The sequence below is a fragment of the Streptomyces sp. KM273126 genome, assembly GCF_004337435.2.
GTDB classification, from domain to species: Bacteria; Actinomycetota; Actinomycetes; order Streptomycetales; family Streptomycetaceae; genus Streptomyces; species Streptomyces acidicola.
The window spans coordinates 1-115,343 of record NZ_SJXB02000001.1 but is presented as its reverse complement, the minus strand read 5'-3'; the positions used below and the strand labels follow the sequence as shown (position 1 = coordinate 115,343).

General features: G+C 70.1%; 87 protein-coding genes and 8 pseudogenes. 44 read left to right on the top strand and 51 right to left on the bottom strand.

Translation table 11 applies throughout. The annotated features are described in order from the left end of the window. Positions 1 to 205: 205 nt before the first annotated feature. The 4 genes and pseudogenes from E0500_RS45290 to E0500_RS00445 form a co-directional block, all read left to right on the top strand. Positions 206 to 7,131 (top strand): annotated as a pseudogene (locus E0500_RS45290) (DNRLRE domain-containing protein); the annotation flags it as partial. Between the two features lie 205 nt (positions 7,132 to 7,336). After that, a complete protein-coding gene (locus E0500_RS00455; protein ID WP_165935123.1) occupies positions 7,337 to 7,879 on the top strand; it encodes a DNA/RNA non-specific endonuclease in 543 nt (180 codons plus the stop codon). A gap of 43 nt (positions 7,880 to 7,922) precedes the next feature. Then, entirely contained in the window at positions 7,923 to 8,507 is a 585-nt protein-coding gene (locus tag E0500_RS00450; RefSeq protein ID WP_131567919.1) for an SMI1/KNR4 family protein, read from the top strand. Between the two features lie 276 nt (positions 8,508 to 8,783). Further along, complete coding sequence (locus tag E0500_RS00445; RefSeq protein ID WP_165935124.1) at positions 8,784 to 8,939, top strand: hypothetical protein; 156 nt, start codon at positions 8,784 to 8,786, stop codon at positions 8,937 to 8,939. A gap of 782 nt (positions 8,940 to 9,721) precedes the next feature. On the opposite strand, the gene E0500_RS00440 is transcribed toward E0500_RS00445, so the two are convergent. Then, positions 9,722 to 11,098, bottom strand: coding sequence for an IS1380 family transposase (locus tag E0500_RS00440; RefSeq protein ID WP_181586818.1), 1,377 nt, complete (start codon positions 11,096 to 11,098; stop codon positions 9,722 to 9,724). 139 nt (positions 11,099 to 11,237) lie between these two features. On the opposite strand from E0500_RS00440, the gene E0500_RS00435 reads away from it, so the two are divergent. Further along, complete coding sequence (locus E0500_RS00435) at positions 11,238 to 13,340, top strand: sacsin N-terminal ATP-binding-like domain-containing protein (protein ID WP_131566579.1); 2,103 nt, start codon at positions 11,238 to 11,240, stop codon at positions 13,338 to 13,340. Positions 13,341 to 13,602: 262 nt separating this feature from the next. Here E0500_RS00435 and E0500_RS43030 read toward each other — a convergent pair. Further along, a pseudogene (locus E0500_RS43030) lies at positions 13,603 to 13,728 on the bottom strand (hypothetical protein); the annotation flags it as partial. 85 nt (positions 13,729 to 13,813) lie between these two features. Between E0500_RS43030 and E0500_RS00430 the strand changes: the two are divergent. The 5 genes and pseudogenes from E0500_RS00430 to E0500_RS00410 all read left to right on the top strand — a co-directional run. Further along, positions 13,814 to 14,023: pseudogene (locus tag E0500_RS00430) on the top strand (IS481 family transposase); the annotation flags it as partial. Positions 14,024 to 14,197: 174 nt separating this feature from the next. After that, positions 14,198 to 15,703 carry a hypothetical protein gene (locus E0500_RS00425; protein ID WP_131566583.1) on the top strand — a complete coding sequence of 502 codons (1,506 nt, stop codon included), beginning with the start codon at positions 14,198 to 14,200 and terminating at the stop codon, positions 15,701 to 15,703. Between the two features lie 244 nt (positions 15,704 to 15,947). Continuing rightward, positions 15,948 to 16,190 (top strand): hypothetical protein, encoded by a 243-nt coding sequence (locus E0500_RS00420; protein ID WP_131566586.1) that lies wholly within the window; start codon positions 15,948 to 15,950, stop codon positions 16,188 to 16,190. 439 nt (positions 16,191 to 16,629) lie between these two features. Further along, entirely contained in the window at positions 16,630 to 16,950 is a 321-nt protein-coding gene (locus E0500_RS00415; protein ID WP_131566589.1) for a hypothetical protein, read from the top strand. A gap of 84 nt (positions 16,951 to 17,034) precedes the next feature. Next, a complete protein-coding gene (locus tag E0500_RS00410) occupies positions 17,035 to 18,411 on the top strand; it encodes a tannase/feruloyl esterase family alpha/beta hydrolase (RefSeq protein WP_131566593.1) in 1,377 nt (458 codons plus the stop codon). Between the two features lie 98 nt (positions 18,412 to 18,509). Here the strand turns inward: E0500_RS00410 and E0500_RS00405 are convergent, their stop codons facing one another. The 3 genes from E0500_RS00405 to E0500_RS00395 form a co-directional block, all read right to left on the bottom strand. Continuing rightward, complete coding sequence (locus E0500_RS00405) at positions 18,510 to 19,712, bottom strand: cytochrome P450 (RefSeq protein WP_309504748.1); 1,203 nt, start codon at positions 19,710 to 19,712, stop codon at positions 18,510 to 18,512. A 283-nt stretch (positions 19,713 to 19,995) separates the two neighbouring features. Further along, positions 19,996 to 21,735 (bottom strand): phosphatidylglycerol lysyltransferase domain-containing protein, encoded by a 1,740-nt coding sequence (locus E0500_RS00400; protein WP_399120124.1) that lies wholly within the window; start codon positions 21,733 to 21,735, stop codon positions 19,996 to 19,998. Positions 21,736 to 22,098: 363 nt separating this feature from the next. Further along, on the bottom strand, positions 22,099 to 22,929 hold the full coding sequence (locus E0500_RS00395; RefSeq protein WP_131566603.1) for a helix-turn-helix transcriptional regulator: 831 nt from the start codon (positions 22,927 to 22,929) through the stop codon (positions 22,099 to 22,101). Between the two features lie 213 nt (positions 22,930 to 23,142). On the opposite strand from E0500_RS00395, the gene E0500_RS00390 reads away from it, so the two are divergent. The 5 genes from E0500_RS00390 (at position 23,143) to E0500_RS00370 (ending at position 27,194) form a co-directional block, all read left to right on the top strand. Next, on the top strand, positions 23,143 to 23,793 hold the full coding sequence (locus tag E0500_RS00390; RefSeq protein ID WP_181586817.1) for a hypothetical protein: 651 nt from the start codon (positions 23,143 to 23,145) through the stop codon (positions 23,791 to 23,793). Then, entirely contained in the window at positions 23,769 to 23,945 is a 177-nt protein-coding gene (locus E0500_RS00385) for a hypothetical protein (protein ID WP_181586816.1), read from the top strand. Before E0500_RS00390 ends, E0500_RS00385 begins: the two co-directional genes overlap by 25 nt. A gap of 281 nt (positions 23,946 to 24,226) precedes the next feature. Next, positions 24,227 to 24,601 carry a fluoride efflux transporter CrcB gene (gene crcB / locus E0500_RS00380; RefSeq protein ID WP_131566610.1) on the top strand — a complete coding sequence of 125 codons (375 nt, stop codon included), beginning with the start codon at positions 24,227 to 24,229 and terminating at the stop codon, positions 24,599 to 24,601. Next, positions 24,598 to 25,815 carry an MFS transporter gene (locus tag E0500_RS00375; RefSeq protein ID WP_309504746.1) on the top strand — a complete coding sequence of 406 codons (1,218 nt, stop codon included), beginning with the start codon at positions 24,598 to 24,600 and terminating at the stop codon, positions 25,813 to 25,815. Before crcB ends, E0500_RS00375 begins: the two co-directional genes overlap by 4 nt. Before the next feature lie 152 nt (positions 25,816 to 25,967). Next, a complete protein-coding gene (locus tag E0500_RS00370) occupies positions 25,968 to 27,194 on the top strand; it encodes a cytochrome P450 (protein ID WP_131566613.1) in 1,227 nt (408 codons plus the stop codon). 55 nt (positions 27,195 to 27,249) lie between these two features. On the opposite strand, the gene E0500_RS00365 is transcribed toward E0500_RS00370, so the two are convergent. The 5 genes from E0500_RS00365 to E0500_RS00345 all read right to left on the bottom strand — a co-directional run bounded on the left by E0500_RS00365 (position 27,250) and on the right by E0500_RS00345 (position 31,764). After that, on the bottom strand, positions 27,250 to 28,509 hold the full coding sequence (locus E0500_RS00365) for a cytochrome P450 (protein ID WP_131566617.1): 1,260 nt from the start codon (positions 28,507 to 28,509) through the stop codon (positions 27,250 to 27,252). Then, on the bottom strand, positions 28,506 to 29,123 hold the full coding sequence (locus E0500_RS00360; RefSeq protein WP_131566621.1) for an ATP/GTP-binding protein: 618 nt from the start codon (positions 29,121 to 29,123) through the stop codon (positions 28,506 to 28,508). Before E0500_RS00360 ends, E0500_RS00365 begins: the two co-directional genes overlap by 4 nt. Further along, complete coding sequence (locus E0500_RS00355; RefSeq protein ID WP_165935095.1) at positions 29,104 to 29,460, bottom strand: DUF742 domain-containing protein; 357 nt, start codon at positions 29,458 to 29,460, stop codon at positions 29,104 to 29,106. Before E0500_RS00355 ends, E0500_RS00360 begins: the two co-directional genes overlap by 20 nt. Then, positions 29,457 to 29,876, bottom strand: coding sequence for a roadblock/LC7 domain-containing protein (locus E0500_RS00350; RefSeq protein WP_220140417.1), 420 nt, complete (start codon positions 29,874 to 29,876; stop codon positions 29,457 to 29,459). Before E0500_RS00350 ends, E0500_RS00355 begins: the two co-directional genes overlap by 4 nt. 115 nt (positions 29,877 to 29,991) lie before the next feature. Beyond that, complete coding sequence (locus E0500_RS00345) at positions 29,992 to 31,764, bottom strand: ATP-binding protein (RefSeq protein ID WP_131566627.1); 1,773 nt, start codon at positions 31,762 to 31,764, stop codon at positions 29,992 to 29,994. Positions 31,765 to 32,557: 793 nt separating this feature from the next. Between E0500_RS00345 and E0500_RS00340 the strand changes: the two genes are divergently transcribed. The 6 genes from E0500_RS00340 (at position 32,558) to E0500_RS00315 (ending at position 38,648) form a co-directional block, all read left to right on the top strand. Beyond that, complete coding sequence (locus E0500_RS00340; protein WP_131566631.1) at positions 32,558 to 32,950, top strand: SCP2 sterol-binding domain-containing protein; 393 nt, start codon at positions 32,558 to 32,560, stop codon at positions 32,948 to 32,950. Positions 32,951 to 33,007: 57 nt separating this feature from the next. Beyond that, complete coding sequence (locus tag E0500_RS00335; protein ID WP_131566634.1) at positions 33,008 to 34,255, top strand: acyl-CoA dehydrogenase family protein; 1,248 nt, start codon at positions 33,008 to 33,010, stop codon at positions 34,253 to 34,255. Further along, positions 34,252 to 35,259 carry a hypothetical protein gene (locus E0500_RS00330; RefSeq protein ID WP_181586815.1) on the top strand — a complete coding sequence of 336 codons (1,008 nt, stop codon included), beginning with the start codon at positions 34,252 to 34,254 and terminating at the stop codon, positions 35,257 to 35,259. Before E0500_RS00335 ends, E0500_RS00330 begins: the two co-directional genes overlap by 4 nt. Further along, the gene (locus E0500_RS00325) at positions 35,259 to 36,236 is read left to right on the top strand and encodes a ThiF family adenylyltransferase (RefSeq protein WP_181586814.1); all 978 of its coding nucleotides are present in this window, start codon (positions 35,259 to 35,261) and stop codon (positions 36,234 to 36,236) included. Before E0500_RS00330 ends, E0500_RS00325 begins: the two co-directional genes overlap by 1 nt. A gap of 133 nt (positions 36,237 to 36,369) precedes the next feature. Then, positions 36,370 to 37,797: an MFS transporter gene (locus E0500_RS00320; protein ID WP_131569671.1), complete on the top strand. Its 1,428-nt coding sequence runs from the start codon at positions 36,370 to 36,372 to the stop codon at positions 37,795 to 37,797. 62 nt (positions 37,798 to 37,859) lie between these two features. Continuing rightward, on the top strand, positions 37,860 to 38,648 hold the full coding sequence (locus E0500_RS00315; RefSeq protein ID WP_131569669.1) for a response regulator transcription factor: 789 nt from the start codon (positions 37,860 to 37,862) through the stop codon (positions 38,646 to 38,648). Positions 38,649 to 38,751: 103 nt separating this feature from the next. On the opposite strand, the gene E0500_RS00310 is transcribed toward E0500_RS00315, so the two are convergent. Beyond that, on the bottom strand, positions 38,752 to 39,354 hold the full coding sequence (locus E0500_RS00310) for a helix-turn-helix domain-containing protein (protein WP_131569667.1): 603 nt from the start codon (positions 39,352 to 39,354) through the stop codon (positions 38,752 to 38,754). Positions 39,355 to 40,039: 685 nt separating this feature from the next. On the opposite strand from E0500_RS00310, the gene E0500_RS00305 reads away from it, so the two are divergent. Continuing rightward, positions 40,040 to 41,302 carry a beta-ketoacyl synthase gene (locus tag E0500_RS00305; RefSeq protein WP_131569665.1) on the top strand — a complete coding sequence of 421 codons (1,263 nt, stop codon included), beginning with the start codon at positions 40,040 to 40,042 and terminating at the stop codon, positions 41,300 to 41,302. A gap of 109 nt (positions 41,303 to 41,411) precedes the next feature. Here E0500_RS00305 and E0500_RS00300 read toward each other — a convergent pair whose 3' ends face one another. Continuing rightward, positions 41,412 to 43,163 carry an alpha/beta fold hydrolase gene (locus E0500_RS00300; RefSeq protein WP_131569663.1) on the bottom strand — a complete coding sequence of 584 codons (1,752 nt, stop codon included), beginning with the start codon at positions 43,161 to 43,163 and terminating at the stop codon, positions 41,412 to 41,414. Positions 43,164 to 43,727: 564 nt separating this feature from the next. Next, positions 43,728 to 45,359, bottom strand: a complete 1,632-nt coding sequence (locus tag E0500_RS00295; protein WP_131569661.1) for a serine/threonine-protein kinase — start codon at positions 45,357 to 45,359, stop codon at positions 43,728 to 43,730. A gap of 251 nt (positions 45,360 to 45,610) precedes the next feature. Here E0500_RS00295 and E0500_RS00290 point away from each other — a divergent pair, with 251 nt between their 5' ends. Continuing rightward, complete coding sequence (locus E0500_RS00290) at positions 45,611 to 46,510, top strand: alpha/beta fold hydrolase (RefSeq protein ID WP_131569659.1); 900 nt, start codon at positions 45,611 to 45,613, stop codon at positions 46,508 to 46,510. A 35-nt stretch (positions 46,511 to 46,545) separates the two neighbouring features. Here the strand turns inward: E0500_RS00290 and fxsT are convergent, their stop codons facing one another. The 5 genes from fxsT to E0500_RS00265 all read right to left on the bottom strand — a co-directional run bounded on the left by fxsT (position 46,546) and on the right by E0500_RS00265 (position 55,096). Next, positions 46,546 to 50,466: an FxSxx-COOH system tetratricopeptide repeat protein gene (gene fxsT, locus E0500_RS00285; RefSeq protein WP_131569657.1), complete on the bottom strand. Its 3,921-nt coding sequence runs from the start codon at positions 50,464 to 50,466 to the stop codon at positions 46,546 to 46,548. Beyond that, positions 50,450 to 51,727, bottom strand: a complete 1,278-nt coding sequence (locus E0500_RS00280) for a TIR-like protein FxsC (protein ID WP_220140416.1) — start codon at positions 51,725 to 51,727, stop codon at positions 50,450 to 50,452. The genes fxsT and E0500_RS00280 overlap by 17 nt, the downstream gene beginning before the upstream one ends. A 163-nt stretch (positions 51,728 to 51,890) precedes the next feature. Beyond that, positions 51,891 to 52,589, bottom strand: coding sequence for an AAC(3) family N-acetyltransferase (locus E0500_RS00275; RefSeq protein WP_131568129.1), 699 nt, complete (start codon positions 52,587 to 52,589; stop codon positions 51,891 to 51,893). Between the two features lie 79 nt (positions 52,590 to 52,668). Further along, a complete protein-coding gene (gene fxsBH, locus E0500_RS00270) occupies positions 52,669 to 54,876 on the bottom strand; it encodes a radical SAM/SPASM protein FxsBH, inactivated beta-hydroxylase extension form (protein ID WP_131568127.1) in 2,208 nt (735 codons plus the stop codon). Between the two features lie 55 nt (positions 54,877 to 54,931). Beyond that, the gene (locus E0500_RS00265; protein WP_165935133.1) at positions 54,932 to 55,096 is read right to left on the bottom strand and encodes a hypothetical protein; all 165 of its coding nucleotides are present in this window, start codon (positions 55,094 to 55,096) and stop codon (positions 54,932 to 54,934) included. A 286-nt stretch (positions 55,097 to 55,382) separates the two neighbouring features. Here E0500_RS00265 and E0500_RS00260 point away from each other — a divergent pair, with 286 nt between their 5' ends. Continuing rightward, the gene (locus E0500_RS00260) at positions 55,383 to 56,237 is read left to right on the top strand and encodes a DUF4231 domain-containing protein (protein WP_131568135.1); all 855 of its coding nucleotides are present in this window, start codon (positions 55,383 to 55,385) and stop codon (positions 56,235 to 56,237) included. A gap of 61 nt (positions 56,238 to 56,298) precedes the next feature. On the opposite strand, the gene E0500_RS00255 is transcribed toward E0500_RS00260, so the two are convergent. Continuing rightward, complete coding sequence (locus E0500_RS00255; protein WP_220140415.1) at positions 56,299 to 56,784, bottom strand: hypothetical protein; 486 nt, start codon at positions 56,782 to 56,784, stop codon at positions 56,299 to 56,301. Between the two features lie 484 nt (positions 56,785 to 57,268). Here E0500_RS00255 and E0500_RS00250 point away from each other — a divergent pair. Continuing rightward, a pseudogene (locus tag E0500_RS00250) lies at positions 57,269 to 57,568 on the top strand (zinc ribbon domain-containing protein); the annotation flags it as partial. Between the two features lie 34 nt (positions 57,569 to 57,602). On the opposite strand, the gene E0500_RS00245 reads toward E0500_RS00250, so the two are convergent. The 8 genes from E0500_RS00245 to E0500_RS00210 all read right to left on the bottom strand — a co-directional run bounded on the left by E0500_RS00245 (position 57,603) and on the right by E0500_RS00210 (position 71,153). Next, positions 57,603 to 58,643, bottom strand: coding sequence for a rod shape-determining protein (locus E0500_RS00245; protein ID WP_131568125.1), 1,041 nt, complete (start codon positions 58,641 to 58,643; stop codon positions 57,603 to 57,605). Between the two features lie 103 nt (positions 58,644 to 58,746). After that, entirely contained in the window at positions 58,747 to 63,447 is a 4,701-nt protein-coding gene (locus tag E0500_RS00240) for an SAV_2336 N-terminal domain-related protein (RefSeq protein ID WP_131568123.1), read from the bottom strand. Next, entirely contained in the window at positions 63,447 to 64,487 is a 1,041-nt protein-coding gene (locus E0500_RS00235) for a MoxR family ATPase (RefSeq protein ID WP_131568121.1), read from the bottom strand. The genes E0500_RS00240 and E0500_RS00235 overlap by 1 nt, the downstream gene beginning before the upstream one ends. A gap of 71 nt (positions 64,488 to 64,558) precedes the next feature. Continuing rightward, complete coding sequence (locus E0500_RS00230; protein ID WP_131568119.1) at positions 64,559 to 66,313, bottom strand: trypsin-like peptidase domain-containing protein; 1,755 nt, start codon at positions 66,311 to 66,313, stop codon at positions 64,559 to 64,561. Continuing rightward, complete coding sequence (locus tag E0500_RS00225) at positions 66,310 to 66,669, bottom strand: CU044_2847 family protein (RefSeq protein WP_131568131.1); 360 nt, start codon at positions 66,667 to 66,669, stop codon at positions 66,310 to 66,312. Before E0500_RS00225 ends, E0500_RS00230 begins: the two co-directional genes overlap by 4 nt. 127 nt (positions 66,670 to 66,796) lie before the next feature. Continuing rightward, positions 66,797 to 68,173 (bottom strand): carboxyl transferase domain-containing protein, encoded by a 1,377-nt coding sequence (locus tag E0500_RS00220; protein WP_131568117.1) that lies wholly within the window; start codon positions 68,171 to 68,173, stop codon positions 66,797 to 66,799. After that, positions 68,166 to 69,629: an acyl-CoA synthetase gene (locus E0500_RS00215; protein ID WP_131568115.1), complete on the bottom strand. Its 1,464-nt coding sequence runs from the start codon at positions 69,627 to 69,629 to the stop codon at positions 68,166 to 68,168. The genes E0500_RS00220 and E0500_RS00215 overlap by 8 nt, the downstream gene beginning before the upstream one ends. A 126-nt stretch (positions 69,630 to 69,755) precedes the next feature. Beyond that, positions 69,756 to 71,153: an SLC13 family permease gene (locus tag E0500_RS00210; RefSeq protein ID WP_181586811.1), complete on the bottom strand. Its 1,398-nt coding sequence runs from the start codon at positions 71,151 to 71,153 to the stop codon at positions 69,756 to 69,758. 250 nt (positions 71,154 to 71,403) lie between these two features. On the opposite strand from E0500_RS00210, the gene E0500_RS00205 reads away from it, so the two are divergent. From E0500_RS00205 to E0500_RS00185, 6 genes are all read left to right on the top strand, one after another. After that, complete coding sequence (locus E0500_RS00205) at positions 71,404 to 72,111, top strand: FadR/GntR family transcriptional regulator (protein WP_131568436.1); 708 nt, start codon at positions 71,404 to 71,406, stop codon at positions 72,109 to 72,111. A 297-nt stretch (positions 72,112 to 72,408) separates the two neighbouring features. Further along, the gene (locus tag E0500_RS00200; protein WP_131568438.1) at positions 72,409 to 73,389 is read left to right on the top strand and encodes a hypothetical protein; all 981 of its coding nucleotides are present in this window, start codon (positions 72,409 to 72,411) and stop codon (positions 73,387 to 73,389) included. An 82-nt stretch (positions 73,390 to 73,471) separates the two neighbouring features. Further along, positions 73,472 to 74,149 carry a hypothetical protein gene (locus tag E0500_RS43415; RefSeq protein WP_258572571.1) on the top strand — a complete coding sequence of 226 codons (678 nt, stop codon included), beginning with the start codon at positions 73,472 to 73,474 and terminating at the stop codon, positions 74,147 to 74,149. Beyond that, positions 74,092 to 75,576: a hypothetical protein gene (locus E0500_RS00195; RefSeq protein ID WP_258572570.1), complete on the top strand. Its 1,485-nt coding sequence runs from the start codon at positions 74,092 to 74,094 to the stop codon at positions 75,574 to 75,576. The genes E0500_RS43415 and E0500_RS00195 overlap by 58 nt, the downstream gene beginning before the upstream one ends. A 5-nt stretch (positions 75,577 to 75,581) precedes the next feature. Then, the gene (locus E0500_RS00190) at positions 75,582 to 77,237 is read left to right on the top strand and encodes a hypothetical protein (protein WP_309504738.1); all 1,656 of its coding nucleotides are present in this window, start codon (positions 75,582 to 75,584) and stop codon (positions 77,235 to 77,237) included. Positions 77,238 to 77,302: 65 nt separating this feature from the next. After that, positions 77,303 to 77,686 carry a profilin gene (locus E0500_RS00185; protein ID WP_131568442.1) on the top strand — a complete coding sequence of 128 codons (384 nt, stop codon included), beginning with the start codon at positions 77,303 to 77,305 and terminating at the stop codon, positions 77,684 to 77,686. Between the two features lie 242 nt (positions 77,687 to 77,928). Here E0500_RS00185 and E0500_RS00180 read toward each other — a convergent pair whose 3' ends face one another. Then, entirely contained in the window at positions 77,929 to 78,321 is a 393-nt protein-coding gene (locus tag E0500_RS00180; protein ID WP_131568444.1) for a hypothetical protein, read from the bottom strand. A gap of 190 nt (positions 78,322 to 78,511) precedes the next feature. Then, a complete protein-coding gene (locus tag E0500_RS00175) occupies positions 78,512 to 79,141 on the bottom strand; it encodes a helix-turn-helix transcriptional regulator (RefSeq protein ID WP_258572569.1) in 630 nt (209 codons plus the stop codon). A gap of 390 nt (positions 79,142 to 79,531) precedes the next feature. Here E0500_RS00175 and E0500_RS00170 point away from each other — a divergent pair, with 390 nt between their 5' ends. Beyond that, positions 79,532 to 81,289 carry a hypothetical protein gene (locus E0500_RS00170; RefSeq protein ID WP_131568446.1) on the top strand — a complete coding sequence of 586 codons (1,758 nt, stop codon included), beginning with the start codon at positions 79,532 to 79,534 and terminating at the stop codon, positions 81,287 to 81,289. Between the two features lie 328 nt (positions 81,290 to 81,617). On the opposite strand, the pseudogene E0500_RS00165 reads toward E0500_RS00170, so the two are convergent. After that, positions 81,618 to 81,827, bottom strand: a pseudogene (locus tag E0500_RS00165) (Tn3 family transposase); the annotation flags it as partial. A 332-nt stretch (positions 81,828 to 82,159) separates the two neighbouring features. Beyond that, positions 82,160 to 83,212: a MerR family transcriptional regulator gene (locus E0500_RS00160; RefSeq protein WP_131568448.1), complete on the bottom strand. Its 1,053-nt coding sequence runs from the start codon at positions 83,210 to 83,212 to the stop codon at positions 82,160 to 82,162. 197 nt (positions 83,213 to 83,409) lie between these two features. On the opposite strand from E0500_RS00160, the gene E0500_RS00155 reads away from it, so the two are divergent. Then, positions 83,410 to 84,291 (top strand): RimK family alpha-L-glutamate ligase, encoded by an 882-nt coding sequence (locus E0500_RS00155; RefSeq protein WP_131568450.1) that lies wholly within the window; start codon positions 83,410 to 83,412, stop codon positions 84,289 to 84,291. A 164-nt stretch (positions 84,292 to 84,455) separates the two neighbouring features. On the opposite strand, the gene E0500_RS00150 is transcribed toward E0500_RS00155, so the two are convergent. Then, on the bottom strand, positions 84,456 to 85,031 hold the full coding sequence (locus E0500_RS00150) for an ABATE domain-containing protein (RefSeq protein WP_131568452.1): 576 nt from the start codon (positions 85,029 to 85,031) through the stop codon (positions 84,456 to 84,458). 103 nt (positions 85,032 to 85,134) lie between these two features. On the opposite strand from E0500_RS00150, the gene E0500_RS00145 reads away from it, so the two are divergent. The 3 genes and pseudogenes from E0500_RS00145 to E0500_RS43410 form a co-directional block, all read left to right on the top strand. After that, positions 85,135 to 86,307 (top strand): epoxide hydrolase family protein, encoded by a 1,173-nt coding sequence (locus E0500_RS00145; protein ID WP_131568454.1) that lies wholly within the window; start codon positions 85,135 to 85,137, stop codon positions 86,305 to 86,307. Between the two features lie 10 nt (positions 86,308 to 86,317). Beyond that, positions 86,318 to 86,578: a hypothetical protein gene (locus E0500_RS00140; RefSeq protein WP_165935143.1), complete on the top strand. Its 261-nt coding sequence runs from the start codon at positions 86,318 to 86,320 to the stop codon at positions 86,576 to 86,578. A gap of 160 nt (positions 86,579 to 86,738) precedes the next feature. Continuing rightward, positions 86,739 to 87,041: pseudogene (locus E0500_RS43410) on the top strand (hypothetical protein); the annotation flags it as partial. A gap of 58 nt (positions 87,042 to 87,099) precedes the next feature. Here the strand turns inward: E0500_RS43410 and E0500_RS00135 are convergent. The 7 genes from E0500_RS00135 to E0500_RS45285 form a co-directional block, all read right to left on the bottom strand. Beyond that, positions 87,100 to 88,137 carry a LacI family DNA-binding transcriptional regulator gene (locus E0500_RS00135; protein ID WP_131568458.1) on the bottom strand — a complete coding sequence of 346 codons (1,038 nt, stop codon included), beginning with the start codon at positions 88,135 to 88,137 and terminating at the stop codon, positions 87,100 to 87,102. A gap of 4 nt (positions 88,138 to 88,141) precedes the next feature. Next, positions 88,142 to 89,047: a glycerophosphodiester phosphodiesterase family protein gene (locus E0500_RS00130; RefSeq protein ID WP_131568460.1), complete on the bottom strand. Its 906-nt coding sequence runs from the start codon at positions 89,045 to 89,047 to the stop codon at positions 88,142 to 88,144. Between the two features lie 18 nt (positions 89,048 to 89,065). Further along, positions 89,066 to 90,868 carry an iron ABC transporter permease gene (locus E0500_RS00125; RefSeq protein WP_220140413.1) on the bottom strand — a complete coding sequence of 601 codons (1,803 nt, stop codon included), beginning with the start codon at positions 90,866 to 90,868 and terminating at the stop codon, positions 89,066 to 89,068. Next, entirely contained in the window at positions 90,865 to 91,908 is a 1,044-nt protein-coding gene (locus tag E0500_RS00120) for an ABC transporter ATP-binding protein (protein ID WP_220140412.1), read from the bottom strand. Before E0500_RS00120 ends, E0500_RS00125 begins: the two co-directional genes overlap by 4 nt. Positions 91,909 to 92,028: 120 nt before the next feature. Continuing rightward, positions 92,029 to 93,171, bottom strand: coding sequence for an extracellular solute-binding protein (locus E0500_RS00115; protein WP_220140411.1), 1,143 nt, complete (start codon positions 93,169 to 93,171; stop codon positions 92,029 to 92,031). 772 nt (positions 93,172 to 93,943) lie between these two features. Next, the gene (locus tag E0500_RS00110) at positions 93,944 to 94,513 is read right to left on the bottom strand and encodes a DinB family protein (protein WP_131572004.1); all 570 of its coding nucleotides are present in this window, start codon (positions 94,511 to 94,513) and stop codon (positions 93,944 to 93,946) included. Further along, positions 94,501 to 95,124: an ATP-binding protein gene (locus tag E0500_RS45285; protein ID WP_399118280.1), complete on the bottom strand. Its 624-nt coding sequence runs from the start codon at positions 95,122 to 95,124 to the stop codon at positions 94,501 to 94,503. The genes E0500_RS00110 and E0500_RS45285 overlap by 13 nt, the downstream gene beginning before the upstream one ends. A 277-nt stretch (positions 95,125 to 95,401) precedes the next feature. Here E0500_RS45285 and E0500_RS00100 point away from each other — a divergent pair, with 277 nt between their 5' ends. Then, positions 95,402 to 96,253: a helix-turn-helix transcriptional regulator gene (locus E0500_RS00100; RefSeq protein WP_131572332.1), complete on the top strand. Its 852-nt coding sequence runs from the start codon at positions 95,402 to 95,404 to the stop codon at positions 96,251 to 96,253. 9 nt (positions 96,254 to 96,262) lie between these two features. Next, a complete protein-coding gene (locus tag E0500_RS00095) occupies positions 96,263 to 96,460 on the top strand; it encodes a hypothetical protein (protein ID WP_131572333.1) in 198 nt (65 codons plus the stop codon). A gap of 26 nt (positions 96,461 to 96,486) precedes the next feature. Here E0500_RS00095 and E0500_RS00090 read toward each other — a convergent pair whose 3' ends face one another. The 10 genes and pseudogenes from E0500_RS00090 to E0500_RS00045 form a co-directional block, all read right to left on the bottom strand. Continuing rightward, a complete protein-coding gene (locus E0500_RS00090; RefSeq protein ID WP_181586810.1) occupies positions 96,487 to 97,101 on the bottom strand; it encodes a hypothetical protein in 615 nt (204 codons plus the stop codon). Continuing rightward, a complete protein-coding gene (locus tag E0500_RS00085) occupies positions 97,067 to 97,897 on the bottom strand; it encodes an FkbM family methyltransferase (RefSeq protein ID WP_131572191.1) in 831 nt (276 codons plus the stop codon). The genes E0500_RS00090 and E0500_RS00085 overlap by 35 nt, the downstream gene beginning before the upstream one ends. 56 nt (positions 97,898 to 97,953) lie before the next feature. Then, positions 97,954 to 98,181, bottom strand: coding sequence for a Trm112 family protein (locus E0500_RS00080; protein ID WP_131572192.1), 228 nt, complete (start codon positions 98,179 to 98,181; stop codon positions 97,954 to 97,956). Next, positions 98,178 to 99,092: a hypothetical protein gene (locus E0500_RS00075; RefSeq protein ID WP_131572194.1), complete on the bottom strand. Its 915-nt coding sequence runs from the start codon at positions 99,090 to 99,092 to the stop codon at positions 98,178 to 98,180. Before E0500_RS00075 ends, E0500_RS00080 begins: the two co-directional genes overlap by 4 nt. Positions 99,093 to 99,107: 15 nt before the next feature. Then, positions 99,108 to 99,845: a bifunctional 2-polyprenyl-6-hydroxyphenol methylase/3-demethylubiquinol 3-O-methyltransferase UbiG gene (locus E0500_RS00070; protein ID WP_131572193.1), complete on the bottom strand. Its 738-nt coding sequence runs from the start codon at positions 99,843 to 99,845 to the stop codon at positions 99,108 to 99,110. Next, positions 99,842 to 101,289: pseudogene (locus E0500_RS00065) on the bottom strand (condensation protein). Before E0500_RS00065 ends, E0500_RS00070 begins: the two are co-directional and overlap by 4 nt. Next, entirely contained in the window at positions 101,286 to 105,857 is a 4,572-nt protein-coding gene (locus E0500_RS00060; protein ID WP_181586809.1) for an alpha-(1->3)-arabinofuranosyltransferase, read from the bottom strand. Before E0500_RS00060 ends, E0500_RS00065 begins: the two are co-directional and overlap by 4 nt. Continuing rightward, on the bottom strand, positions 105,854 to 106,579 hold the full coding sequence (locus E0500_RS00055; protein ID WP_131571931.1) for a class I SAM-dependent methyltransferase: 726 nt from the start codon (positions 106,577 to 106,579) through the stop codon (positions 105,854 to 105,856). The genes E0500_RS00060 and E0500_RS00055 overlap by 4 nt, the downstream gene beginning before the upstream one ends. Before the next feature lie 137 nt (positions 106,580 to 106,716). Further along, positions 106,717 to 107,868 (bottom strand): glycosyltransferase family 4 protein, encoded by a 1,152-nt coding sequence (locus tag E0500_RS00050; RefSeq protein WP_131571932.1) that lies wholly within the window; start codon positions 107,866 to 107,868, stop codon positions 106,717 to 106,719. Positions 107,869 to 108,186: 318 nt separating this feature from the next. Continuing rightward, positions 108,187 to 109,230 carry a DUF3068 domain-containing protein gene (locus tag E0500_RS00045; RefSeq protein ID WP_131572137.1) on the bottom strand — a complete coding sequence of 348 codons (1,044 nt, stop codon included), beginning with the start codon at positions 109,228 to 109,230 and terminating at the stop codon, positions 108,187 to 108,189. A 262-nt stretch (positions 109,231 to 109,492) separates the two neighbouring features. Here E0500_RS00045 and E0500_RS00040 point away from each other — a divergent pair, with 262 nt between their 5' ends. Beyond that, positions 109,493 to 109,645: a hypothetical protein gene (locus E0500_RS00040; protein WP_165935268.1), complete on the top strand. Its 153-nt coding sequence runs from the start codon at positions 109,493 to 109,495 to the stop codon at positions 109,643 to 109,645. 3 nt (positions 109,646 to 109,648) lie between these two features. Further along, complete coding sequence (locus E0500_RS00035) at positions 109,649 to 110,890, top strand: CdaR family transcriptional regulator (protein WP_131572138.1); 1,242 nt, start codon at positions 109,649 to 109,651, stop codon at positions 110,888 to 110,890. A gap of 238 nt (positions 110,891 to 111,128) precedes the next feature. Here the strand turns inward: E0500_RS00035 and E0500_RS00030 are convergent, their stop codons facing one another. Further along, positions 111,129 to 111,671 (bottom strand): YcxB family protein, encoded by a 543-nt coding sequence (locus E0500_RS00030; protein WP_131572139.1) that lies wholly within the window; start codon positions 111,669 to 111,671, stop codon positions 111,129 to 111,131. 262 nt (positions 111,672 to 111,933) lie between these two features. On the opposite strand from E0500_RS00030, the gene E0500_RS00025 reads away from it, so the two are divergent. Next, positions 111,934 to 112,227, top strand: a complete 294-nt coding sequence (locus tag E0500_RS00025) for a hypothetical protein (protein ID WP_131572140.1) — start codon at positions 111,934 to 111,936, stop codon at positions 112,225 to 112,227. 217 nt (positions 112,228 to 112,444) lie between these two features. After that, a pseudogene (locus E0500_RS00020) lies at positions 112,445 to 112,699 on the top strand (helix-turn-helix domain-containing protein); the annotation flags it as partial. Between the two features lie 127 nt (positions 112,700 to 112,826). On the opposite strand, the gene E0500_RS00015 reads toward E0500_RS00020, so the two are convergent. Next, positions 112,827 to 113,732: an NADP-dependent oxidoreductase gene (locus E0500_RS00015; RefSeq protein ID WP_131569977.1), complete on the bottom strand. Its 906-nt coding sequence runs from the start codon at positions 113,730 to 113,732 to the stop codon at positions 112,827 to 112,829. A gap of 188 nt (positions 113,733 to 113,920) precedes the next feature. On the opposite strand from E0500_RS00015, the gene E0500_RS00010 reads away from it, so the two are divergent. Then, positions 113,921 to 114,286, top strand: coding sequence for a MerR family transcriptional regulator (locus tag E0500_RS00010; RefSeq protein WP_131569975.1), 366 nt, complete (start codon positions 113,921 to 113,923; stop codon positions 114,284 to 114,286). 172 nt (positions 114,287 to 114,458) lie between these two features. After that, positions 114,459 to 115,343 (top strand): glycosyltransferase (locus E0500_RS00005; RefSeq protein WP_181586808.1); only part of this gene is annotated, 885 nt, incomplete at its 3' end.

The window sequence follows — 115,343 nt, the reverse complement described above, 5'->3', positions numbered from 1 at the left end:
GACGGACGCGAAGAAGGCGGACACATCCGTCTTCGGCCAGACGTACAGCACCAAGGTCACCCAGAAGCTCACCAAGGACGGCACGTCCTGGAGGCTGACGGTCACGCCGGACGCGAAGTGGCTGGCCGCGAAGGAGCGGCAGTACCCGGTGGTGATCGACCCGACGATCACGATCGCGCCGTCTCCGTCGCAGTCCCAGGATGTCATGGTCCTGTCCGACCAGCCGACGACCAACTTCAACACCACCTGGAAGCTGTCGGCGGGCCGCACCTCGGACACGGCGAACGCCCGCTCGCTGATCAAGTTCCCGCTGGACGAGATCCCTTCGGGCACGAAGATCGACTCGGCGCGTCTGGAGATGTACTTCGACCAGGCGCACAGCGCCACCGACACGAACACGCAGATCGGCGCCTATCGGGCCACCGGTCCCTGGGACGAGGCGTCGGCGACCTGGGAGAAGACCAGCGGTCTGGTGGGTGAGCAGGCCTCGACGACAGTGCAGGTCGACGACCAGGACGCGGGCAGCGCGGCGGTCGGGACGTGGCCGGTGTCGGGCACATCGACCACTGCGGTCGGAGGCCTCTTCCGCTACAACCTCGACTCGGTCACCGGTGACTCCTTCACCTGGCCGCTCCGGGTGCCGGAGACGGCCACCTACCGGGCGGAGGCGCACTATGTGCAGGGCGCCAACCGCGCCACCGCCGCCCCCTACACGGTGACCTCGGCCGGTGGCGCCACCAGCACCTACACCGTCAACCAGACCGCCGGCTCCGGCGGGGTGTGGACCGCGCTGGGCGGCGACAGCAACGAGCTGAGCTTCAACAAGGGCGGCGCCTACAAGATCGAGCTCAAGGACACCGCGGTGCCTTCCAGCCAGGCGCTGATCGCGGACGCGGTGCGGCTGGTCGACCCGGCGAAGATCACCAAGTCGGCCGGGCATTACAACCGGTGGCACAGTTTCCCGGTCGGCGACACGGTGCAGAAGTGGGTGGACGGCACCGAGACCAACTACGGCTTCGTGCTGAAGTCCACCGACGAGACGAAGAACCCCATCGGCGGTCCTCGCTACGAGGCGGGTGACGGCGACTACGGCGGCGAGACGTCGACGATCCCCCGGCTGACGGTGACGTACGGCAAGGTCGGCACCGCGCTGGACTCCCCGACCGTGGTGCACGGTACGGGTCCGGAGCTGTCGTGGAAGGCGTACTCCAACACGACCGGCGATGCGAACCTGGACATCGCCGAGTACCAGCTGCACCGCTCCACGCAGCAGGCGTTCACCCCGTCCGCAGCGACGCTCGTGGCCCCGATCGGCAAGTCGGCCACCACGTACACGGACACCACCGCCACCCCCACCCCGGATTCCTCCTCGCAGGAGATCGGGCGGTCGTACTACTACCAGCTCGCGGTGAAGACGAAGGACGGCCAGCTGCTGGGCTCACCGACCCGCATCGTCGGCGTGCCCAAGGCCGGGCGCACCATGCGGCTACTCCAGGGCACCAGCGCGGGGGTAACCGACACCACGCTGTCCTCCGCACAGCCCACCACGAACCTGGACACCATTACCAAGGACACCCAGCCCCAGAAGTGGCTGAGCGTGGGCAACAACACCCCCACCTCCGCCAGCGAGAAGACCCGCGCGGTGATGAAGTTCCCCACCGGAGCGATCCCCACCACCGCCACGGTGCTGGAGTCCCGCCTGTTCATGTGGGGCGCGGAGACCACCACCAAGACCAACGGGGCGATCTACGAACTCCGCGGCCTGAACCGGGACTTCGGCGAGACCACCGCCACCTGGAACAACGCTGACACGTCGACGCCGTGGACGACTGCGGGCGGTGACTACTCGGCCACCGTCTCCAGCACGGTCGCCCAGGTCTCCGAGGTCGGCCGCCGCTCGTGGGACGCCACCTCCCTCACCCAGGGCTGGACTCGGACCCCCTCCACCAACAAGGGGGCCATGATCAGGCTGAAGGACGAGTCGGCGACCGGCCCGCAGGAACAGACCGTCTTCCTCGCCTCGGAGACCTCCGACTGGCAGATCGGCCCGCTGCTGCGCGTCATCTACGTCGACTCCACCACCGAGGACACGTACTACGCGCCGCAGACCCCGGCCCGCATGACCCCGAACTCCACCTACACGGTGGACTTCACCGTCACCAACACCACCAGCTCGGCCTGGGCGGCGGGTGAGCGGGTCCTGTCCTACACGTGGAAGCTCCCCGACGGCACGGACGTGACCACGGGCGGCAACCAGCTCTCCACCGCCATACCCGCGCTCCCGCCGGGCCAGTCGGCGACGATCAAGGCTCAGGTCAAGACGCCGATCAACTCCGACAACGGCAACAAACGCACCGACTACGTGCTCGGCTGGGACATCAAGAAGGTCTCGGACGGCAGCTGGCTGTCCGCCGGAACCGGCGCCATCCCGTCGCTCAAGCAGAACGTCGCGGTCGAGGACTCCACCTCCAACACCCTCGGCCTGGAGAAGTTCTACTCCTACACGGGCAAGAACACCGGCGCCGGCTCCACGGTGATGAACAACCTCGCCTCCGGCAACACCGTGTGGTCCTACAACGCGTTCACCAACCCCGGCCGCGGCCTGACCACGTTCGCCCGGTTTGCCTACAACTCCCTCGACACCTCCGACACCGTCTCCGGCGCGGGCTGGTCGGCACAACTGGCCGGACCCATCCGGCTCGGCGCGCCACTGGAGTTCCACCCCAAACCGAACCCCACCGAGATCCGCCTCCCGGACGGAGACGGCACCACCCACGTCTTCCGCTGGGACGCCACCAACAGCGTCTGGAAAGCCCCCGCAGGTGTCCACTACAAGCTGACCGCGAAGACGGGCCTGGACTGCACCCCGGACAAGGACCCGATCCCGGACGCCTGGACCCTGCTGCGCCCGGACGGCACCCGCTTCTTCTTCGGCTGCGACGGCTACCTCACGTCCATCGTCGACAAGAACGGCAACACGCAGACGTACACGTACGAGGAACGCAAGTCCAACAACAAGCCGACCAAGTTCCTCAAGTACATCACCGACCCGGCAGGCCGCCAGTCGCTGACGGTGGACTACTACGGCAAGGGCGACGCGTCGTACGACTACATCGACGACACGGGCAACAAGGTCACCGGCAGCAACCTGACCAACTCCAAGATCTACGACCACGTGAAGTCCATGACGGACATCTCGGGCCGCAAGATCTCCTTCTTCTACACGACGAAGGGCCTGCTCGGTCAGTTCACCGACGGCGACGGCTCGTCCCAGCCGAAGGTCTTCAAGTTCACCTACGACGCCACCCAGGGCAACAAGAACGTCAAGCTCGTCAAGGCCACCGACCCACGCGGTAAGGGCACGAGCCTGGCGTACAACGAGCCCAAGTCGGGCGACGACCCGAAGTACCACTGGTGGACGAAGACGATCACCGACCGTCTGAACGGCACCACAGACTTCGCGTACGCAGTGAACGCCACGAACACGAAGTTCACCGACCCACCGTCACCGATGCCGAGTCCCACGCCACGAAGTACGTCACCGACGACTTCGGCCGCCCGGCCCAGACAACCAACGCCAAGTCCCAGACCACCAAGATGAGCTGGGACGCCGACAACAACGTCACGTACATGGAGGAGAATAACGGCGCCAAGACCGCGTACTGCTACGACCAGAAGACCGGCTACCCGCTCTGGCAGCGCGACGCGGAGAACAACAAGTCCGGAGTCCCGCCGCAGTCCGACTGCGCACCGGGCACGTACCCTGCCAACGCGCAGAAGTACGAGTACCAGACCCGCGCCGACGGCTTCTCGGCCGACCTGTTCCGCAAGACCTCTCCGGAGGGCCGTGCCTGGCAGTTCGGCTACGACACCTTCGGCAACCTGAAGACGGTCACGGACCCGAAGGGCGTGGCCACCCCGACAGCGAGTGACTACACCACGTCGTACGAGTACAACTCCTACGGCCAGCTCACCAAGTCGACCGACGCCAACGGCAACCCGACGCCCAACAGCGACTTCGGGCCGACCGGCTACCCGAACAAGATCACGGACGCCAAGACCAACTCGACGACGTACGAGTACGACGAGCGGGGCCAGGTCACCGAGGTCACGGACGCGCTGGGCAAGAAGACCACACAGGCATACGACACGTTCGGCCGTCCGCTGGTGAAGACGGTGCCTAAGGACCAGGCGGCGGGCGTCCTGATCACGATGCCGGCGCCGGAGTACGACGCGAACGACAACGTCACCACGGCGACTGCACCCAATGGTGCGGTGTCCACAGCGGTGTACGACGCAGCGGACCAGATCACCTCGGATAGCGCGCCGAAGGACACGGGCACGTCGGACGAGCGGAAGACGACCTACACCTACGACAAGGTCGGCAACCTCCGGACGACGACCGAGCCGAAGGGCGTGCTGACGGCCTCGGATCCGAACGACCACGTCATCACCAACGCGTACGACGAGATCTATCAGCTGGTCTCCGTGGTGAACTCCGCGCAGAACAAGATCTCCTACTCGTACGACAGCGTCGGCAACGTCACCCAGATCGTCGACCCGAAGAAAAACGCAACGGCGGACGCGTCGGACTACCTGACCAAGACCGCCTACGACCTGAACCACAGGGTCACCACGGTCACGGACGCGGCGGGCAAGTCCACCTCAACCACCTACGACAAAGACTCCCTGGTCATCCAGACCAAGGACGCCGAAGGCAACATCACGTACGTCGACTACGACGAGCGCGGTAAGCAGAAGGAGGTTCGGGTCCCTTACGAGGGCGCCATGTTCCGCACGACCCGGTTCGAGTACGACCAGGTCGGCAACACCACCAAGGTGATCACCCCTCGGGGTACGGCCACGGCCGCCGCGGACGACTTCACCCAGCGCACCGAGTACGACGCGCTGAACCGTCCGGTCAAGCAGTTCCAGCCGTACGACCCGGCCGACGGCCGCTACAACAGCCCGAACGTCTACACGCAGACGGTGTATGACGCGGTGGGCCGGGTGATGAAGAGCTCGCTGCCGCCGTCGGAGGGCCAGACGGTCCGCAACGACACGGTCTTCGAGTACTTCGACAACGGCTGGACGAAGAATTCCACCGATCCGTGGGACATCACCACCACCTTCGACTACACCGAGCTGGGCCAGCAGAAGGCCCGCACACTCACCTCTGCGGGCGGCTCCTCGGACCGCACCATGACGTGGTCGTACTACCCCGACGGCAAGCTGAAGTCCAAGGCGGACGACGGCGTTCCGGTGGGGAAGTCGGTGGTCCTGGTGGACAACTCCGACACCCAGCACACCTCTTCCACGGGTACGTGGGCGAAGGGTGATATCGCCGGGCAGCAGGGCTACGACCACCACACGCATGCGGCCGGCACGGGCACCGACGCCTACACGTGGACGCTGAACATCCCCGAGGACGGCACCTACACCGCGTATGTGAAGTTCCCGAAGGTGACCGGCGCCGCGACGACGGCGAAGTACACCCTGTCCCAGGGCACGACCACCCACCCGGCAGTGACCAAGGACCAGAACGCGTCCACCGGCACCTGGGTGTCGCTCGGCTCCTACAGCCTCAAGCAGGGCAACGACGCCCAGCTGAAGCTGGAGCAGAACGCCGGCGGGACCGTCGTCGCGGACGCGGTCAAGCTGGTACGCGACACCTCGGGTGAGACCGACAGCGAGAAGAAGTCCTTCGCCTACGCCTACGACGTCAACGGCAACCTGACCTCGATCGACGACACCTCCTCCGGTGCGAAGATCGACGCCTACACGATCGCCTACACGGGCCTCAACCAGGTCCAGAAGGTGACCGAGGCGCTCGCCGGCCAGGAGAAGAAGGCCACGTCGTACGTGTACGACGCCAATGGCAAGCCGGAGACGATCACCCACCCCGACCAGTACTCCAAGTACACCTACGACCTGCGTGATCTGGTCAAGACGGTCTCGGTCGGCAAGAGCCCGACAGACGCCTCGCCGAAGGTGACGTCCTACACGTACACCGACCGGGGCCTGAAGCTCCAGGAAACCAAGAACAACAAGAACACGGTCGACTACACCTACTACCTCAACGGTGCAGTCAAGACGACCACGGAGAAGAAGCCGAACGGCACCCTCGTCTCCTCGCACACCTACGCCTACGACCCCAATGGGAACAAGGCGCAGGACGTCGCGAAGAAGATGAACGCCGACAACAACGCGGCTTACCTCGAGTCGACCACGGACTACACCTACGACCCCGCGAACCGGCTCGCCAAGTCGGTCAAGACCGGCACCAGCGCGGGCACCGAGACATACGTCCACGACGACAACGCCAACGTCATCAGCCAGACGGTCAAGGGCACGTCCACGACGTACACCTACGACCGCAACCGGCTGCTCTCGGCGACGGTGGGCGGCGCGACGGCCACCTACAACTACGACCCATTCGGTCGTCAGGAGTCCGTCACCGGCGGCGGCAAGGTCATCGAACGCTCGGTATACGACGGCTTCGACCATGTCGTCGAGTCCCAGAAGATGGACGACGCCGGCGTGCTGAAGTCGACGAAGTACACCTTCGACCCACTGGACCGCACGGCGTCCAAGACGGCCGACGGCAAAACGACCGACTTCAGCTACCTCGGCCTGTCGACCGAGGTACTGGGTGAGGAGGTCGCCGGCGAGCTCACCAAGTCGTACCAGTACAGCCCGTGGGGCGAGCGGCTGTCCCAGGTCACGCACAAGACCGACGGCACCAGCGAGGACAGCTACTACGGCTACAACTCGCACACCGATGTCGAAGCCTTGACCGACAAGGACGGCAACTCCAAGGCCACTTACGGCTACACGGCCTACGGCTCGGACGACGAGTCCGAGTTCACCGGTATCGACAAGCCCGATGCCGGCGACCCGACGAAGGAGGCGTACAACCCCTACCGCTACAACTCCAAGCGGTGGGACGCCAACGCCGGCACCTACGACATGGGCTTCCGGGACTACAACCCCGGACTCAACCGGTTCACCAGCCGGGACATGTACAACGGCGCCCTCGCCGACATGAACCTCGGCACCGACCCGTTCACCGGCAACCGGTACGCCTTCACCGGCGGCAACCCCACCAGCCGTATCGAGTACGACGGTCATGAATGGTGGAACCCTGCGAGCTGGTTCTCGGGCGGCGGGAAGACGGCCACGAAGGCCCCGAAGGCCGGCTGGCTGACCGTCATCGAGATGGCTGCCAACATTCATCGGCTGGAACACCCCCGTCGCCTCTAGCGGACACACGTCCGAGCCCACCGGCGACCTCAGCAAGGGGCGGCTCACCACCCCCGAGGACGAGTGGGACTGGGTGCCACTCACAACCAGGTTCCCGTTCACGCAGGACAACTGCACCGATGGCCAGAGCGCGGTGTTCTACCAGCCGCTCGACCAGTACGACAGGGCGCAGGGGGTACAGGCCTGCCTCAACAAGGGCGACTTCAGCTGGATCAACGACAACGGCCAGACGATGGGCAACTCCGACTCCATGATCGCGGGATCACCGGTTCCGCGCCCCATGAGGAATTTCCCGGAAACCATCACGCCGGGCATGAAGAAGCGTATGAACCGCGGTCACCTCTTGGCCAATACGCTGGGCGGTAGCGGTACCGACCGTCGGAATCTGGTTTCCTTGTACGGTACACCCAACAGGTCCCAGATGAGGAAGGTGGAGAACGAGGTTGCCAGGATGGTGGAGGCGGGGGACACGGTCTACTACGAAGTAACCGCCCACTACACCGGCCGAAATGGCGCTCCGGATTACCTGACCATCAAATGGTTGAACATGGACACCGGGGAAGTTCCGCTCGATCCCATTACAATCTGGAATACACCTTCAGGGCTCCAGCCCTGAGTTAGGCAGCCCTGCTCGCCGAAGATACAATGGGTGTGGGTGAATGTCGCTGATGATGTTCACCCACACCCTTTTCCTACTGAAAGGTTGCCGTATGTGGGTGCAGCGTGTGATCGAACTGACTGGTTGGGAGCCGCTGGGGATTTCTGTCGACTGGGCGGCGATGGAAGAGGAGTTGCAGGTCCCACTGCCGGCGGACTACAAAGAGCTCTTCGAAGCCTTTGGTGGCGGCGTGTTTTCTGATTCCGTCTTTTTTTTCGCGTGTGACGAGGGTATCTCCTTCGACTTCCTAGCGCAGTGGCGAGTAGCCCTTTCGGTCGATCAAGATGGAAGGTATGGTGACGTTTCTGCTGTGGATCCCTACTCGATTTACGCCCCGGGAGGTAAGGGTCTGGTCGGGTGGGGCGCCACGGAATGGGGCGATGAGTACTGTTGGCTGATCGATGCCCGGCGGCCCGGCGAGTATCCCATCCTCGCGCGAGCCGACGGCGGCGAGTGGCGCCGGTACGACATGTCCACGTCGGAATTCCTCTACAGAGTTCTCGCGGATGCCGATTTTCAACCTTTCGGGATCGCGCAGTACGACCTCGGCACGACGTTCGATCCCTGCTCCGGCGACGACACCTGACGCCTGAGGTACTGACGCCGACGTCGGGCGGATCACGGTGCCGCCGTGACTGGTGCTCCGGACATGGCGTGGACCGCAGGGGTGGTGTCATCCCCGGCGGCTGTAGCAGCGGAGAGGGCTCGGGGCCGGGGTCCTCGGCGTCGACGACGCTGACCGTGCTCCGAGAGTGGACGCCTCCCTGAGCCCAGGGGGCAAGATCTCCTCGGCGAGTAGGCCGAGCCGGATCCGGTCGCCGAATTCGAGCTGCGCGCTGAGTTGGAGCGGGTCCAGGCGGCGGTGGCCGAGGCTGAGGAGGCCGCGCGGCGCGCGGTCGTCGCCCGTGAGGAGGTCGTTGACGCCCTGGCCGCAGCGCCGGGTATGCCGGATACCAAGGCGGCGGGGGCGGCCTGCGGGCCCGGCAGATACGCGATCATCTGGCTGGGAAGCCAGTGATGCGCGGGAGCAGGCCGCTCGGTTCCGTGCCAAGCGGCTGGTGGAGCGTGGGTGGTTGAGCGAGGAGGGGTCGGGACTGTTCAAGCCGCGGCCAGAGCGGGCCGGCTGAGGCGGCGGGGAGCGGGGGCGCCCCGGCGGGTCCACAGCGGATCACCTCCGCTCGCGCAGAGAGGACTCGGCGGCCATCTCCCGCAGGGCGTCGGCGACTGGATCACCTCCGCTCAGGCGGAGGTGATCCGGAGAGGCACGAGGGTCACGGCAAGTACATGAGGTCCTCTCCGCGAGAGCGGAGGTGATCCGGTGGTCACCTCTGCCCCGGGGGTTGCATCCCTGTCCTCTCCGCGAGAGCGGAGCTGATCCGCTGGACGAATTGCCTAGGTATGCCGTCCCACGGTCTCGGTCAAAACTGCGTGGCGCCGAGACGGGTAGTAGCCCCCACGCGCTCTCTGGGCTGTTTGCTAGGGCCTGGCGGCGCTACTGGGTCGTGCGTGCCCCGACGGGCCCGGACGGAGCAATTCTCGACGGTGTACTGGTCAAGCCGATCTGGCGATCTTCACTCGATCGTGGTCTGTGAACGATAAGCGCCAGAGGGGCGGGATACGGTCCCTTCCGAGCGTTTAGCCTCGAAGTTTCGTGACGGTCCGCCGACGGAGTCGGTGGACCGTTTTCGTGCCGTGGGCTGAGGCGGTGCAGGCCGAAGGCCCGAGTGTCGCCTCGGGATGGCGCCGGATTCCACTGCTCCGGGTGTTGGGGTGCTGTCGAAGGGACGGGGAATCTGCTGGTCAGCCAGGGTCGGGCAGTTGGGTGAGCAGGTCGAGGGCTGCGGTGATGTGACCGGTCCAGGGCCAGTGCCGGGCCAGGCGGAGGGTTCGCCGACGGCCGGTGGTCACGAGCTGTCCGGCCGCGGTGAACAGGCGGAGCCGTAGCCGGCGGGGCTCCCAGAGCCTGGCCTTGCCGGTCAGGGCGAGCGTCGACATCCAGGCCAGCAGGTCGAGAGCGATCTGCACGATCTCCAGCCAGATCCGGTTCTGGGCCGTGCGGTGCAGGGGCAGGTTGCGCAGGCCGCTGGCCCGGGCGGCGCGGATGCGGTCCTCGGCCCGGGCCCGCAGCCGGTGACGGAGCTCGAGCCCGGCGATCGGCCGGCCCGAGGTGTTGGTGGCGAAACAGGTCAGCCGCATGCCGTCCGCATCCGTGAGCCGCAACTGGGCCCCGGGGTGCGGTCGTTCCTTTCTGACGATCAGCCGCATACCCTCCGGCCAGCCGTCCAGAACGTCGCCGGTGAGTTCAGCGATCCAGGCGCCGTCGCGGATCCCGCCGTCCGCCTCGACGGCCGCCGTCCAGGCCGATGCCGGAACCTTCAGCACATGCTGGTGGATCGCCTCGGTGATCACCATGCCGACCGAGTAGGACAGCCACCGTCCCCGCTGAGCGAGCCAGGCGACGAAGTCGTGGGTGCCGCCCGCGGAGTCGGTGCGGATCAGGGTCCGGCGCCCGCGCCGGTACTTCTTCGGCAGCTGGGCCAAGGCCAGTTGAGCGGCGGTGATGTGATCGGTGGCCGTGTTCGATCCCGCGTTGCCCGGTCTGAGCAGGGCTGCGACCGGTTCACCCGTGCCGCCCGGTCCGTGGTCGACGAACCCCATCAGCGGGTGGTGGCCGTAGGTTCGCTTCCACGTGGGTGCGGCGTCCTCCTTGTCCGAGTGCGCGATCACCAGCACCCCGTCGAGGTCCACGGTCACCGTCCCGCCCGCATCAGGCGCTTCCCGGTCGGCCAACCGCCAGACACGTCGGCGGACTTCAGCCCGCGCGGCACGGATGGCCCGCAGGGCCTTCTCCCCGGAGGCTGCAAGGGCGTCGATGAGGCGGGAGACCGTCGGATCGGAGGCCACCGGCCCGAACACGGCCGGCTCGGCCCGCAGCATGGCGACATCCGCGAGGCAGTCGCCGCCCAGCGCAACCGCCAGGGCCACGTCCAGCAGGACCTTGCCCGGGTCGTGCACCGCCCGAGCCTTCCGCCACGGCGTCAGCGCCGCTGATATCGCGGTGTCCAGGCCGGCCTTGCGGACGGTCTCGACCAGCAGCACGCCCCCGGCCTGCGAGACCACCGCCCGGCCGCCGCCCTCGATGCGGACACGCGGGTACGACCCGATACGCTTCTTCACCTGGAGAGTGCTTCTTTCCCTGCAGCCAACAGGACCCTAGACAAGTCCCATCGTTGCAGGTCAGGAGCACTCTCCACTTATTTGATCAAGCCTCGGACACTCCACCTCGTGAAAGCGCGAGGTTAGACGAGGGGGGACCATGATCGGTGACGCGTGCGCGGAGCAACTCCGGGAGTACGCGCTCGGAGTGCTGGAAGACTGGCGCCGGCCGACAAGATGGCGGCCAGCTCTTCAACTGCGTGCTCTGTCCTTCAGTAGCGCCCGGGACTATGCCGGACGCTTCCTGCTGGAGCTCCTGCAGAACGGTCATGATGCGCATCTCAGGGAGCGCCGTGACGGTCAGGTACATGTGCTGCTGGATGAGGACGAAGGCGAGTGGGGGACGCTGTATGTCGCCAACGGTGGCGCACCGTTCACCTGGCAGAACGTGGAAGACGTGTGCAAGATCGCCCAGAGTTCGAAGGTTATCGGAGAGGGAATCGGCAACAAGGGCGTGGGGTTCCGGAGCGTCCTGCTGATCAGCGAGGAGCCCGAGATCTACAGCTCCGATCCGGATGGATCGGCCGGTTCGGAGTTGGACGGCTACTGCTTTCGCTTTGCTCAGGAGAGCGATGTCGCGGAGCTTCTGGGCGACGAGGAGACAGCACGCAAGGCGGTCGCTGAATTCCCGCCGTTCCAGATTCCATTCCCGGTCGAGGAGGTGCCCGCAGTCTGCGCGGAGCTGGCCGAGCTGGGGCACGTCACGGTTGTTCGGCTCCCCCTGCGGAGCGAGGCCGCACGCAATGAGGCTCGCCTTCGGTTGGAGGAGCTCGCTGCGGCCAAGGCGCCGATCATGCTGTTCCTGGACCGCCTCTGTCGTCTGACACTCGAACGCAGGCGGGACGGTGACGTTCGCGAGGTTCAAGAACTCACCCGCGCGGAACGCCCCTTTGCCACTGATGAGGACGAGGACGCCCCGCCCACTGCACTCTCCTTCGCCGAAGTGGATCTGGGACCGGCCGGTGAATTCCTCGTCGCGCGCGGCAAAGTAGCGCCAGAGCGGCTGGACCAGACGCTCGTTGAAGCCGTTGACCTCGGCCTCCTGGACGACAAGTGGCGGCAGTGGGGCGAGTCTGCCGTGATCGAGATAGCTGTCCCGTCTGCAGCCCCGGGGAAAATGAGGAGCGGACAGACGTACACCTTCCTGCCGCTGGGCGAGGGCGTAACAACGCCCTTCGCGGGGCACGTCAACGCCCCTTTCTTCACCAAGATGGACCGGACCGACCTCGACCGCGAGCACCCGTTGAACGTCATGCTGTTCGACGCGCTTGCCGAGACCTGCCTGGCCGCCTCTGCATGGCTGCGCGCGGTGCCAAATCCGCGGCCTCGGCAGTTGGCGGTAGACCTGGTGAGCTGGGGGAGCCGTTACGCGGGGCTGCTGTTCACGGCGGCCTGGCATGTGCACGGCTGTGAACTGGCCGACGTACCGCTGGTACCCGTCCTCGCCAGCGACAGCGCGGCACCGCACACGACCTGGGCCCCGCCCCGGCGTGCTGTGCTCTGGCCCGACCTCGACCTATCTGTCCTCACAGCACAGCGTGCGCACGAGGCCGGTGCCGTGGTCGCCGACCCGGAGCTCGGAGGCGAGCGGCTCAAGCGACTTGCTGCAATGTGCGAGAGACTGAAGTGTCCCTGGGAGCCGACACTGGAGGCTCTCGCGGGCTACGTGGAGCGGATGGTCGCTAGCCTTCCCCTTCCAGATCCTGAGGCCAGCGAGCCCGTCGACGTGTGGAACGCCCTGTACGACGACCTGGCCGCTCTCTTTGAGGAGGACGGCCGCGTGCTGCGCGGCAGGAGGCTGCTCCTGGCCGACGACGGAACTCTGCGGCCGGCCAACGGCGGTGCAGAGTCCAGCGATTCGGAAGGAAAGCGGACTTCGCGCCGGGCCAGGCGCGACGCTTTCTTCCAGCCCGTGCGCGGGGAGACAGACGACCCGCAGGCCCTGTCGGTTCCCGCCGTCCTCGACAAGCGGCTCTTCTACCTACACCCCGGCCTGACCTGGACCGAGGGGACGGGGCACGTACGGCGCCTGCCCGCCCGCACCTTCCTCGAGAGCGCCGGGCTCGTCCGACCCTTCGACATGAAGGGCCTGCTGGAACATGTGAGCCGAGCCCTCGCGGAGAGCAAGGACCACAAGCTGCGCCTCCAAGCCCTCCGGTTCGTCATGATCGCCTGCACTTCGGTTGAGCGTCGGCTGAGCTAATGATCTCAACGTGTCGGGGCGGGCGTTGGACTCCACCTACGACGCGGCCGGCCGCGAGACCACGCGCCGCATCGGCGACAACTTGACCCTCACCAACGGCTGGGACCCACTGGGCCGCCTCACCACTCAAGCCCTGACCGGCCCGTCCGAGTCGAGAATCCAGCGCCGGTCCTACTCCTTGCGGAAGGCGCAACTCCTTGACCGCCACACGCGCGGGGGACCCTGCGCAGTCAGCAGAACCAGATCAGGGAGCAGCGCGAGTTCATCGCCGAGCAAGCCGCGAACCCACGTGCTCGACCAGCGCCATCACGGGGAGCAGACCGTCGGCGCGGGCGTTGATCCCGGCGAGGAGGTCGAAGGCCTCCCGGAGGGTGGACACAGGGCGTTCCGGAGGGTGGACACAGGGCGTTCCGGGAGAGTGAGGTCACCGGCAGCCGTGTACAGCACTCCGTGCGCGTCGGGATGACGGACACGGCATGACCGACCGCTCCAGCCGCCCGGTCACCAGCCTGCGCCGAACCCCGACCCGCACAGAACGGCGCACCATCAAGGTCCGGGTCGTGCGCTGCTGGGGACCGGCTCGCATCGCCGGCCTGCTACGGCTGGTTCCCTCGACTGTTCACCGCGTGCTGACCCGCTACGGCCTGGCCCGCCTCGCACATCTGGACCGGGCCACGGGCCGCCGACGGCCGGGCCGAAGACGAGTAATTGCTCGGCCGAGCCCACAGAACGGAACCGCAGCTTCAGCCGCACGGGCTGAGTGCTTTCGGAGTCGGATTGGTGTCAGGTTGCTCAGAACGTGTGCCGAGTGACGTCTCCAACTCCCCTGCAATGCCAGGGGCTTCTATCATGAACTGGTGTTTACCGGGGGAAGGGTTCGGCGTACGGCACAGGTCCTCTGTCTGATCGTTCTGATCGGCCTGTATCTCTTCTCGGCGTTCGCCGACGTCCATGGACAGGCGAGAACCGACCTCTCCGTGGCCATCGCCGTTCTGACGACTCTGTTCGCGTTGCTGAACTGGCCGGATCTGCGTCCGCCCGCGTCCGAGGCCGTGCCGCGGTCCGCCTTCGTCGCGCTCGCCGGGCGGTTTGTGATCGTGATGGTTTGGATCGTCCAGGCGTTCCTCTTTGGTTTCTCCGGGTTCCTCGTCTCCAGCCACTTCCAACAGCAGCCCGGTTTCCACGGCATGGTCGCCCTGCTCGCCGCCGTCGGCCAGGTGCTTGCGTTCGTCACGCTGTGCGCCAGGAGCATGGCCGGGTTTCGACCCGAATGGGGGTTCTCGTTCAGCCTTCTCGGCGTGATGCGCCATCTGCTGGACAGGGTCGTGCTGGTGGTCCTCGCCGGATACGCGAGCACGCTGCCCGATGTCGTCGAGGCCGCCGTGACCTGGGCGCCGGACCATGTGCACGGCTTCTTCTCAAGCCTGGTCCCAGCATGGCTCGCCTGGCCGATGACCGTCGCGGCGTGCGCCGTCTGGTTCTTCGCCGTACTGGTCGTCGAGAGCCTGCTTCAGCTGCTGGTCGCCTCCGCACTGGGGCCTGAGAGTTCCCTTGGCGAATGGCTCGGCGAACACACCCCCGTCACCTACCGCCGCACCGACGTCGATGTCACCTTCGACTTCGACTTCCGGCTGGTCCGGATCTTCTACTACAACAGCGTCCAGGGCTGGGCGTTTCTCGGCAGGCTGTTGATCGAGATGCGATACAGCAGCAACTTCGGACCACTCAGTCGGGGGCCCACCCGTCGGCAGCGCGGCAGGCTGCAACGGTACGAGCGACCCCTCACCGACGAGGAGAAGGAGCATCTGCGCGAGAGGGTCGCCGCCGCGGCGGTGGACGCGGCGCCCACGGAGTGGCGCTTGCTGACTCTGGAGTACCGGGCCGTCGCGCAGCACGAGGAGATCCAGCTGGGGGTGAATCCGTCGGATCGGCGGGCGTGGGGGTGGGACCCGTCCGTCGAGGACGAATCCATGGGGGAGGAATCCACCGAGGAGGAAAGCCTGGAGGAGGGAGACGAGCGCCGGGGCGAGAGCGAAGGCGAGAGCACGAGCGGCGACCTTCTGGAACTGCCTGAATTTCCCGAGCGCGCGGCCCTGCGACGGCTGCGCGAGGCGAGTTACTCGGCGGAGTACGGCGTGGACTACGTCCTCGTCATGACCATCGAGAAGAACGACCCGACCAGGAGCCCGTACTACGGCGACAGCCCATGGCGCATCGCCTACTGGGCGACGGAACGGGACTCCATGCCCGTGTGGCGGCAGCCGCCGAACGCCCGCCAGTATCGCCGTGATCTGCGCCTGTTCCCGACCGTACGGGGCCGGCGGCCGTTCTGGCTGCGGAACCAGGTGAAGTGGATCGGCTGAACGTAAACGGTAGCGGCCGATCTCAGAGGCTGAGTTCAACGTCTCTGCGGGATCAGGCGTGGACCACTTGGAATATGCGCGGCCTTCGCCGGTAGGTCGTGCCACGTTGCCGGCCACCCGCGCGGGTGGCGACCTGCCCTGCTGGAGGTGTCGGAGTCGACTCCGACACCTCTGGACTGGGCTGTCACCTCTGGACTGGGCTGTCGACACTGTCGACGACAACACCGGGAGGTGTGCCACCGCGGTGATCGACGGGGTGACATACGGCGTACTCGTCCAGGCGGCGGAGAGCGCACCCTTGGCCGCAGAGCCCGTCTGGTACCACCCCTCGCTCCCTGCCGCACGCACCGCCTGGCAGTGGCGGATCGAGACCGGGCCGGCCGACCGTGCCTCCCACGGCTGTGGACCCTTCCCCTCCGCGCTCGCGGCACGGCACGCCGCCGAGTGCGCGATCACGGCACTCGCCGCCGGGAGATGTGGTCTGTGAGCGGCGTCGGCACGTGGATCCGCGCCTGCTGCTCGCGAGTTCGAGGCCCACTCCCGAGCTCGGGTGATCACCTCGGAAGCCGGACGGGCTCGTCCCGCCGGGACGCGTTCGGGACGCAGGCAGGACACAGGGATCGGAAAAGGCCGACCAGGGCGTGAACGGTGCTCTCCGCCCAGGATGGCGCGCGGTTGTGCCATCACCGCCCCTCGACAGCGCGGGGAAACGTCGACGGATGCCGATGCGACGCAGACGTTGAATTCGGCTGTCGCACGCGGCTACGTGGCCGACCTCCGCACCGACCGGCCCGTGCGTGCGGGATCCTTCCGGCCATACGTCGTGCCCGGCTGCCGCGGTATGGGCTTTCACTCCACCATCGGTGCTCCCGGACCGTGGGTTCCCTCCGTGGCCGGGTCGCCGCGCGGCGCCCACGATGTGCGCCATGGCGATGACGGACACCCCGCCGAACACCTGGTTGCTCTTCGACCACGCCCCGTGCTGCTTCCCCGACACCGAGGTGGTCACCCGGTTCCTCGGCGGCTGCGTGCACCGCAACGCCCACGCCGCCTTCGCGCGTCGCGCCCAGCGGCTGATGCACGCCCTCGACGCCCTCGACCGCGTGGCGACGTCGGCCCGGAACGGCTACCTGCGTCTGGAGGCCCACTGGGACGTCCCCGAGCGGATCGAGGTCATGGGGGCCATCCCGCGCACCGGAGCCGGCAAGTTCGACACGAAGACGCTGCGCAAGCGTGCCGAGATCTGATCCCACCCACCGCACAGCCTCACCGACGCCTTGGACGGCCTGCCCCGCACACGGAGCTCGCCCCCGGAACCTGGAGCCGCATCCATGCACCCCAGCCGACGAAGCACTCTTCTGTCTGCCGCCCTGCTCGCCACGGCGGCGATGACCCCCGGCGCCACGGCCCGTGCTGCCGACAACGCGCCCGGCCGCTGTGGCCACCGGCAGCACCGGATCAACGTCCCCGGTGCCGAACTCCAGCAGATCTCCTGTCACGACGACCTGACCACCAGCGCCCTCGCCGGCACCCCTTACACCGACACCGCCGACCAGGCCGGCCTCATGGCCCGGGGCACCCACATACCCTCCGGTGTGCCCGGCCTGCAGATCGACGGCTACTTCCCCGATTCCTCGCGCCTGAACACCACCCACGGCTGGAACCACGACGCCCAGTTCGTCATCCGGCTGCCCGAGCAGTGGAACGGCAAACTGGTCGTCACCGGCGCACCCGGCGTGCGCAAGCAGTACTCCCTGGACGCCCTCATCTGCGACTGGGTGCTGGCCCAGGGCTACGCGTTCGCCTCCACCGACAAGGGAAACAGCGGCCCCGACTTCTACACCGACGGGAAGCAGCCGGGCGGCGCGCTCGCCGAATGGAACCTGCGCACCACCCAACTCACCCTCGCCGCCAAGAGGGTGGTCGCCCAGCACTACGGGCACGCCCCACGGCGCACCTACATGACCGGCATCTCCAACGGCGGTTACCTCACCCGCTGGCAGTTGGAGAACCGTCCCGAGCTCTACGACGGCGGCGTCGACTGGGAAGGCGCCCTGTGGCGTCCCGACGGCCCCAACCTGTTCACCTTCCTGCCCACCGCCGTCGCCCGCCAACTGGGCCGGGCCGGCGACGAGGACATGTACGCCGCCGGGTTCACCCGGGGCACGGAGTTCCTGTGGCCGTACCACGAGAAGGCGTACTGGGGCCTGACCCAGAAGACCTACCGCGCCGCATTCGACCCCGGCTACGACCCCGACTGCCCCGGCGCTTCGGCAGGATCCACCACCGAGGAAATCCTCGCCCCCTGCCCCTCCGACGCCGCCTACGGCTACGCGACGCGGCCCCGTTCGGTCCATGACGCCGTCGCCCGGATCTCACTCACCGGCCGCATCGGCAAGCCCATGATCACTCTGCACGGCACGCTGGACGCGCTGCTGCCCATCGGCGTCCAGTCCGACGTCTACGCGCGCATGGTCGCCGACCAGGGCAGGGCCGGTCTGCACCGCTACTACCGCATCGAGGGCGGCACCCACGTCGACAGCCTCTACGACACCTACCCCGACAAGCTGCGGCCGATCCTGCCTTGCTACCGAGCCGCTTTCACCGCCATGACGGACTGGGTGGAGCACCGCGAGGAGCCACCGGCCGGCCGGACCGTCCCCAGACCCACCTCCGGCGACCTCGTCAACACCGGCTCCCTGGACTGATCCCTCCTTGCCCACCGCGCCCCGGCAGCGGCACTTCGCGCCGCCGGGGCTTGTGCGTAATGCCGGTGTCCCGGGCGCGATGAGCGTCCCTGCGGGCCCTACGGAGCGATGGCTACGGGAAGCATCCTGAGGGAACGCGACCGCCACGACGTACGCCACTGGAGCCGCTCGGGCCGAACAGCGAGATCCAGGTGGGGGAAGCGTGTGAGCAGGGTGCTGAGGGCGATCTGGATCTGCATCCGTGCCAGGGGCGCGCCGAGGCAGTAGTGCACGCCCTGACCGAGAGCCAGATGCGCCTTGTCCTCCCGGTGAACGTCGAACCGGTCCGGCTCGGGGTAGCGGGCCGGGTCCCGATGGGCCGATGCCACGCAGAGGATGAGCGTGTCTCCGCGCGGTATCCGTACGCCGCCGATCTCGATGTCCTCGGTGGCGAAACGGCGAATGGCCATGAGGTTGGGAAGGGCGAAGCGAAGCAGCTCTTCCACGGCTTCCGGCAACAGGTCGTGGTCGGCGCGCAGTTGGTCGAGCTGCTCGCGGTGGACGAGCAGGGTGAACAGCCCATTGCCGATGAGGTGCTGAACGTTCTCGACGCCGGCCGTGAGGATCAGGAACGCGAGAGAGCTGAGTTCGTCCTCGGAGAGCCGGTCGTCGACGTCGCGGGCGGCGATCAGTGCGGAGAGCAGATCGTCACCCGGTTCCTCGCGCCTGGCGGCGATGAGGTCGACGAAGAACCGGTGGATTTCGCCGATCGCCTCGGGAATCTCACGGGGGTCTTCAGGGGCGACCATGGTGGTGACCCACTGGGAGAACGGCTTACGGGACTCCTCGGGGACGGCGAAGAGCTCGCCGATGACCATGAGCGGCAGCGGACCGGCGAAATCGGCCACGAGGTCGGGCTCGTCGTGAGAGGCGAGAGCGTCTGCCAGCCGTTCCGCGGCGCCCTGCACCGACGTACGCAGGTCTTCGACGCGGCGTGGGGTGAAGCCCTTGGAGACCAGACGGCGAAGCCTCAGATGGTCCTCCCCGTCCATGTTGAGGAGATTGGCGTCGAGGGCGGGCGGAAGCGAGAAGCCCTTGTAGCCGTTGCTCGAGTACGCCTTGTCGAGCGACAGCCGCTGATCGGACATCCACACGCGTACGTCGGCCTCGCGTGTCACGAGCCAGACCGGCGCTCCGTCGGGAAGCGCCACCCGGTGCACGGGGGCCTCCGTGCGGAGCCGGGCGTATAAGGCGTAGGGGTCGGCGGCGAAGACACTGTCGAACGGCTGCGGCAACGCATTCGTGGCCGTTGTGGAATGCACGTCATCTCCTTGGCTGGTGGACCGTTGCCGTTGTGCGGCCCGGCGAAAGGAAATAGTGCCCGGACCGGAAGGGATCCGGCGAAGGCGCGGGGAGGCCGCTGCCGGCGACTTCCACCAACGGCGCGCGCTCCGCAGACCCGCCGGGCGGCGGGCGTCGGGCTTCATCGCGGTGAGGACGGAGGCGTCGACCCGGCAGTGGGGGGCCGGGGTGAGTGGTGCCGCGAGGAGGACGTAGTCCGCTTCGGCCGGCGCGGAGCGCGGGCCCGTGCCGTGTCGCTGTGGGTCAGGGGCCGACCGGGCGGGCCCGCGCGTTCCCCTCCGGTGCTGAGCCAGAGGTGCCGTCGGGGGGTCGCCCCGGGGGCTGCCGGTGCCGGCGGCCGAACAGGGAGGGCAGGCTCGGCGCCGCCACGAAGCCCTCCGCGCGGGCACTGGCCAGACCGATCCGGGGGAGTTCGCTGGTCTTCTCGAACAGCAGGTAGCGGGGCTCCCACACCGGCCGGTACTTGGCGTTGGCCCGGTACAGGGATTCGATCTGCCACCACTGGGAGAAGAACGTCAGCACCGAGCGCCACAGCCGCAGCACCGGCCCGGCGCCGATCCGGGCCCCTCGCTCGAAGACGGAGCGGAACATGGCGAAGTTGAGCGACACCCGGTCCACGTCCACCTCGTCCGCCCGCTGCAGCAACTCGACGACCATGAACTCGATCAGGCCGTTGTCCGCGTCGCGGTCCCGTCGCATCAGATCGAGTGACAGCCCGCGCCGTCCCCAGGGAACGAAGGACAGCAGCGCCCGCAGTTCGCCCTCCCCGTCGTGGCACTCCACCATCACACAGCGCCCGTCGTCCGGATCACCGAGGCGCCCCAGCGCCATCGAGAAGCCCCGTTCCGTCTCGCTGTCCCGCCAGTGGTCCGCCCGGTCCAGCAAGGCCGCCATTTCTTCCTGTGGGATCGCCTCGTGCCGCCGTATGCGCACCGTGTACCCCGCTCGGCGCACCCGGTGCCGCGCCTGGCGGACGCCCCGCATCGCCCGGCCCTCCAGGGTGAAGGCATCGCGCTCCACGATCGCCTCGTCACCGAGTTCCAGGGCGTCGAGTCCGTGCCGCGTGTAGATGGTCCCGGCCTCCTCGCTCGCCCCCACGACGGCCGGGGCCCAGGCGTACTCGCGTGCCTCGCGCAGCCACTGCTCGATGGCCCCGGGCCATGCCTCCGGGTCACCGAGAGGGTCGCCGGAGGCGAGGGTGACCCCGCCCACCACGCGGTACGCGATGGCGGCCTTTCCGCTGGGCGACCAGATGACGGCCTTGTCGCGGCGGAGCGCGAAGTACCCGAGCGAGTCCCGCTCGCCGTACCGGTCCAGCAGATCACGCAGCCGTCTCTCGTCCGCGGCGGTGAGCAGCTCCCGGCCCCGCGGAGCGCGGAAGCAGGCGTACAGCAGAAGCAGGAACAGCACCGCGGCCAGCACGTTGATCACCACGTCGACCCAGCGTGGCGCGTGCACCGTGACGGACGTGCCGGACAACGGGCCGAGCGTCACCACGCGCAGCAGTGCGTAGGAGACACGATCGGTGACCGATGTCCCCGGCTGGGTGGTCGTCGCGCTCACCAGCAGCGTCCCCACCAGAGCCGCGACCGCCAGGCCCGCCAGCAGGACGACGGCTGCCAGGCCGCGGTTCCAGGTGCCGCTCCTGGCCCGGAACTCCCTGCGGCCGACCACCAGAGACAGCACGAACAGGCCGGTGAGCGCCGTGGAGAACCAGTTGAAGCCGTGCTCCCGGTACGCCTCCTGGGTCATGAGCAGCACGTACAGAGCGAATAGCGGTCCGGCCAGCAGCATGTTGAAGACCCACGCGGCCCTCTTGCGACGCCGCATGGCCACGGCGAGGAAGAGCGACAGAGGAACCGCTACGAGCCCCGCCGTCGCCAGGTAGGGGGTGAAGTACTGACTCGCGCGGTGCTCACGCACCTCCTCCCGGAACGGCACCGAGGCCACCGCCACCAGGTTCAGCAGCGCCATCAGCCGCAGGTACCAGACCGCGGCGGAGGCCGCCCGGCCGCGCCATGCGGCGCGCGCTCCGGAGACGCCTGCGCCACCGGCCGACGCGGACGGAAGGCAGCCCGGGGGATCGGTGGGTGATGAAAGCGGGGCAGGCAAGGAACGTCACGACCCTCCGCATTCCCCCCGTCCGTCACCACCGACTGTAATCGCACAGCCGGGACGCCAGCACGCGGACCACCGCCGTCCGGACGACCAGAAGCGGGAACGATCAGAAGCGGGAACGATCAGAAGCTACGTCCATGACTCGTCGAGCGGCAGGCTGGAGATCGTGAAGGGGAGGGTCTCCGGGGACAGGGCGGCGGCCCTCACCGGCCTACGCCCCTCACCGGCCTACGCCTCGGCCATGACGCGCAGTGCCTTCTCCTCGGGTGAGCCGGGGGCGGCGGTGTAGACGAGGAGGCTCAGCTCGGGATCCTGGGGGAAGTGGGTGATCTCGTACGAGAGGGTGAGCGGGCCCGCCTCCGGGTGGTCGATGCGTTTGAGCCCGTGGGACTTGGTGCGCACGGTGTGCAGCAGCCAGTGGTGCCGGAACTCCTCGCTGCGCTCGTTGAGTTCCTCCACGAGCCGCCACAGCGCGGGGTCGTCGGGGAAGCGGCCCGCCGCGAGGCGAAGATGGCCCACCGCCTCGCGGGCGATCATCTCGCGGTCCGGATAGCGGCGGCCGATCTCGTCGTTCAGCAGATGGAGCCGGCACAGGTTGCGCTCGGCCGGAGGCAGCGCGGAGAAGTCGGTGATGAGGGCGCACGCGGGCCGGTTCCAGGCCAGTACGTCCATCCGCCGGCCCATGGCGAGCGCCGGAGCGGTGATCCAGTCCAGCAGTCGGCGCACCCCGGAGCGCGTCGCCGCACCGTCATGGGCCCGTCCGGGGTCCGCCTCCGGCTTCTGGGGGCGCGCGAGCCGGAAGAAATGGGCGCGCTCGTCCTCGTCCAGCCGCAGGGCGCCCGCCACCGCTCCGAGTACGGCGTCCGACACACTGCGGTTGCGGCCCTGCTCCAGGCGTACGTAGTAGTCGACGCTCACCCCCGCCAGATGCGCCAGCTCCTCACGGCGCAGCCCCGGCACGCGCCGCACTCCCGAGCCGGAGGCGAAACCGACGTCCTCGGGCCGGATCCTGGCCCGTCGTGAGCGCAGGAAGTCCCCCAACTCGCCCTGTGGCTGCATGCGTTCATTATCACGTTCCTGGGTTTCGCTGTCCCTGGGTACGCCGGACCCCAGGCACGACGGGGCACGGCCAGCGCGCCGCGGGCGGGGTGAGCATGGGACGGCCAGGTGGACTGGATGCAAGAGACAGCAAGAGACAGCAAGAGACACCAAGAGACACCAAGAGACAGCAGGAGAGCAGGAGAGCAGGAGACAGTGGGAGAGGACGTACGTATGCGCAAGCGGACACGACGAGCCGCGGCGGTGGCCACGGCGGCGGCCCTGCTGGGCCTCGCGGCACCAGGGGCGGTCGCCGACGAACGGCGGCTCCCCGACCCCGCGCCGGGCGGCCCCCAACGCCCGTACGAACCCGATGTGACGGGCCCTCGCAACATCGACACCCTCAGCGCCACGATCACCCCGGACGGCGGCAGCACGCACGGCGGCACCGCGCGCGGCGTACACGTCGCCTTCGACCGCACCAGCCGCGCCGAACCGGCCGGCCCGCCGGCCGCGGCCCGCCGCTTCGTGTTCCTCTTCGACGCCTCGCTGCGCTTCCGGCCGGACGCCTTCCCCACCTGCACCCGGACGACGATCGAACAGCACGGCGTGCACGCCTGCCCGCAGGGCTCCCGGATCGGCCGGGGCACCAGCCACACCTACCCCGAGGGCACGGCCGAGGTGTACGCCTTCAATACCCGCCACCCGGGCGGCACGCGCGGCGCCCTGGTCGTCATCCCCGCGGGCGGCACGGTCCTGGAGCTGACCTGGGAACGGGTCACCCCCCACTACCAGCGGGCGGGCTACCGGTGGGCCCTCGATGAGATCCTGCCCCCACCGCCACCCCACCCGATCAGCGCGTGGGCACCCGCCGTTTCGAACTGACCTGGGGCGCCACCCGCCGCACGGGCGACGGCAGGTCGGTGAGCTTCGCCGAGACCGCCGCCCGCCCGGGCGCCGAACTGGGCATCGGCCTGTGGAGCGAGTTCGTCACCGGGCAGACCGTACTGCCGGAGACCACCGCGGTCCGGCCCTGACGGTCGGCGGTCGGCGGCTGGCGGCTGACCGTCGGCCGCCGGCCGCTTGAGATCCCGAGCGGCCGGCCGTGGCGTTAACCTTGTCGTCGGCTGCGACCACCGGTCGCAGCGCGGCGGTGGGGCTCGCCGGACCCGAACCGCGGCATCGACGCCGCCAACAGTCCCTACTTGCGATGGTGGACGCCCGCGCGCCCGGGCCCGGCGAGTAGGAGACGTACGTTCATGACAACCCCGTACCCCAAGATCCCGTACCCCAAGATCCCGTACCGGGAGCAGGACGCGTGAACTGGCTGCTGGTGGTCGTCGGAGGCATGGTCGGTGCGCCGCTGCGGTACCTCACCGACCGGGCCGTGCAGAAGCGGCACGACACCGTGTTCCCCTGGGGCACCTTCGCCGTGAACGTGGCCGGCTGCCTGATCCTGGGCCTGCTGACAGGTGCCGTGCTGGCCGGGGCCGCCTCCTCCGACGTGCAACTGCTGCTGGGCACGGGGCTGTGCGGGGCGCTGACCACGTACTCGACGTTCTCCTACGAGACGCTGAGGCTGGCCGAGGACGGGGCGAGGTTCTTCGCCGTCGCCAACGCCGTCGCCAGTGTGGTGGCAGGGCTGGGCGCCGCGTTCGTCGGTGCCGCGTTCGCCGATGCGCTGTGGGCGTGAGGGCGGTGGCGGAGCGAGCGGAAGCGACGCGGGCGACCGGGATGGGGCCGTGGCGGTTCGTGCTGTGGTTCGGCACGGTCAGTCTGCTCGCCGACGTCGTCTACGAGGGCGCCCGCTCCGTCACCGGACCGCTGCTGGCCTCGTTGGGCGCGTCCGCCCTGGTCGTCGGTGTGGTCACGGGCGCGGGTGAGGCGGCGGCGCTGGGGCTTCGGCTGGTCTCCGGTCCGCTGGCCGACCGCACCCGCCGCTTCTGGGGCCTGGCGATCGCCGGATACGTGCTGACCGTGGTGTCCGTGCCGCTGCTGGGCGTGGCCGGGACGCTGTGGGCCGCGTGCGTGCTGGTGGTCACGGAGCGGGTCGGCAAGGCGGTGCGCTCGCCGGCGAAGGACACCATGCTGTCGCACGCCGCGGCCGCGACCGGGCGCGGGCGCGGCTTCGCCGTGCACGAGGCCCTGGACCAGATCGGAGCCCTGATCGGCCCTCTGCTCGTGGCCGGTGTGCTCGCGCTGACCGGAGGCGACTACGGACCGGCGCTCGGGGTGCTCGCCCTGCCCGGCGTCGCGGTGCTCGGGCTGCTGGTGTGGCTGCGGGCCCGGGTGCCGGACCCGGAGGCCTACGAACGTGACGTGGCCGCCGCGTCGGCATCGGCTCCGGAGCCGGAGGACGGCCGGCGTCTGCCGAGAGCGTTCTGGACCTACGCCGCCTTCACGGCGGCCACCACGACCGGGTTCGCCACGTTCGGCGTGCTCTCCTACCACCTCGTCGAGCGGCATCTGCTGACCACCGCGTGGGTGCCGGTGCTGTACGCGGCGGCGATGGCCGTGGACGCCGTAGCGGCGCTGGCCACGGGCTGGCTGTACGACCGTTACGGCCCCCGCGTGCTGATCGCCCTGCCCGCGCTGACCGCGGGTGTGGCCGCGCTGGCGTTCACCAACACGCTCGCGCTCGCCGTGGCCGGGTCGCTGGTGTGGGGTGCGGCCATGGGCATCCAGGAGTCCACGCTGCGTGCCACGGTCGCGGATCTGGTGCCCACCGGGCGCCGGGCGACCGCGTACGGGCTGTTCGCCGGCGTCGTCGGCGTGGCGAGCCTGGCCGGTGGCGCACTGATCGGCGGCCTGTACGGCTACTCGATCCCCGTACTGATCACGGTGGTCGTCGCCATCCAGGTCCTCGCCGTGGTCCTGCTGGCCGTTACCCGGACCCCGCGGCGCTGACCCCGCGGCGCTGACCCCGCGGCGCTGACCCCGGGTTCGGGCCCCGGGTTTCGGCCCCCGCGTAATAAAGCCGGGCTAGAGGCGCCCTGTGCTGGCCCTTGACCGTTAAATAACCTTGGGCGGTACACCCGTTGCTGATCCCAGGGAGTCTCATGTCCACCGCGCAACAGGTCCCCGACATCCTCTCGCCCGAGTTCGCGGCGGATCCCTACCCGGCCTATCAGGTGATGCGCGAACGTGCCCCTCTCATCTGGCACGAAGCCATGCAGAGCTACATCATCTCGCGCTACGAGGACGTGGAGCGCGTCTTCAAGGACAAGAGCGGGGAGTTCACCACCGACAACTACACCTGGCAGCTCGAACCCGTACACGGAAAGACGATTCTCCAGCTCAGCGGACGGGAACACGCGGTACGTCGTGCCCTGGTCGCCCCGGCCTTCCGCGGCAGCGACCTGGAGGCGAAGTTCCTTCCCGTGATCGAGCGCAACTCCCGTGAGCTGATCGACGCCTTCCGGCACACCGGGTCGGCCGACCTGGTGACCGACTACGCGACCCGTTTCCCCGTCAACGTGATCGCGGACATGCTGGGCCTGGACAAGGCGGACCACGACCGGTTCCACCGCTGGTACACCACCGTCATCGCCTTCCTCGGCAACCTCTCGGGCGACCCGGAGGTGACCGCGGCCGGCGAGCGGACCCGGGAGGAGTTCGCCGAGTACATGTTCCCGATCATCCGGGAACGCCGTGAGAACCTCGGTGACGACCTGCTGTCCACGCTGTGCGCCGCCGAGGTGGACGGCGTGAACATGAGCGACGAGGACATCAAGGCCTTCTGCAGCCTGCTGCTCGCCGCGGGCGGCGAGACCACCGACAAGGCGATCGCCGGCATCTTCGTGAACCTCCTGCTGCACCCGGAGCAGTTGGCGGCCGTACGGGAGGACCGGAGCCTGATCTCCCGTGCCTTCGCCGAGACGCTGCGCTACACACCGCCCGTCCAGATGATCATGCGGCAGTCGGCGACTGAGGTCGAGCTCAGCGGCGGCACGGTACCGCCCGGAGCCACCGTCACCTGCCTGATCGGCGCCGCCAACCGGGACGGCGACCGCTACCGGGACCCGGACCGCTTCGACATCTTCCGCGACGACCTGACGACGTCGACCGCCTTCTCGGCCGCCGCCGACCACCTTGCCTTCGCGCTCGGCCGGCACTTCTGCGTGGGGGCGCTGCTCGCCAAGGCCGAAGTGGAGATCGGTGTCGGCCAGCTCCTCGACGCCATGCCCGACGTGCGGTTCGCCGACGGCTTCGACCCCGTGGAGCAGGGAGTCTTCACCCGGGGTCCGCAGTCCGTGCCGGTGCGGTTCACACCGGCCGCGGGCTGACCCCCTGTGGGGTTCGGGGCCGCGCTCCGAACCCCACAGGGGGCTTGTGGTTGTGCTAATGCACCACCGGCGTGAACTGCACCGGCAGCGAGGTCAGCCCGCGCATCCAGATGGAGGGGCGCCAGGTCAGCTCGTGCGGCTCCGCATCCAGGACCACGTCGGGCAGCCGCTCCAGCAGGGCCTCGACCGCGGTACGGGCGATGACGTCGGCCAGCAGCGGGGCCGGGTAGGGGCAGCGGTGCTCGCCGTTGCTGAACGACAGGTGCGCGGCGTTCTCCGCGCCGACGTGCCCCTCGGGCCAGATCTGCGGGTCGGTGTTGGCCGCGGCGAGTCCCAGTACGAGGCAGTCGCCCGCCCGGATCTGCCGTCCGCCGAGCTGGGTGTCGCGCACGGCCCAGCGGCCGATGAAGTTCTGCGTCGGCGTGTCCAGCCACAGCACCTCGTTCAGCGCCTCGCCCACGCTGAGCCGGCCGCCCGAGACGTTCAGGGCGAAGCGTTCGTCGGTGAGCAGCAGCCGGAGGGTGTTGCAGATCCAGTTGGCCGTCGGCTGCTGTGCCGCGGCGATGATGGAGATCAGGTCCTGGATGATCTCCTCGTCGGTCAGCCCGGCCGGATGCTGCAGCATCCGCGAGGTGACGTCCGGTCCGGGCTTCTCCCGCTTCTCCTTCACCAGTTGCTGGAACCGCGCACCCACCCGCCCGTACGCGGCCACCGGGTCGTCGCCCTCCGCCGCGTCGAGCGAGATCCGCAGGTCGTCGACGAGTTGCTGGGTGTCCGTACCGCTGTGGGGCATCCCGCACATCTGGACCGCGGCCCGCATCGGCAGGGCGTGCGCGTACGCGCTCATCAGCTCGGCGTGGCCGCTCCCCGCGAACGCCGCGATGAGCTCGTCGGCGATCTGCTCGCACTCACGGCCCAGCTCGAACTGATCGACGCCCTCCAGCGCCTGAGTGATCACCCCTGCCCGCCGCTGGTGCTCCGCGCCCTCGGTGAACAGCACCGACGGCTGGTATCCGACGAACGGCATCAGCGGCCAGTCCGCGGGGATGTTCTCCCACTGGTTCCAGCGCCGCGAGTCCCGCGCGAACAGCTCGTCGTGGGCCGTCACATAGCCGACCTCGGAGTAGCCGAGGACCAGCCAGGCCGGCACGTCCCCGTCGAGCAGCACGGGCGCCACCGCGCCGTGCTCCCGGCGCAGGGTGCGGTACAGCTGCGACGGTGTCTGCTGGTACTCCAGACCGCCCAGGCGCACCGCTCCCGCGTGGGCGGGGCAACCCGGGGCGGCCGCCGGGGAGGAGGATCCGGTGTCGGTCACGGTGTCATCTCCCGGGCCTTGGCCTGTTCGTAGAGGTGGTTCACGAGGGTGATCAGCACGTCCTTGCCCGACGACCTGACCCGCGCGTCGCAGTCGATCAGCGGCACGTGCTCGGGGAGGGCGAGTGCCTGGCGGATCTCGTCCAGGGAGTGCCGGGAAGGGTCGTTGTCGAAGCGGTTGACCGCCACCACGAACGGCGTCTTGTGGTGCTCCAGCCGGTCGATCGCGTACCAGGAGTCGTCCATCCGGCGCGTGTCGACCAGGACGACCGCGCCGAGCGTGCCGGAGAAGAGCCGGTCCCACAGGAACCAGAAGCGCTTCTGCCCCGGGGCGCCGAACAGGTAGAGCACCATGCGCTCGTTGAGACTGATCCGCCCGAAGTCGAACGCCACGGTGGTGGTGGTCTTCGCCGCCACCCCGCTCGTCTCGTCGACGCCGACACCGGCCTGGGTCATCACCTCTTCGGTGTTGAGCGGCCGGATCTCGCTGACCGAGCGGACCAGCGTCGTCTTGCCGACCCCGAACCCGCCCACGATGACGATCTTCAGACCGGTCTCTGCGGCATCGGCCAGAGGCGTACGTTGGGAAGGCAGCTCAGAGATGGCGGAGCCCATGGAGCACCTCCTGGAGAAGGGCGGAATCGGGGAGCGAGGCGACGGACCGCGCCGCGCGCGGGTGGCGGGCGGTGATGTTGCCCATGGCGAGGAGGTCGCCGAGCAGGATGCGCACCACCGTGATCGGCAGCTTCAGCTCGGCGGCGATCTCGACCACGGCCGTCGGGTGCCGGCACAGGTCGAGGATGCGAGTGTGCTCCGACTGCATCCCTGCGGTGGGTTCGCACTCACTCACCACGAGGGTGACCAGATCGAACGCGTCGTCGGCACGACTGCGTCCACCCGTGACGGTGTAGAGCCGGTCGGGATCACCGGTGTCCACGGGCCTGCGTATCACGACGGAGCAATCGCCTGGGTGCCCTGGCGGGGCTCGGCCCGCAGATGCTCACCGATCTTGTCGACGAGTTCGGTCATCTGGTGACCCACGACGCCGGGGTCGGCGTTCTCCTCGGCGACGACCGCCAGATGCGCTCCCTCGCCGGCCTCGACGATGAAGAGCAGGCCGCCGTGGAACTCGGTCATGGAGTGGCGGACACCGCCGCTGCCGTCGCCGAACTCGATGGACGCGCCCTGGGCGAGGGCCTGGATCCCCGAGCAGAGCGCCGCCAACTGGTCGGCCTGGTCCAGCGTCAGATGTTCGGTCCAGCACAGCTTCAGGCCGTCCCGGGACAGGACGAGTGCGTGCCGCGTGCCGGGAGTGCGCTCCAGAAGGCTCTGCAGGAGCCAGGTGAGGCTGGTGTCGGTGGTCTGCATGGTGGGTGATGGGACGGTTGTGCCCTGCTGTCGGGTCACCGCCCCGTTCCTCCAATCTCACGAAGTCGAGGGCATGGGCGCCGGGGCCCCGAGCGCCGTATGTGTGGGGGTGGACCTACGAGCCGGCGGGCGGCTCGGGGTCGGAGTCGGGTTCGGGGCGGGCCCACGATCCGGTGTCGCCGTTGCCGGACTGGCGGCCGCGGTGGAAGGAGCCGAACAGCGAACCCGCGTCGCGTTTCGCCGAACGTCCCTCCGTCTGCGTCTCGTCCTGTGCGGTGGCGGCGGCCGTAGCTCTGCGCTGCTGCAGTTCGCGGTCGGCCTCGGCCATGGTGCGGCCGGGGGCGCGCACGGGCAGGCCGTTCGGGGTGGCCTCCGAGCGACGGGAGCGTGCCCCCCGCTCGGGGAGTTCCGCCCCGGCGGCGGGCCGCACCGAGGCGGCCGGCCGCACGGCCGGTTCGGGTGCCGCGGGCGATGCGGTGTCGACGGGCCCGGGTGCGGGCACCGCGGGCGCCGCGGACGCGGTCGGCCGCTGTGCGGCGTCGCGCTGCTGGGCGAGCAGCTGTGGGGGCAGCAGGACGACGACGCCGGTGCCGCCGCGCGACGAGGGACGGTAGTTGACGCTGATGCCGTACTTGTCGGCCAGCCGTCCGACCACGGCCAGACCGAGCCGCGTGCCCTGCAACGAGGCGAGGTCCGTCATCCGCCCGGCCACCGACTCCTCGGCACGCCGCATCGCCGCGTCGGCCATCTTCAGGCCGCTGTCCTCGATCGTGACGACGATTCCGGCGCTGCGCTGCTCCACGTACACGTGGACCTCGTCGATCGGCGGCGAGAAGTTGGCCGCGTTGTCGACCAGTTCGGCGAGCAGATGCATGACGCCTTCCGCGGCGAACCCGGAGACCGCGGCGTTCGTGGAACAGTGCAGTCGTACGCGCCGGTAGGCGGCGATCCGGCCGACCGCGCCGCGGAGGATGCTCTCCATCACGATCGGCTTGTTCCACGCGCGGCTGGAACGGCCGCCCATGAGCAGCGCCAGCCGGTCCGTCATGAGGCCGAGCTGCGAGGTGCTGTGATCCAGCTTCAGCAGGTCGCCGAAGACCTCTTCGCCGTGCCGCTCCTGCATGTCCCGCAGGTCGGCGAGCATGCTGACGGCCTTGGCCTGCACCCGGCTCAGGGCCTTCGCCGAGGCCGACTGCGCGGCGGCGGCCCGCCGTTCGCTGTGCGCGAGTTCACGAATGAACGAATCTGCGGGGATGCGCAACAGGGGGACCTGCGGCCAGTCCAGTTCGGCGAAGACGGTGTCGGCCGAGGTGCCTTCCCGCAGCTTTGCGATCGCGGCGGGCAGGGTCTCGTTCGTCAGCCGTTCCAGCTCGGCGGCGGCCTGGGCCAGTTCCTGCTGGGCCTGCCGCCGTTCGATGTCCAGGGCCGCGACACTCTTCACGTCCTGCTCCACCATGGTGGCGAAGGAGTGCATGACCTTGCGCAGCTGTGGATCGGACGGCTGCGTCACGCTCGTCAGTGCGTCATGTGCGCTCGCTCCGTCCCGCAGCCGTGTGGCCACCGCGGGCAGGGTCACGTTCACCAGATGTGCGGACTCGGCCGCCTGCTGCGCCAACTGCGACCGGAACTGGTTGACTTCGCCCACCTGTGCCGCGGCGGACCGGCGGGCGCGCCGGATCAGTGAGGTACTGACGACGACGGTGACCGCCACACACAACCAGGCGCCCAGAGCCGAAGCCACCGTCCAGGTGCGGGCGTTCGGGGGAGCCGCCGCGATCGCCGCACCAGCCGCTGCGGCAGTCACCACCAGGACGACCAAGGGTGCGACGGGCGAGGCGTGAGGCGCCTTCCCTGACCGGTGTTGGCTGAGCGGTGAAGGCACTGACATCCAGCGGTCCTCGGTCCTTGGCAGCGGGAAAGACAGGGCGACCGACGCACGACGGCCGCAGGCAGGGGACATCACCAAGAGGACGGTGATCGTCCGGCAGGCATTCGCACATGCTAGTCACCCATCCGGGTGTCGCGATCTGACTAGCTGCCTAGTCCGCTCAGGACGTAATTTCGTCGAAAATCTGCCGACCACGTGGGGTGATGTGGTAATGGGGTTTACGCGCCCTCCACCCCTCTGACGACCGCGGATGACCGCCCGCACGTCCTCACGGGCCCCTCAGTAGGTGCTGGACCGCTGCCGCTTCGGCGTGTCGGCGACGGCAGAGCGATGGGTTTCAGTCAACTGCCCGGCCGGCGCGGCAGGTAGGCCGGCAGTCACGCAGGGTCCCGAAGCCGCGCACGCATGGTCCTGAAGCGATGCACGAATGGTCCTGAAGCCATGAATGACAACTGTGTTGCGGTTGATGAGTACAGTTGCCCACGACGGACATTGTGGTGAATCCCGTGACCGTACCGCTGTTTCCAACCCCTGGTTGTTGAATCCGGTGCGCTGCAATCCACCTGTTTGCGGGTCATTCTTTCCGCGTCATGTCCGCATCCCTTCCGTCTTATGTCCGCACCGCGGAAGCCGCCTATGACGCCCCCTAACGTTCTCGTGGGCGCTCCCGGAGGCAGGGCGGGCACAACCCGCCGCACCGGAAAGCGTCGCGATCGGTTTCCCGCTGTCCGTAAACCCAGGGCGTTTGCGCCCGTGTCGGCTTGTGCGCGACAAGAGCGATCGGGAGGGGAAGATGTCCACTTTTTCGTCCAGCGAAATGGCGGCGGAAGTCTTCGGCCGGCTGTTTTCCGTGATGCTGGAGGACGAGGAATTCGTCGCAAGGGCCCGGCAGGAGGGACTGTCGGTCCGGCTCGTCCACACGAAGCCCGACTGCCAGGTCTTCGTGTCACCGCAGGGCGTCGTCGTCGGTGAGGAGGCTCCTCAGACGGCGGCGATCACTCTCAAGATGTCCTGCGACACGGCCCACGCGCTGTGGATGGGCCGGCTCATGGTGCCCGTCGCCATCGCCACGGGCCGACTCAGGATCCGCGGCAAGGTCGCCAAGGTGCTGGAACTGGTGCCGATGCTGCGGCCCGCCTTCGACCGCTACCCGGACATCGCCGCCGCCTCCGGCGTCGGCGCCTGACCTGCTGCCCGGCACCGGTTCCGGCCGGCGAACCAACGCGTAAGGAGTGTCGTCCACATGAACACCGCTCTGTCCGAGTACCAGTCCGAGTCCGAGTCCGTGTCCCTGCTGGGACTGAACTTCGACGTACTGCCGCCCGAGGTCCAGCGGTTCAGGGAGGCCGCGAGGGCCTTCGCCCAGGACGTCGTCAAGCCCCGCGTCCAGCACCTGGACCAGGCACCGGCGGCCCACTTCGACTGGCAACTCGTCGCCCAGGGCCACCAGATCGGCCTCACCCGTGCGGCGGTCCCCAGGGAATACGGTGGTGCGGGCGTCGGCATGCTGGGCGTCGCCGTCGCACTGGAGGAGGTCGGCGCCGTCTGCCCCGGCACGGCGCTGATCTTCGGAGCCACCATGCTCGGCCAGGCGCCGATCCTGCTGTCCGGCGACCCCCGCCTGCAGGCCCGCTTCCTTCCCCTGTTCTCCGGTGACGAACCCGTGCTCGCCTGCAACGCGGTCACCGAGGAGGACGCGGGCTGCGATCTGATCATCCCGTCCCTGGCACAGCACGCGCAGAACGTCACGACCGCGCGCAGGGACGGCGACCACTACGTGCTGACGGGCCGCAAACGGTTCATCACCAACGCGAAGTTCGCCGCGTTCGCCTCCGTGTTCGCGAACATGGAGGGCAGCCCGGGCGCGACCGGGCTCACCTCCTTCATCGTCCCCCTGGACCTTCCCGGCGTCGTCCGCGGCCCCGTGGCGGACAAGATGGGATACCGCGCCTGCCTGGGCAGCGAGCTGGAGTTCCACGACGTCCGGGTACCCGCCGAGTACATGATCGGGTCGGAGGGCGAGGGCATGGCCATCAACATGGCGCAGAGCAACATGGCCCGCGCCGCGGTGGCCGGCATCTCCACCGGTGTGGCACGCAGCGCCCTGGAACAGGCGGTCGCCTGGTGCGGTGAGCGGGTGCAGGGCGGGCAGCACCTGCGGCACCACCAGTTCACGGCGGCGAAACTCGCCGGCATGACCACCAAGGTCGACGCCGCCCGCATGCTGTACCTGCGCGCGGCCGACAAGGTCGACAACGAACTGCCCCCGCCGGTCTACGAACCGGCCGTGGCTAAGCTGTTCGCGGACCGGACCGCGATCGAGGCCGCCGACACGGCTCTCTCGCTGATCGGCGCACGCGGCTATCTGCGCTCCTACGGGGTGGAGAAGATGATGCGCGACGCCCTGGGCACCCGCATCTACGAGGGCACCCCCGAAGTCCTGGCGCTCGCCATCACCGACAGTCTCTACGCCGAGAAGGAAGAGTGGTGAACGCCGTTCCGGTCGTCGGCGGCGCCACCTCCTCCCGCCCGTCCCCGGCCCCGGAGCCCACCGCCACCGGGGACGCCCCCGCCCGACGCTATGCCGTGGACATCATCAGGCTCCACGAGCGGCTCAGCTACCGGCGGTTGCTCGCCGAGCTCAAGGGGGCTCCGCTCTCCCTCATCGAGGACCCGGACCGCCGGCTGGTCACCGTCACCGCCCGCGACAGCCAGTTTCCCACCCGGTACCTCAAGGGAATCCTCGGCTTCCGACTCGCCCAGTACCTGAGGCTGAGCTGGATCTCCCCCGACTCCGTCCACCGGACCGCCGCGTTCCACGAACCGCTGCTGCACTCGCGCGCTGTGGAGCGCCCCGTGGAGAACGTCCACACCGTCACCCTGTGCCGGCGCACCTGGCGGATACGCGGATACGTGGGGCTGGCCTGCTCCGCGGACGCGGAAAACCTCCCCCTCGACTCCCCGCGCCGTACCCCGTTCCCGACGGAGGCGGCACACGGCGTCGACCTGCTACGGCGGTACGCACAGCCCGGCCTGGGGACCCACCAGGCCTTCGAGTTCAAGCGCTTCCTGCGGGACCAGTCGATGCCGCGGGGCGAACAGCACACCTGCGTCCCCTGGCACCTCATGCTCGGCATGGGCGAGGCCCTCATGGAGCTCGGCGACGCCGTGCGCATCGTGCTCGGCGACGCCAAGGAGCACGTCGCACTGCGCCATCTGCGCCTCGGCGGCTTCGACCTGCACGTCGTCGAGGGCACGTCGCCGCGCCTGTGCGCATCGGATCCCATGGCGCCGATCTACCGGCAGTCGGTGGTGGCCAGGCCGTTCGTCGCCCCGGTGCCCACGGATCTCTGCTGGTACCTCGACATGATCCGTTCCTACCTCTCCGGGACGAGCGACCTGACCTCGCCGCAGGCCCTGGTCACGACCCTGGCCGCGCGGAAGAAGCCAGGGGACGGCGTCCCCCGTCCGTCACACGAAGGGCCTTGCGGGTGATGAACGTTGACAGCCAGCCGGTGTCGCCGGCCGAGAAAACGCCCACGGTGGGCGCCGAGTTCTACGCCGAGCTGACCACCCGGAACACCGGGGTGGTGGCCGCGGCCGAGCAGCGGGCCCTGCACGCGGCCACCGTCCTGGTGGCCGGCTGCGGGTCGATCGGGGGCGCGGCCGTCGAACCGCTCACGCGGCTGGGCGTGCGGAACTTCGTCCTCGCCGACCCGGGAACGTACGAGCTGAACAACCTCAACCGGCAGTCGGCGATGGCCGCCGACATCGAGCGGAACAAGGCCTCGGTGGCCGCGTCCCGGGTGCGGGCGATCAACCCGTACGCCTCCGTCGAGGTCTTCACGGAAGGAGTCACCCGGCAGACCGTGCCGAAGCTGACGGGCTCCTGCCAGGTGATCATCGACGGGGTGGACGTCACGACACCGGAGGGGTGGCAGGCCAAGCACCTGCTGCACCGTCACGCCATCGTGCGGCGACTGCCCCTGATCACCGGGTGGGACATGGCGGGCACCCAGTACGTCCGCTGCTACGACTACCGGCACCTCCGTGAACCGTTCGACGGGACCATCACGACGCGGGACCTGGCCCGCCTCGACACATGGGAACTGCTGCGCCGAGCGGTGCCGCTGAGGTACGTACCGACCGACATGCTGGCCGAGATCCGGGCCAACCACCTGCGGACCGACTACACGTTTCCGCAGGTGTCCTACACGGCCACGGCGTTCGGTGTGATCAGCTCCCACATGGTCGTCAGGCTGCTCGCCGGACAGCGGGTACGGCACCACATCCGCCTCGACGTGCACCAGAAGGCCAGGCCGCGCACGGAACAGTGGCGCACCTGGGCGCGCTGGCCGGTGGAACTCGGAGCCCTGCTCCCGGAGCTGCTCCGCATGCTCCGAACCCCCGGCGCCCGCCTGACCCAAGCCCCCGCACCGGACCGGGCTGCCCCGCGCCCCACCCAACCCTGAACCCCCTGGGCGGCCCCGGCCTCGGCCCCTGGCCGGGGCCGACCGGGGCGGCAGGCGGCGGTGGTCCTCAGGTTCGTGTTGTGGGGCCGCCTGCCGGCGGCCTGCGGTGGCAATTCCCGTCACGGAGGTGGACATGAGTATTCCGAAACAGAACGTGCTGTGGACGTTCCTCTGCTGTGGCCTTGGCGTGGCCATGGTGTCGCTCGACAACCTCGTCGTCATCACAGCCCTGCCGGCGATCCGCGACGACCTCGGCGGCAGCATCCAGGAACTGGAATGGACCGTCAACGCCTACACCCTCACCTACGCGGTGCTCATGCTGCCCGGTGCCGCCCTGGGGGACAGGTTCGGCAGGCGGCGGATGTTCGGCGTCGGGCTGGCCCTCTTCGTCGCCGCGTCGGCCGGGGCCGCACTGGCCTCCGGCATCGGCGCCCTGATCGCCGCCCGCGCCCTTCAGGGGCTGGGCGCCGCGCTGCTCATGCCCCTGAACCTGACGATCCTCACGGACGTCGCGCCCCCGCACCGGCGAGGCGCCCTGCTCGGAGCGATGAGCGCCGTGGAGGGCGTCGCCATCGCCATGGGCCCGCTCCTCGGCGGAGCGGTGGTGGAGCACCTGAGCTGGCAGTGGATCTTCTGGATCAACGTACCGATCGGTGCGGTGGTACTGCCGCTCTCCCGGTGGAAGCTCACCGAGAGCCGCGGCCCCAGGTCCCAACTGGACCTGGTGGGGACGGTGCTGGCCAGTCTCGGCCTCTTCGGGATCGTCTTCGGCATCATCCACGGCCACGCGGACCACTGGAGCAGCGTCCGGGTCCTGGCCTCGCTGACCGGTGGAGCGGTCGTCCTGGTCGCCTTCGTGCTCTGGGAACTGCACACCGAACTGCCCATGTTCCCCATGAAGTTGTTCCGCCACCGCACCTTCAGCGCGATGAACGCGGCCGGACTGCTGATGTTCGCGGGCATGTTCGGCTCGGTGTTCCTGCTCACCCAGTTCTTCCAGGGGCCGCAGGGCTATTCGCCCTTGGAGGCGGGTCTGCGCATCCTGCCGTGGACCGCCGTACCCATTTTCGTCGCCCCCCTGGTGGGGCTGCTCTCCGACCGCGTCAGCAGCCGGACCATCGTCGCGCTCGGCCTGGCCTTCCAGGCGTGCGGACTGGGATGGATCGCCTCGCGCATCTCTCCCCACGTGGACTATGTGTCGCTCATCCCCGCACTGGTCCTGTGCGGTCTCGGAATGACCTTCTATTTCTCTCCCACCGCGAACATGGTGATGAGCGCGGTCGACGCCGAGGACCGCGGAATGGCGTCCGGAGCCATCAACGCGCTGCGTGAACTCGGCGGTGTTCTCGGTATCGCGGTGCTCGCCTCCGTGTTCTCCGCGAACGGAGCCCTCACCTCGCCGGACTCGTTCACGGACGGCATGATCCCCGCGGTGTGGACCGGCGTCGTCCTGATCGCCGTCGGAGCCCTGGCGGTCCTGGTGGCACCCCGGCGCCCTCGCGAGACCCCTCCCGTCGAACCCAGGCCGGCCGTCCCGACATCCGTGAGCGACCTGAGGTGACGACGGGCACGGCCGAGGCGTGGTGCAGGGAAACGTGTTCCGTCCAGAGGAGAGGGAAAGCGATGAGCGCGCCGATCCGAGTTCTGCTGGTGGACGACCGGGCCATTGCACGAACGGGAATCCGGGCCGTCCTCGACGAGGACCGGGGCATCGAGGTGGTGGGTGAGGCGCCCGACATCGCGAGTGCGGTCGCCAAGGCACGGCACCTTCAGCCGCATCTGCTGCTCGCCGGCGCCCTGTCGCAAGCCGTCGACCCGGTGGAACTGGTCGACGAGTTGCACGTGCGCTGCGGTGAGAGAACGCCCGGCGTCCTGTTCATGGCCAACGAGGCGGACACCTGTGTGCGGCGCGCCTTCCAGGCCGGAGTGCAGGGGATCGTTCTCAGCCGTGTCACGCCGGGGCAGTTGCTGTCGGCGGTTCATGTCGTGGCCGCCGGATACCGGATCTTCTTCGACGAGAGGGTTCTTCCGGCGCGTGACGACGACTCGGTTACCCAGCTCACTTCATGCCACGACGGCTCCACCGCGGACACCACGGGAATCAGCCTGCTGACCCGGCGGGAGAAGGAGGTCTTCCGGCTGCTCGCCCAGGGGTTGAGCAACACGGAGATCTCGACGGAACTGGTGCTCAGCGAGAACACGGTGAAATCCCACGTGCAGCGACTGCTGGAAAAACTGAACCTGCGCAATCGCGTGCACGCGGTCATCCACGCCTATCGCACGGGCCTGGTGTCGCCCCCCTGTCCGGACCTCGGGCCGCAGCAGGACGACTTCCCGTACGGCTCACGGGTCGGCGCATCCCGCGTGAACCGGTGGTCGCACGACCGGAGTGCCCCGGGAGTGCGCCAGTGAGCCTGCGGTGTTCCGCACAAGCCCTGTTGGACGTTCACGCCGACAGGGCTTGTTTCCATGCGTTGTCCACGCCTGACCGCGTCTGGCCGCGCCTGTCCGTGGGTCACCCGCTCGATTCGAGGAGGTACCCCCGCCCGCTGGCGGTCCGGATGCGCAGCCCCACAGAGAGCACCTTGCGCCGGATTCTCATGATGTGCAGGTCGAGAGCGTTCTGGCTCGCCCTTCCGCGGTGTGCCGAGAGAAGCGCGATCAGCTCGTGCCGGGCCACCAGCCCGCCGAACCGTTCCACCAGCGGCTGCAGCAGCTCCATCTCGGTGGGTGACATGGGCACCACCTGGCTGTCGTAGTGGAGCAGCCCGTCCTGGTCCAGGACAGGGATCCGCTGCGTGCCGGCCTTGGCCCGGAGTGCCGCGACACGGGCGGCGAAGTCCGCCCGGCTGACCGGCGCCCGGACCCAGTCCTCCCGTGAGTCCGTCGGAACCGGCGGGGTGGCGCCGTTCTCGATCACGAGGAGACGAAGAATCCCCCGGCGCCGTAACTGTTCCAGCTCCCTCACCTCGACCGGCCAGCGCACGACGCGGACGTCCTCCCCGGTCGAGGAAATCTCCCCCTGGCTGTATTGCGGCACGTATTGCCCTCCTTTTTCGGCATGGCAAAGAATGCGAAATACTGTTCCGGTCGATGCCGAGTGGCTGCGATTGGTCATGTCGCCCACCCCCTGCGCAGGCATCGCTTCACTATGCAGCGGGTCTGAGTGTCGCTGCAACAAGCAAAAACTGGACCCGCTGCGAAGTTATCTTCATAAAATGACGAACGCGGCATCCTGTTTATCTTATTGATGGTCCTTTCGGCGGTCCCCGGCGCTCAGCTCAGGCATCTCGGGAAGCTGCGTATGGCCCGAACGGGTGAGTATTCCCGTGAAGGTGGGGGTGGTGAGGGGCGGCAATTCATGAAAAGAGGTGAAGCAACGGGCGTTGCGGTCGACTAGTTTGTTTCCGGTCGCAGTGAATGTGACTTCTGGAATGCTTTTCCTCGTCAAAGCAATCGGTCGTCGCGCTGAAGACGTCAAGGAAATGCCATGGAAAAGACCGAAGCCTGCTATGGGGTCACGGAGTTTCCGAGTTCCTCCGGGGGCCCTCTTCTCACCATCGGGGAATTGTGGACCGCCATCGTCGCGCTGGTGCCGGCCGGACTCAGCAACCGCGGTTCCTGTCCCCGCCCCGGCCCCGGTGGTCCCGAAGCCCCGTCGGACAACCCGTCGGACAACCCGTCGGACACCTCGTCGGACACCTCGTCGGACAACCCGTCGGACACTCCGTCGGACCGCCCGTCAGACGCCCCGTCGGCAACGCAGCCCAAGAGCCAGTGAAACCGTGCGGAAGGAATCCGTCATGCTGCCCGTGACCGCTGAAGCATCGTGCCCCGACCGTGGTCGGCGCGCATCCGCAGGCGCCGACATCCTGGTGACGGGCCTCGGCGCCACCACTCCACTCGGCGGCGACGTTCCGTCCAGCTGGCAGGCGCTGCTGTCCGGCCGCTCGGGTGTGACCCGGCTGAACACCCCATGGGCCGAGCAGCTTCCGGTACGTATCGCCGGAAGCATGAGCCAGGACCCCGCCTCGCGGCTGGACCGGATCCAACTAAGGCGGCTGGACCGCAGCCAGGCGGCCGCGCTGGTGGCGGCCCAGGAGGCGTGGGCGGACGCCGGCGCGCCCGAGGTCGAGTCCGAACGGCTGGCGGTGGTGGTGGGGACCGGTGTGGGCGGCGCGCTCACCATGCTCGAACAGGACGACCGACTGGAGGAGCGGGGCCCCCGCGCGCTCTCCCCGTACACGGTGCCCAGGCTGATGCCCAACGGCAGCGCCGCGGCGGTCGGTCTGCTGCTGGGGGCCCGGGCCGGCACCCATGCCCCGACCAGTGCCTGCGCGTCCGGTGCGGAGGCGCTCGCGGTCGGCGCGCTGCTGATCCGGTCCGGTCGCGCCGACGTGGTCGTCGCCGGGGGAACGGACGCCTGCCTGCACCCCCTGTCCCTCGGCGCGTTCGCCCGCATGCGTGCCCTGTCCCTGCGTAATGACGCACCGGACCTGGCGTCCCGGCCGTTCGACCACGACCGCGACGGGTTCGTCATGTCCGAGGGCGCCGGCATGGTCGTACTGGAACGCGCCGGGTTCGCCAGGGCGCGCGGAGCGCACGTTCACGCGGCCCTGGTGGGCGCCGGGGTCACCTCCGACGGGTACGACGTGACGCTTCCCGATTCCGAGGGGCAAATGCGGGCCATCAGCGCGGCGTTGCGGGACTCCGGTCTCACGGGGGCCGACATCGCCCATGTGAACGCCCACGCCACCGGCACTCCGGTAGGGGACGCCAGCGAGGCCCAGGCCCTGCAGAAGGCGCTGGGCACACACCCCGCGGTCACGGCCTGCAAGTCCGCCACCGGCCACCTCCTGGGTGCCTCCGGCGCGGTCGAGGCGGTCTTCACCGTCCTCACCCTGGAACACGGTCTGGTCCCGCCGGTCCGCAACCTGGACAAGACCGGAGACGGCATCGAACTGGACCTGGTGACCGGCGAACCCCGGCGGACACCTGAAGGGGCCGCCCTGTCCACGTCCTTCGGGTTCGGGGGACACAACGTGGCCCTCGCCTTCACCCGTTAGACCCGTTAGACCCGTAAGGGCCTTTAGGCCCGTTAGAGGCCGAGGACCTGGCCCGGGCCGCCGCTCCCGGCTCGGGCCCACCGACGTCAAGGCCTCAGGCCTCAAGGCCCTACGGGGCGCCCACCCGGTCCCGGCAGGACGCGAGACAGTCCCCGAGGGCCGCCGGGTGGGTGATCTGGGGATAGTGCCCGGCGGCCTCGATCACCGTGACCCGAGAGGCCACGGCCTCGGCGAGCGGATCCGCCGACCCGACGACGAGCTCCACGGGTGAGGGCAGGTCCCGGAGCAGACGGCGCAGTTCCTCACGCTGTCCGTGGGCCGTGCGCACGGCGGCGACCACCCGGTGCGCCGCCCCCGCACGGCGCAGGTCCGTCACGAGACCGTCGAGGGCATCGTCCTCGGGCAGGCCGAGCGAACGGGCCAGGCGGGGGGCGGGAGTCGTACGCAGCAGCGGTGCCGCGAGGGGCGAGCGCAGCAGACCCGGGGACGGCGGCTGGAGGAAGGGCGGCGCGACGAGAACGAGCGCCGACAGCCGGTCGGGCCCGGCCGCGGCGTAGCGCAGTGCGGGGCCGCACGCGAGCGAATGCGCGACGAGTACGGGCCGGGTCTCCACAGGCTGCAGCAGATCGGCGAGCCAGTCGTCGAGCGACCCCTCACCCGGCCCCGACCTGCCGAAACCGGGCAGGTCGGCCGCGAGGGACGGCGCGTCCAGGCGCTCCACCGTCCCGGCCCACGAATCGGCGTTCAGCGGAAGCCCGTGCAGGAACACATAGTCCGGGCGCCGCCGCTCTCCGATCACCCACGTCCGGGTGCCTGCCACGCTGTGGAAGCCGTAGGGCCGGCGGCACCGGACGGTCCGGCCGAAGCGGGTGGCGACCAGGTCGTCGGCCCACTGGCGCAGTGCCGTCTCCACGGGCGGCGCGGACAGCCCGCGCGACTCGGCCAGGGCGCGGGTGGAGGCCGTGTCGTAGCGGTCGGTCGACAGGAACGACAGGGTCTCCGGGTCGGCCCGGGTGATCGTACGGGGCAGCCGGCGCAGCACACCCACCGGAACCGAACGGTGGGGAGCCCGCACACCCATGTGCCGCGCGAGCAGCCTGATCAGCTCCGGCAGGGTGGGGGTCGCCTCGTCCAGCACCCAGTAGGCGCGGCCCGCGCTCTCGGCGTGCTCCGGGAGAGCCGCCAGGAACCGCACGAAGTAGTCGAGGGCCACGACCGGGAGGAGGACCTCGGGACCGCCGGGCAGTGCCCGCAGCCGGCCCCGCCACAGATCGGAGACCACGGTGGCCAGGCCGACGTACTGGCCGGGCCCGATCACCGTACTGGGGTTGGCGATGCTCAGCGGTACACCCAGTTCGCGGCACCGCGTCCGCACGGCCGCGTCGGCTTCCTGCTTCGACGCCTCGTACGCGCCCAGCCTGCCGTAGTCCGGCGTACCGTCCGCGGCGGCCATGCGGTATCCGCTGATGTGGACCACCCGGCGCAGCTCCGGCAGGGAGGCCGCCCACTCGACCACATGCACGGCGCCCGTCACATTGACCGCCCTGGCCTGGTCGGCATCGATGCCGAAGGCGAAGCGCGCCGCGGTGTTGTAGACGTCACGCACCCCCGACAAGTCCTCCTCGGCCGGGCCCTGCCCGGCCAACCCCTGCCCTGCCAGGCCGAGTCCGGGCAGGGTGACGTCGGCCCGGACCACGGTCAGCCCCGCCCGGTCCACTCCCTCCCCGTCGAGCCAACTCGTCAGCCCGTCACCGGAGTCACGCACCGCGGCGGCCACCCGGTGGCCGCCGCGCAGGAGTTCCGCCACCAGGGAGCGGCCGATGAAGCCCCCAGCACCGAAGACAATCGAGTCCGAGAGCATGCTGTCTCCTTGCCCGGTCCGGAATTCCACGTCAGCGCCGTTGGGACAGGACCAGATGCCCCGTCCGCGGAGCGGCTCCACCGTACCGATTCACCGGGGACGAGCACGGCGAACCATGCCGATGCCACACGATCGGGGCGTTTGGTGGCAACACTCCGGCGCACGCGCGGGCGCGTCGGGGTTCGGGGGACGGCTGTGCGGTCTGCCCGGGGGCATGCCGGGGTCATCTCGGGGGCGTACGTAGGGGCTGCGTGCTTCCCCGGACGTACGGCAATTCCGATCACTCCTCCCCAGGAGGCATGACAAGTGCCACCGTGGGCACGATGTACCCGGCTGCGGCGGCGAGGAGGCTGGTCGCATCGGGCACCGAAACGCCCCGGGACCTCGGGTGGCCGAACGCCCCGGGCACAGGCATGAGGAGGCCGTCATGAACCGCCGGATCCGCATCCGTACCAGCCGTCGGCCCTCCGCCCCACGCGACCTCACGATCGACCGGAGGACGCCGTCGGGCCGGGTTCTGCCCTACTGAACAACAGTTTCACGTGTGACAGTCGATCGCTGGTCCTACTCCGACCGGTCTCGCGTGCATCGGCCCGTCGGGCTGCTCACCGGTGGGCGGCACTGGAATCCGTAGTCAGCCGAACTGGTGCTCAGATAGCGGCCGATGCACGAGTTCGCCGTCGTACGTCCGCGCTCGGCGCAGAACGTGAGGGCCGCGCGGCCGTCGGTGAACGGGCCGGGAGCGTAGATCACCCAGTAGCCCGGGCGCAGTGAGGCGTAGTCGTCGCTGCGTACGAAGAGCGCCTCCGGCACGGACTCGCGGATGGTGGCGAGCCGTTGGTCCCGTGCGGCGGTGCCGGAGCCTACGGGCTCGGAGTGGAGTTGGGCGATCCAGCGGCCGGCGTCGGGGGCGCTGGGCGGAGGCTCGCTCGGGCCGGTAGGCGGCCTGGTGCCGGGGGTGCGGCTCGGCGTGCTCTTCGGGGTGGACGTGGCTGCGTGTGAGCCCGCGCCGCCGCCCGCCTGTTGCCCACCCTCCCCGTCACGCACGGCGAGGGTGACCACGACGGCCACGATGACCGCCAGGACGGCCACCGCGGCGACGATGACGGGGAACGGGGTGCGGCTGCGGCGCTCCGGCCCCAAGCCCGGCTCTGGAGCAGGGGTTCGAGTGGGAGCAGAAGCAGAAGCAGAAGGTGAAGCAGGGCCGGGACGAGGCACCGGCCCCGGCCCCGGCCCCGGCCCTGGACCCAGCCCCGGCCAGGCGCCCGCCGCCGGTGGCGTCCCCGGTGCAGCCCCCGGTCCTGGCAGGCCAGGCGGAGGTACGTCCGGCTGTGGCGGAACGGGCGACGGTGTCGCCGTCACCGTCGGCTGTGCCCACTCGGGTGTGGCGCCCGATTCCACCTGCGCCAGCATCGCGTTCAGCCGCTCCGCGTCGGGCCGGGCCGCGGGGTCGCGGACGAGGAGCGCCTGGAGCACGGGGGTGAGCGGGCCGGAACGGACCGGTGGGGGCACCGGGTCGTCGAGGACCGCGGCCAGCGTGGCGAGCGTGGTGGCACGGCGCAGGGGGCTCACGCCCTCCACACAGACGTACAGGACGAGCCCCAGTGACCACAGGTCGGACGCCGGGTCGTCGTCGGTGCCGCGAATGCGCTCGGGGGCCATGTACTCGGGGGAGCCGACGAGTTCACCGGTGACCGTGAGCGCGGTGGCCCCCTGGAGGGCGGCGATGCCGAAGTCGGTGAGGACGGCGGTGCCGTCGGGGCGCAGCAGGACGTTGGCCGGTTTGACGTCGCGGTGCTGGACACCGGCCGCGTGCGCGGCGCGCAGGGCGGAGAGTAACTGCAGGCCCGTGCGGGCGGCTGCGGCCGGAGCCAACGGGCCCTCGGACAGACGTTGTTGGAGGGATACGCCGGGAACCAGTTCCATCACGAGCCACGGGTGGGCGTCCGGGTCGGCGTCAATGATCTGGTGGATCGTCACAACATGCGGGTTGTTGAGCCGGGCCAGCGCCCGCGCCTCGCGCAGCACCCGTTCGCGTACGGCAGCCGATGCCTCCGCGTCCGGTCGTACGGCCTTCAGGGCGACCTCACGGTGCAGCACGGTGTCCCGGGCCCGCCACACCGTGCCCATTCCCCCACTGCCGAGCCGCTCGATCAACTCGAACCGTCCGTCGACGACGTCCCCCGGTGCGTTCATGCGCGACAGGCTAGGGCAGTGACGGGCGGCGTAGGGCGAGTCCGGGCGTGACAAAGTTTCGTGGTTGACGTCTCGTGGGGTGCACGGCTCTGCTGCCGCGGTGACCGGTCTTCACATCAAGCGCGTGGACGGTGACGCCCCTGGCCGACAGCTACCCCCAGGGGGTGCCGAACCGTTTCGCGATCCTGGCCCTTGGGCAGGGTTCGGGGAAGCGTGGTCCCGGCCCAATGGGCCGAGGGAGGGGGAGCGCTGTGCCTGACCATGTGCGGACGGTTGACCGGGTGCGGACGGCGGACGGGCGGACGCTCAGCGTCGAGTGCGTGGGAGACCCGCGCGGCCAGCCGGTGTTCCTGCTGCACGGCACCCCCGGCAGCCGGGTCGGACCACGCCCGCGCGCGATGGTCCTCTACCAGCGCGGCACTCGCCTCATCAGCTACGACCGCCCCGGTTACGGCGGCTCGGACCGAAAACCCAGGCGCCGAGTCGTCGACGTCGTGCAGGACGTGGCCGATCTGGCGGACGCACTGGGAGTCGAGCGGTTCGCGGTGGCAGGCCGCTCCGGTGGCGCCCCGCACGCGCTGGCCTGCGCCGCGCTGCTGCCGCACCGGGTGACCAGGGCCGCCGCGATGGTCGGTCTCGCGCCGCGCGACGCGGACGGACTCGACTGGTTCGCGGGAATGGCGCCCTCCAACGTCCACGAGTTCAGCACCGCCGACCGCGACCCCGAGCGGTTCGTGGCCCGCCTCATCCCGCGGTCCGCGGCGATCCGCAGCGACCCCGCGCGACTGCTGGACGAGCTCCGGCGGGACCTGCCGGACGCCGACCGAATGATCGTGTCGGACACCGGGATCCGCGCCATGATGCTGCGCAACTACCGTGAGGCGCTGCGCACGTCACCGTACGGCTGGATCGACGACGCCCTCGCGCTCTGCCGGCCCTGGGGCTTCGACCCGGCCGGGATCCGGGTGCCGGTGCTGCTCTGGCACGGCGAGCAGGACGTGTTCTCACCGGCCGCGCACTCCTCCTGGCTCGCCGCCCGCATCCCGAGTGCCACCCAGGTCCTGGACCCCGGAGCGGCCCACTTCGCGGCCCTGAGCGTTCTGCCCACGGTGCTGCGCTGGCTGCTGGACGACACACCGGCCCACGCGTAGGGCGACCCGCGTACGTCTGACGCGCGGCGCGCGCGTCAGACGGCCAACGGCTCCAGATCCCGGTAGCACCGCCGCTCCTGGCTCGCCATCCGCGTGATCCCGTTGTCGTCGCCGAGGAGCAGCCGCAGTTCGTTGAGGGACTCGTCGTGCAGCAGGCGGGCCTCGTCCGTGCGGCCGAGGGCGCGGAGCGTCAGCGCGGCGTTGGCCACCACGGCCAGGGTCTCCGGGTGGTGCGGGCCCAGCACGGTGCGCAGAGTGAGCACCGCCTTCTCCTCCAGGGCGTGGGCCTCCTCGAAACGGCCCCCGTCGGCGAGGACGTTGGCGTAGTTGATGCCGCAGAAGAGCGTGTGCGGGTGCTCGTCGCCGAGCACGTCCGTCATCCGTGGCAGAACCTGCCGGAACACGTTCTCGGCCTCCTCCATGTCCCCGCAGCCCCAGTGGAAGATGCCGAGGTTGTTGAGCGCGGCCTGGGTGTACGGGTGGGCTTCACCCGGCACCTTCATGTACTCGGTGAGTGCCGCGCGGGCGACCTCCCTCGCCTGCTCCCGGTTGTCGGCGGCGTACAGGTCGGCCGCCAGGTTGAGGTCGCAGGCCAGGGAGTCGGGGTTGGGCGCCTGGTACTGGGCGCGGTACTGCGCCCGGGTGGCCGTCGTCAGCCGCAGCGCGTCCTCGAACTGACCCGCCCGGCGCCGCGACACGGCCAGCGACTTGGCGCAGGCCAGTGTGCCGGGGAAGGTCTTGCCGAGGATCCGCTTGTGCGACTCGTACGTGCGCGACAGCAGCGAGGCGGACTCGTCGTAGCGGCCGACCTCCCGCAGGTCGCGTCCGAGGGCCGCGGCCGAGGCGAGCGTGTAGATGTGGTCGGGCCCGAGCACCTCCATACGGCGGTCGAGGACGTCCTGGTCGAGGGCGCGGGCCTCGCCGTAGCGGCCGACCATGCGCAGTGCGAGGGCCAGGTTGTTGGCGGCGCTGAGGGTGCGCGGATGGGACTCGTGGAAGATCTGGCTGAAACCGTCGTGCGCCTCGCGGGCCAGCTCCTCGGCGTTCCGGTAGTCGCCCAGCGCGGCCAGGTTGCTGGCGAGGCTGGACATGGTGACGTAGGTGTGCGGATGGTCGGCGCCGAGCACCGTGCGCTGCCGCAACAGCAGCCCTCGGTCGATGTCCCGCGCCTCCACGTAACGCCCCTGCGAGCGCTGGATGTTGGACAGCTGGCCGCGCAGGTACAGGTACTGCACGTCGTCCTCGCCCAGCTGCCCGCGCCAGTCGGCGAGCAGTTCCTCGGCGAGTTGCAGGGCGCGCGGGAAGTCGCCGCGCTTCCAGCGGTAGCGGACGCGGTCGATGAGCAGCCGACGAGTCTCGGGCTCGGTGCAGTTGCGGGCGTCCGAGGCCTCCAGATGTGGCCAGATGAGGTCGAAGCGAGGCCAGGTCGCCGGGTCGTCGATGGGCTCGTCGTCATCGGGCCGGGCGCCCGCGAGAACGGTGTGCACCACATGCCGGGCCTCCCGCTGCTGCTCCTCGGAGAGCTGGGAGCGGACGACGGCCTGGACGAGCCGGTGCACCTGGATGCTGGTGCCCATGGAGTCGATCTTCGCCAGGGCGAACCGCCCGATCTCCCGGATGACGCGTCCGAGGACCAGCTTCTCCTGGAGGGCCGGGTCGTAGGGCTTGAGGGCGTCGATCATCTCCTTGCTGTAGAGGAGCTGCGAGGAGATCGGCTCCGGAGCCAGGAACGCGCACAGTTCGAGCAGGCGGGCCGAGGCGGGGGAGCGCTCCCGCAGCCGCGCGATGGAGATGTTCCAAGTCGCGGCGACGGGCTGCGGATAGTCGGCGGGCCGGCTGAGCGCCAGCACGTCGGTCGTCTGGTCGGCGAGCTGTTCCAGGTAGTCGTCGATGGGCATGGCGGTCTCCGCCAGCCATGCCGCGGCCTGCACGACGGCCAGCGGCAGGTCACCGACGGCGGTCGCCACCCGGTCGGCATCCTCCTGGGTGAGGCTCTTGGCCCGGCGCATGAGGTGGTCGACGCTCTCGTCGCGCAGGAACACGTCGATCGGCAGGGACGCGCCGTGCTGCGCCCACGACTGGTTCCGGGAGGTGATGAGGATGTGCCCGCCGCCACCCTCCGGGAAGTACTGCTTGAGGTCGGCGGGGTCGTCGGCGTTGTCGAAGACCAGGATCCACCGCCCCGGCGTGCCGCGCCCGAGCCGGTGCAGGGCCTCCTGGCAGGCCATGGCCATGTCGTCGCCCGTCGGCGCGCCGAGCCGGGCCGCGAGTTCGGCCAGCGAGGACACCACGTTGTCGTTGTCCTCGGCGGAGATCCACCACACCAGGTCGTAGTCGGCCATGAACCGGTGCACGTACTCGTTGGCCAGCTGCGTCTTGCCCACCCCGCCCAGCCCGAACAGCGCCTGCGACTGCGGCAGTACGGCGGACACGCTGCCGCCGCCGAGCTGGTCGCGCAGCAGCTCCAGGACCGCGCTGCGCCCGGTGAAGGTGATGTTGCGCTGCGGGGCGTTCCAGATCCGGGGCACGCTGCCGGGGAAGCGGGGCCCCGACGGCCCGACCTCGACCGGTTGGGACGGCAGCTCCAGGGCGCGCAGCAGGCTGGTGATGCAGTGGGCCTCGTCGAGCCGGTGCAGGTCGACCGGGTTGTTCTCCAGGTGCGTGGCGTGCAGCCGGGCGTCGTCGATGCGCAGCGGTACGAACGCTCCCGGGGTGCCAGTGAGCGAGGGCGCCGTGAGTGTGCGCCACGCCTCCTGAGCGTGCCGGGAGTTGAGGAACGGCGTGGACAGCAGCAGGATCGGGCGGCCCGCGCCCTCGACGTGCTCCATCGGCGCGGTGGACACGTCCCGGAGCGTGACGTTGCACCCGCAGCGCACGAGGACGGATTCCACCCAGTCGGCCCACATCCGGTTCTCCGCCACGTACACGACGACCACGTCGGCCACCTTGGCCAGCGGCCGGCGCCGTACGTAGGCGTCGCGGCAGCGCAGGCGCACGGACTCCGCGAGGACCGGGAGCGAGGCGATCTCGCCGTCCGTGATCACATCCGTGAGCCGTTCGAAGGCCGACAGCAGCGAGTTGGCGATTCCCAGCTCGTCCCCAACGGTCGCCAGCGTCTCCTCGTACGCGTAGTAGGGCCGGTACGGTATCTCGACAGCCCCCCAGTACTTGGTGAGCTCCTCGCCGCTCAGGCCCTTCGGCAGGCCCTCGAACTTCAGCCGGGCCAGGGCGCGTCCGGCGTCGACCTTCTCCTTCTCGCCCTCGTCGATGCGCATGGGTACGGGCAGCACCCGCACCTCGTGGCGGCGGTAGCCCTCCTGAACGCTGCGGGCGACGTTCGCGGCGCCCTCCATGGCCTGGGAGCTGAGAGTGAAGCAGTCGATCAGGACGTCCGGCATCTGCAGGGTGCAGATGTCCGCGCTGTCGGAGTAGCCGGTGCGGCTGTCGATGAGGACGTAGTCGTAGTTGGCCTTCATGTCGTCGCGCAGCGCGTCGAGGAACTGGCCACCGCCGAGCCGCTCGTAGAAGTTGTCCCACTCGAAGGAGGAGACGGTCGCCGAGTACGCGCGGTCCTCGCGCCCTGCGGCGAGGAAGTCGAGAGAGCCGCCGTCGGGGAAGGTCCAGCCCAGCCAGTCGGTGTTGAGCGATACAGCGTGCTGCTGGACGCGCGCGTAGGCGCGGTGCCAGTCGTCGGCGTGGGGTCCGCCGGTGGTGGCCGCCCAGTGGAATTCGGTGATGATGTCGATGATCCCCGTGGTCGATGCGAGGACGTCCGCGTCGAGGAACGGGTGGAAGAAGCGGTGCAGTCCGGGGGCCTCCAGGTCCCAGTCGACGGCCAGGACACGTTTGCCGTTGGCGGCGAGGATCCAGGCCGTGTTGGCCAGGGCCATCGTCCGTCCGGTCCCGCCCTTGTACGAGTAGAAGGTGATGATGCGTCCGTCAGGAGCCGCGGTCATGCTTCTCCTCCAGCGTCGTGTCCCGCGGTGGCGGGACCCTTGGGGGCGGGTTGGCCATCAGCCGGGGACGGGGGACGTGCGGTCCGGGGACCGGCCTGGGCGTCGCGTGCTTGAAGAACTGTCTGGTGGCGTGGGCGACGACCTTCGGCAGCACGTCGGTGAAGGCCCTGAGCGTGGGCACGCCGTTGACGGCGATCCGCCAGTCCGTGCGGCGCCCCCGGTCCAGGGTGAGGGGGAGGGTCTGCTCCAGCTTCTCGGTGAGCTGCTTGCCGTTCTCGCTCTGGCACTGCGGGTCGGTGCGGTCCCAGGGGACGATGGCGCTGGTCCAGGGGCGGCTGTTGGTGTCGAAGGTGGCGAGCCGCTCGCGGCGCTCGTCGTCGGTCAGCACCCAGGGGTCGACGAGCAGGATGCCGGGTCTGCCGGGCGCCTCGTGGTCGCCCGACGCGGGCGGCTGGGGGCCGATGTCCGCATCGTCGAAGGAGGTCACGGAGACCCGGTAGTCGAGCGCCCGGATCAATTCCTCGGCGGTGTCCGCCAAGGGCCGCCTGGAATCCCGCTGATACGGGTTCCAGTCGTTCGCGCGCTCCCCGTACGGCAGTGGGTCGCGCTGCCCGGGCAGGGTGTCCCTGGTCGGTGCGGCGACCGTCAGATGGATGTGCCGGGGGCCCTGGCCACGCGGCTTGAACGCGCTGGGCGTCTCCTCGTAGCGACGCGGCTGGCACGGCGCCAGTGGCGACTCGTGGGCGACCCGCACGATGCGCCGCGCCAGTTGCATGACGGTCTCCTCGTACTCGTCCCGCAGCCGGTTCAGCTTGATCAGCCCGAAGATCCCCTCGTCCGCGTACCGGGCCCCGAAGGCAGCGTGGTCGACGTGGATGTGCCGTACCGAATCGGGCAGTTGCTCGTACTCCACGTGGGCCCACAGGGCGGGCACGATGGCCGGGACACTGCCGGCGCCCTCCGCCCGGGCACGCAGAACCCGCTCGTTGAAGGCGTACCACTCGCGCCCGCACATCTCGCTGGTGAAATAGCGGGGCGAAAGCAGCGGCACGAACACCCGGCACATGGCCAGATGCTCGGCGAGTTTCTCCGGCCAGCCGTCGCCCGAGCGCATCTCACGGTCCATGAAGCCCGCCGATGCTCCGGCGGGCAGGTCGGTGAGGTGCATGATGTTGTCGCACAGGTCCTTGTAGAGGACGTACACCCAGTGGTCGGGGTCGCCCCGGCCCGAGCCCCAGGCGGGCGTGTGCGCGTAACTCAAAAAGAAATAGGGCCTGTTGTCGGGCGCCCAGTCCCGGCCCTGTGCGTCCACGCGACCCCCCGCCCCGCCGGCTGCGGTACTTACCGCACGGACACGTCTACCCGGCTGAGTCCCCTTAATGTGCCCTCACCCGTTGCTTCCGGGTGGCCGCCTTTCCGGCCATTCATCGGCGATATTCCGTCAGCGTCATGCGTGCGTGGTCGACTGCGGCGCGCAGGCCGACCAGCGTCACGGACCTCCCCGCCGCCTCCCGCACCGTGAGCAGCTCGCGGTCGAGTGCGGCACCGACGGCTCCGAAGTCGCCGTCGTCCAGCACCAGATCCTCGTACGAGATCCAGTTGCCCTTTTCCTCCACGACACAGCGGTACATCCGTGTGGGCGGGGACGGCTCCATCCGGTACTCGCCGAGGTGGAACGCGGTGCACACCTCGAAGCCCACGCGGAACAACAGCACTTGGGCGTCGGCGTCGTACAGCCGGGCCAGCGGTGAGTCCTCCCCGAGGTGGCAGCGAGGGTCGTGCCCGTCGAGCAGCTCCCCGGCCCGCCCGCCGAGCGCGGCGAACGACGTCTGGGGGTGCGCGCTACGCACGGCGCCCGGTGTTGTCCGCACGCACTCGGCGAGTACACCCATCGACGGACACGGAGTGACGTTCGGTTCGAACGGGAGCATCGAGGCACGCAACTTGGCGGTTGCCCGGTCCGTCAGCCCGGCCGTGAGGCGCAGGTGGGCGGTGGAGGTGTCCGAGTTCTCGGGCGTGAAGGCCGGGACGACGAGTGTGCCCTCCGGGCCGACTGCGTCGAGCAGGGTGTTCCGCACCTCGGTGTCACGCAGACCGGTGCCGCTCAGGGACGAGTGAACCATGAGGACACCGCCCGGTCGGACACCCAACTCGGCAAAAAGACTTACCAGTTCGCTGCGGCTCATGCCGTTTTCCGGTCGGTCAGTCACGGAGGTTGCGCCACTCCGTCCACAGCCGCCCCACCAAGGCACTTCCGCTGCCGGTGAGTTCGCCGTCGGGCAGGAGCGTGAGCTCGACCAGGGCGCGGGCGGCACGGTCCCTCGCGCGGACCCGGGCCTCCGACTCCTCCGGGAGGGACGCGGCCAGCCCGACGTGCTCGCTCGCCTCGTCGAGTAGCCGTTCGGCCGAACCGCCGGCGCGGTGCAGGACCGTCACCTCGCGCAGCGCGGCCAGCCCGGCCCGCCGGGCGGCGCGCGGCAGCTCCCTCGCGAACTCCTCCGGCTCGAAGTCGACGGCGACCCCCAGGCCTCCGTGACCCCGCGCGGCGAACTCCAGCGGGGAGCCCGCGACGAGCGGGGTGACGGTCGTGATGCCCCGTGCGTGGAGGCCCGTATGCCCCTGGAGGTCCGTACGCCCGTGGGGCAGGCGTTCGTCCAGCAGGCCGTACGCCGTCCGCAGTCGCTTGCCGAAGACGTCGAGGTCGTCGTCGCCCAGGGGAGGGGCCACCTCCGCTCGGTAGTAGGCGCCACGGCAGGGATCGGCGTCGTCGACGACCACGGCGGAGCCGTCCCCCAGGTCCACCACGTCCAGCGGACGCCACACACCGGGCTCCGCGTCCGGCGGGCCGCTGCGGAGCCGGAAGCCGTCCGCGGACACGGTCACGTCGATCCGGCCGGGCTCCGGCAGAGTGAGGGTGCCCAGGGCGGGCAGGTGCAGGGTCCGGTCCGGGTGATCCCACGACAGGGCGGCGGGGCTCCGCGCGTGCACCGCGACGGCCGCCACGAGCGCCATGAAGCGGGCGGCATCGGCGGGGGTGTGCCGACTGCCGCTCAGCCAGTCCCGCAGATAGGGGTGGGAGAGGACGGCGTCGAAGCAGTGGCCTGCGCCCTCGTCGGCCTCCAGGCGGGTCAGCAGCTCCCACGCCTGAACCGCGTTTGTCCGTCCCGCGAGCTCCTCACGTCGCCCGATGAGCAGCAGACGGTTCAATTCCAGCTGTTCCAGGCGCAGCTCGTCCGGACGGGCCACGGCCGCCAGGGCTCTCCGGTCGAGCCGCCCGGCCACTGACTCGATGAAGGCGCGCAGGTCGGCGCAGAACACCGAGGGATTGTCGAAGCCGCCTGCCGAGCTGTAGCGGTGCGCGTACAGCCCGCCGCCGCAGGAATCCACCACGGGGCAGGCGTGGCAGGTGTCGCTCACACCGTCGATGCCCTGCTGGCGGGCTCGTACGCCGGGATGGTCCGCCAGTTCCTGGAAGCTGTGCTCGAAGACGTCGTAGCCGGTGCCGGCGGCTCCGTCGTACGCCGTCTTCAGGGAGTCCGCCTGCTCGAACGTTCCGTCCGTCTCCACCACCGCGAGATCCGACGGGGCGAGCCCCAACGACTCGGTCAGACTGGGGCCGCCGCGCAGTGTGCTGTGCACCGACTCGAAGATCCGCACGGGCACCGTCCGACCCTGCTGCTCCCAGCGGTCGTACACGGCGAGCAGCCAGTCGGCGTACGGCGTGGGGGAACCGTCGGGCCGGGGCGGCGGACTGTCCCAGGTGGAGTGCGGTAACAGATAGTCGATGCGCGGGGGAGCCAGCGCGACCAGAGCGTCATGCACCGCGACCGGGTCGTTCGCCACATCGACGGTACAGAGCAGCCCGCCGTAGAGGTGCCGGTACTCGGGGGTGCGGAGCAGGCCGATGGCGCGCAGTACCCGGTCGTAACTGCTGTGGCCCCTGCGGTCCAGACGGTGGCGGTCGTTGGCGGCGCGGTCCCCGTCCAGGGAAATTCCCACCGTGACGCCGAATTCTTTGAATACTTCGAGAAATCGGCGACTCAGCTGGACACCGTTGGTGTGAATCCGCAGATCGAGTGAGGTGACCGGGGAGAGAGCGGCCTTGAGTTCTTCACAGATGCGGCGAAGTCGATCGGGGCCCGCGAGAAGGGGTTCTCCGCCGTGCAGGATTACGGAAACCGAGGGAAGTTCACGCTCTTTGGCATAGATCGCCAATTGATGGGCGGCCTGAGCGGCGGTTTTCTCAGAGATGACCTTGGGGCGCCTGCTCCAGCTCTGATCGGCGTGCTCGTAGACATAGCAGTGGTCGCATGCCAAATCACATCTGGAGTGAACCTTCAACACCAGTTGCTGGAGCGCGGGCGCAACATTCGTCACTGGAGACACTGTAGCCGGTCCTGAAGTCGACATCAGGCCAACTCATCAGCGTAGCAAGGTGGTTGCGCCCACACCCGTCGCGAATCCGTCAGATCGACGAGTTGAAGGTGGTGTTCCTGATGGGTGAAGCACCGGCCGGTCGTACCACCCCGTGGGCGGCCGACTTGGCGTGGTCGACGGGAGGCAGCGGCGCGTGCTGCCTGCGAGCCCTCGGGGAAAGGCTGACGGGGTTCGGCTTGACCTCGATGATCATGGCTGCCTCGTGAATGTGTGCTGTGGTTTCCGGAAAGGCGGGCCCCGTGATGATTGTCGCTGGTCGTAGCGGGTGATCAGGCGTGATCTTTGGTTCGACTTCGAGACATGGAGACAGCCTGAAGCGCAATCTACACCAGCCCAGGTAGCCGCGCAGATGCACTCGCTGACGCACAGTCTGGAACAACCCGGCTCGCCCAGTCACAATGGGGCACCGTCGATGAGCGAGGTGCCAGGTGGGGGCTCCGGGACCGAGCACGACCATAGGCGATCGAGATCTGCCGCCGCTGTACACGGTGAGTGACCGCCGCGCGGTGAGCCGGCAGGGTGAATCGTTCCGTCTCGTACGGACGCAGCTGGTGGTGCTCCTGCTCGCCACCGCGGCGGCCACTCTGGCGGAACGCCTGGACAGCCGGGCGCCCGCGGTGCTCGCGGCCGTGCTGTACGCCCTGACGATCGTCACGGGCCTGCGTACGTCGAGCCGCCGGGCCCGCGCCCACTGGCAGGCGCACCGGGCCGTGGCCGAGACCGTGAAGTCGCTGGCGTGGCAGTACATGGCGTGCGGCGGACCGTTCCGCTCCGGCGTCCCCGACCCCGACGGGCTGTTCGCCGAGCGGCTGGAGGAGCGCCTGCGCGAGCTGCGCCGGATGGGCTGGGGGGACCCCCGTGACACGGCGGCCCTCGGCGCCGGGCAGATCACCGCCACCATGCGGGCGGTACGGGCCAAGCCGTTCGCGGCCCGGCGGGACATCTACCTGCGTGACCGAGTGCTGGAACAGATCGTCTGGTACGGGAACCGCGCGGCCGGTTCCCATCGTGTGGCGGTGCGGTGGTCGACGGTGACGGCGGCGCTGACGGCGCTGGCCCTGGTCGCGGCCGTCCTGCGCGCCCTGGGGGTCACCGGCGCCTGGGACCTGACGGGGCCGGCTTCGGCGGCCGCGGCGGCCGGTGTCGCCTGGCAGGAGGTGCGCAGGCATAGACCGTTGACGTACGCGCACACCCTCATCCGGACCGAACTGGAGACCCTCCGCGTCACGATGAGTACGACGGTGATGGAGGACGGCTGGGCCGAGGCCGTGGCGGAGGCGGAGCGGCTGGTGTCACCCCTGCACACGGAATGGCTGACGAGGTTCGGCGCGTGACGGTGTGCCAGTCCCCATGGAGGATGCGGGGAGGCTGGAGGTCAGGAATGGTGACGGCAGGTCAGGCACGCTCCACCCCCTCGCGCCACAGCACCGTCACCGGGACCCCCGCGCCGCGCGCGTAGTTCACTACGTCACCCGTGCCGCCGAGGCCGCGCGCCGAGGCACCGTCCCACACGGCGACGAGACGGTCCGCGTGGTCGACGATGTAGCGGCCGGCCGCGTAGTACGCCTCCTCGTGCGTCGCCTCGTACGGCAGCTCCACGCGCTCCGTGCAGGACTTCAGGAGCCGGCGGTAGGTGGTACGCGCCTCGGCGTCATCGAGATGGGCCTCGTAGTCCATGCCCGGGATCACCGCCGTCAGCGGGACGCCGCAGTCCAGCGCGATGTCCGCGAACAGTTGATCGGCGCCGGCCGCGAGGCAGCTCAGGGCCTGAAGCGGGCCGACGCACCGCAGCTGCGCGCGCATGCCCGAACGGACGGTCGGCAGGACGGCGTCCGGGATCCGGCGGTGTCCGGTGACGCCGATCCGGGTCACACGTTCCATCACGGGCCTCGCCCCCCTGTCCGCCGTCGAGGAACCCGGTCGAGCAACCACGTCGAGTAACCACGTCGAGTAACCCACCCTAATCTCAGCGGGCCTGCCCGGCGACGTGTGCTCGGAGGGTGCCGATCGGCCGCGGAGGTGACCGTCCCGTGGCGCGCACCGGCAGTCGCACCCGGCGCGGCTCTCCTCGAGTCCGGCGCAGTCGGCGGACGGGTTCCGGTTCGGCCCGCGGGCGGGTCGACGTTCACCTGTTTTCTTGCGAGGAGCCCCCGGTGTTCATGCCGGTGAGGAATCGCATCCGGGTGTCGCGACGCGGAGCGTGGCCGCGTCCGGTTCAGGGTGCGGAGCGCCCGTGCCGCTGTCGGTATCGCCGGGGTGGTGCGAACGCGTGCCTGTGGTCGCTGGTCGGGGTGGTGGCTGGGGGATCGGGGTGTGTTTGTGCGGCTGTCGTACGTATGGTCCTTCGGAGGGCTCGGGGGGTAGCAAGGCCGCTGACGCCGCCATCGGCGCCACCAAGGCCGCTCTGGTCGAGATGGGCCGCAAGCACGGGCGGGACATCCGCCTCGTACACCCCGCGCACACCACCATGGACTGCGCGCACTGCGATGCGAGAGCCAAGCATCGCCTGCCGCTGGGTGAACGCACCTACACCTGCACCACGTGCGGAACCGTGTCCCCACGGGACAAGAACTCCGCACGCGTCATGCTCGTCCGGGCTGGTCTCAACCCGGCTGGTGCCGATGGCGGAAGACCTCCTGGAGCGCCGCTCCAGGAGGCAGCCTGAGCCAGGAATCCCCTCCCTGCAGGGAGGGGAGGATTCAATCCTCCGACGTCAGGTCCAGCTCCAGGGGTTCGACATGGCCCTCCAGCATGGCGCCCAGGCCCTCGATCGCGCACAGTTCGGGACGGTCGGCGATGGTCACCGGCATGCCCGTGGCCTGCCGCAGCATCTGGTCGAGGCCCGGCAGCAGCGCGCTTCCGCCGACCATCATGATCCCGCGGTCCGCGAGGTCGGCCACGAGGTCGGGCGGGCAGTCCCGCAGGACTTTGCCGATGCTGTCGAACAACGCCGTGAACGGCGTCTGGATGGCGTGGCGCACGGCGGCGGTGTCCACCTTCACGGACCGGGCCAGGCCGGTGGCGACGTCCAGCCCGTGGATCTCGGCGAAGGCGGGGCCCTGCGGGTTCAGCCCGTTGCCGGACAGGGCGATCTGGAGCGGACGTACGGACTGGCTGGGCAGGATCAGCTCGTGCTGGTGGCGCAGATGCTGCACGATCGCGTGGTCCACGGCCTCACCGCCCACCGGGATGCGCTCGGCGGTCACGATCGAGCCGAGCGACAGAACGGCCACCTGGGTGGCGGCGGCACCGCACACCATGACCATGGTGGCCTCCGGGCGCTCCACCGGCAGCCCGGAGCCGACCCCGGCGGCGATGAGCGTGTCGACGAGCTCGACGCGCCGGGCGCCGAGGCCGACCAGCGTCTCGATCACCGCGCGCCGGCCGAGCGGGTCCGTGTCGCTCGGGGCGCAGGCGGCGGCGCGCAGGAAGGGCTTGCGGCGCAGCGCGCGGCGCACTCTGTCACCGAGCAGGTGGCGCAGCATGCGCTGGGCCATCTCGATGTCGACGACGTTGCCGCCCGACACGGGGCGGGCGACCCTGATGTAGTGCGGGGTACGCCCCGTCATCTGCTCCGCGAACTCCCCGACCGCGATCAGGGCGCCGGTCCTGGTGTTCAGGGCGGCCACGCTCGGCTGGTCGACGACCAGCCCGGCGCCCTTCACATACACACGGGTTCGGGACGCGCCCAGGTCGACGGCGAAGTGGCAGCGGCGCAGCTGATCCAGCCTGGCAGTCATGGGGTCCTCCCAGAAGCACGGACCGCGTGGTCGTGGGTGGCGGTCTACTTGCATCGTGTGCGGAGGAGGGGCGCGGCGCCTTCCGGATTGGGCCAGTTGGGGGTCAGGCGGGGCGGACCGCCTTGAGGAGCGGTTCAAGGGACGGGACGGTGTACCGGCAGCCCGCCTCCCGCAGCCGTCGCTCGGCCTCCCGGCCCGCGGCATACCCGATGAAGGGCAGGCCGAGGTCGGACGCGGCGGTGAGCTCGGCGACGGAGGAGCCGATCAGGACGGCGTCGTCCGGTGCGGTGTCCAGCTGCTTCAGCGCCCGGAGCAGACAGTCGGGGTTCGGCAGGAGGAGGGCGGGGTGGCCGGAGCGGCCATGGACGCCGCCGGACGTCTGCCCGGTGAGGCCACGCCCTTTCAGATAGGCGGCCACGGCACTGGACGAGTGGTCCGTGACGACGGCGACGCCCAGACCCCGGTCGGCGAGGGCGTAGATCAAGGGAGTGGCGAAGGGCAGGGGCGTCGCGGCTGAGACGTTCTGCTGCTCGATCTGGTCGAGTGCGCGGCTCAGCTCCGGCCCCAAGTGGTGATGCGCGAGCGCACGCAGGAGGGCCAGCGAGTCGGGGTCTCCGTCCGGGAGCCCCGCGGCGGGGTTGCCCCGCAGGGGTTGCTCGCCGCTCAGCGCCTCGTCGGGGTGGCGCAGCTCCACGAGCCGTGAGGCGAGGGCGCGGGTCATCCTCGCCTGCCGGCTCGCCGGGATGCGGGCCAGGGTGCCGTTGAAGCCGAGCAGCACGGATTCGGTGTCGGCGAGGACCAGGGCCAAGTGCTCGGCGGGCTCCGTCGGGGCTGCGACACTGTCCCGCGCGATCTGTTCCAGCCGTGGCGCAGGACCGGGCGACAACCGGATCGCGCACGTCACCGACAGTCCCGGCACCGGCCACCCGCCCAGCCCCTGGTGCACGGCGCGCTGGGCCGTGCCCGCCCAGCGCAGCGGATGACGCCGGGTGATGCGACCGGCCTGCCGGGCGAGGTGATCGAACAACTGTTCCGCCACGCCGGAGGACTCCCCGCGCACGAACGCGAGCGGGTCGTTCACGTGCCAGGACAGCTCGGCCGACGCCACGAACGTGGTACGCGTACGCCCCGAACCGGGCAGCAGTAACTGCCGTGTGGCCTGCTGCGGGGTCAGGTCCACCTCGTAGTACGTGATGCGGGAATGCACGGGCAGGTCGGAGTGCGGCCGGTCGGGGTCGAGCACGGACAGCCGGCCGTTGGGCCCGGTGTAGACGATCGCGGTGCGGCCCTGGTGGGGCGGGCGGATCTGGGCGGGGTGGCGGACGGTGAAGGGGCCCCGCACGAGATCGCGGTGCTCGGGCACCGGCGCGGGCTGGGGCAGGTCCAGCGGGAGGTACCAGGCGAGGGGCGGGACGTCCGGCGACGGGCCGGGCAGGGGCAGGAAGCCGGCGTCCGGGTCGCCGTGGCTGCCGGTTTCGGCCGTGAGCCTCTGGTGCAGGACCGGGGAGAGCACGACCACGACATCCGCGGGGGAGGGGTCGCCCAGCGCCGACGGGAGGTCAGGGGACGCGGCCGTCCGGTCCGCCCGCACGAACTGGGCCGTGTGCCAGAAGGTCACCCGGATGCCGGGGGGGTCGTCCACGTCCAGCAGCGCGCCCGGCAGCTCGCGCAGGACCGCGTGCAGGACCGGCAGGACGGGGGCGCCGGGCTCGGTCACGACGACGTACCCGTTGTCGCGGGTGAGGAGTTCGTACCGGCTCGGGTCCAGGTCGCCCAGGGAGAGCAGCCAGGGGAGGGTGCGGCCCAGAAAACGGTGGGTGTCCGGGCGCGGATCCGGGCCGGTGATCTCGACGGTGAGGGTGGCGCGGTCGAGCGCGGGCGTGGCGCGCAGGGCGAGCCGGTGCAGACGACGGAAGTCCTCGTGCTCCGGGTACTCCTGGAGCAGCGGGGCGAGGTCGGCTGCCGCCTGCTCGAAGTCGCCCAGTTCCAGGTCGAGTTCGGCGCGAGTGACGTACAGGGACAGGCGGAGGGCATGGAGGCGGGCACGCGCCGCCTCGGCCGCGGGGCCGGGGACACCGTCGAGAGGGTCGCCGTACCAGAGGTCCAGGGCGTACTGGACGGAGGCGCGGGCGGTCGCCGGGTCGCCCTCGGCCCGGCGGGTGTCCACCCTGGCCACGAGGTCCTCGCAGCGGAGCACATCGATGGTGGAGGGCGTCGCGTGGAGGGCGTAGCCGTCGGCAGTGGTGGCGAGGAGCCCGGGGCCGAGGTCGACGCGCAGCGAGGAGGCGAGGACAGCGAGCTCCCGATAGGGCCGCTCAGGGGGGCGCTGTCCCCACAGGCCCTCGATCAGCTCGTTGTTCGTCACGGTCCTGCCGTGCCGCAGGAGCAGCATGCAGAGCAGGGCCCGGGCCGGGCCGTGGCTGACGGCCAGCGAGAGGTCCCGCTGGCCGACCCGCACAGGGCCGAGCAGGCGGAACTGGTACCGGTCCTCGGCGACGGCCTCCAGCACCTCGGTGAACGAGGGCTCCTGGAACAGGCTCCTGCCCTGGCGCTGTATGTCGAGTGAGGGGTTGAGGAGTCTGCCGGCGGCCACCGGGAACCGCGCCCGGAACAGCGCGAGCCGACGTGGAAGACGGGGCTTCGGTCTGTCGTCGGACCACGCCAGGCCCCCGGCCAGGTCGATCAGCAGGCGGCCGAAGTCCTCCAGGTCCTTCGACTCGGTGCGGCCACGGACGTTCCCCAGTGCGAAGCCGGTGATCTTCACCGTGCCGTCGGCGCACAGCAGGAGACAGTGCGCGGTGAACCGGCCGTGCACCAGACCCTGCCCGTGCACGGCTTCGAGGCCCCTCGCGGCCTGGCGCGCCAGGGGCGCCAGCAGCCAGTGCGGCAGCGGGGAGCCGCCCTCCGCAGTGAGCTCGGCCAGCGAGAACCCGTCCACGAACTCGGTGACCAGGTACGGGACGTCGCCCTCGACACCGTGGTCCAGGACCGCGATCACGTTCGGGCTCCGGAGGCCGGCGATGAGGCGTGCCCGCGCCAGGAACGGTTCGTGCTCCCGCCGCGCGGAGTACTCGGACACCGCCACCGTGCGGTCGAGCCGTGTGTCCTGCGCCAGCCACACCTGCGGAGAACCCATGCCCAGGGGCCGCACGAGCCGATACCTGCCCAGCACCACCCGCGAGCGCCCCGAAGTCGCCCCGCCCAGCCGCTGTACGCTCTCCGCGCGCACCGCCGCGAACGGCTCTCCCCGCGCGGCCACACCCCCGTCACCGGGCGCGGCGATCCGGAACTCCCGGGCCGCCAGTCCGGCCCGCTCGTCGATCAACGCGCCGACACGGGCCAGGAGTTCGGACGCCCGCCCGTGCGCCGTGCGCGGCAGGGTGCGCAACAGCAGCTCGCGCACGCCGGGACGGAAGTCGTACGACCCGGCCGGACGCCCCGGCACCGTGGTCAGCAGACCGCTGAGTATCACCTCCGCCAGGTGCTGGGGGCGCGGGTCGGGCTCGATCGCGGCGTGCAGGAGCCGCATCACCGGCAACTCGGGGCGGCCGAGGGCGAGATGGCCCGCGAGACGGAAGGCCTCCGGGGATGCGATGGAGCGGAAGCGCAGGACGAGCTCCTCCGGCGAGAGCCGCTCCACATCGCTCCGGCCCAGTTCGTCGACCGGGTCCAGAGGAGGGACCGGCCCCAACAGGGCGACGGAGCCCGGCAGCCGGCCCGCCCGGCCCAGGAGCTTCGACCAGTTCGCCAGCCAGGGCGCCGAGGGTTCCAGGACGGGTAGGGGAAGCGAACCGGGCCCGGCGATGTCGGTGATGTACGAGTCCACCTCGTATGCAGAGTTGGGTGCCGCCGGCGACGGTGAGGTGATCCGCGCCGTCACGGCGGGCAGCGCCGTGGTGCGCCACAGGCGTTCCGGAAGCGGCTGGACCACGGCCACCGGCATGCTGGCTGCCCACCGCCGCAGCGTGCGGTACCAGCGGTCGCCCGCCGCGCCCTCCCGCCACTGCGGGCCCATGCAGTCGGAGACGATCAGCGTGACGGTGCGCCCGTCGGCGTACGACTCCTGCGAACCCGGCCGCCGTACCGTGCCGTCGGCCGCCAGCCGGTGCGACTCCACCGTGCGGAACACGCCCGACTGGGCTAGGGCCGCGTGCAGTTCGCGGACGAGCGGGCCCCAGACGGGCATGGTCGGACCGGAGTCGTGCACGAGGTGCAGGGTCAGCCAGCGTTCGGTCGCCGGGCGCAGGACCGGCTGCCACCACTGGGGTGCCGCGCCGAGCCGGGCGATGCGGTGGGCGGTCGCCTCCTCGTCCACCTCCTGGCCGAAGGGTGCGGGGACCCGGCGCTTGAGGGGGCGCAGGGCGCGCTGGAGGGCGAGAGGGTGGGACAGCATCGGGGGCGCGGGCGCCAGGAGCGCGGTGTGGGAGGCGCTGCCCCCGCTGCCCGGGCCTGTGCCCGGCAGGCGCAGGGGGACGCGGTCGTCGGGGTGCGCCGGGTCCGGTCCCGCTGCCGCCGGGTCCGTCTTCGCGTCGGCCTGCTGTTCCCGGGGTGTCCGCGTGGAGGTGGGCGGCTGAGGCCGGGGAGCGGGAACGGTCGGTGTGCGGGAGGCCCCGGCGCGATGCGCGGGCGGGGGGTCGGCCGCGGCGTCGGCGGGTGCCTCCGGTCCCTCCGGTCCTTCCATGTGCCCGGCCAGCCAGAGCAGTTCGGCCAGCTCGACGGAGGTCGGCGGCTCGCCGTCGCCCGCCTCGGCGAGCAGGTCGGCGAGCCGGCCGATCCCCTCCGGCCCGTCTCCCGCGGAACTCATCAGAACGTGTCCGCCTCGTCCCCGGTACGGCTCAGATACGGCATCAGCTGCTCCGCGAGCTCGTCCCGGGACGCCGTGTCGAGGCCCGCCACACCGGTCAGATAGACGGCGTTCAGCAGCTGGTCCGTCGCCAGCTCCCCGTCCGTGCCCCGGGACAGGAAGCGGTTGATCAGGTCGCGGGCGTACGCGTCCGGTTCGCCCAGGTGGGCGCGCACGATCTGCTCCAGGTGCGTGTCGCGCGGCTGGTGCAGCTCCAGGCGGACGCAGCGGCGCAGGAATGCCGGGGGGAACTCGCGCTCTCCGTTGCTGGTCAGCACCACGAACGGGAACGCCCGGCACCGGACCCGGCCCCGCGCCACCGGCACCCGGTCGTCGGTGCCGTCGACCATCACCTCGGCCGTGGGGGTGTGCCGGGCGGCCCGGACCAGCTCCGGGATCTCGTACTGGCCCTCCTCCAGGATGTTCAGCAGGTCGTTCGGCAGGTCCAGGTCGCTCTTGTCGATCTCGTCGATCAGCAGGGCGCGGGGGCGGCCGTACGGCAGGAGGGCCGTGCCCACGGGGCCCAGGCGGAGATGGTCCTGGAGTTCGCCGTCGAGGGGGAGTTGCTCGCGGGTCGCGGCGCGCTGGTCGCGGGCTGCGGCGCGTCCGGCCGCGTACAGGCGGGACAGCGGGTCGTACTGGTAGAGGCCGTCGCGGAGCGTCGTACGGCTGGTGATGTTCCAGCGCAGCACCGGGCCCAGCCTGAGCTCCCGGGCGACCGCGTACACGAGGCTCGACTTGCCGCTGCCGGGCGGGCCGGTCACCAGCAGGGGTCTGCGCAGATACAGGGCCGCGTTGACGAGCTGGACCGCGCGGTCGGTGGCGCGGTAGGTGCGGGCACGGTGGAGACGGTCGGGGGAGGAGGCTGAGGTGTCGTCGCCGTCGGCGGGGGTGGCCAGCGCCGGGCCGCCGTCGAAGGCGCGCCACGGCGGGGGCTCGGGCAGCCGGTCGATGCCGTCGTGGGGCTCGCTCGAACCCGTGTAGACGGGCCACAGGGACATGGGGGGTGTGCTCCTCGTGCGAGTGCGTGCGGGGGTGGGGGGCGTGCGGGTCCGGTTCTTTCGCCTGCGGCTCACCCGACCGGCGAGTGCTGGTAGCCGACGGGGTCGGGCAGACAGCGGGGATCCTCCCAGAGCAGCGCCAGGTCGGACGCCCAGTGCGGTTCGGGCGACTCGGACGCGTAGGCCGTCTCGCGCAACTCATGGATGTGCGTGGGAAGTTCCCCCGGGGCCAGGCCCGCGAGGTGTTCGGCGAGGCGGTCCAGGAAGGCCGCGCCCCGGCAGTCGTCGTGCGTGTGCCCGCCCCGGCAGCCGGAACGCGGCCACAGCATCACCGGCACCGCCGCGTTCAGGGTCGCCTGGAACAGCCGCCGGGTGCCGTCGGCGCGCGGCGGGGCGCCGAAGCCCACCATGTCCGCGCCCCGGCGCAGCCCGATGGTCAGCTTCACCGGGTCCTGCCCGACGGTCCCGCAGCCGATACGGCGCAGCCGGGCCGACCGCTGCGTGTCGAGCTCCCGCCACTTCTGCAGCAGCTTGTGCTGGAGGCCGCCGCTGCGCCGCCGCTCCAGGTCCATGACGACGAGCGGCGCAAAGGTGCCGAGCGGGCTGTCGTCGTCGGCGCTGCGCTGCCAGTGCGCCACGTCCGCGTTGAGCCACCGGCGCGGCAGCACGAAGGCGAGCAGCTCCCGGGCGCCCGGCTCCAGCGCGTGATACGCCTCGTCGATGCGCTCCAGGGCGTACGGCCGCACCCGGTCGGCGGGCAGCCGGCGCTGGCCCACCACCTTGCGGTGGTTCCCGTTGTACGCGGACACCTCCACCAGGAACTGCTGGTCCCCGGAGCCGCTGGGCGCGATCTCGACGAGGATCGGGGACCAGGAGCGGGTGTCCGCACCGCTTACGGGCGCGGGCGACGTGCGGGGCGCGTGTCCCGGCACCGCCTCGGCGTGGGTGTACGGCCAGGACCGCAGGGCCGTCCGGGTCGGCGTGTGCTCGACGAAGTCGGCGAGCCGCTCCGCGAACCGGACCGCCGCCTTCGTGTCGGTCACCTCGGAGAGGAGATACCAGGCGGCGTCCCACAGGGAGGCGAAGCCGTGCGGCGGGGGCGGGGGACCGAAGGCGGTGACGGCCTCCTGGTAGAGCCGCTGGGGGCTGCACTCCAGTTCGCCGTGGCGCGCGGCCTCCTCGACCAGCAGCCGGAGCCGCTCCTTCTGCGGCCCGTCGTACTCCGGGGTCGGGATCAGGTCGCCGAGGCGGGGCCAGTAGCGGGCCATGACGTTCGCGGGCAGCATCCGTCCGTTGCGGACCCCGGGATCGCGGGCCGCCGCCGAGACCATGCCGACGACCCGGCCGCTGTCCGCGAGCGTCACCGCCGCCCCGCTGAACCCGGGCACCAGCGGCTGTCCGTGCGCGGCCCATGCCTCCAACTGCACCCACTCCCCGGCGATCAACTGGCCGGCGGTGGCCCGGTACTCGGCGAGCGTTCCCTCCTCGTACCGCTTCGGGAAGCCGTACGCGAGCAGCTTGCGCGGCGGGTCGCCGTACGCCTCGTCGGGTGCCGCGAACTCGGCGGGCTTCGGCGCCACGTCCTGGTCGAGCTCCAGGACGGCGAGGTCGCCGGGGTCGGTGTCGCGGCCGTCCCAGCCGCCGTGCGCGATGACGCGGGCGCCGGCCGACTCCCCGCCGCCGTGCGCGAAGGACACACTCACCGGGTCGGTGGCGCTGCGGGCGACGACGTGTGCGCAGGTGACGACGTGGCGTTCGGTGACCAGGAAGCCGGCGCCGGTGTCGCGCCCGCAGCTGATCCTGGCGTGCCACGAAGCGCTGGTCATGACGTCACGTCGGTCTCCGGGGGAGCGTCCGACCGCCCTGGGGACCAGGAGAGCTTGACCACGAGATGCCCCTCGACCGCGCTCTTCGCGATCAGCGCGCCGGCCTCCGCGGTGAGCTTCACACCGAACTCGATCTCCACCGCGTCGGGTTGCAGCGAACCGTCCCGGAAGACCCGCAGCGCGGACGCCGCCGCGGAGCGCACGCTGCTCAGGGCGCCCTCGAAGGTCCGCGTCGCCTGCACCGTACCGTCGTCCCCGCGGGCCACGAGGCGGGAGCCCGCCCCGGTCCCCTCATCGACGGCCTCGACCGTGACCACCGCACCGTCGTCGGTCTTGAACTCCACCAGACCTTCCACCACGCCCCCGTCCTGCCCGTCCCGTCCGTCGTGACGATCAACCACCCTATTGTCACGGACGGTACTCGCGTTGTCCCCTTTTCCACACGCCGTACACATACCTCGAACGGGGGGCGCGCGATCTCGGTCATGTGATACCGCGTACTACCCCCAGTGCAACCAAGTCCTGTGGCCGCACCCGCAGTTCGTCGGCCGTGGCGCGTGCGTACTCCTCCGGGCGCTTGAGGATCGCGGCCGCCAACTCCGGGGCGATCACCGAGAAGTAGCTGTCCGGGGTGGCCCAGGTGCGGCCCGGAGCGGCCAGGGCGAGCGCCCCGCCCGAGCCGCCCTCGCCGATGAGCAGTGTGGTGACCGGAGTCCGGGCGGTGGCCACCGCGTCGAACACGTCCGCGATAGCTGCTCCGGCGCCCTGTCGCTCCGCCTCCGCGTCGTTGGCGGCCCCCGGGGTGTCCACCAGCGTCAGCACGGGAACACCGAGCCGGCCCGCGAGGCGGATCAGCCTTGCCGCAGTGCGGTACCCGGCGGGGCGGGTCGCCGTGCCGCACTGGGCCGCGTACGCGACGGTCCGGCCCTCGTGCTCGCCGAAGCCGCACAGCATGCCGGGGTCGGTGCCGCCGCAGCGGTCACCGCCGATGGCCGCGCGGCGCGTGAAGTACGCGTCCAAGTACGCCTCGGCGCGTGGGCGTTCGGGCGAGCGGGCGCGCAGGACGGCGGCCCACCCGGTGTCGGGGAGGTCGCTGCCGGAAGCGCCGAGGCCGCTGGGCGGGGGCGCCGGTTCCGACGAGGGACGGGTCAGCAACTCCAGCCACAGTGTCAGCGCCCCGCGCAGGTCCTCCGGCCGTACGACCGCGTCGGCCGCGCCCGCCGCCACCTGGGCCTCGGCCGTGTAAGCCGCCGGGTCCGCGTCCGCGGGGCGCACCCGGGAACCGGCGAAGCCCACCTGGGCGCCGGGCAGCGCCAGGACGACGTCGGCGCCCGCGCCCAGGGTGGCCCAGCCGCCGCCGGTCGTCGGGTCCCGCAGCACGGCGATCTGGGGCAGCCCCGCCTGACGCGTCAGCGCCGACTGCCGGGCCACCCGCTGAAGCTGGGTCAGCGCGCGCATGCCCTCCTGCATCCGGCTGCCGCCCGTCGCGACGAGCGCCACGACGGGCAGCCGGTGCTCACGCGCGTTCGTGTACGCCGCCTCCAGCAGGTCCCCGGTCCGCTCCCCGAGCGAACCGCCCAGGAACCCGAACTCGAAGGCCAGGACCACGGCCTCGACACCGCCGATCGTCGCGCGACCGCAGACGACCGACTCCTGCTCACCGGTGCGCTCGGCGGCACGGGCGCGCGAGGCGTCGTACCCCTGCCAGGCGAGGGGGCCGTCGGGTTCGTGCTCCCTCGCGGGGCACGGCAGTTCGGTGAAGTCGTCGGCGACCAGGGCGATGACCTCGCGCGCGGAGTACCGGGCGGAGTACCGGGGGGCCGAATACTGGGCGGAGTACCGGGCGGACGGCTCAGTCATGCTTCAGCGCCCGCTTCATGATCTTGCCCATGTCGTTGCGGGGGAGCGCGTCAAGGTAGTGCACGACGCGGGGACGCTTGTGCGGGGCGAGGCGCCCGGCGACGTGGTCGGCCAGCTCCCCGGCACCGGGCGGGGACTGGGGATCGGCGGGCACGATCCAGGCGACCACACGCTCGCCGAGGTCGTCGTCCGGTTCGCCCGTGACGGCGGCCTCGCGCACCGCCGGGTGTTCGAGCAGCGCGTTCTCGATCTCGCCCGCGCCGATCTTGTAACCACCGCTCTTGATCAGGTCGGTGGCCTTGCGGCCCACGATCCGTACGTACCCGTCGGCGTCCCGGACCGCCATGTCGCCCGTGCGGAACCAGCCGTCCCCGGTGAACGCGGCGGCGGTCGCGTCCGGACGGTTCAGATACTCGGTGAAGAGGTTCGGGCCGCGCACCTGGATCTCGCCGACGCTCTCGCCGTCGTACGCCGTGATGGCCGACCCGTCCTCCTCCACCAGACGCAACTCCACGCCCGGCAGCGGCACTCCGACCGTCCCGGCGCGCGGCTCGCCGTCCGCCCGCACACTCGTGTTCATGAGGGTCTCCGTCATGCCGTACCGCTCGATGACCCGCCGCCCGGTCGCCGCCGCGATCCGCTCGTGGTCGTGCACCGGCAGCGCCGCCGAGCCGGACACGAGCAGCCGCGCCCGGCCGAGTGCCTTCGCGAGCGCGGGGTCGTCGGGGAGCGCCTCCGCGAGCCGGTGGTACATCGTCGGCACGCCGAACAACATGGTGGCGCCCTCGTTCAGCTCCTGGGTGACCCCTTCGGTGCCGAACCGCCCCAGGTGCCGTACCGAGCCGCCGCGCCGCAGCGGGCCGAGGATGCCGAGGATCAGCCCGTGGACGTGGAACAGCGGCAGCGCGTGGACCAGGACGTCGTCCCCGGTCCACTGCCAGGCGTCGGCCAGCGCGTCCAGGGTGGCGGCGATGGCCCGGCGGGGGATGACGGCGCCCTTGGGCGGGCCGGTGGTGCCGGAGGTGTAGACGACGAGGGCGGGGGATTCGGCGGTGATGCGGGCAAGGTCGGCGACGTCGCCGACGGGGCTCTGGCCGGTGTCCCGTACGTCGACCTCAACGCGCTCCAAGTCGGCCAAGGCGGCCGGCAGTTCCGAGTCCGGTGCGGTGAGGACGAGTGCGGGCCGGCTGTCCCTGAGGACGTGCCCCAGCTCGCTGTCGCCCGACTTCGGGTTGAGCGGCACCGCGGGCACCCCGGCCAGCAGGGCGGCCACTACGCCGACGGCCGTCTCCAGCGTGGGTGTCGCCCAGACGGCGACCCGGCCCGCTCCCTGGATTCTCCCGGCGAGCGCGCCCGCGGCCGCGGCGAGTTCCGCGTACGTCAGGGAGCGCTCGCCGAACCGCAGGGCGGGCCGCTCGGCCGGGGAGTCGGTCAGGGCCGGGAAGAGTGAGGACACGCGTCGTACTCCTTCAGTACTGCCAGTACTGCCTGTACTGCCTGAATTACCGTTCACGATCGGTTGCTGCCGGCGCCGTTGCCGCAGCTACCGCTGTCGTGGCTGTCGCCGCTGCCGCCCGTTGGGCTATCCCCAGCCGGGGACGACCATCACCAGCCACACCACCGCGGGCACCACCGCCACCACGATCCCTCCGTACACCATCAGCTGCCGGAAGAAACGCTCCCGGTCGACGTCCGGAGCGGCGGCCAGCACCAGCGCGCCGTTCGTCGAGAACGGGCTCACGTCCACGACCGTCGCCGACACCGCGAGCGCCGCCACCATGCCGATCGCCCCGATCTCGCCCTGCGCCAGGAACGGCACGGCCAGCGGGATCAGCGCGCCCATGATCCCCACGGACGAGGCGAACGCCGACACGATCGCGCCGATGTAGCAGAGCAGCACCGCGGCCAGCAGCGGGACACCGATGCCGCTGACGCCCTCACCGGCCCAGGTGATGGTGCCCATCTCGTCCAGTACGCCGACGTACGTGAGGACACCGCAGATCAGCAGCACGGTGGGCCAGGCGATCTGCCCGACCGCCACGCGGCTGTCCTCCGGCCACGCGGCGCTGAGCAGCACGGCCAGGGTGATCGCGGTGAGACCCGCGTCCAGGTCGAAGGCGAGCACGGCGACGACGAGGGCGACCAGCGCGGTGAGCGTGGCGGTGCGGGCGGGGGTGAGGCGGGTGGTGTCGGGGCCGGGTTCGCCCGGGCGGGCGGGGGCGGCGGTGGCGACGGCGGTGGGGCTCGTGGCGGCGGCGGTACGGCTCGTACCGCCGGTGCCACCACTCACACCACTCGTACTCGTACCACTCGTGCCGCCTCCGGAGTCACCGCTCGCGGCTCCCTCTTCCCCGTCCACCGCCACCGACCCCTGAGCCCACAGCTTGAGCCCGCCGAAGAGGACGAAGACGACGGCGGCGATGACGAGGTTGACGGTGAGGGAGGCCAGGAACAGCGTGATCTCGCTGCCCGGGAGCTTCTCGCGCTCGACGATGCCGTTGACGATCGTCCCGTAGATGCTGATCGGTGAGAAGCCGCCGGCTTGCGCGCCGTGCACCACCATGGTGCCCATCAGCAGCGGGCTGATCCTGTACCGGACGGCGAAGCTCAGCGCGATCGGGGCGACGATCGCGACCGCGGCCGGACTGACCGCGCCGATCGCCGTGAGCGCGCCGGTGAGGGCGAACATCACCCAGGGGATCAGCGCCACCCGCCCGCGCACCAGCCGGATCGCGGCGTGTACGAGCCAGTCGGTGGTGCCGTTGGCGCGGGCGATCGCGAAGAGGTACGTGACGCCGACGAGGACGACGAAGAGGTCACCGGGGAAGCCGGCGAAGATGCCGTCCGCGTCGAGGTCGGCGACGAGTGCGCCCACCCCGAAGGCGGCGGCGAAGGCGAGTGCGCCCATGTTGACGGAGCGGGTGGTGGCGATGACGAACACCACGACGAGGACGAGGATCGAGATGAGTTCGGGGGACATACGGGCTCCCGTCTTTGGGTCCCGGAGTGGCTGATCCGAGTGGCTGCGAGTGCGGTCAGTGGGCGTGACGATTGGCTGAGTGGCTGAGCCAATTGGCTGCTGGGGGGTGCTGGCAGGTCAGCGTGGGGCCCGCCGGGGGCCACGTCAAGAGGTTGCGCACAAATTGGCTCAGCCACTTGACCATCCATCCACTCGACCACCCAGCCACTCACCCCACCCGGTGTTACGCTCCCGACGAGAGGGGGGAGCCGTGACCGATGCCCTGCGCCCCATGACGAAACAGCGCCTCTACGAGCAGGTGCTCGACCGGCTGCGCCAGTACGTCGCCGAGGGCGGCCTGCGCGCCGGGGACCGGCTGCCACCCGAGCGGGACCTGGCCCAGCGGCTGGGCGTCAGCCGCGCCTCGGTGAAGCAGGCGATCGTGGTGCTGGAGGTCCAGGGCCTGGTGGAGGCGCGCCACGGCGGAGGCACGTACCTGGTCCGCGACAGCCTGGACGTCGAGCCCGTAGACGAGATGGTCGAACGCCGCCGGCGCCTGCCCGACGTCCTGGAGGCCCGCGAGGCCCTGGAGACGAAGCTCGCCGAACTGGCCGCCGAGCGCCGCACGGAGGAGGACCTGGCCGCGATGAGGTCCGCGCTCGCCCACATGACGAGGGAGATCGAGGAGGACGCCCACGGTGTGGAGGGCGACCGTCTGTTCCACGCGGCCGTGACCGCGGCCGCGCACAGCAGCATCCTCGCGGAGTTCATGCGCTCCATCGCCGACCAGATCGCCGAGAGCCGCACGGAGTCCCTCCGCCAGCCCGGCCGCCCCACCCGGTCCCTGGCCCAGCACCAGGCCATCCTCGACGCCATCGTCGACCAGCAGCCGAACCAGGCGGCCACCGCGATGCGCCGCCATGTGCGGACGGTGGCGAAGGTGCGGCTGCTGGACTGGGATCCGGAGGGGGAACGATGACGTACGGTTCGCGTTCCGCGATCCGCTGTCGGCCCTCATGGAGCGTCTCGGTGCCGGGGTGACCGGCTCCTTCCTGCGCCGGTGGCGACCAGGGCATGCGCGCCTGTGGTTCAGCGTGCCCTCGACGCACGGTTCTGGGCGCGATATGCCAGTTTTCGTAGCAACTCGGCGCCTTTCGCCGGGCGTTGGCTCATGTGGGCTTTGTGATGGCCTGATTACGGGAGTGAAAGCTGGGTAGGTGCGGCAGCTCAGCCGTAGGTGCGAAGACGAACAGGACCCCCGTCAGTGTCAGCCACAGTGCCTTCGTTTCCGGACCACGACGCCTTCGCCGCGTACGCCGAGCGGTACGGTCCCCGCCTTCTGCTGTGGATCTGGGACCAGGCGGAGGGTGAGCTGGACCACCAGGTCTCCTGTGCCGAGTTCGGCACTCTGCAGAGCATCCCCATGAGCGCGGTTCGGTCCATCGTCGACCATCTGTGTGCCGAGGAGCTCATCAGCTCCCCCGGCGAGCACGGCCCTGACTCGGGTGTTCCCGTGGTGACCCTTCAGGCCGCCGGTGCGGAGTGGGCCCGCAGGCTGCAGGCCCTGCGGGCGAACTCGGCCGAGCGGAGCCGCCATGCGGCACGAGCCGTACTGCACTGGATCCACGCCAACCCGCACCGGCAGCCGCTGCGGATCAGCGGATTCCTCGATTCGCCGGACATCTTCTTCCTCGGCGAGGCCCTCTCCCGGAGCGAAGTCGCCCGGACCCTCACCTATCTGGCCGACGAGCACCTGATCACCTGTGAGGGGCCGCCGTTCCACAACGATGTCGGCTCGCACGTGGCGCTCACCTCGCAGGGGGTGGGCGCCGTGCTCAGCGGCGCCTCCGACATCGGTGCGTACGTGGCACAGCAGCGCGAGCGCGAGCGGCCTGCCCAGCACACCCACATAGAGGCCCAGACGATACACAGCCTCACACAGGGCGACTCCGACAACAGCGTGCACAACAGCATCGAGCTGCACACCGCGCTGCCACCCGCCGACCTCGCCCGGCTCATCACGGAGTTGGCACCGGCACTCCACCTGGACCCGGAGTCCCGCGTGGCCCTGCTGCGCAGCGCGGACTCGTTGGCGCGGGGTGGCGACACCGACACCGACGGCGAACCTCGGCCGGACCGGCAGCGCGGCCTGATGGAGGGGATGCGGCGCCTGCTGGGGGCCGCTCCCGACACGGTCGGCAGGCAGCTCCTGTTGGACGCGGTCGGCCAGGCGCTGGGGAGGTTGCTCGGAAGCTGAGCGGTGAAAACGACGGAACAACGCCGGAATGCGAAAAAACGGCAGACCGGAATGCAGAACAACGGCAGAACGGGGGAGGGCGATGCGCACGCCCTTGTACGGACGGGATCCCATCCTGCGCGCACTGGTGCCCCGACTGGTCGGCCTGGCGCCCGACCGGCGGGAACTAGTGCCCCAGGAGCACCGCGACGACCCACCCGTGACACTGGTGACCGGCCGGCACGGCATGGGCAGGACGGCGGTCCTGGACGCCTTGGACGCGGCCTACCGCGGGCGCGTTCCGCTCGGCAGAGTCGATGCCGCCCAGAGCGAACAGGCACGCTGGTCCGGCTCCGCGGCGTCCAACACGTCGGCCCTGGTCGAGATCCTGGAGCAACTGGTGTGCGAGTTGGCGCCCGTGGTCCCGGGCTCCGGGCGGCTTCGGTTCTCCCGCCTGCTCCCAGGACTGTTCGCCGTGTCCAGCTGGCACCGCGGCAACGAGGGCGAGCAACTGCTGGCCCGTGACCGGATCGCGCGCCTCCTTGTCGCCTGCGGCCTGGAGAAGGGCGGGAGGGCCGCCGGGGAGGGGGCACGGACTGGACGTACGACGTCAGCGAGCGCCTCGCCGACCCGCACCGGCGGCAGCACGACCTGGCTCCCGTCACCGAGGCGGTCGTCGAGCAGTACTTCAGCCGGCACACCCGCACCCGCGTCGAGCGGTTCGTGCAGCAGTGGTACCAGAGCCGCTCCGCGGGCTCCGACGACGGCGAAGCCGCCCTGATCCGGCTGAGCCTGCGCTTCCACCAGGGCGGCGACTTCCAGCACGCGGTCGAACGCACCCTGGCCGCTGCGTTCCTCGAAGACCTCACTGACGCCTACGGCCGATGGCAGCGGATCAACCGGACCCCCCGGCCGCTCGTCCTGCTGGACAACGCGCACACCCCGGCCGGGCAGCACGCCCTCGGGCTGCTGCTCGAACACCGCGCCGCGCCTCCGTCCGGCGTGCGCGACCCCCTGGTCGTCGTCGCGACCCGGCTGGGCGACGGCGCGAACCTCTACCCGGACGCGACGACCCGCGAACTGCCCGAGCTCACCCTGGCCTCCGGCTGGGAACGCAGCGTCCCCGGCTCGCCGTCGGCCGGACTGCTCATGGTCCCCCTGGCGCCCCTGAGCCGCGACGACCTGCTGCTGATGCTCGACCCGGCCAAGGGCCCGCTCCACCGCCACCTGCCTTCGGCTCTGCACGCCCTCACCCGAGGTCATCCGCTCGGCAGCAGGCTGCTGTGTGAAGCGGTCGTCCGCGCCAGCGGCCAAGGCCACGTCGGCCCCGAGGAATTGCTCGACCTGCCCGCCGAGGAAGGGCGACCCGTCTCCGAAGTGCTGCTGGAGCGGCTGATACCACAGCCCCAGCTGCGCACCCACCTGGTGCCGCTCGCACTGGCACGTGACCGGGACGCCGCACACGCGCTGATGACGGCATCCGTCCCGGCCGGTGGCGGACTCCCCGGTGCCGGGCTTCCTTCTGCCGCCCGGTACTTGGAGGAGGAGCACTGGACAGGCGGCGTGGACGGCGGGGGTGACACGGACGTCGCCGGCACGGCCGATGGGCCCGACACCGCCAGGGGCTTTGTCTCCCACCCTTTCCTGCGCGCCCTGCTGGTCCACGAGGCCCGCAGGACCTCCGCGGCAGTTGAGCCGGGACGACGCTGGGAGTACCTGCACGGCCTCCTGCGGGAGCATCACGCGGAGCGCGGCGCCGGGCACGAGCCCGACGTGCTCCGGCACACCCTCGCGGCGGGGGACGCACATCCGGTGGTGAGCCGGCTGACCGAGTTCTTCGGCAACTGGGACGCGGGCCGCTGGCTGGACGCCATCCGTTACGTCGCCGAGGCCCCCGGCCCCCCGTCGGACGAGTGGACCGACCACCGTACCGAGATCGCCCGCGGCGCCCACGACGGCCGGTACGCCGAGACCGACGACGTACGCCGATCCGTCAACAGGCTGCTGCACGCGCTCTGGTACCTGTCCGAGACATACGCGGAGCCCCTGGCCGGCCTGTGTGACGACATCGGTTCCGAGCTTGCGTTCCTGTCGATGCGGCATCCGTCGGGTCGCGCCGTGCTCAATGAGGCCGCACGGGCCTGGCCGGCCGCCGCGCGAGAGCGAAGGCCCTTCCCGAGGTACGGCTCTGCCCGAGGCGAGGAGTGAGGACTGTGCTGGACCGTTTCAGAAACCGTGCCCTGGGGCCGGGCGAAAAGGCCGTCGCGCTGGTCGTGGGCGCCGTGCTGCTCGCGGTGCTCGCCCTCACCGTCGTACGGTTGCTGCCCGAGAAATGCGGCGACGGCCTCGAACCGGCCGGGGACGAATGCGTGGGCGTCACCGCCGGAGTCCTGACCGGCGATCCGGAGCTGGAGGGCCTGATTCGCGCCGTGGCGGACGAGAACGCCAAGGTCGAGCAGGACTGGAAGGATCCGGAGAACGGGAAGACCCCCATCCCCTACGTGCGCGTCGCCCTCATGATGCCGTTCACCTCGGACAGCACCAGCGCCATGAGCACGGAACAGATCGCACGCGCGCTGGCGGGCGCGCACGCCGCCCAGCTCCGGGCCAACGCTCAGGCGGGGCCGCACTATCAGCTGCTCCTGGCCAATGACGGGAAGGACCTAGACCACTGGCAACCCGTCGTCGACCGGCTCGCCGGGATGGGCGACGACGAGGTGCCGTTGGTCGGCGTGTTCGGCCTGCCGAGCAGCACTCCGGACACACTTGAGGCGGCCAAGGCCCTCTCCGATCACAGGATTCCGGTGATCGGGCCCGTCCTCACCTCGACCACCATGAATGCCGAGTACCTGTTCAAGACGTCCCCGTCGAACGAGCTCTTCGCGAAGGCGCTGGGGGAGTATCTCGACGAGAGACCGGGGAACGGAACGGGCTTCCTGGTCTCGGACAGGAGAGAGCAGGACAGCTACTCCACCGACCTGAAAGAGGTCTTCCGGAAGCACTTCGGCGAGGAGTACGGACTGGCGCGGCGTCAGGTGTCCTACCTGGGGATGACCGGAGACAACGAGGGTGTCCCCCAGCGTTTCTCGGAAGCGGCCCAGGGAATCTGCGTGACCAAGGCGGACACGGTCTTCTTCGCGGGGCGCGATCACGACCTGCCCGCCTTGGTGGAGAGGCTGGCGGACGAGCCCTCCTGCGACCAAAGGAAGCCGATACGCATCCTGAAGGTGGGGATCGGCCTGGATCCCGTCACGACCACGGCGGAGATCACCAAGCAGTTGCGGGAGGCCAGGATCACCCTCGTGGGCGCTGCCTCGGTCGACACCCGGTCATGGGAGGGAAACGAGCAGCTTTCGGCCGGGGCCCGCGGTTTCGTCGAGGAGTTCGAGAAGCTGCGGACGGATCAGGCAAACGAACAGGCATGGGGAGACAAGCCACTGGAGGACGGCTACGCGGTCATGTACTACGACGCCTTCACCGTGCTCTCCCAAGCCACCGACCGGGCATACGACGACATCAAGGTCAATGGAGAGGAGGAGAACACAGAGAACACAGAGAACGCGGAGAACGCGGAGAACGCGGAGAACGAAGATGGCTTGCCGTCGCACAACGACGTCTACAACACCGTCATCAACATGAACATCCTCGGCACTCAGTCCGGCGCGAGTTGCGTCAACTGCGTCCGCGGAGCCAGTGGCACCTTCGGCTTCGACGACACACCGGACACCCAGAAGTGGGCCGTCTGCAAGCCGGTGCCCGTCATCGAGTACCCCGGGGCACCGGCCGCAAGTGAGAAGAACCAGGCAGCCAACACCTACCGCACACACGAGGAAATCTTCGACGGCGCCTGTCCCTTGGTGCGTGATTGATTTCGGGTTCGGGTACGGCTCTTGGGATCGCCTCGCACCAGCGGGGCCGTTCTGGGAGGGGCCGCATGGCCGAGTGGCAGCGTTGTGTGGATGACCGTCTGGTCGGCTCGGGGAAGGTGAGCCGGGCGGCGATCCTTGGGCGGGACAGCGAGGTCCTGGCGGCGTCCAAGGGGTACGAACTCAGTGCGCGAGAGCGGAGCGCGCTCGCCGGTGGGGCGGAGGACCTGGAGCAGTTCCAGGGCACCGGTTTGCATCTGGGTGGCAAGAAGTTCGTTATCAACGGGGTGGACGATCGTTCCCTGTTCTGCAGGAAGGAAGCCGACGGCGCGATCGTGGTGGTGACGAACCGGTCCATCATCGTCACGGAGTACGACGCCCCGATCCCGGGCGCTGAGGCCGTGCGCGTCACCGAGCAGCTGGCCGACGAGCTGATCGCCGCCGGGGACTGATCACCGGAAGCGGATCCGACGCGGTCGAGTGGCCGCTGCCAGTGGCGGTCTTCTCGTGGAGCTCGAACACTTCGGCGAGGTGGAGCGGGTCGGGCAACATGCTGGGACAGCATCAATGGGAGCAGCTGGGTGAGGACCTGCGGTTAGCCCCCTGAACCTACCTATGGGTTACTTGCCCCCTGGTGTCCGAGGTAGAACTACCGGGCCGGCCCAGAGCAGGTCGCCCGTGGTGGTCGCGTGGCTCACTCGTCGGTCATGCCGCCATACTCGGAGGCGACGGTCACCGCCGTGACCGTGAAACCGGTGTCCGACCCCACGCCCGCGACGAACAGCGCCTCCACCGCCTCATCGTCGTCGTCCGGGTACCAGGCGAGGTGACTGTCGTTTTGCCCACCGCGTGCGCCGTCCTCGCAGTGGGCGCGGGCGGCCTCCCGGTTCGTGTACAGACCGAGAGTAAACCTCCGGTACCCGGCCTCGGCCCGGTAAACCGTCAGTTCGGAAGGAGCCTCGGTGGCCGCCGTGTCGCCCTCAAGCTTCTTTTCCACAAGTTGCCTCTTCTTCTGGTGTCGCGATGGCTTTGGTGATTCGGAGGCGGCCCGCCTCGCGGGCACGACCTTATACAGCGTCTGGGTCACAGAGTTCGCCGTCGCGGAAGGCCGCTGAGCGGTCGACCTTCTGGTGAGGCAGCGAGGTTGTGAGTTGCGGACTTCGGTGCATCAGTAGCGCTCCCATGACGCGCGAGCGTCAAGACGCCTTCCGCTCCAGGAGCCCACCGGACCTCCACCTCGTCGCTAGGCGCCGGAACGCCTGGGTGCTTCTACTGCATTACAACCACGAACAGTTCGAGGGGGCCGCCATCCGGCGCAGGATCGCGGGAGTCGCGCTGGCGCGGCCAGCCTCGATGTCATACATCAGAGACTGGCCGATGCCGCAGCGCTCGGCAAGTTCCTTCTCCCCTGCGGCGTCGCGGTCGCCGTCGAGGAGGTCGTTCACCTCGTACTCGGTGAGGACGTTCCCGACCTCCGGCTCACTCGGCGGGATCCGCAGCTGGGCGTCCTTCGTGCCACGCGGCCGGTTCATCTCGGCGATAGGGCACTCGATGACCCGGCCGGTCATCCGATGCAGCTCGACCTCGTGCCGCAGCTCCAGGAACATGAAGTAGATGGTCAACGCCTGCGACCGGGCCAGCCGGGTGCCGCTCGGCGAGCCACGCACCACCTTCCCGAGGTACGAGTCGGCGTCGGCCGGCTCCATGTCCCACAGCGGTCGCCCGAACCAGGACCTGATCTGGTCCAGATGCCCGAGATCCCCGCGGATCGTGCCGTCAGCCAGTCCTGCCGAGGCCCGTGCGAGAACGAACCCGGACAGCGCGTCGGTCTCGAACTGCTCCAGCTTCTCCACCGACGCGGGCGCCCAGTGCTCGCACAGGTCCCGTACGACGGTCAGCGCCGCCAACCCGAACCCCCTCACCTTCGGCCCGACTGCGGATCGGTCGGCCACGGTGAGGCCGCTTCAAGAATCCCGAAGTTACGTCACGAGACCACAGAGCACACGGAGGAGGAACAACCCCTTGGGGGGGCCTCGATCTCGGCGACGGCGTCGGCGTCGGCGTCGGCGACGAAGGGCCGGATCGGCTTCTTCCAGGATCGTGATCCCCCGCGGTAACTCCACACGCTGACCCGGTCACTGGCTCACTGAGGTTTCGGCCAGAGGCAGGGCTGGTTTGGGTCAGCCCTGCGCAATCGAGGCCCCGGAATTCGGGCGCTGCCTACAATCGGTGGGTCTGTCGCCCCCTGTTCCGTTTTGCTCGTTTCGTGTGAGACACCGAGATAGGGAGTTCGCGCTGTGCCGTCCTTGCTGCACTACCAGATCGTCACGGATCCACCGTCGCTCCAGGCGTCGCTTCCCGGTGAGCCGTCCGTGGGGACGGTGTACATCATCGTCTCCAATACTCACCAATCCCCGGTGGATTGGGAGTACATCGATGTGGAGGTGCCGCTGGGCACCGACCCCTCTGACCTGAGCAACGATGTCAAGGCGGTCGTCACGAGCTACGAAAGGACGATCACGACTCCGCGTGATGACACGTTGGAATTCAAGTGGGACAGCAAACGGCGGCTCTTCCGGGCACAGTTCGACTGGACGCAGACCCCCACGAGGAGATACCCGGAACTGATCCACCACGGAGCTCTCATCCTGAAGCTGGAGAACATCCCGCTCACTGAGGGGTCAAGCCTGGTCCATGTGAAGATCCACGACAAGACCAAAGGCGGCGACAACGGGCCCCCGGCCATGGGGAGCGGGCACTTCACCACCACCCTCGGCCTGGTGAAGCAGACGCCGAGGGTCCCGCGCAACTTCCGGGCGGAGAAGTCCTTGGTGGACGGGGACGCGGGCGAGCAGCTCGCGCTGTTGTGGGACGGGCCCACCGATCTCGACTACTGGATCCTTGATCAGAGGGGGAACGAGGTCCACCACGAGCAGGCGAAGCCGGGACCGGCGGCTCATCTGCCGTTCCGCCCGCGGCTCAATGTCACTCCCAAGCGCGGCACCACCTACACCCTGGTCGCCAAACCCCGCGGCGTCGCCCATCACCAGGGGTACTTCCTCACCACCACCGTCCATGCGACCATCCCCGAGTTCGAGGGCGGTACGCGCACACAGTGGATCGAGGGGACGGCGAACAAGGGCCGCGCCGTCTTCACCTCGGATGGTGTGGACGTCCAAGCCCAGAACCACAGTGATCTGGGCAGACTGCGGGCCAAAACGGCCGACGTGGACTCTGTGATCACCAGGCTGGTTCAAGGGCGGAAGGACGAGGACGGCTGGATCACCTTCCCGGAGCGCGGCGTCAACGTGTACCACGGCCGTACCAGCACGCCGGGCGTCATCACGGCCGCGCGGGCCGACGTGGACGGCGTCAATACCACCTGGGCGGGCAGCCGCGACGCCGGTCAGGGCTGGATCGAGTTCTCCCAGCCCGGAGTCACCGTCCACAAGGACGGCACCCAGGACCGGGGCACCCTGAGCGCCGAAAAGGTCGACGTCAACGGCCTCAACACTAAGTGGGTCGGGGATCTCGACGGTGGCAAGGGCTGGATCGAGTTCCCGCAGTACGGAGTCGAGGTACACCAGGACGGCTCCTCCACCCAGGGGACCCTCCGCGCCGACTCGGCCGACATCAGCAACGGCGTCAACACCTCATGGGTCGGGGACCGCGCCCGCGAGAAGGGCTGGATCGAGTTCCCGGAGGACGGAATCGACGTCCGCAAGGAGGACGACGACTGGGGCACCGTCGCCGCAGGCCTGGCCAGCCTGAACGACGCCCGTGTGAAGGGGCTGCTCACCGTCCTGGGAGGCATGAACCTCAGTCACAAGGGCGAGAAAATGTTCAACACCATGCCGGACCGTATATGGGTCTCCGCCCAGACCGAGTTCAAGCAGACGATGAAAATCGTCGGGAATCTCTTTATCGACATGGGCAAATCGGGCGTCTCAATGACCAAAGCCGACGGAATGCTGGTAAGCGGCTGCAATTTCCAGCTCCAGCAGGGCGAACTCTCCATATCCACCGGCAACCCGCCACAGGTCCGCAAACTCTGACGGGCACGCCAAGCACTCCGACGTACGAGATCCAGGGCCCGTCCGGCTTCCGGCAGATCATCCCGAAGGGGACGGGCCCCCGGCCGTACGAAACGAAGACCGCCAACACCGCTACCTGCATCTTCGGCGTCGCCGTCGCCAGGGACAGCCCCCATTGCGCTCCTGCAACCACATCGCGGCGACCTGCGGATACGCCTCGGCCAGCGACACAGCCAACGAACGCGCAACGGCGTCCCCCTCCTCGATCCGCCAGCCAGGCTCTCCCCGACTCGGCCTTCCAACGATCGAGCAGGCCGACGGAGACGCGCCAGGCCGCCCGGCGGCTCTCCTACTCCGCGCCGTCCTCGTCGTCATCGAGCCCGGCCGTGTCCGGGTCCCGCTGCGGGCGCAGGGTGCCGCCCGGCGGCTGAGTGGCGGTGAAGCTGTAGCGGCCCAGGCAGTTGAGGTTCTTCTGCTTGAGCGGGGACAGCCGCGCGACGTCCTCGTCGCGGATCTCGTGGCCCTCGGCCCGGAGCTGGGCGACCGCGGCGGCGATGTACATGCCACAGGCCGAGCGCCTGGAGCTGATCGGGCGCCTTCTCACCGAAGCGAGCCTGCCCCTGCGAGTCCGGGTCGCGGGAGGCATCGTCCTGCTCCATGCCCCAGCCGCTCAGCCGCGTCGTCCGCCTCACGCTGGACGACATCACCCGCGCCCAGCACCAGACCCTTCTCCGGCTCGGCGAGCTGCCGTCCCCTGTTCCCGAACCGCTCGCGGATCTCCTGTTCCGCTGGATCGACAGCCGGGACAACATGAACAACGCGACCAACCACGCCTGCCGGTGGCTGTTCCCCGGCCGCCGAGTCGGGCAACCGCTCCACCCCCCCGTCGACCTACCCCTCCCCGGGCTCCACCACGTCCGCCACCACGCAACTCACGTTGTCCGGGCCACCCGACTCGTTCGCCTTGGTGATCAGGGCACGAACTGCCGCCTCGGGTACAGGAGTCGACGAGAGGATGCACTTGACCTCCGTGGTGTCCACGACCGACGACAGCCCGTCGGAGCACAGCAGGTAACGGTCACCGGGCTGGGCATCCTGGAGACGCAAGTCCGGTTCCGCCGTGCCCAAGGCTTTGAGGAGCAGGGCGCGTTGGGGGTGGGTGGTGGCCTCCTCGGGGGTCAGGCGGCCCTCGTCGATCAACGACTGGACGTGGGTGTGGTCGTGGGTGATCTGGAAGAGCGCGTCGTCACGGAGCAGGTAGGCGCGCGAGTCCCCGATGTGCACAAGGGCGAGCTGTGACCCGGTCCAGAGCATCGCCGTCAGCGTCGTGCCGTCGTCGGCAGTCGCCGCGACGTCACGTACCGCCTGTGTCGCGCCCTGCACTGCGTCGTCCAGCACGTTCAGCACGCTGCCCGCGGGAAGCGTCTCGCGGTCCAGGATCTTCAGCGCCTCCACGGCGGCCGTGGACGCGTGCGCCCCGCCGGAACCGAAGCCGTCGGCCACGGCGAGGACGCGGGTGCCCGCGTAGGCGGTGTCCTGGTTGGCCGGGCGGACCAGTCCGGTGTCGGAGAGGGCGGCGTAACGGAGTTCCAGCATGGCGGTGTCCTTCCCTGAGGTGCCTGTGAGGTGGTTCACGAGGAACGTCGCCAGGTCCCGGCGGTTAGCCGTCTCGGCCTCGACCTGCGCCCAGTACGCCCGGATCTCCCGGCCCGCGGCGGGCCCGTCCAGAGCGCACACCTGTCGGATCCGGGCCAGCGGCATCCCCAGCCGCCGCAGCCACGCCACCAGCCGTGCCTGCTCCAGCTGTTCCACGGCGTAGTAGCGGTACCCGGTCTCCGGGTCCACCCGGGCGGGCCGCAGCAACTCCAGCTCGTCGTACAGCCGCAGCGCCTTCGGCGAGAGCCGGCACGCCTTGGCGAAGGCACCGATCGTCAGCATGCCCACGGGTCCCCCTCGGTCCTGGCCTCGGCCGTTCCTCGTTCCGTTCTTGATGCTGGGGCTTCACCGAAGGGGAAGGTCAAACGGGTTGCCTCGGTTGCGGGGGCCGTGGTCAGCTTCGTTGGCTTCGCGGGCCGGAGCCGGTGCGCCCGCGCCCGCGCAGAACGGTCGCATACACAACAGCCGTACGAGGATGGAGCCCCGTGACAGACACCCCCCGTATAGCGCTCGTCACCTACGACCCCGGGCCCGAGGCGCACAAGGATCTCGATCTGCCGGTGCTGCTGCGGGAGCTGGCCGCGGCCGGGGCCGAGGCGACCGCCGCGTACTGGGACGATCCGGAGACCGACTGGGCCGGTTACGACCTCGTGGTCATACGGTCTACCTGGGACTACTGCTGGCGTGCAGAGGAGTTCGCGGCCTGGGTGACGCGGTGCGGGAAGGCGACGCGGCTCGCGAATCCGGGGGACGTGGTGCTCTGGAACACCGACAAGCGGTACCTCGGGGATCTGGCGGTGGCCGGGGTGCCCGTCGTGCCGACCCGGTATCTCGCACCCGGTGACGCCCCCGACCTCCCGGACGACCAGGAGTACGTCGTGAAGCCCACGTCCGGAGCGGGCGCCCGGTACGCCGCGCGCTACACGCCCGCGGACAGGGAGACGGCCGTACGACACCTCGCTCGCATGCACGCGGAAGGGTTCACCGCGATGGTGCAGCCGTACATGCGCGGCATCGACGTCACCGGTGAGCGGGCGCTGCAGTACTTCGGCGGGCGGCTGCTGCACGCCAGCCGCAAGGGAGCGGTCCTCGCCCCCGGCACGGCGTACGACGCGGACAAGGTGCCCCACCCCGACCTGGAGCCCTGGACCCCGTCCCCGGCCGAACTCCACGTCGCCGAGCGCGCGCTGGCCTCCGTACCGGGCGGCTCCGAACTGCTGTACGCCCGGGTCGACCTGATCCTCGGGGACGACGGCGAACCCCGCGTCATGGAACTGGAGTTGATCGAGCCGGCCCTCTTCCTCGATCTGCACCCGGCTTCGATGCCGAGGGTGGCGGAGGCGATCCTGGCGGCGGCGGGCGCGTAGGGCGTCCATGTTCCACGTCTCGGACCGGGCAGGCGGCGCACCCGGCCCGGTCGTAAGGCGCTGGTTCGATGCACTGCGAAGAGCCGATGAACGTCGCCGATCGGTAAACGTAGACGTACTGATTGAGGACGTTGATCGAAGGCGACGGATGGCTCAGGTAACGATCACTCCGCTGATCTGGGGTTTTTGCGCTGGTTGGCATTGAAGCGCGCTTTCTTCTGACGATTCCCACACGTGTTCATGTCACACCATTTGCGAGTGCGGCTTTGGCTGGTGTCGAAGAAGGCGGCTTGGCAGGTTGGTGATGCGCACAAGGCCAGTTTTCCGTCTCGTTCGCCTGCGATGATGCTGATCGCGTCGGCGGCGATCACGCTGAGGGCATCTTCCACGCAGGAAGCCGAGCTGAGCCGCCATCGCCGTTCACCCTCGGGCGTCAGGACAGCCGCGGCCCGACCCTGAGCGCTGCAGTCATTGATAACTTGGACAGCAGATGCAGGGAGAGCGTCCTGGATCGCGGCCGCTGTCGCGGCGGCGTGAATCGACTCCCTCAGTTCCCGAGCGAGGTCGAGCTGGGCAGTGGTGCAGGAGTCCACCGCGAGGCCGCTCACTGCCAGCCAGTCGACGAGTCGGTGCGGCGTGGGAATGCGCTCCACAGCGTTGCCATGACGCTCCGACAGAGTCCCCGTGAAGCTGGTCGCCAGCACTTTACCGAGGCGGAAGTCAGGGAATCCAGCACGCATGGAACCACCTTAGCTGGTTGCGGCATGGCTCGGAGAACTGCTAGAACCGCCTTAGCCGGTTCGCGATAGGTCCTAGCCGGTTCCGCGATGGCCAGGAGGTCTCATGCCCCGTCCAACCAGCGACGTGCAAGCATTTGAAGCCCACGCAACGGACGCCGACCTCGACGATCTGCGCGCGCGACTGGCCGCTGCGCGACTACCGGAGGCCGAGACGGTCCATCGCGCCGCGCCCGACCCTCACCGATGGGCACAGGGCGTTCCGCTCGCCGACCTCGTCGATGTCGTGAACTACTGGCGCACCGGGTACGACTGGCGGTCGTTCGAAGCACGCCTCAACCGGATCGGCCAGTTCCGCACGACCATTGATGATCTGGGAATCCACTTCCTGCACCGCCGATCCGCGCGCGCAGACGCCACTCCTCTGATCTTGACGCACGGCTGGCCGGGCAGCATTGCCGAGTTCATCGATGTAGTGGACGAGCTGGCAGATCCGAAAGATGCAGACGCGCCGGCGTTCCACGTCGTGGTCCCGTCGCTGCCAGGCTTTGGTTACAGCGACAAGCCGGCCACCACCGGGTGGGGAACCGAAAAGATCGCGGCCGCGTGGGTGGAACTGATGGGAAGGCTCGGCTACAGCAAGTTCGCAGCCCACGGCGGCGACTGGGGAGGCAATATCACCACGGTTCTCGGTGGCAGGTTCCCGGCGCACGTTCTCGGCATTCACACACTGTTCGCGGAGGCACCGCCCGGGTTGACAACGGACGGGCTGACGGCTGCCGAGCGCAAGTGGACCGAGGATACCCGTGATTTCTGGCGCCACCGCGCGGCGTACGCGAAACAGCAGGCGACCCGACCACAGACCATCGGCTACTCGCTCGTCGACTCACCGGTCGGGCTTCTCGCCTGGATCCTCGACAAGTTCGCCGAGTGGTCGGACACCGAAGACAGCCCGTTCGAGACGATCTCCAGAGACCGCGTCCTTGACGACGTCACCCTGTATTGGCTGACACGGACCGGCGCATCGGCGGCCCGCATTTACTACGAAAGCCACAACTCGCTCGACCCCGAACTTCGGGTCGACGTCCCGTCAGCAATCACCATGTATCCCCGCGACATCGAGAAGAGCCCGCGCCCCTGGGCACAGGAGCGGTACCGACAGATCGTCCGATGGGGGTCCCCCGAAACCGGGGGACATTTCCCGTCGCTGGAGGTTCCCGAGTATTTCGTCAAAGACCTGCAAGAGGGCCTCGCGGCAGTGCTCGCCGCTCATCGGTGAACGCGGCTGGGTGCCCGCACTCGACCACCGCCTGATCCGGCTCAAGGCGTTGCCCGACGGCTTCCAGGCCGAGCTCATCAAGACGGCAGAACGTGGTCGGACAGGGCGCGGCGAAGATGGCATGGAGCATGTCGAGGTCTTTCGGACAGGCAGTGTGGGAAGAACTTCCATCCTGGAAGACCTCGACAGGAAACGTTGCGGTTCGCTGTCGCCGCTGGGCAGGTGCTTTCCGCGGTGGCGGGACGACGTGCGGGAACTGCTTCCAAGTTGAGCAGTGGTGGCGTCGGCGGTAGGAGTCCGTCGCGGGATTGGCAGATTTGGGCCGCTCTCGGCCTCTTCACGGCCGTCGGAGCTGGCCCAAATCTGCCAATCACCATCCTTGGCACTCCGCCTTGCCGCCATCCTCACCCGGGTACGTAGATGACAGGGCCGCAGAATCTGTCGTGAAGCCGACGTCCGGGGCGGGCGCCCGGTACGCCGCGCGCTACACGCCCGCGGACAGGGAGACGGCCGTACGGCACCTCGCGCGCATGCACGCGGAGGGGTTCACCGCGATGGTGCAGCCGTATATGCGCGGCATCGACGTCACCGGTGAGCGGGCACTGCAGTACTTCGGCGGGCGGCTGCTGCACGCCGGCCGCAAGGGAGCGGTCCTCGCCTCCGGCACGGCGTACGACGCGGACAAGGTGCCCCACCCGGACCTGGAGCCCTGGATTCCGTCCCCGGCCGAGCTCCTGCGAAGCAGCGGGCTCAGCGGAGGCAGCACCCGGACGCCCCACAACACCCGCCTGTTCAGCGGAGTGTGGGCGCCGGTCCCAGAGTGCGGCCACGGATCAGCGTCCCCGGGAGCAGTTCGTGCCGGGGCCGGGTCCGCTCCTCAAGTTGGGCGCGCATCACTTCGACGGCCCGGCGGGCCGCGTCCTCCACCGGGATGCGGACGGTGGTGAAGCCCAGCAGATCGATGCCCGGCAGGATGCCGTCGAAGCCGGTGAGCGAGAGATCTTCCGGCACCCTCAGACCGGCTTCCTGCGCGAGCGGCAGGAAGGCCAGCAGCCTGAAGTCCGAGGGGAACATCGCGGCGGTGATCCGGCCCGCACGGCACAGCGCGACGATCTCGCGCCCGCCCTCGCCTTGGCTGCCGAAGGTGGGCGAGGAGACCTGGTGCACCCGTACCCCACGCTCGGTCAGCCCCCGCGCCATCGCCGCGCCGCGCCGGTGCTCGGAGACCGAGTGCTCGGGCACCACCACCGCGGCGCTGCGGTGGCCCGCCGCTGCCACGGCGTGGGCGAGCAGGTCGGCGTTGTGGTCCTCGTCGTAGGAGACGCCGTGGATGTCGGGGTGGGACTCCGGTCGGCCGACGACCACGACTGGCACCAGGTCGAGGAAGGGTTCGAGCATCTCCGCGCTGATGACGCCGGTGGCGACGAACATGCCGCCGACGCGCAGCCCGAGCAGCCGGTTGAGCGCCTGGCGTTCGAAGTGCGCGCCCTCGTTGCGTGAGGGCGCCACGGTGACCATCTGCAGGCCGGCGCCGCTGACGTTGGCCTGCAGTTCGCTGAAGAGCAGACCGTAGGCGGGGTTGTCGGGGGCGCGCACCAGCAGGCCGAGGATGTCGGAGCCGCGCGCGGCCAGTGACCGCGCCATGGTGTTCGGAACGTAGCCGAGCCGCTCCGCGGCCGCGTAGACGGCCTGTCGGGTGTGCTCGGCCACGGGCGTCGAACCGTAGAAGACCCGCGAGGCCGTCGCCCGTGAGACCCCGGCCTCCACGGCAACCGCCGCCATGGTCACTTTCAGGGGTGAGGGGGCTTCGTTGTCCATGCTCGGTGCCACTTGGTCAGCCTATCCGCTGCTGCGCAGGCGCCGGCCGCCCCCACGTGCCGTACTCGCGCACGGCGGTGCCGCGGACCCGGTGCCGGTAGCGGCCGAGCAGGTCGGGCCAGTCGGTCTGGATGATGTCCGCGCCCATCTCCATGAGCCGGCCCCATCCGTCGTCCGGGTCGCCCACGACGGACGTGTGGTCGTCGATCCCGGCGTACAGCGGTACGCCGTCGGGAAGGTTGATCGCATTGAGCAGGCACAGCAGTCCCCGCTGGTGCATCTCGGCGATGACGGCGGGGTCGGCGAGTTCGTCCTTCGCGTGGCGCGCGATGAGTTCGACACCGACGAGGTTGATGTCCGGGTAGTCGAGGACGGCATCGAGGTCCGCGCGGGAGTGGACCATCGGCACGAACGGGTACTTGACCGGGTGTCGGCGCAGCTTGTCCAGCCACTGGTCATCGGCCGGGCTCTTGAGGACGAGTTGCCCGGCCATGTCGAACCGGTCGGCGAAGGGAAGCAGTTCGTCCCAGTACCACCAGGAACGGTCCACGTTGAACAGCGTCTCGCTGCGGAAGCGAGCGAAGACGTCGCCGAGTTCGGAGGGGCCGGCAGCGCGGTCGCTCCAGCCGTAGCGCAGCGCTCGGATCTCCTCGGCGCCGAGCGCGCGGATGTCGTCCGCGCGGTCGAAGGCGTGTTGCTCGAGGCCGTCGTGGAAGACGAAGAAGACTCCGTCCGCCGAGCGGATGACATCGAACTCGACCATGTCGGCGCCCTGGCGGAGCGCGGCCGTGATGGCGTCGGCGGTGTTCTCCGGCACATTGCCGAGCCCGGTGCCCCGGTGCACGCAGATGAGCGGGGTGCGCTGCGCGAGGTCGGTGTTGAGCAGCGCGTTGATGTCCTGGTATCGGGGGTGACCGAACATGGTGTTCTTGTGGATCCTTCAGTGTGAGGCGGTGGGGGTGGGCCGGGTGAGGGAGGCGGCGTCCGCGTCTGTGGCAGATGTGGGGTGGGCGGTACTCGGCCGGTCGCGTCGCGCGGTGCGCCGGCTGTCGGCGCGGCGGCCGTAGACGAACCACATCGCGAGGCCGGAGACGGCCATCAGGAGCACGGCGTAGACCAGGGTCAAGGCGGTGTTGTCGCTGGTGCCCTCGCTGCGGGTGGCGTTCTGGATGGCGATGCCGAGGGGTTCGTACAGCGGGTGGGCGAGGAAGACGGAGGTGTCGTAGTCGTCCAGCAGGCTGTTGAAGTTGAGCGCGCTGACAGCCGCGGCGGTGGGCAGCACCAGGGGCAGCAGGACGCGCCGGAAGGTGTGCGGGCCGCTCGCGCCGAGCAGGGTGGCGGCCTCCTCCAGGTTGTCCGGGATGCCCGCGTAGGTCGCCTTGAGCATGCGCAGCGTGATCGGGATCTTCGCCGCGATGTAGGCGATGGCGAGCAGCACCAGCGTGCCGGTCAGCACCGTGTCCCCGACCATGGCCCGGGGCACGGAGTAGGTGATGACCAGCCCGAGTGCGGTCAGCGTACTGGGCAGCATCCAGGGGATGTGCAGCAGGTACTCCACGGCGACGGTGACCGGGTTGACGTACTTCTGCAGTACCCGGGCCACGAACAGCATCAGGGCGATGACGACGCTCGCGGTGACGGCCGCGTACCCGATGCTCACCACGAACGGCCAGGAGGAGGCCGCGTCGGTCAGCACCTGGCGGTAGTTGGCGAGGGTGAAGCTGCCCGGGGTGATCCGGCCCGAGGCGATGGTCGAGGCGTTGGTGAACGAGAACACCACGATCAGCAGCGGCGGGATCAGGTAGACGGCGAACAGGGCGTAGGCCAGGACGTGCACGACGGCGTTGGCCACCGGGTTGGTGATCCGCTGTCTGCGCAGCGCCGAGGGCACCTTCGAGACGGAGAAGTACGTCCCGCCCGCCTGCATGCGGTTGAAGACCGTGAGCAGGATCAGCGTGGCCACGCCGAGGACGACGGCCAGGGTGGCGGCGAGATCGCGGGAGGAGGGAATTCCCGCGAAGGTGAGGATCATCGGCGTGATCGTCTGGAAGTCCCGTCCGCCGAGGACCTGCGGGGCCGCGAAGGCGGTCAGCCCGCCCAGGAAGGTCAGCACGGTCACGGCGAACAGCGTGGGCTTGAGTACCGGAAGCACCACTTGGCGCAGGATTCGCCAGGATGAGGCGCCGAGCTGCTGCGCGGCCTCGACGGTCTGGTGGTCCACCCGGGCCAGGGCCGAGGTGAGGAAGAGCAAGTGGTGGCTGGTGCCGGTGAGGGTCATCACCACCGCCACAGCCGGCCCACCGGAGAACCACGCCGGATCCATGCCCGGGAAGATGTCCAGGAGCAGACGGGTGGCGAAGCCGTGCTCACCGTAGACGAAGGTGTAGCCGGAGACGGCCACGACTCCCCCGTAGACCAGGGTGGTTGCGTAACCGAGCCACAGCAGACGGGCGCCGCGCAGGGCGAAGTAGCGGGTGGCGAGGACGATGAAGACGCCGACGACGTTGACCGTGACGGACAGGACCGCGGCCAGCAGGAAGCTGTTGAGCAGCGAGGCCCGGGCCCGGTCCGAGGACCACAGCTTGGCGAAGGCGCGCATACTGAACGAGCCGTCCGGAAAGAAGATCTCCCTCAGCATGACGAGGTTCGGGAAGACCAGGAAGGCGAAGACGAACCAGAGCAGCACCGCGCCGGTCACCAGGACCAGCGGCGAGCGAAGCATCCTCCGCGCGGAGCCGTTCACCGTCCCGCTCCCGCCGCCGCGAAGACGCCCGCTGATCCCGGGTACTGCAGGAGCGAAGCCGGATCGATCACGAGGTCGACCTGCTCCCCGGCAGCGGGATGCCAGCCGTCGTGGCCCGTCAGCACCGCCCGCAGGCTGCCGTGCTCGGCGCGCAGGCGGCAGACGTCGTGCATGCCGTGGTAGGTGTGCGATTCCACCGTCGCGGGCACGGCGATTCCCGCGTACGCGGCACCGGCACCGGCACGGGCCACCTTGACCTTCTCGATCCGCACATACGTGGGTGCGTCGACGTCGAGGCCGGAGGCACCACTTGCGGCGAGCGTGCCCACCATGGCGGGGCTTAGCCGGTTCACCTCGCCGACGAAGGTGCACACGAACTCGGTGGCCGAGCGCTCGTAGACCTCCCGCGGGGTGCCGATCTGCTCGATGCGGCCCTGGTCGAGTACCGCGATGCGGTCACTCATCGACAGGGCCTCGTCCTGGTCGTGCGTGACGTAGAGGGTGGTGATGCCGAACTGGCCCTGCAGTTCCTTGAGCTGCACGCGCAGCTGCCGGCGCAGCTTGGCGTCGAGATTGGACAGCGGCTCGTCGAGCAGCAGGACCTTGGGGCGCAGGACCAGAGCGCGGGCGATGGCCACCCGCTGTTGCTGGCCGCCGGAGAGTTCCGCGACCTGCTTGTCCAGCTGCTGCTGCGACAGATCGACCCGCTCGGCGATCTCGTTCACCCGGCGGTCGGTCTCGGCCTTGGACAGCTTCTGTACCCGCAGGCCGAAGGCGATGTTCTCCCTCACGTTCATGCTCGGGAACAGGGCGTAGTTCTGGAAGACCATGCCCACCTCGCGCTTGCCGCTGGGCAGATGGGTGATCTTCCGACCCGCCACGTGGATGTCGCCGGCGCTGAGGTCGGCAAAGCCGGCGAGCGCGCGCAGTGCGGTGCTCTTGCCGCAGCCGGAGGGGCCGAGCAGAGTGAAGAACTCCCCCTCCCTGACATGGAGGGAGAAGGCGGGCAGCGCCGTGAAGCTGTCGAACTTCACTGTCACGCCATCAAAGATGATCACGTGGGTCCTCGGGTCTGGTCTTGAGGGGCATGGGTGTGCCGGATGGGGCGGTGTGCCAGGGGTGGGCAGCCGCGCGGGGCGGGTGCCCCGCGCGGCACGGCTTCAGTTCGCCAGGTAGTCCAGCTCGATCTTCTCGATCCACTGGTCGAGGTGCTGGGCCACGAACGCCCAGTCGATGGCCTGCTCGGTGAAGGAGTCCGTCGCGCTGACGGCGGCCGGATCGGCCTGGGCCAGCGCGTCCTTGTTCGTCGGCACGGTCTGGAACTGCTTGGACCAGGCAGCCTGGACCTTCGCGCTGCCGAACCAGTCGATGAACTTCTTCGCCTCGGCGGACTTCTTCGTGCCCTTCACGAGCCCGACCTGCTGGACGACCATCGGGACACCGGGTTTCGGGTGCACGGCCTCGGTCGACACCTTGTACTGCTGCTCACGTGTGGCCTTGCCGGCCAGCCACATCTGCCCGGCGTCGACCTTGCCTGCCGCTATCTGCGCATACAGATCGGTGCCGGGGACCGCGGGGAGGCCGTCGTGGAAGTACGCCTTGACCGCGTCCCACCCGGCCTGGCTGACGCCGAGGTCGCCCTTGTCGTCGCGGTAGCGGCTGAGGATGCCCGCCAGGACCATCTGCGTGGTGGCTCCGCCGAGGTCGGAGGGCACTTCGTACCGCTTGGCGAACTGCTTCTTGGTCCACAGGTCGGGCCAGTCCGAAGGCGCCTGGTCCGGCTTGGTGTACGCGGCCTTGTTGTAGACCAGCATGACCGGCTCGCGGACGATCGGCCAGTACTCCTTGCCGGCCTCATCGCCCGCCGAGGCGTCCACCTTCCCGGCCCAGGACGGGGTGTAGGCGTCGAGGACCTGGGCCTTCTTCAGGCTCTCGAAGTAGACGTTGTTCAGACCAAAGGTGACATCGGCGATCGGGTTGGCCTTCTCGGCGAGCAGCCGGTTGCGGATGTCACCGCCGCCGAGGTCCACGAGCCGGAGCTTGAACCCGGCGTTGTCCGCCTCCTTCTTCAGCCAGTCACCACGTCCGTCCGACACAGAGTTGCTGTACACCACGAGAGTCTCGGGGGCGTCCGTCCCTGCCGTCGCGGTCGTGGACGGTGAGGTACACCCCGTGGCGATGAGTCCAGTGGCGAGCACCGCCACAGCGGCGGTGATGGTCTTGCGCATCGACGTCTTCCGTTCCGGTTCCTTGCCGCCCAGCGCGGCGAGTAGCTCCGATACGCGCCATGAACGCGCGTTCATCGAGGACTGAACACGCGTTCATCAACATCGCGGCAACGGAAGAATGAAGCATGGACATCACCAGGATGATGAACTGGCCGCTGTAGAGAGTCCCTGCGGATTCCGGTTCCCACGGGTGGTCGAACTGTTCGCTGAGCATCCGCCGACAACGCGATGCGCCGTGTCAGCCGTGGTAAGGCGTCAGGGTGTGTGCCCGCTCCATCCCGCCCTCGCGGTACCTCTCCGGGTCGGGCCCGGAGCAGACCTCGTCGACGGGCTCGGGGTGTAGCACCTGCATTGGGTCGGCACCGTGGGCGGACTGCTGCATCGCGTCCTCCAGCGGGGCCCGGCCGTGGGCTGGGGGCCCTTCTCCCGCTCGGCGGCCGGCCAGGCCCGCAGTCCGGCGTCATCCGCGAAGGCCGGCCCGACGGCCCCTTGGGTCACAGTGCCTCAGCGCCGCCCTCCTGCCGACGGGCACGCCAGGCGTACGCGGATTCCAGGGAGTCCGCGCTGATGGCTCTGGTCGCGGCCGTAATCGCCGCGCGACCGCGCCGGCGCCCCCTTGCGCAAACAACTCGGCGTCCCTCAACCGGACTTGATCCCGCTGAGCCCGCTGCTTCGCGGTCGGGCCGCCCCCATCGGGACACCGCATGACGCCGGGGCGCCCACCAGCGAGATCACCGTCGCCCCGGGCCGGAAACCTCAGTAGCGATCCGGTTGAGCCGGATTGTCGTTCACTGCAACCCAGGCGATCCGGCGTGTGTCTTCGGCGGACATGTGCCCCTGGCCCTCGTTACTGGCCGACCCTTCCGTCGATGCACTCGCGCAACAGGTCGGCGTGGCCGCAGTGGCGGGCGTACTCCTCGACCCTGTGGACCATCAACTCCCGCACTGAGGTCCCGTCCTTCCCCAGGCGCTCGCTCAGATCCGGGTGCTCGGCCAGCGCGGCGTCGGTCGCGGCCTGCTCGCGCGCCAGATCGGAGTAAGCGACGTCGACCACGGCCTGGTCGGCGACAGCTCCGTCGAAGTCCGCGTCACGCTCGCCGTACAGCTTCGGCAGCGGATCACCGTCGGTGATCCAGTTGCGCCAGTCCCGTTCCACCTCGGCGAGGTGGCGGAGCAGGCCGAGCAGTGACATCGTCGACGGCGGAACCGACCGACGGGCCAGTTGCTCCGCGTCCAGGCCCTCGCACTTCATCCGCAGGGTCGTGCGGTAGTCCTTCAGGTACTCCTGCAGCGTCGCGAGTTCGCCCTCCGGACCGGCTCCCTCACTGTTGCGGGGGTCGTCGTCCGGGTCGGCCCACATGTCGGGGTAGACGGTGGCCTGGGTCCATCGTGCGGGTTGGTCACTCATGGGTTGCATGGTCGTCGGCGAGGGGCAGAGCTCGCTACTTCTTTACTCCGCTGGCGAGATGCCGGCCTCGCAACCTGATCACTGTCGGCCGACACCCCGAGCAACGGTTGTGTCCACGGGCACGGTGTACGGCGGCTCTCTGTCGGCAGGGAAGTCCGCAAGTGCAACACATCTGCCGGAAGTGTCGCACTTCGGCTGGTACACCACACCTGTGGGCGCGGCCGGGGGCTGGGGCGTTGCTGCGGCGGACAGTTCGAACCACACGACCTTCCAGCCGGGTGTTCGGGAGTGGGTGGTGAGCGGGTAGCGGCCCCATGCGTCGGCCAGGGTTTCCACCAGGTAGAGGCCGCGGCCGAAGTCCTGGTCGGTGGTGCAGGGGAGGGGTCGGGCAGTTCGGGGTGGTTGTCCATGACTCCGATGCGTACGGCGTCGGGGTGGGAGTGGAGTCTGATGGTGACCGGTCCGTCGGAGTGCTTCACCGCGTTGGAGACCAGTTCCGAGGTCAGCAGTTCGGCTGTGTCGGTGAGTTCGTGGGGGCGGCCGTGTCCTAGGAGGGCTGTGCGGATGGTGTGGCGGGCGATGTGGGGGCTCGGGGGTCGTTGGGGAGTTGCAGGTGGCATTCCCAGGGGGCGGGTTCGGGCATGGGTGATCTCCGTTCCGGGTTAGGGGCGACAGTCGGTGGCTCGTCTCCCTGGCGCGGGCCCGTCCCTCCCAGGGGAGGAGTACGCGGGCAGGCTCGCGCGATGCACTGCCAACTGCTCTGTGTAGTTTGTGCGTTACTGAATGTACGCGATGCTGGGGCTAATTTGGCCCCGGTCCATGAAAATTGCGCACGATCGTGGCGGGGTCGTACAGGCAAGCGGAAGACTGAGCACGACCGCACGGGGAAGGAACGGCATGGCAGCAAGGACATCGCCCACAGAACGCCAGAAGCGGCTGGGCGTCGAGGTGCGGAAGATGCGCACGTCAGCGGGTGTCTCCGCGGAGTATGCCGCCGGGCTGCTCGGTGTGGACCGGGGAAAGATCTCGCACATCGAGTCCGGGGTGCGGGCGATCAGCCCGGAGCGGGTACGCACGCTCGCCTGTAATTGCGCGTGCGAGGACGAGCGGTACGTGGACGCGTTGGCCGAGATGGCTGAGCCCGGTCAGAAGGGGTGGTGGGACAAGTACCGGGGGTCATTGCCCCAAGGGTTGCTGGACATCGCCGAGTTGGAGGCGCACGCCGTGCGGATGCGGGCCGCGTACTCCATGCACGTGCCTGGCCTGCTTCAGACCTCGGACCATGCTCTTGCCGTCTTCCGCGTCGTGATCCCACAGCTGCCGGAGCACGAGATCGCCCTGCGCCTGGCCCACCGGGTTGAACGGCAGCACGTACTGGACAGTGATAACTCACCCGACTTCGTCGCCATCGTGCACGAGGCCGCGCTCCGGATGCGGTTCGGCGGACGTGCGGTGGCCCGTGCCCAGCTTGACCATCTGCTGAAGAAGTCCGAGCAGGAGCACATCATGCTGCTGGTCATCCCGTTCGCGGCGGGCGCGTTCCCTGGCGCGGGGCAGACCGTGTTGTATGCGGAAGGCGCCGTCGCGCAGCTCGACACTGTGCAGATCGACAGCTCTCACGGGCCTGAATTCCTTCACGCGGAGGCCCAGTTGGCGAAGTACCGTGCCCATCTGGACTGGATGGAGCGCATCGCGCTGTCTCCGACGGCGTCGCGCGACTTCATCCGTGAGATCGCCAACAGCCTTTGAGGAGCACTGATGGACAACGCGACGATCACGTGGGAAGAGCCCTTCTGCGGTGAGGGCAACTCCTGCTTCCGCCTCGGCACCGACGACACCGGCAACGCCTACATCGCCATAGCCGGCGCCGAGGAGCACCACCTCACGGACAGCCGGGAGGCACTCCGCACACTCATCCTGGACATCAAGGCAGGCAAGGCGGACCACCTTCTCTGAAGCCCGTGCCCCGAATCGGAGCAGCGCTATCCGTCGCTGCCGACCGCCACCCGCTGCAGCAGGCCCCACGTGAACTCCGCCACGCACTCACGCCGTACGCCGTCCGTGTCCGGGGCCGTGAAGGTGAGGCCGAAGCGGGTGGGGGCGGTGCCCTCCAGGGGGCGGGCGGGGGCGAAGGCGCGGGCCGCCTCGTCGACCGTGCAGGACCAGGGGGTCAGGTCGGCCAGTGTGTGCAGTTCGGGCGCGGTGGCGGCCGGGGCGCGGACCAGCCACTCGTTCCATGCCGCGCCGTTAGGGGCCAGCATCACCTCGAAGCGGAGGTCCGGCCAGAGGGGGACGGGCCAGCGCAGGGCCTCGCACTCCAGGTCGCCGATCTTCCGGAGTGTCACCGACTCGGGTTCGCCCAGGATCGAGCGGTATCGGGAGGCGGCCGCGCGGGGGCGCGGGGAGCGGAGCATCGCCTGCCAGCGCTTGTTGGCCTCGCGCATGTCGGTGATCGAGACGCCCAGCTCACGACGGGCTTCCGCCACCAGGTCCGGATTGTGGTCGGCCATGCGGCGCAGCAGGACGAGCTGGAAGTCGAGCGGGGTGAAGGGGCCGGCGGGCCTACCGGGGGGCTTTGCGGAGGGCATGCGTCCCATGGTGGCGTACGCGGTGGTGTACGGCCTGTGCGCCAGGGCTGCGGCCGTCCGGGAGGAACAGGACCGAGTTCACGTACCGGGGGCCCCGGAAGAAGGGCAGGACGCGGCGCAGCAGGCCCTGCGACACCACATGTGACGCCCTTGCCTGGTGGGCCTCCAGCGCGGCCGGGTCCAGGGGCAGCCAGGTGCGGCCGGGGAGGACCCAGCCCGCGTAGCCGAGGCCGGCGAGGAGGTCGACGACCGGGGCGATCGGCTGGATACGGGACTCCAGTTCGATGAAGAGGGCCGGACGGTCGCGGACCAGGATGCCCCTCGCGCCGCGCAGGACCGCCGGCTCGCTGCCGTCCACGTCGATCTTGATGAAGTCGACGTCCCGCAGGCTCAGACCGTCCAGCGTGACGCAGGGGACGTCCAGCGCGCGGGCGTGGATGTCCCGGCGGACGAGGGACGACACGCCCCGTTCGCCCTCGTCGCCCGGCGGCAGCCACAGGCGGGCGGTGCCGGGGTGGTCCGAGGCGGCGGCCTGGACCACGCGGACGTTCGCGGGGGCCGCCGAGGTGAGCAGCCGGGCCAGGTGGGGGACCGGTTCGACGGTGACCACCTGGTGGGCGCGGCCGGCGAGGCGGCGCGTCCACGGGCCGTACCAGCCGCCGACGTCGACCGCCGTGCCGCAGCCCGGCGGGCAGAGGTCGCCGAGGCGCGCGAGCTCCGGCTCGAAGCGCGGGTAGACGAGTCCGGCCGTGGCGGCGATCAGCCGGGTGGGCAGGTGAGGGGCGAGGCGGGCGGCGAGGGTCATGGAGATATCCGTTCGATCAGTTCCTCAACTGTTCCGTCAGTTCCGCAGCCGTTCGATCAGTTCTTCATCCCTTTGATCAGTTCCTCGTGTTCGTCCTCGGTGACCTGTTCGCCCGAGGACGGCAATAACTGCGGGATGCCGTCGACGATCGGGTAGCGGCGGCGCAGACGCGGGTTGTACAGCGCCTCTGGCGACCGGGGGGCTTCCTGCTGGACCACGAGGTGCAGCGGGCCCTTGTCCAGCGGGCACGCCAGGATCTTCAGGAGCGGGTCTTCGGGGTTCACGGTGGGGTCAACTCCTTGGCACCCACGGGTGGTTGGGGTGCGGGTCGGGGCGCGTCGTGTTTCGGCATCGACAGCAGTACGGTCACCGCGAGCGCCGTGCCCGCCACGCGCAGCGCCAGCCGCAGCGGGTCGTCGGGCAGTGCCTCGCCGAACGTCAGCGTGCCGAGCACCGCGGTGAACAGGGAGGTCACGGTGGTGCAGACCGGCACGATCAGCGAGGCCCGGGAGCGCTGCAGCGCCGCCTGCGACATGACCAGCCCGAACGCGCCGGTGAAGAGAAGGAGGTACGGGTACGGGGAGCGCAGCAGGGCGAGGAGGGCATCGACGGGAGCGCTCGTCGTGAGATGGCTCGACACGCCCTTGATGGCCAGCGAACTCACCCCGTACAGCAGGCCCACCGCCACGCCGTAGTCGACGCCCGTGGTGGGCAGCCGGTGGCGGTGCCGGGCGCGCCGCTCGGCCGAGGCGTACAGCCACACGCCGAGGGCGAGGGAGGGCACGCAGACCATGAGGACAAGGGCGTGCGGAGCGCTGCGGCTCACCGTGTCGGAGGCCTCGTCCAGCGACAGGACCACCATCAGCAGCGCGGTCAGGATCGCGCCGAGCGCGTACCGTTCGCGGCCCGTCGTCTCCTCGCCGAGCAGCCGCGCGGACAGCAGGACCAGCAGCACGAGCCCGGAGACGAAGATGCCCTGCGCGGCGGCGATCGGCAGGGTGCGGTAGACGGCGAGCTGGGCCGCGAAGCCGGCGGCCAGGGACAGTGAGCCGCCGATCCAGAGCGGGCTGCCGAGCACCAGGCGCAGCAGCCGGAACGGCTGCCGGACCGTCACCTCGGGCAGTGAGCCCAACGCCCGCTTCTCCAGGACGAATCCGGTGCTGTACAGGGCGTTCGCCAGCAGGGCCGCGGCCACTCCCCACCACATGGGCTACGTCCTGCGCGCGTGCAGCAGCAGGATCGACGCGGCCGAGGGCACCGCACAGGCCAGCCGGTCCAGTGGCCGCAGGGGACGCGGTACGCCGTGGAAGGGTGCCCCGCGCAGGCCCACGACCTCGAAGCCGGACGCCGCCACGAACTCCCGCAGCGCGCGGGCCGTGTACAGCCGCAGATGGCCCACGACCTCCCTCCCCGGGCGGCCGTGGATCGCGCGCAGGCTCACCTCCGAGAAGACGGGCTGCACTCCGGCGAGGAGCAGGGCGCGGTTGTACCAGGCGGCGAGGTTCGGGGTGGAGAGCATCAGATGGCCTCCGGGGCGCAGGACCCGGCGGATCTCGTCCAGGGCCGCGTCCGGGTCGACCAGGTGCTCGACCACTTCGCTGAACAGGACGGCGTCGGCGACGGCGGACGCGAACGGAAGCCCGCCGTCGGTCAGTTCACCGCGGACCGGGTACGGCAGCCGGGTGCGGGCGCGTCTGAGGGCGTCCTGGGACCAGTCGACGCCGACGATCCGGTGGCCGGCGAGGAAGGGCGCGGCGGTGGCGACCGCCGTGCCGTCGCCGCAGCCGACGTCCAGGACCGTCTTCGGGCCGTTGGCGGTGGCCGGGCCGAGCGCGGCGGCCAGCATGCGGGCCTGACGCACGCTGCGGGCGGTGCCGGAGGCTACGGGGACGGAAGGGTTCTCGTAGAAGTCGCTCAGGCCGCGTCGCGGGGGTGCGGTGGCCGTCATGAGGTGCTCTCCGTGCTGGTGCCGTCCGTGCTGGTGCCTTTCGTGCTGGTGCTTTCCGTGCCAGTGAACTCCGTGCCAGTGAACTCCGTGACGGCGACTTCCGTGCTGTTGACTTCCGTGGTGCGCAGGTAGTGCTCGAAGAGGTCGCGCAGGCGGTCGCCGTCGCCGTGACCGAGGAGGGCGCGCGACCAGCGCAGGGCGAGGTGGAGGCGGCCCGCCGTGGAGGCGGTGGTGACGGTGAGGCCGCGCGGCATACGGGCCGGAGCCGAGAACCACACGGCGTGGGCGCGGCCCGCCCCCTCGCCGAAGTCCAGCGGGTACGGGACCCGGCCGATGTTGCTGAGCAGCGTCGTGGACGTCCAGGGGGCCGCCGCCCTGCGCAGCCCCCGGGTGAGTGCGGCCCGCACGCCGACCGGGGCCCAGGGAGCGGTCAGGAGCGTGGCGCCGTGACCCAGCTGGGGGCGGGGGAGGGATCTGAGGGCGCGGGTGCGGGCCGCCGTGCGGCGCAGCAGGCCGGGCATGTCCCTGGGGTCCAACTCCTCCGGGGCAAAGGGGACTTCGACGAGACGGGTGCCGTTGCCGATGGGCATCGAGGCGTCTCGCGGGCGGTCGTCCACCGGCATGGTGATACGCATCGGGCGGGGACGGACACCGTGTTCCCGGTTCCAGTGGGCGAGCATCAGGGCGGTGGTGACCATGAGCTGGTCGTTCACCGTGTAGGGGGAGCCCTTCGGACGGAGGGGAGGGGGAGCTCGGTGACGAGCATGCCGTTGCCTGGGGACGTCTCGAAGTGGCCGGGGGCGACCCGTGCGGGTGGGGACCAGGTGGAGGGCATCTCGGCGGAGGGGGCCGTGGTGTCGGCTGTGCGTACGGGGGGTGCCGCGGGGGAGTTGTCCCGGCCGCCGTACAGTTCCGCGGCCGTGGCGAGGATACGGAGGCAGGCCGGGCCGTCCAGGGCCGTGTGGTTGATGGTGAGGAAGAGGACGGTGCCGTCGGACCGGTCGTCCTCGTCGACGACCTCCAGCCGGACGGGCGGTGACGCCGACAGCGGCGGCGCATCCGTCAACGCCCGCGTCCGGGCGTCCCGCAACGCGTCCGGGCCCGGCGTCGGGAACGTCACCACCTCCACGTCCGGATCCGCGGTCAGCTCCCACTCGTAACGGAGCCGGTACCAGCGCCCCGGCGCCTCACGCATCAGGATGCGCGGGTGGCGGTGCAGGGCCTCGGTGACGGCGGTCCGCAGGCGGGCCGGGTCCAGGCGGCCCGGGAGGTGGACCTCGATGTGGACGGTCTCGGGTTCCTCCTCCTGGAGACAGTGCCGGGCGATCTCGTCCACCACCGGGAACGGGACGCGCGTCGGCGGCCGTACGGGACCGGAACCGGAACCGGGACCGGGACCGGGACCGCCCGTACCGTCCCGCGCCGGGTGCTCCACAGCCGTCATGTGACCTCGCCCCTCCCGGTGCTGTCGCCCTGTCCGGCGCCGTCGCCGGGCGGGGTCGCCCGGAACCTCGGCCTGGGGAGCGGAGCCCCCGGCGGCGGAACCCCCGGCGCCGGCGGACCGGGCTCGGGCGGGGCGGAGCCCGGACCCCTTGCGGAGACGGTCGGCCCGGTTGCGGAGACAGTCGGCCCGGCCAGGGGCACCGAGCCCGGCGTGCCCTCCGCGGCGCCTCCCGGCTCCCGGCCCGGACCGCTCGCGCCCCGCGTCCGCCTGGGCAACGGCGCAGTCGGGGCCTCCGGGGCCTCCGGGGCCTCCCGGTCCGGCGGCACGGACGGTGCGGGCGGCCCGCCGTACGTGAGCGTCGCGCCGGGACCGGGGCCGCCCTCGTCAGGTCCGGGTCCGGGTCCGGCAGGCACGGGACGGGACCGCCGCCGCCCCATGCTCGACTGCCCCCGCCCCACACTCACCAGCCCCGCGAACAACCCCACCAGCGCCAGCACCTGGGCCACTGGCCCGAACGCCCCTTCGTCTGCCGCCGCAGACTCCCCGGCGCCCGTGGCGGCGGCGACACCCGCCCCGGCCAGGGCGAGGAACGCGATCGGCACCAGCAGCGCATGGCGTTTCCGAGCCAGCAGCGCCAGCACGGGCACCAGCAGCGCGAAGAAGCCCGCGATCACGGCACCCACGAGCGTGAGCGCCACCGTGCCGAGCCAGAGCCCCGGCCCCGGCGGCACGGGCTGCGGCTCGTCCGCATTCGGTGAACGACGCCGCCACACCACCAGCCCGATCAGGACGACCAGCCCGACACCCGAGCCGACCAGCCCTGCCTCGTACGTCGTGGACGGCTCGTACGTCAGCTTGACCGTGCCGCCCGCGCCGCCGGGGATCTGCCACCCCTGCTGCCAGCCGTCGAGCCGGACGGGGGTGAGTTCGCTGCCGTTCAGCGTGGCCTTCCAGCCGTCGTTGAAGTTCTCGTACGTCGTCAGATACGAGGCCGCGCCCGAGCCGACCGACACCTCGCGGAGGTCGCCGAGCCAGTCCCGTATCCGCAGCTCGCGGGCGGTCGTACCGGAGGGCTCGGTCACCGTTCCGCGGGTGAGCGTCACGTCTGTCACCGCGAGCGGCCCGCCGTCCCCGGCCTCGACCCGGTGGGAGCCGGAGCTCAGGTCCAACTCGGTATTGGACGCGCCCTGCTGGCACAGCTTCAGGTCCACCGGGCGCCGCTCCCGCAGGTCCTGTACCGATCCGCTCGCACTCGTCTCGTACAGTTCGTCGTCGATCGCGAGCACCGGGCCCTTGCCGCACGGCAGCGAGAAGGCGATGGCGTCCGCCGGCTGCTCGGCCCGTTGGTCGTCGAGGGCCGGGAGGTACGCCTCCGTCAGGCCGACCGGGAGTTGCAGATCGTCGTCCGCGACCGGGTTGTGGACGGTCAGCGGGGCGGTGGCGGTGATCGTGATGTCGAGACGGTTCGTGGTGATCGGCTCGAAGCGGGCCCAGCCGTTCTCGTCGACCGCCGCGATCGCCGCGCCGTCCGGCGAGCTGATCGACACCTGCGTCGGACGGGTGGACAGGCCGCCCGCCGGGGCCAGCACGATCGAGTCGACCTCCTGCCGGTTCGGCCACGTCAGACGGATCACCGGCTTGTCGCCCGCGATCCACGCCGTCGTCAGGTCGCCGTCGGTGAGGTTGCGGGGCGACAGCCCGGTGCCGAGGCGTGCCGTGGAGTCCGCTGTCGCGGTGACCCGGTTGCTCTCCTCGGTCTCTTCGGGCACGACCTCGTACAGCAGCTTGTCGAGCTCGGCGCCCGGCACGGGCACGGCGCTCGCCTTCACCTCGTACGTGCCGGACGTGTTGGTCGAGAACCTCCGGTGCAGCCCGGTCTCCGTGCCCGTCGGGGAGAGCCCGGTGGGGTCGGCGGCGCGGTGCAGGGAGACGATCTCGGCGGAGGCGTCGGAGCGTGCGGCGTCCGTGGGCAGCCGCAGCATGCGGGTGACCTGGACGCCCGGGAGGTCGATCTCCGAGAAGCCGGCGCCCGTGAGTCCGGCGCGCCGCTCCACCGAGTCGATGATCGTGATCTTCAGCCAGTCCGTCGTTCCGGGGCGGGCCCGTACGGTCTGCGGGGAGCCGTCGGGTTGCAGATAGCTCGTGACGGAGCCCCGCTCCGTCTCCACCCGCACCCGCGTCGGCGCCGACCGCACCTCGTCCTGCGGCAGCGGGGTCACCTTGAAGGACGAGGGGATGTCCTCGGCCCCGTCGAAGGCGATCCGCAGCCACTGCCCGTCCGCCGAACCGGCCGCGCCCTCCGCCCACGCCGTGTTCGGGTCGCCGTCGAAGGCGTTCACCGGGTCGTACTGGGGGAGGTGGAACAGCCAGTTGCCGGACGTCGACGCCGTCACCGAGCGGGCGCCGCGCAGCTGGGCCACCGTCTGGTGGTCGATGCCCTCCGTCGGAAGGATCTGGCGCGGACGGTCACCGGGGTCCTGGAGGCTTCCGCTGTGATTGCGTTCGTCGGCGGTGTACGTGTACGAGGTGTTCGCGTTGACCAGGCCGAACCGCGTGTCCGCGCGCCGCAGCCCGTCGCCGACGACCTGCACCTCGGGGGTGCCGAGACCGGGGTGGTTGTCGCCGGTCAGGACGGTGGCGCGGCCCCGCATCGCCGGGTCGGCGGCCAGCGGCAGCAGCGCCTCGGGCCCGCCGGAGACGACGGCGGTGTCCGCGATCGCCTTCAGCCCGGCCTGCCCGGGGCGGGGCGCGCCCGACGGGGGCCGGTAGATCTCCACGGCCCGCTGGCGCGGGTACAGCCCCTCGACCTGGAGGGGTGTGTCGTCGGCGATCCGTCCGCCCGTCATCAGCGGCCCGAAGCCCGCCTCCCGCTCGTACCCCGACTGCTCCAGGGTCCGCTTCACGGTCGTGGTCGGGACGTAGCCGGCCTGATCCGGGTCGAGGTCGTTGCGGACGACGACGTAGAACAGTCCGGCGCGGCTCAAGTAGTCGGCCAGTCCCGGCACTTCACCACCGGTCATCAGCGCCTGCTCGACCGCGTCCATCGCGCGCCGGTTGCCGGGGGTACCGAAGGGCACGTAGTCCCGCTGGGCCCAGCGGGACTCGGCGAGCACGTCGAGGGGCTGGTCGATGGGGGAGCCCCAGGTGTAGATGCCGTGCGCGGTGGCGGGGACGACGAGGGCGCGCGAGTCGGGCGAGTTCTGCTTCAGCCAACCGGCCGTCGTCTGCCAGTACTTGGGCAGCTCCTGGAACGAACCCGGCTGCAGGATCGACCCGTTGAGGTACGGCCACGCGAGGCCGGGCAGCACGAGCACGGCCGCCACCAGCGTCACGTACCGCCGCCCGCGCACCGCGCGAGCCCCGCGTGCCTGGGCCGCCACGCCCACCAGGTGCGCCAGCCCGAGGACCAGGGCGAGCGCGAGTCCCGTCTGGAACTTGTAGATGTTCCGGAACGGGACGAGCACGCCGTTCAGCCAGTCCTGCACCGGCTCGTGGAAGGGCCCGCCGAACGTGCCGCCGTACCCGGCGAGCGTGACGAGCGCGACGCACAGCACCGTCAGCACCAGCCAGCGCCGCTCCGGCAGGTCCCGCCGCGCCAGGCCCGCGAGGCCCAGTCCGGCCGCGAGCGCCGAGCACACGATCACCACCACCGAGGCCGCGACCGTCCAGCCGGCCGGCAGCCAGGCCTCGCCGAAGTGCAGGTACGCCACCCAGTTCCCGGCGCCGCGCAGCGCCTCGGTGGCCGACATGGTGGCCGTGGTGGTCCCCGAGGTCTCCACATACGGCAGGAAGTTCTCGCCGTACACGCCGAGCAGCAGCAGCGGGATCACCCACCAGGCCGTCGCCAGGATCACGCCGGGCACCCACCAGGAGATGAGCTTGCGCTGCCGGGGGCCACGCGGGCGCGACAGCAGGTACAGCCCGACCGGGAGCAGCGAGGCGAGGGTGGAGGCCGCGTTGACGCCGCCCATGAACGGGATGATCAACGCCGAGCGGAGGGCGGCGATCCGCGCGCTGTACCGCTCGTTCGTCAGCGGCAGCAGCACCCACGGCAGGAACGCGCCCGGCAGCGCGGCCGCCGAGGTCGAGCCGACGACGGTCGTGAACACCGGCCACAGCGCGTACACGACGGCGCCGAGCAGTCGGCTGCGGGGACTGCCGACCCGCAGCCGCTCCATCAGCCGCAGCGCCCCCCAGAAGGCGACCGTCACCACGATCGACAGCCACAGCCGCTCCGCGAGCCACACCGGCAACCGCACCAGATCGCACAGCGCGTAGTACGGCAGCATCGGCCACGCGTACCCGACGTACTGGTCCTGGAGACCGCCGAAGCCGCCCCGGTCGTGCCACAACTGCCCCAGGTCGGACAGGAACTGCCAGGGGTCGAGTGCGACACCGAGCTTGGTCTCGAACGTCATCCGCCCCGGCCGCACGGCCAGGAACAGCACGAACACCACGGCCCAGAACGCCAGCAGCCAGCGCCGCGACCGTGGACCCTCGGGGGGCCGCCGCGCGGGCCCGTCGGGTCGTGCCGGGGCCGGCGGAGGAGCCTGGACCGTACTCGTCATGGGGGACACCGCCGGAGGATGAGGAGGAGGTTCCAGGTGGCGAACTCGCGTAGGAGGGGCGTCTTCACGACGGTCTCCGCGAGGAAGGGCCAGTAGCGGGAGCGCGCCGAGACGACCGTGACGTCGTCGCGGGCACGCACCTGCCGCAGGGTGGGGCCGATGTGCACGGCGAAGAGGTTCTCGCCGAGGGTGTGCTTGGCCTCTCTCCCCGTACGGCGCCGGTAGCGGGCCCGCGCACGCTCGGCGCCGAGGTAGTGCCAGGGCGCCCACTCGTGACCGCCCCACGGGGAGTACCAGTTGGTGAACGAGACGTAGATGAGGCCGCCGGGGCGGGTGACCCGCACCAGCTCGCTGAGGAAGGTTCCCGGATCGGCCACGTGCTCCAGCACGTTGGAGGAGAAGCACACGTCCGCGACGCCGCCGCCCAGCGGCAGCAGATAGCCGTCCGCGACGACCGCGCCCTCGGGCGGCTCGGGCCCCAGCTCGCGGACGTCGGGCTCGAAGAGGTACGCGTGCGCCCCGCGCCGCCGGAACTCCTCCGTGAAGTACCCCCCGCCCCCGCCGACGTCCACGACGGTCCGCCCGTCGACCGGACCGCCGTACGCCTCGACCTGGTCGGCGGCGTCCCGGGCGAGCAGGGAGTAGCAGTACTCGGGGTCCTCCTGCTCACGCAGGAAGGCACGGAAGAGGGCGAGGGAGCGGCGGAAGGAGGGGTCCTTCATACGACTCCGGTGAGGGACAGCGCCCCTTAAGGGGCGCGGGGCTGTGTCGTCATGCGGCTCCGCCGCGGGGCGCGACAAGCCACGAACGGCCCGCAGCGTCCGGACGGCAGCACCTCCCCCAAACCGATCGACCCTCCTCACGGCACCCAGTCCCTCACCGCCTCGGAGGCCACGGCTCCGAACTGCCGCACCGTGTGGCTCCACCGATAGCGCGCGGCGCGCTCCCTCGCGGCCTTGCCCATGAGGGCCCGCCGGTCCGTGGACAGCGCGAGAGCGCACCACGCGGCGGCGAAGGACGACTCGCCCTCGGCCAGCACACCCGTCTCGCCGTCCACGACGGAGTCGCGCAGCCCGGGCACGTCGAAGGCGATCGCCGGGGTCTCGCGGGCCGCCGCCTCGGTCACGACCAGGCCCCAGCCCTCGACCGCGGAGGGGTGCAGCAGCAGCCAGGCCGCGCAGAGCAGCCGGTGCTTCTCGGCTTCGGAGACATGACCGGTGAACTCCACGCCGGGGCCCGCGAGTCGCTCAAGGCGGGCGCGCTCGGGGCCGTCGCCCACGATCACCAGCCGCCCGCCCGTCACCGGCCGCACCCGCTCCCACAGCCGCAGCAGCAGATCGATCCGCTTGTACTCGACGAGCCGGCCCACCGCCACGAACAGCGGCTCGGGGGAGCGTTCCGCGCGCGGCCCCGGCTCCTCGACCCCGTTGTGCACCACTCTGATCCGCTCGCGCTCCACGCCGATCTCCCGCAGCGCGTGCGCCGTCGACGGTGACACGGCGACGAGCAGGTTCCCCCGTTGCGCACCCGTCAGCGCCCAGTGTTCGAGTCTTCGGCCGAGCCGCGCCGCCGGCGCCAGCGGACCGCCGAACCGCATGTTCCACAGCTCCGTGTGCACATGGTTGACCAGGCACAGCGTCGGGCCGTCGTGCCACAGCGGCGCCAGGTACGGCATGCCGTTGCACACCTCGACCAGCAGGTCGCAGTCGCCGACCTGGCGGGCGAACGAGGACCTGGCCCGCAGATAGTGGCTCAGGTCACCGCCGGCCGACACGACCCGGTAGTCACGGAACGCCGCGGGCCCGCCGCACAGCAGGGTCACCTGGTGACCGAGCCGGGTCAGTCCGACGGCGAGCCGGTCGACGAGGAGTTCGGAACCGCCGGCCGCGGGATTGCCTAGGTCACGGCGGGCGAGAAAAACGATGCGGCGCGGTTGTGGGGGGTGCGCCGGAGCGGGCCGCTCGGAGCGCGGGAACGCTTCGAGCAGCGAGAACGGCACGTGCTGGGGCATGGGTGCTCCAACTCGTCTCAGGGTGCGGAACGCAGCGTGTGGGGGGAACGAACCTGCCGGTCTGTGCGTGGGGGGTGTGTGGGTGTGTGGGTGTGTGGGTGTGTGGGTGTGTGGGCGGGCTGGGCTCTTCGGGGAACGGGGGGATGTGGGTGGGCTGTGCTCGGGTCGTGCGACGGGGTGTGTGACTGGGCTGTGCTCGGGTCGTGTGACGGGTGTGGGTGGGCTGTGCTCGGGTGGGGTGGATAGTTTTCGCCGAGCCGTTCGAAGCTGCTACTCACCGAGGTGACAAATTCCGGGCCGGTTGGGCCTGACGCCGCGTCACATCGTGAGCGGAGCCTGGGACGACCCGGACGTTTGGGGATGAGGGCGGTGAGGGCGCCCACGCACCACCAAAACGGCACCCACCACGGCGAGGGCGAAGCCCAGCGCAGCCGCACCCACGGGCAACGTCCGTCCCACCAGGCGCAGTTGACCGCTGTCCTTCTTCGCCTGCTCGACCGCGAACTCCTGGGTGTCCGCGGTGAACGCGATCTTCCGGCTGTCGAGGAGCACGGCCGCGTCCTTCTTCCCGCCGGGTGCCCGTAGCGTCTGGCGCGGTCCGGTCTGCGCGTAGAGCACGCGCCCGGTGGCCTGGTCCACGACCAGTTCGATGCCATGGTTGGAGTACCACTCCTCGGCGACCACCTGCGGACGGTTCGGCTCGTCGACGATCGCGCCCGGCACCAGCCGGGTGCCGTTCTTCGTCGCGGGCACGGAGCCGGTGAACCGGTAGCCCTCGTACCCGCGGACCTTCTTCTCCCCCCGGTACTGGAGGGCCACGGTCGCGCCGAGGGTGTTGTCCCACCAGCGGTAGTCGCGCTTCTGCACGTCGAAGGGGAACTTCAGATAGGCCTCGCCCTGGATGTACGGCTTCTCGCCGCAGCAGTGCACGGGCCGGTTGGTCCGGCGGTCGCTGACCCAGCGGTGAGGGGTGAAGTCCAGCGCGTCGTGCGGGTCGGCGGCGGGCAGCGTCCCGTCGGTGTCGACCGAGGTCGACACGTCCCAGACCGCAGCCTTCCCGCTGCGCTCGCTGTCGGTGACGTCACCGCGCACCCGCTGGGTGATGGTGATCTTCTGACCCGGTACGGTCCTCACTTCCTCCAGGTCGAAGACGCTGCCGGTACCGGTGTAGACGGCGGTGGTGTCGATGTCGATCGGGTTCACCGCGGCCCGCGGCTGCACGTACCACGCGAGCAGGGGTGCCAGCACCAGCAGGAAGGTGCCGACACCCAGGATGACCAGGGAGAACGCGACTGACGGGTGCGGCCCGGAGGGCCTCGATGAGGGGTGGCGGTCGGGCGACGGGCGGGCAGTACGGCGCATCCGGCACTCCAGTGACTTGGGTCGGCGCGACGGGCGTACGGGTACGCCGGGGTCGCGCGCCGTGGGGGAAAGTGCGCGTGCGGTAGGCGGTGCCGTACTGCTTCGAACGGCACGCACCATGGGCCGGGAACCGTAGGCGCACTCTTGACGGGGTGTCAATGCTTGTCGAGACTGGGCCGGACTGGGGGCCGGGCCAGGGTCCCCGGCCATGTGCCGGGTGCCCGGGTGGGGACGACCTTTCGACAGAGAGGCTGACCCGTCGATGTCCAGACTGCTCGCCGCCATCACCACCGTCGCCGTCGCGGCCGCGCTCGCCGTGGGCGCCGCGCTCGGTGTCGTCGCCCTGCTGGAGGCGACCCCGGACCAGCCGAACACTCCGCTGATCACGTACGAGAACGCCGGCTCGGAGCGCTGAGACGTGACCCGACGCCCGGGAACCGTCACCACCCGCTCGGCCTGGCACGACGTACCCCGCTTCCAGGTGCGCCAGTTCGCCGCGCTCGCCATGGCGGAGGCGCCGGTGCTCGCCGAGGAGATCCTGCGGGAGATCCGCCGGGAGTACCCGCATCTGCCGCTCGTCGTGGACGACTCCGGCGAGCCGATGGCGCTGATCGGCATTCGCCGCGCCATCGAGGTCTTCGTGCAGCACCTGGAGACGGCGGAGGGCCGCCCGCGCGTCACCCCGGGCGTCTTCCAGGAGTTCGGCCGCGGCGAGGGCCTGAACGGCCGCAGCCTCGACTCGCTCCAGGCCATCTACCGCCTGGGCGTACGGCTCGCCTGGCGCCGGTTCGCGGAGATCGGCCAGCGCGTCGAGATCCCGCCCCCGGCGATGTACGAACTCGTCGACGCCGGCTACGAGTACCTCGACGGCCTCGTGGACCAGTCGGTGCGCGGCTACGCGGAGGCCGCTGCCCGCCAGGCGGGCGAACGGCTCCGCCTGCAACGCCGCCTGATGGAGCTGCTGTTGTCGGAGCACCACCGGGGCGACCCCGGCGAGGCGCTCACGGAACGGGCGGCCCGGATCGGCTGGCCGCTGCCCGAGAAGGTCGCCGTGGGAGTCCTGTTGCGCCCGGCGCGTGAAGCCGTCGCCCCCGCCGTGAACCAGGGCGTGCTGCTCGACATGGAGTACGAGCAGCCCCGCATGGTCGTGCCCGACCCCGGCGCGGCGGGCCGCCCCGAACTGCTCCACCGCGCCCTGACCGGCTGGTCCGGCGCGATCGGCCCGCCCGTGCCGCTGCCCGACGCCGCGAAGTCGCTGCGCTGGGCCGAGGCTGCGGTACGGCTGATGGAACGGCGGCTGCTGCCCGGCGGGGAGGTGCTGCACTGCACGGAGCACACGGAGGCGCTGGTGCTGTTGCAGCCGGAGGAACTCATCGACGACCTCGCCCTGCGGTGCCTGGCCCCGCTCGCCCACTGCGGCCCCGCTCACGGCCGCCGCCTGGCGGAGACCCTGCTGGCCTGGCTGGAGACCCGCGGCGGCGCCCCCGAGGTGGCCGCACGCCTGGGCGTCCACCCCCAGACGGTCCGCTACCGCCTCCGGCAGATAAGGGAGCTGTGGGGCGACGAGATCGACGACCCGGACCGCCGCTTCGAACTGGAACTGGTGTTACGGGCCCAACGATTACGGGGCGAACTGGGCGACCCGCGGGCCCGCCGCTGACCTCACGGGCTCCCTCATCCGCCGCACTGGTGTGGCCCTTCTGAAGTCCTGGCGGATCTTCCGTACCTGGAGCGGCAACGCTGAAAGAGCTCCGTGGCTGCTGGGCTCACTCCATCCGATCCCGATGCCGGTGGGCTTCCGTGCGCACTGGTTCATGGACTGCTCCGGGACCGTGGAGTTGGACGCGGCGATGGATCGACGCGCGACACCGTGTCCCCCCAGTGCTTCCAGGGCAGCGTCACGCATGCCGCACGGACCGGATTCTCCTGGGCCCGACCCGGGTGGCGTGCTGGTTGAGGAGGTCACGCAACCGGTCGACGTCCACCGGTTCCGCGGCGCCGCGCTTGGGGAGCACGACGATACCGATGCCGTACCTGTCGGGCGTCAGTAGGACGAACAGCTCGCTCGTCTCCGTGTACCGGGTGAGCATCGGCCACCGGTACGTCGTCTCGCTGTACCGCGAGGCCACCCGCACCCCGCTGTCGTTCACGACGGCCTGGAACTCTCCCTGCGGGGCGACCATACGGTGCACCTGCCGCCCCTGGAGCGTGGGGACCAGCAGATACACGCCGGCTACCAGGGCAAGCGCCGAGAGGCTCAGCACCGTGGACTGGAGGCTGGGCCCCTTCGGGCCCGTGAAGTTCAGGACGAGCCCTTGCAGCACGACGAGCCCGCTGGCGATGAGCACCCAGTTCTGCAGCCGCCCCGCCGGGGTGGCTCGCATCCGTGCGCGGATTGCCATCACCGCGTCCGTGGTCGTCGGCAGGTAGGCCAACTCCACTGGTCTCACCGCTGGTCTCGCTTCCTGCACGGTCACTCCTGGGTGTGGGGATGGTCATGTGTGGATGTGTGACGTCTGTGTTAGGCGTTGCGCTTGGTCCCTGTGGTGGCACGACGACATGGCCTCACGGCGAACCGAGCCGGGTTCTAGCCACCCGGCGGAAGCGACGTCAAGCTGACCGCCAAAGGAGGTGAAAGGGGTATTGGGGGGTGAATGGACTGTTGTCGGGCGGCGGATGTGATCTGGACGAGCATGAGGAGTCATGGTGTGGACAAGGCGTCTGCTTGCGGTAACTGGACGCGAGCCGCTGGGACCGCGTGTCGCATGGGCTGAGATCGAGCGGGAGCTGGATACAGAACTCCCCGCCGACTACAAGGAGTTGTGCGACGGGTTCGGTGGGGGCGTCTTCTCGGACTTCCTTCTCCTGCACGGTGTCGATGAGGGCGGGATGTTCGACCTGGTCGCTCAGTGGCGGGGTTCCCTGAGCGACGCCCGGGAGTACGGAGTCGTCGACAGCGAGGGCGACCCCGTTTTCGCTCCCTATCGCATCTACTAGCCAGGCGAGGAGGGGCTCATTCCCTGGGGCTCCACGGTGTCCGGAGACGGGTTCTACTGGCTGGCCGGCTCCTCGGGTGGCCGTGAGTGGCCGATTGTGGCGCGCATTGCGCGTGCACGGTCACGGACACGATAAGTTCCGTAACGGAGCGTGATGACAGGTGGGTTCGTCGTGCGCGGGGTGTGTGCGGGAGGTGGCCCATGGAGGTCGTCGGGGGATCGGCGGGGGTGGCGGAGTGCGGGGGCGGGAGCGGGGAGAGCCCGAGACGTCCGACAGTCCGCGGACGTTCGGTGCGGTGGTGCAGGAACTGCGTGGGCACGCGGGGCTCAGCCGGGAGGAGTTCGGCTCGCTGGTGCGGTTCTCCAAGCACACCGTTGCCTCGGTGGAGTTGGGGCGGAGGATGCCCGACCCTGCCTTCGTGGAGCGGGCCGACGTGCTCCTGGGCGGTACCGGCGCCCTGCTGAGTTCGGTACGCGACCCGGAAGTGACCGAGGGCGCCGAGAGGCCTGTGTGGTCCGGGCTCGTACCGGACCCGGCAGGCCCTCGGCGCACGTGAGACACTCAGGACTGGCGGATGACTCACCAGGACTGGGGATGACTCAGAGGTGGATCACGATCTTTCCCTGGGTGTGTCCGCGCTCGGCGTATGCGTGGGCTTCCGCGATCCGTTCGAGGGGGTAGGTCCGCTCGACACGCGGTGTGTAGCGGCCCTGGCGGCCCAGTTCCGCCGCCGCGGCCAGGAACGTGGAGTCGTTCTCCGCGTTGACCAGACGCACGCCCAAACGCTGCGCGTTGGCGTGGTCGGCGATCGTCGACACGCGAGCGGCGTCGCCCACGATCGCGACGAGGTCGGCCAGTGACCCGGAGGCCGCGGTGTCGAGCGCGATGTCGACACCGTCCGGAGCGAGGGTCGCGAGGCGCTCTGCGAGGCCGGTGCCGTAGGTAGTGGGAACGGCGCCGAGAGAGGTGAGGAACTCGTGGTTGCGCTCGCCGGCCGTCCCGATCACGGTGGCGCCCTGAGCCGCCGCGATCTCGACTGCGGCACTGCCCACGCCTCCGGCGGCACCCTCGACGAGAAGGGTGCGTCCCTGGAGGGGACCGAGCGCCTTCAGCCCGCCCATCGCGGTCACGGACGCCAGGCCGGCGCCGGCTGACTCCTCGTCTTTCCACGTCGCGGGCGCGTGGGCCCAGGCCGAGAGCACGGCCAGCTCCGCCGTCGCGCCGGTGACGCCGCCCAGCCCGAAAACACGGTCGCCGATGCTCACCCCCTGCACCCCGTCACCGATCTCATCGATCACGCCGACGGCATCACGCCCGGGAATCACGGGCAGTTCCAAGGGGAGCAGCTCGCGCGCCGCACCGGAACGCAGCTTCCAGTCGACGGGATTGACACTGGCCGCCGTGACGCGGATGCGGATCTCGCCGGGTCCGGGATGCGGGTCCGGCACCTGCTCGACCACCAGGGTCTCCACACTGCCGTATTCGTGGTAGCGGGCTGCGCGCATATGACGTTCTGCCTTTCCGATGCGGCCTGAACCGGCCGCTCGTGAGATCAGTGACTCTCGTGAGAACAGCGGCTCTCGTGAGAACAGTGGCTTGGGAAAGTTCGGCGAGCGCCGACGCCCACTACGCTAAAACCTGACGCTGACGTCAGCTGCAAGTCGGACATGCCGGCCAGAACAGAGGAGGACCGGTGCGGATCGGTGAGGTCGCCGAGAAGGCAGGAGTGAGCGTGCGGGCACTGCGCTACTACGAGGAGCAGGACCTGCTCCATTCCGAGCGCAGCTCGGGCGGGCAGCGGCACTATCCCGACACCGCCGTCGACCGGGTCAGGCTGATCCAGCAGCTCTATGCCGCGGGCCTGCCGAGCAGAACGGTCCGCGAGGTGCTGCCGTGCGTGGACTCGGGCGAAGTGACCCGGGCGCTCCTCGACCGGCTGGCGGCCGAGCGCGACCGCATCGACCGGCGGATCACCGACCTGCTCACCGTGCGCGACCGGCTCGACGACGTGATCGCCATAGCACGCAAGCCTGGCCCTGGCTGCACGCACGTGCCGTAAAGGCTCACGAGATCCCAAAAGGCGAAAGGCAAAAGGCAAAAGCAAAGGCAGAGAGACCCCACTCCCTGCCACTCTCAACCTATAGCGCACCGGGGGGCTTGCGGCAAGGCCCCGGTCGTGCCGCAGGATGGTCGGCCGAGGCCGGAACCTGCGGAATTAGGGGATTTGCGATATGCGTGTGGTGTTGTCGACGTGGGGGTCGCGCGGGGACGTCGAACCGGTGGTGGCCCTCGCGGTGCGATTGCGGGAACTCGGTGCGGAGGTGCGCGTGTGCGCGCCGCCGGATCAGGAGTTCGTGGCGCTGCTGGACCGTGTCGGCCTCCCGTTGGTGCCGCTCGGCCCGACGGTGCGCTCGGTGGTGGCCGGCGAGAAGCCGCCGTCGGCGGAGGCCGCGTTCCGGCTCGCGCCCGAGCTGGTCGCCGCGCGGTTCGACACGCTCTCCACGGTGGCCGAGGGCTGTGACGCGCTGCTGGCGACCGGCCTGATGCCGGTCGGCGCACGCTCGGTGGCCGAGAAGCTGGGCATCCCCTACGTGCTCGCGTGCTTTCACACGCTGGGACTGCCGTCGAGTCACTTCCCTCCGGGGCGGCGGCCGGGCAAGCAGTCCTCACCGGAGGAGACCGACATCAAGACGCTGTGGGAGCAGGACGCCCAGCGTGTGAACGAGCTGTACGGCGAGGCGGAGAACAGCCACCGGGCGGCGATCGGCCTGCCACCGGTGGACAACGTCCGTGACTACGTCCTCACCGACCGGCCGTGGCTGGCGGCGGACCCGAACCTGGTCCCATGGCAGGACATGACGGATCTCGACCTCGTGCAGACCGGACCGTGGATCCTGCCGGACGAACGCCCGCTCCCGGAAGGGCTGGAGGCGTTCCTGGACGCCGGGGAGCCGCCGGTGTACGTGGGCTTCGGCAGCATGGCCCTGCGCAGCTCGACCGACCCCGCCCGGGTCGCCATCGAGGCGATCCGCGCGCACGGCCGCCGCGTCCTCCTCGCCCGTGGCTGGGCCGACCTGGCCCTGATCGACGACCGGGACGACTGCTTCGTCGTCGGC

Coding starts and splice junctions, on each gene's coding strand:
- E0500_RS00450 (WP_131567919.1), top strand. CDS start 7,923: ATGTCGCTGATGATGTTCACCCACACCCTTTTCCTACTGAAAGGTTGC.
- E0500_RS00435 (WP_131566579.1), top strand. CDS start 11,238: ATGATCGGTGACGCGTGCGCGGAGCAACTCCGGGAGTACGCGCTCGGA.
- E0500_RS00415 (WP_131566589.1), top strand. CDS start 16,630: ATGGCGATGACGGACACCCCGCCGAACACCTGGTTGCTCTTCGACCAC.
- E0500_RS00410 (WP_131566593.1), top strand. CDS start 17,035: ATGCACCCCAGCCGACGAAGCACTCTTCTGTCTGCCGCCCTGCTCGCC.
- E0500_RS00395 (WP_131566603.1), bottom strand. CDS start 22,929: ATGCAGCCACAGGGCGAGTTGGGGGACTTCCTGCGCTCACGACGGGCC.
- E0500_RS00390 (WP_181586817.1), top strand. CDS start 23,143: ATGCGCAAGCGGACACGACGAGCCGCGGCGGTGGCCACGGCGGCGGCC.
- E0500_RS00370 (WP_131566613.1), top strand. CDS start 25,968: ATGTCCACCGCGCAACAGGTCCCCGACATCCTCTCGCCCGAGTTCGCG.
- E0500_RS00360 (WP_131566621.1), bottom strand. CDS start 29,123: ATGGGCTCCGCCATCTCTGAGCTGCCTTCCCAACGTACGCCTCTGGCC.
- E0500_RS00350 (WP_220140417.1), bottom strand. CDS start 29,876: ATGCAGACCACCGACACCAGCCTCACCTGGCTCCTGCAGAGCCTTCTG.
- E0500_RS00345 (WP_131566627.1), bottom strand. CDS start 31,764: ATGTCAGTGCCTTCACCGCTCAGCCAACACCGGTCAGGGAAGGCGCCT.
- E0500_RS00340 (WP_131566631.1), top strand. CDS start 32,558: ATGTCCACTTTTTCGTCCAGCGAAATGGCGGCGGAAGTCTTCGGCCGG.
- E0500_RS00335 (WP_131566634.1), top strand. CDS start 33,008: ATGAACACCGCTCTGTCCGAGTACCAGTCCGAGTCCGAGTCCGTGTCC.
- E0500_RS00325 (WP_181586814.1), top strand. CDS start 35,259: ATGAACGTTGACAGCCAGCCGGTGTCGCCGGCCGAGAAAACGCCCACG.
- E0500_RS00320 (WP_131569671.1), top strand. CDS start 36,370: ATGAGTATTCCGAAACAGAACGTGCTGTGGACGTTCCTCTGCTGTGGC.
- E0500_RS00315 (WP_131569669.1), top strand. CDS start 37,860: ATGAGCGCGCCGATCCGAGTTCTGCTGGTGGACGACCGGGCCATTGCA.
- E0500_RS00310 (WP_131569667.1), bottom strand. CDS start 39,354: ATGACCAATCGCAGCCACTCGGCATCGACCGGAACAGTATTTCGCATT.
- E0500_RS00305 (WP_131569665.1), top strand. CDS start 40,040: ATGCTGCCCGTGACCGCTGAAGCATCGTGCCCCGACCGTGGTCGGCGC.
- E0500_RS00300 (WP_131569663.1), bottom strand. CDS start 43,163: ATGCTCTCGGACTCGATTGTCTTCGGTGCTGGGGGCTTCATCGGCCGC.
- E0500_RS00295 (WP_131569661.1), bottom strand. CDS start 45,359: ATGAACGCACCGGGGGACGTCGTCGACGGACGGTTCGAGTTGATCGAG.
- fxsT (WP_131569657.1), bottom strand. CDS start 50,466: ATGACCGCGGCTCCTGACGGACGCATCATCACCTTCTACTCGTACAAG.
- E0500_RS00275 (WP_131568129.1), bottom strand. CDS start 52,589: ATGGTTCACTCGTCCCTGAGCGGCACCGGTCTGCGTGACACCGAGGTG.
- fxsBH (WP_131568127.1), bottom strand. CDS start 54,876: ATGTCGACTTCAGGACCGGCTACAGTGTCTCCAGTGACGAATGTTGCG.
- E0500_RS00265 (WP_165935133.1), bottom strand. CDS start 55,096: ATGATCATCGAGGTCAAGCCGAACCCCGTCAGCCTTTCCCCGAGGGCT.
- E0500_RS00255 (WP_220140415.1), bottom strand. CDS start 56,784: ATGGAACGTGTGACCCGGATCGGCGTCACCGGACACCGCCGGATCCCG.
- E0500_RS00245 (WP_131568125.1), bottom strand. CDS start 58,643: ATGACTGCCAGGCTGGATCAGCTGCGCCGCTGCCACTTCGCCGTCGAC.
- E0500_RS00240 (WP_131568123.1), bottom strand. CDS start 63,447: ATGAGTTCCGCGGGAGACGGGCCGGAGGGGATCGGCCGGCTCGCCGAC.
- E0500_RS00235 (WP_131568121.1), bottom strand. CDS start 64,487: ATGTCCCTGTGGCCCGTCTACACGGGTTCGAGCGAGCCCCACGACGGC.
- E0500_RS00230 (WP_131568119.1), bottom strand. CDS start 66,313: ATGACCAGCGCTTCGTGGCACGCCAGGATCAGCTGCGGGCGCGACACC.
- E0500_RS00220 (WP_131568117.1), bottom strand. CDS start 68,173: ATGACTGAGCCGTCCGCCCGGTACTCCGCCCAGTATTCGGCCCCCCGG.
- E0500_RS00210 (WP_181586811.1), bottom strand. CDS start 71,153: ATGTCCCCCGAACTCATCTCGATCCTCGTCCTCGTCGTGGTGTTCGTC.
- E0500_RS43415 (WP_258572571.1), top strand. CDS start 73,472: ATGCGCACGCCCTTGTACGGACGGGATCCCATCCTGCGCGCACTGGTG.
- E0500_RS00185 (WP_131568442.1), top strand. CDS start 77,303: ATGGCCGAGTGGCAGCGTTGTGTGGATGACCGTCTGGTCGGCTCGGGG.
- E0500_RS00150 (WP_131568452.1), bottom strand. CDS start 85,031: ATGCGTGCTGGATTCCCTGACTTCCGCCTCGGTAAAGTGCTGGCGACC.
- E0500_RS00145 (WP_131568454.1), top strand. CDS start 85,135: ATGCCCCGTCCAACCAGCGACGTGCAAGCATTTGAAGCCCACGCAACG.
- E0500_RS00130 (WP_131568460.1), bottom strand. CDS start 89,047: ATGTTCGGTCACCCCCGATACCAGGACATCAACGCGCTGCTCAACACC.
- E0500_RS00115 (WP_220140411.1), bottom strand. CDS start 93,171: ATGAACGCGCGTTCATGGCGCGTATCGGAGCTACTCGCCGCGCTGGGC.
- E0500_RS00110 (WP_131572004.1), bottom strand. CDS start 94,513: ATGCAACCCATGAGTGACCAACCCGCACGATGGACCCAGGCCACCGTC.
- E0500_RS45285 (WP_399118280.1), bottom strand. CDS start 95,124: ATGCCACCTGCAACTCCCCAACGACCCCCGAGCCCCCACATCGCCCGC.
- E0500_RS00100 (WP_131572332.1), top strand. CDS start 95,402: ATGGCAGCAAGGACATCGCCCACAGAACGCCAGAAGCGGCTGGGCGTC.
- E0500_RS00095 (WP_131572333.1), top strand. CDS start 96,263: ATGGACAACGCGACGATCACGTGGGAAGAGCCCTTCTGCGGTGAGGGC.
- E0500_RS00090 (WP_181586810.1), bottom strand. CDS start 97,101: ATGGGACGCATGCCCTCCGCAAAGCCCCCCGGTAGGCCCGCCGGCCCC.
- E0500_RS00085 (WP_131572191.1), bottom strand. CDS start 97,897: ATGACCCTCGCCGCCCGCCTCGCCCCTCACCTGCCCACCCGGCTGATC.
- E0500_RS00070 (WP_131572193.1), bottom strand. CDS start 99,845: ATGACGGCCACCGCACCCCCGCGACGCGGCCTGAGCGACTTCTACGAG.
- E0500_RS00060 (WP_181586809.1), bottom strand. CDS start 105,857: ATGACGAGTACGGTCCAGGCTCCTCCGCCGGCCCCGGCACGACCCGAC.
- E0500_RS00055 (WP_131571931.1), bottom strand. CDS start 106,579: ATGAAGGACCCCTCCTTCCGCCGCTCCCTCGCCCTCTTCCGTGCCTTC.
- E0500_RS00050 (WP_131571932.1), bottom strand. CDS start 107,868: ATGCCCCAGCACGTGCCGTTCTCGCTGCTCGAAGCGTTCCCGCGCTCC.
- E0500_RS00045 (WP_131572137.1), bottom strand. CDS start 109,230: ATGCGCCGTACTGCCCGCCCGTCGCCCGACCGCCACCCCTCATCGAGG.
- E0500_RS00040 (WP_165935268.1), top strand. CDS start 109,493: ATGTCCAGACTGCTCGCCGCCATCACCACCGTCGCCGTCGCGGCCGCG.
- E0500_RS00025 (WP_131572140.1), top strand. CDS start 111,934: ATGGTGTGGACAAGGCGTCTGCTTGCGGTAACTGGACGCGAGCCGCTG.
- E0500_RS00015 (WP_131569977.1), bottom strand. CDS start 113,732: ATGCGCGCAGCCCGCTACCACGAATACGGCAGTGTGGAGACCCTGGTG.